This is a genomic window from Streptomyces sp. NPDC030245 (genome assembly GCF_055572995.1).
The window spans coordinates 224648-315765 of the sequence record NZ_JBVICF010000012.1 but is presented as its reverse complement, the minus strand read 5'-3'; the positions used below and the strand labels follow the sequence as shown (position 1 = coordinate 315765).

96 protein-coding genes (1 of these 96 cut by a window edge) are annotated in these 91118 nt (G+C 70.5%); 19 read left to right on the top strand and 77 right to left on the bottom strand.

Going from position 1 to position 91118, the window contains the following annotated elements:
- Positions 1 to 116: 116 nt before the first annotated feature.
- Entirely contained in the window at positions 117 to 470 is a 354-nt protein-coding gene (locus ACZ4Z4_RS30365) for a hypothetical protein (protein WP_362993363.1), read from the bottom strand.
- A gap of 346 nt (positions 471 to 816) precedes the next feature.
- On the opposite strand from ACZ4Z4_RS30365, the gene ACZ4Z4_RS30360 reads away from it, so the two are divergent.
- Positions 817 to 1866 carry a C40 family peptidase gene (locus ACZ4Z4_RS30360; protein ID WP_468334233.1) on the top strand — a complete coding sequence of 350 codons (1050 nt, stop codon included), beginning with the start codon at positions 817 to 819 and terminating at the stop codon, positions 1864 to 1866.
- A 53-nt stretch (positions 1867 to 1919) separates the two neighbouring features.
- On the opposite strand, the gene ACZ4Z4_RS30355 is transcribed toward ACZ4Z4_RS30360, so the two are convergent.
- Together ACZ4Z4_RS30355 and ACZ4Z4_RS30350 are read right to left on the bottom strand one after the other, a co-directional pair.
- Positions 1920 to 2651: a LuxR C-terminal-related transcriptional regulator gene (locus ACZ4Z4_RS30355; RefSeq protein ID WP_468334230.1), complete on the bottom strand. Its 732-nt coding sequence runs from the start codon at positions 2649 to 2651 to the stop codon at positions 1920 to 1922.
- The gene (locus tag ACZ4Z4_RS30350; protein WP_468334227.1) at positions 2648 to 3937 is read right to left on the bottom strand and encodes a PspC domain-containing protein; all 1290 of its coding nucleotides are present in this window, start codon (positions 3935 to 3937) and stop codon (positions 2648 to 2650) included. Before ACZ4Z4_RS30350 ends, ACZ4Z4_RS30355 begins: the two co-directional genes overlap by 4 nt.
- A gap of 184 nt (positions 3938 to 4121) precedes the next feature.
- Between ACZ4Z4_RS30350 and ACZ4Z4_RS30345 the strand changes: the two genes are divergently transcribed.
- Together ACZ4Z4_RS30345 and ACZ4Z4_RS30340 are read left to right on the top strand one after the other, a co-directional pair.
- On the top strand, positions 4122 to 5489 hold the full coding sequence (locus tag ACZ4Z4_RS30345) for a PspC domain-containing protein (protein WP_468334225.1): 1368 nt from the start codon (positions 4122 to 4124) through the stop codon (positions 5487 to 5489).
- Positions 5476 to 5733 carry a hypothetical protein gene (locus tag ACZ4Z4_RS30340; protein ID WP_468334222.1) on the top strand — a complete coding sequence of 86 codons (258 nt, stop codon included), beginning with the start codon at positions 5476 to 5478 and terminating at the stop codon, positions 5731 to 5733. Before ACZ4Z4_RS30345 ends, ACZ4Z4_RS30340 begins: the two co-directional genes overlap by 14 nt.
- On the opposite strand, the gene ACZ4Z4_RS30335 is transcribed toward ACZ4Z4_RS30340, so the two are convergent.
- The 3 genes from ACZ4Z4_RS30335 to ACZ4Z4_RS30325 all read right to left on the bottom strand — a co-directional run bounded on the left by ACZ4Z4_RS30335 (position 5730) and on the right by ACZ4Z4_RS30325 (position 8644).
- A complete protein-coding gene (locus tag ACZ4Z4_RS30335; RefSeq protein WP_468334220.1) occupies positions 5730 to 6269 on the bottom strand; it encodes a DoxX family protein in 540 nt (179 codons plus the stop codon). The two genes, ACZ4Z4_RS30340 and ACZ4Z4_RS30335, sit on opposite strands and share 4 nt — an antisense overlap.
- 172 nt (positions 6270 to 6441) lie before the next feature.
- Positions 6442 to 7707 carry a hypothetical protein gene (locus ACZ4Z4_RS30330; RefSeq protein ID WP_468334217.1) on the bottom strand — a complete coding sequence of 422 codons (1266 nt, stop codon included), beginning with the start codon at positions 7705 to 7707 and terminating at the stop codon, positions 6442 to 6444.
- 151 nt (positions 7708 to 7858) lie between these two features.
- On the bottom strand, positions 7859 to 8644 hold the full coding sequence (locus tag ACZ4Z4_RS30325; RefSeq protein WP_468334214.1) for a class II aldolase/adducin family protein: 786 nt from the start codon (positions 8642 to 8644) through the stop codon (positions 7859 to 7861).
- 130 nt (positions 8645 to 8774) lie between these two features.
- On the opposite strand from ACZ4Z4_RS30325, the gene ACZ4Z4_RS30320 reads away from it, so the two are divergent.
- Positions 8775 to 9266 carry a pyridoxamine 5'-phosphate oxidase family protein gene (locus ACZ4Z4_RS30320; protein WP_468334211.1) on the top strand — a complete coding sequence of 164 codons (492 nt, stop codon included), beginning with the start codon at positions 8775 to 8777 and terminating at the stop codon, positions 9264 to 9266.
- A gap of 107 nt (positions 9267 to 9373) precedes the next feature.
- Here the strand turns inward: ACZ4Z4_RS30320 and guaA are convergent, their stop codons facing one another.
- Positions 9374 to 10960, bottom strand: coding sequence for a glutamine-hydrolyzing GMP synthase (guaA, locus tag ACZ4Z4_RS30315; protein WP_468334208.1), 1587 nt, complete (start codon positions 10958 to 10960; stop codon positions 9374 to 9376).
- 414 nt (positions 10961 to 11374) lie between these two features.
- Between guaA and ACZ4Z4_RS30310 the strand changes: the two genes are divergently transcribed.
- Complete coding sequence (locus ACZ4Z4_RS30310) at positions 11375 to 11689, top strand: chorismate mutase (protein WP_468334205.1); 315 nt, start codon at positions 11375 to 11377, stop codon at positions 11687 to 11689.
- 699 nt (positions 11690 to 12388) lie between these two features.
- On the opposite strand, the gene ACZ4Z4_RS30305 is transcribed toward ACZ4Z4_RS30310, so the two are convergent.
- The 3 genes from ACZ4Z4_RS30305 to ACZ4Z4_RS30295 form a co-directional block, all read right to left on the bottom strand.
- Entirely contained in the window at positions 12389 to 13099 is a 711-nt protein-coding gene (locus tag ACZ4Z4_RS30305; RefSeq protein ID WP_468334202.1) for a hypothetical protein, read from the bottom strand.
- A 173-nt stretch (positions 13100 to 13272) separates the two neighbouring features.
- The gene (locus ACZ4Z4_RS30300; RefSeq protein ID WP_468334199.1) at positions 13273 to 14103 is read right to left on the bottom strand and encodes a hypothetical protein; all 831 of its coding nucleotides are present in this window, start codon (positions 14101 to 14103) and stop codon (positions 13273 to 13275) included.
- Between the two features lie 87 nt (positions 14104 to 14190).
- On the bottom strand, positions 14191 to 14556 hold the full coding sequence (locus ACZ4Z4_RS30295; protein WP_468334196.1) for a hypothetical protein: 366 nt from the start codon (positions 14554 to 14556) through the stop codon (positions 14191 to 14193).
- 268 nt (positions 14557 to 14824) lie between these two features.
- Between ACZ4Z4_RS30295 and ACZ4Z4_RS30290 the strand changes: the two genes are divergently transcribed.
- Positions 14825 to 15931, top strand: coding sequence for an LPXTG cell wall anchor domain-containing protein (locus ACZ4Z4_RS30290; protein ID WP_468334193.1), 1107 nt, complete (start codon positions 14825 to 14827; stop codon positions 15929 to 15931).
- A 108-nt stretch (positions 15932 to 16039) separates the two neighbouring features.
- Here ACZ4Z4_RS30290 and ACZ4Z4_RS30285 read toward each other — a convergent pair whose 3' ends face one another.
- From ACZ4Z4_RS30285 to ACZ4Z4_RS30250, 8 genes are all read right to left on the bottom strand, one after another.
- Positions 16040 to 17863 (bottom strand): GMC oxidoreductase, encoded by a 1824-nt coding sequence (locus tag ACZ4Z4_RS30285; RefSeq protein ID WP_468334190.1) that lies wholly within the window; start codon positions 17861 to 17863, stop codon positions 16040 to 16042.
- 76 nt (positions 17864 to 17939) lie between these two features.
- A complete protein-coding gene (locus ACZ4Z4_RS30280; RefSeq protein ID WP_468334187.1) occupies positions 17940 to 19556 on the bottom strand; it encodes a succinic semialdehyde dehydrogenase in 1617 nt (538 codons plus the stop codon).
- Positions 19557 to 19725: 169 nt separating this feature from the next.
- On the bottom strand, positions 19726 to 21444 hold the full coding sequence (locus tag ACZ4Z4_RS30275; RefSeq protein ID WP_468334183.1) for a serine/threonine-protein kinase: 1719 nt from the start codon (positions 21442 to 21444) through the stop codon (positions 19726 to 19728).
- Positions 21445 to 21565: 121 nt separating this feature from the next.
- Positions 21566 to 23380, bottom strand: coding sequence for a protein kinase domain-containing protein (locus ACZ4Z4_RS30270; protein WP_468334180.1), 1815 nt, complete (start codon positions 23378 to 23380; stop codon positions 21566 to 21568).
- A 112-nt stretch (positions 23381 to 23492) separates the two neighbouring features.
- The gene (locus ACZ4Z4_RS30265; protein ID WP_468334253.1) at positions 23493 to 25058 is read right to left on the bottom strand and encodes a serine/threonine-protein kinase; all 1566 of its coding nucleotides are present in this window, start codon (positions 25056 to 25058) and stop codon (positions 23493 to 23495) included.
- Positions 25059 to 25210: 152 nt separating this feature from the next.
- A complete protein-coding gene (locus ACZ4Z4_RS30260; protein ID WP_468334177.1) occupies positions 25211 to 27532 on the bottom strand; it encodes a protein kinase in 2322 nt (773 codons plus the stop codon).
- Between the two features lie 128 nt (positions 27533 to 27660).
- The gene (locus ACZ4Z4_RS30255; RefSeq protein ID WP_468334174.1) at positions 27661 to 29745 is read right to left on the bottom strand and encodes a serine/threonine-protein kinase; all 2085 of its coding nucleotides are present in this window, start codon (positions 29743 to 29745) and stop codon (positions 27661 to 27663) included.
- Between the two features lie 328 nt (positions 29746 to 30073).
- Positions 30074 to 31783, bottom strand: a complete 1710-nt coding sequence (locus ACZ4Z4_RS30250; protein ID WP_468334171.1) for a glycerol-3-phosphate dehydrogenase/oxidase — start codon at positions 31781 to 31783, stop codon at positions 30074 to 30076.
- 227 nt (positions 31784 to 32010) lie between these two features.
- Here ACZ4Z4_RS30250 and ACZ4Z4_RS30245 point away from each other — a divergent pair, with 227 nt between their 5' ends.
- Complete coding sequence (locus ACZ4Z4_RS30245; protein ID WP_468334168.1) at positions 32011 to 33264, top strand: nucleotide sugar dehydrogenase; 1254 nt, start codon at positions 32011 to 32013, stop codon at positions 33262 to 33264.
- A gap of 65 nt (positions 33265 to 33329) precedes the next feature.
- Here the strand turns inward: ACZ4Z4_RS30245 and ACZ4Z4_RS30240 are convergent, their stop codons facing one another.
- From ACZ4Z4_RS30240 to ACZ4Z4_RS30225, 4 genes are all read right to left on the bottom strand, one after another.
- The gene (locus tag ACZ4Z4_RS30240) at positions 33330 to 34454 is read right to left on the bottom strand and encodes a GuaB3 family IMP dehydrogenase-related protein (protein WP_468334165.1); all 1125 of its coding nucleotides are present in this window, start codon (positions 34452 to 34454) and stop codon (positions 33330 to 33332) included.
- 113 nt (positions 34455 to 34567) lie between these two features.
- Positions 34568 to 36085, bottom strand: a complete 1518-nt coding sequence (gene guaB, locus ACZ4Z4_RS30235; protein WP_468334162.1) for an IMP dehydrogenase — start codon at positions 36083 to 36085, stop codon at positions 34568 to 34570.
- A gap of 115 nt (positions 36086 to 36200) precedes the next feature.
- Complete coding sequence (locus ACZ4Z4_RS30230) at positions 36201 to 36776, bottom strand: sigma-70 family RNA polymerase sigma factor (RefSeq protein ID WP_055563244.1); 576 nt, start codon at positions 36774 to 36776, stop codon at positions 36201 to 36203.
- Between the two features lie 245 nt (positions 36777 to 37021).
- Complete coding sequence (locus ACZ4Z4_RS30225; RefSeq protein WP_003948568.1) at positions 37022 to 37633, bottom strand: response regulator transcription factor; 612 nt, start codon at positions 37631 to 37633, stop codon at positions 37022 to 37024.
- Between the two features lie 389 nt (positions 37634 to 38022).
- Here ACZ4Z4_RS30225 and ACZ4Z4_RS30220 point away from each other — a divergent pair, with 389 nt between their 5' ends.
- Positions 38023 to 38352 (top strand): WhiB family transcriptional regulator, encoded by a 330-nt coding sequence (locus ACZ4Z4_RS30220; RefSeq protein WP_468334157.1) that lies wholly within the window; start codon positions 38023 to 38025, stop codon positions 38350 to 38352.
- A gap of 61 nt (positions 38353 to 38413) precedes the next feature.
- Here the strand turns inward: ACZ4Z4_RS30220 and ACZ4Z4_RS30215 are convergent, their stop codons facing one another.
- Positions 38414 to 39310, bottom strand: a complete 897-nt coding sequence (locus ACZ4Z4_RS30215) for a LysR family transcriptional regulator (protein WP_468334154.1) — start codon at positions 39308 to 39310, stop codon at positions 38414 to 38416.
- Between the two features lie 81 nt (positions 39311 to 39391).
- Here ACZ4Z4_RS30215 and ACZ4Z4_RS30210 point away from each other — a divergent pair, with 81 nt between their 5' ends.
- Positions 39392 to 40072: an MOSC domain-containing protein gene (locus ACZ4Z4_RS30210; protein ID WP_468334151.1), complete on the top strand. Its 681-nt coding sequence runs from the start codon at positions 39392 to 39394 to the stop codon at positions 40070 to 40072.
- Between the two features lie 67 nt (positions 40073 to 40139).
- A complete protein-coding gene (locus ACZ4Z4_RS30205; protein ID WP_468334148.1) occupies positions 40140 to 40913 on the top strand; it encodes an SDR family NAD(P)-dependent oxidoreductase in 774 nt (257 codons plus the stop codon).
- Here ACZ4Z4_RS30205 and ACZ4Z4_RS30200 read toward each other — a convergent pair.
- The 4 genes from ACZ4Z4_RS30200 to ACZ4Z4_RS30185 form a co-directional block, all read right to left on the bottom strand.
- Positions 40876 to 44235, bottom strand: a complete 3360-nt coding sequence (locus ACZ4Z4_RS30200; protein WP_468334145.1) for a hypothetical protein — start codon at positions 44233 to 44235, stop codon at positions 40876 to 40878. The genes ACZ4Z4_RS30205 and ACZ4Z4_RS30200 overlap by 38 nt on opposite strands.
- A 138-nt stretch (positions 44236 to 44373) precedes the next feature.
- Complete coding sequence (gene groL / locus ACZ4Z4_RS30195; protein ID WP_468334142.1) at positions 44374 to 46002, bottom strand: chaperonin GroEL; 1629 nt, start codon at positions 46000 to 46002, stop codon at positions 44374 to 44376.
- Positions 46003 to 46115: 113 nt separating this feature from the next.
- Entirely contained in the window at positions 46116 to 46424 is a 309-nt protein-coding gene (groES, locus tag ACZ4Z4_RS30190) for a co-chaperone GroES (RefSeq protein ID WP_006347174.1), read from the bottom strand.
- 522 nt (positions 46425 to 46946) lie between these two features.
- A complete protein-coding gene (locus tag ACZ4Z4_RS30185; RefSeq protein ID WP_468334139.1) occupies positions 46947 to 47873 on the bottom strand; it encodes a polysaccharide deacetylase family protein in 927 nt (308 codons plus the stop codon).
- 82 nt (positions 47874 to 47955) lie between these two features.
- Here ACZ4Z4_RS30185 and ACZ4Z4_RS30180 point away from each other — a divergent pair, with 82 nt between their 5' ends.
- Positions 47956 to 49200: a class I SAM-dependent methyltransferase gene (locus ACZ4Z4_RS30180; RefSeq protein WP_468334250.1), complete on the top strand. Its 1245-nt coding sequence runs from the start codon at positions 47956 to 47958 to the stop codon at positions 49198 to 49200.
- A 10-nt stretch (positions 49201 to 49210) separates the two neighbouring features.
- On the opposite strand, the gene ACZ4Z4_RS30175 is transcribed toward ACZ4Z4_RS30180, so the two are convergent.
- Both ACZ4Z4_RS30175 and ACZ4Z4_RS30170 read right to left on the bottom strand, forming a co-directional pair.
- On the bottom strand, positions 49211 to 50482 hold the full coding sequence (locus ACZ4Z4_RS30175) for an RNA polymerase sigma factor (protein WP_468334136.1): 1272 nt from the start codon (positions 50480 to 50482) through the stop codon (positions 49211 to 49213).
- An 81-nt stretch (positions 50483 to 50563) separates the two neighbouring features.
- The gene (locus tag ACZ4Z4_RS30170) at positions 50564 to 50917 is read right to left on the bottom strand and encodes a YciI family protein (protein WP_401993098.1); all 354 of its coding nucleotides are present in this window, start codon (positions 50915 to 50917) and stop codon (positions 50564 to 50566) included.
- Positions 50918 to 51084: 167 nt separating this feature from the next.
- Here ACZ4Z4_RS30170 and ACZ4Z4_RS30165 point away from each other — a divergent pair, with 167 nt between their 5' ends.
- Positions 51085 to 51699 (top strand): class I SAM-dependent methyltransferase, encoded by a 615-nt coding sequence (locus ACZ4Z4_RS30165; protein WP_468334132.1) that lies wholly within the window; start codon positions 51085 to 51087, stop codon positions 51697 to 51699.
- A gap of 28 nt (positions 51700 to 51727) precedes the next feature.
- On the opposite strand, the gene ACZ4Z4_RS30160 is transcribed toward ACZ4Z4_RS30165, so the two are convergent.
- The 4 genes from ACZ4Z4_RS30160 to tsaB are packed head-to-tail and all read right to left on the bottom strand — an operon-like array spanning position 51728 to position 54267.
- Positions 51728 to 51991, bottom strand: a complete 264-nt coding sequence (locus ACZ4Z4_RS30160; protein WP_468334129.1) for a hypothetical protein — start codon at positions 51989 to 51991, stop codon at positions 51728 to 51730.
- Positions 51988 to 53094, bottom strand: a complete 1107-nt coding sequence (gene tsaD / locus ACZ4Z4_RS30155; protein ID WP_468334126.1) for a tRNA (adenosine(37)-N6)-threonylcarbamoyltransferase complex transferase subunit TsaD — start codon at positions 53092 to 53094, stop codon at positions 51988 to 51990. Before tsaD ends, ACZ4Z4_RS30160 begins: the two co-directional genes overlap by 4 nt.
- Positions 53087 to 53569, bottom strand: a complete 483-nt coding sequence (gene rimI / locus ACZ4Z4_RS30150) for a ribosomal protein S18-alanine N-acetyltransferase (protein ID WP_468334247.1) — start codon at positions 53567 to 53569, stop codon at positions 53087 to 53089. Before rimI ends, tsaD begins: the two co-directional genes overlap by 8 nt.
- Positions 53570 to 53610: 41 nt before the next feature.
- Positions 53611 to 54267 (bottom strand): tRNA (adenosine(37)-N6)-threonylcarbamoyltransferase complex dimerization subunit type 1 TsaB, encoded by a 657-nt coding sequence (gene tsaB, locus ACZ4Z4_RS30145; protein ID WP_468334123.1) that lies wholly within the window; start codon positions 54265 to 54267, stop codon positions 53611 to 53613.
- A 136-nt stretch (positions 54268 to 54403) separates the two neighbouring features.
- On the opposite strand from tsaB, the gene ACZ4Z4_RS30140 reads away from it, so the two are divergent.
- Together ACZ4Z4_RS30140 and ACZ4Z4_RS30135 are read left to right on the top strand one after the other, a co-directional pair.
- Entirely contained in the window at positions 54404 to 54928 is a 525-nt protein-coding gene (locus tag ACZ4Z4_RS30140) for a hypothetical protein (RefSeq protein ID WP_468334120.1), read from the top strand.
- A 64-nt stretch (positions 54929 to 54992) separates the two neighbouring features.
- Entirely contained in the window at positions 54993 to 55163 is a 171-nt protein-coding gene (locus ACZ4Z4_RS30135; RefSeq protein WP_468334117.1) for a hypothetical protein, read from the top strand.
- A 210-nt stretch (positions 55164 to 55373) separates the two neighbouring features.
- On the opposite strand, the gene tsaE is transcribed toward ACZ4Z4_RS30135, so the two are convergent.
- The 5 genes from tsaE to ACZ4Z4_RS30110 form a co-directional block, all read right to left on the bottom strand.
- Positions 55374 to 55886: a tRNA (adenosine(37)-N6)-threonylcarbamoyltransferase complex ATPase subunit type 1 TsaE gene (gene tsaE, locus ACZ4Z4_RS30130; protein ID WP_468334114.1), complete on the bottom strand. Its 513-nt coding sequence runs from the start codon at positions 55884 to 55886 to the stop codon at positions 55374 to 55376.
- A gap of 299 nt (positions 55887 to 56185) precedes the next feature.
- Positions 56186 to 57394, bottom strand: a complete 1209-nt coding sequence (locus tag ACZ4Z4_RS30125) for an alpha/beta fold hydrolase (protein WP_468334111.1) — start codon at positions 57392 to 57394, stop codon at positions 56186 to 56188.
- Between the two features lie 13 nt (positions 57395 to 57407).
- The gene (gene alr / locus ACZ4Z4_RS30120) at positions 57408 to 58568 is read right to left on the bottom strand and encodes an alanine racemase (protein ID WP_468334108.1); all 1161 of its coding nucleotides are present in this window, start codon (positions 58566 to 58568) and stop codon (positions 57408 to 57410) included.
- Between the two features lie 96 nt (positions 58569 to 58664).
- Positions 58665 to 60098, bottom strand: a complete 1434-nt coding sequence (locus ACZ4Z4_RS30115) for an NAD(P)H-hydrate dehydratase (protein ID WP_468334105.1) — start codon at positions 60096 to 60098, stop codon at positions 58665 to 58667.
- A 28-nt stretch (positions 60099 to 60126) separates the two neighbouring features.
- Positions 60127 to 60495 carry a holo-ACP synthase gene (locus tag ACZ4Z4_RS30110; protein WP_468334102.1) on the bottom strand — a complete coding sequence of 123 codons (369 nt, stop codon included), beginning with the start codon at positions 60493 to 60495 and terminating at the stop codon, positions 60127 to 60129.
- A 117-nt stretch (positions 60496 to 60612) separates the two neighbouring features.
- On the opposite strand from ACZ4Z4_RS30110, the gene coaA reads away from it, so the two are divergent.
- Positions 60613 to 61593 (top strand): type I pantothenate kinase, encoded by a 981-nt coding sequence (gene coaA, locus ACZ4Z4_RS30105; RefSeq protein WP_468334099.1) that lies wholly within the window; start codon positions 60613 to 60615, stop codon positions 61591 to 61593.
- A gap of 43 nt (positions 61594 to 61636) precedes the next feature.
- A complete protein-coding gene (locus tag ACZ4Z4_RS30100) occupies positions 61637 to 62602 on the top strand; it encodes a DUF389 domain-containing protein (RefSeq protein ID WP_468334096.1) in 966 nt (321 codons plus the stop codon).
- On the opposite strand, the gene glmM is transcribed toward ACZ4Z4_RS30100, so the two are convergent.
- The 4 genes from glmM to ACZ4Z4_RS30080 form a co-directional block, all read right to left on the bottom strand.
- Positions 62599 to 63966, bottom strand: a complete 1368-nt coding sequence (glmM, locus tag ACZ4Z4_RS30095) for a phosphoglucosamine mutase (RefSeq protein ID WP_468334093.1) — start codon at positions 63964 to 63966, stop codon at positions 62599 to 62601. The two genes, ACZ4Z4_RS30100 and glmM, sit on opposite strands and share 4 nt — an antisense overlap.
- A gap of 138 nt (positions 63967 to 64104) precedes the next feature.
- Positions 64105 to 64626, bottom strand: a complete 522-nt coding sequence (gene rpsI, locus ACZ4Z4_RS30090) for a 30S ribosomal protein S9 (protein ID WP_150185750.1) — start codon at positions 64624 to 64626, stop codon at positions 64105 to 64107.
- 42 nt (positions 64627 to 64668) lie between these two features.
- Complete coding sequence (gene rplM, locus ACZ4Z4_RS30085; RefSeq protein WP_363247980.1) at positions 64669 to 65112, bottom strand: 50S ribosomal protein L13; 444 nt, start codon at positions 65110 to 65112, stop codon at positions 64669 to 64671.
- A gap of 210 nt (positions 65113 to 65322) precedes the next feature.
- Positions 65323 to 66519: a glycosyltransferase family 87 protein gene (locus tag ACZ4Z4_RS30080; protein WP_468334089.1), complete on the bottom strand. Its 1197-nt coding sequence runs from the start codon at positions 66517 to 66519 to the stop codon at positions 65323 to 65325.
- A 74-nt stretch (positions 66520 to 66593) separates the two neighbouring features.
- Between ACZ4Z4_RS30080 and ACZ4Z4_RS30075 the strand changes: the two genes are divergently transcribed.
- Positions 66594 to 67460 carry a hypothetical protein gene (locus ACZ4Z4_RS30075; protein ID WP_468334086.1) on the top strand — a complete coding sequence of 289 codons (867 nt, stop codon included), beginning with the start codon at positions 66594 to 66596 and terminating at the stop codon, positions 67458 to 67460.
- A 15-nt stretch (positions 67461 to 67475) separates the two neighbouring features.
- Here the strand turns inward: ACZ4Z4_RS30075 and truA are convergent, their stop codons facing one another.
- From truA to rpsL, 35 genes are all read right to left on the bottom strand, one after another.
- Positions 67476 to 68330 (bottom strand): tRNA pseudouridine(38-40) synthase TruA, encoded by an 855-nt coding sequence (gene truA, locus ACZ4Z4_RS30070; RefSeq protein WP_468334083.1) that lies wholly within the window; start codon positions 68328 to 68330, stop codon positions 67476 to 67478.
- 144 nt (positions 68331 to 68474) lie between these two features.
- Positions 68475 to 68975: a 50S ribosomal protein L17 gene (gene rplQ, locus ACZ4Z4_RS30065; RefSeq protein WP_468334080.1), complete on the bottom strand. Its 501-nt coding sequence runs from the start codon at positions 68973 to 68975 to the stop codon at positions 68475 to 68477.
- Positions 68976 to 69112: 137 nt separating this feature from the next.
- Complete coding sequence (locus tag ACZ4Z4_RS30060; RefSeq protein ID WP_016645160.1) at positions 69113 to 70135, bottom strand: DNA-directed RNA polymerase subunit alpha; 1023 nt, start codon at positions 70133 to 70135, stop codon at positions 69113 to 69115.
- A 120-nt stretch (positions 70136 to 70255) separates the two neighbouring features.
- The gene (gene rpsK / locus ACZ4Z4_RS30055) at positions 70256 to 70660 is read right to left on the bottom strand and encodes a 30S ribosomal protein S11 (protein WP_003948617.1); all 405 of its coding nucleotides are present in this window, start codon (positions 70658 to 70660) and stop codon (positions 70256 to 70258) included.
- 65 nt (positions 70661 to 70725) lie between these two features.
- Positions 70726 to 71106: a 30S ribosomal protein S13 gene (gene rpsM / locus ACZ4Z4_RS30050; RefSeq protein ID WP_030782528.1), complete on the bottom strand. Its 381-nt coding sequence runs from the start codon at positions 71104 to 71106 to the stop codon at positions 70726 to 70728.
- A gap of 190 nt (positions 71107 to 71296) precedes the next feature.
- Complete coding sequence (gene rpmJ / locus ACZ4Z4_RS30045) at positions 71297 to 71410, bottom strand: 50S ribosomal protein L36 (protein ID WP_003948619.1); 114 nt, start codon at positions 71408 to 71410, stop codon at positions 71297 to 71299.
- Between the two features lie 58 nt (positions 71411 to 71468).
- Positions 71469 to 71690, bottom strand: coding sequence for a translation initiation factor IF-1 (infA, locus tag ACZ4Z4_RS30040; RefSeq protein WP_003948620.1), 222 nt, complete (start codon positions 71688 to 71690; stop codon positions 71469 to 71471).
- Positions 71691 to 71859: 169 nt separating this feature from the next.
- The gene (gene map / locus ACZ4Z4_RS30035) at positions 71860 to 72696 is read right to left on the bottom strand and encodes a type I methionyl aminopeptidase (protein ID WP_468334077.1); all 837 of its coding nucleotides are present in this window, start codon (positions 72694 to 72696) and stop codon (positions 71860 to 71862) included.
- A gap of 132 nt (positions 72697 to 72828) precedes the next feature.
- On the bottom strand, positions 72829 to 73482 hold the full coding sequence (locus ACZ4Z4_RS30030; RefSeq protein WP_468334074.1) for an adenylate kinase: 654 nt from the start codon (positions 73480 to 73482) through the stop codon (positions 72829 to 72831).
- The gene (gene secY, locus ACZ4Z4_RS30025) at positions 73482 to 74795 is read right to left on the bottom strand and encodes a preprotein translocase subunit SecY (protein WP_468334071.1); all 1314 of its coding nucleotides are present in this window, start codon (positions 74793 to 74795) and stop codon (positions 73482 to 73484) included. Before secY ends, ACZ4Z4_RS30030 begins: the two co-directional genes overlap by 1 nt.
- Positions 74796 to 75019: 224 nt before the next feature.
- Entirely contained in the window at positions 75020 to 75475 is a 456-nt protein-coding gene (gene rplO, locus ACZ4Z4_RS30020) for a 50S ribosomal protein L15 (protein ID WP_062775150.1), read from the bottom strand.
- A gap of 1 nt (position 75476) precedes the next feature.
- On the bottom strand, positions 75477 to 75659 hold the full coding sequence (gene rpmD, locus ACZ4Z4_RS30015) for a 50S ribosomal protein L30 (protein ID WP_468334069.1): 183 nt from the start codon (positions 75657 to 75659) through the stop codon (positions 75477 to 75479).
- Positions 75659 to 76264, bottom strand: coding sequence for a 30S ribosomal protein S5 (gene rpsE, locus ACZ4Z4_RS30010; protein ID WP_055564834.1), 606 nt, complete (start codon positions 76262 to 76264; stop codon positions 75659 to 75661). The genes rpmD and rpsE overlap by 1 nt, the downstream gene beginning before the upstream one ends.
- A gap of 43 nt (positions 76265 to 76307) precedes the next feature.
- Positions 76308 to 76691 (bottom strand): 50S ribosomal protein L18, encoded by a 384-nt coding sequence (gene rplR / locus ACZ4Z4_RS30005; protein ID WP_030782545.1) that lies wholly within the window; start codon positions 76689 to 76691, stop codon positions 76308 to 76310.
- A gap of 3 nt (positions 76692 to 76694) precedes the next feature.
- Complete coding sequence (gene rplF, locus ACZ4Z4_RS30000) at positions 76695 to 77234, bottom strand: 50S ribosomal protein L6 (protein ID WP_055527119.1); 540 nt, start codon at positions 77232 to 77234, stop codon at positions 76695 to 76697.
- Positions 77235 to 77255: 21 nt separating this feature from the next.
- Positions 77256 to 77654 (bottom strand): 30S ribosomal protein S8, encoded by a 399-nt coding sequence (gene rpsH, locus ACZ4Z4_RS29995; protein ID WP_018528360.1) that lies wholly within the window; start codon positions 77652 to 77654, stop codon positions 77256 to 77258.
- 221 nt (positions 77655 to 77875) lie between these two features.
- Entirely contained in the window at positions 77876 to 78061 is a 186-nt protein-coding gene (locus ACZ4Z4_RS29990) for a type Z 30S ribosomal protein S14 (RefSeq protein WP_003956452.1), read from the bottom strand.
- Positions 78062 to 78066: 5 nt separating this feature from the next.
- Positions 78067 to 78624 (bottom strand): 50S ribosomal protein L5, encoded by a 558-nt coding sequence (gene rplE, locus ACZ4Z4_RS29985; RefSeq protein ID WP_362994433.1) that lies wholly within the window; start codon positions 78622 to 78624, stop codon positions 78067 to 78069.
- A complete protein-coding gene (gene rplX, locus ACZ4Z4_RS29980) occupies positions 78624 to 78947 on the bottom strand; it encodes a 50S ribosomal protein L24 (protein WP_016645174.1) in 324 nt (107 codons plus the stop codon). Before rplX ends, rplE begins: the two co-directional genes overlap by 1 nt.
- Before the next feature lie 2 nt (positions 78948 to 78949).
- Positions 78950 to 79318 (bottom strand): 50S ribosomal protein L14, encoded by a 369-nt coding sequence (gene rplN / locus ACZ4Z4_RS29975; protein WP_003974257.1) that lies wholly within the window; start codon positions 79316 to 79318, stop codon positions 78950 to 78952.
- Between the two features lie 99 nt (positions 79319 to 79417).
- Positions 79418 to 79705, bottom strand: a complete 288-nt coding sequence (gene rpsQ / locus ACZ4Z4_RS29970; protein ID WP_164321735.1) for a 30S ribosomal protein S17 — start codon at positions 79703 to 79705, stop codon at positions 79418 to 79420.
- The gene (rpmC, locus tag ACZ4Z4_RS29965) at positions 79705 to 79929 is read right to left on the bottom strand and encodes a 50S ribosomal protein L29 (protein WP_006347226.1); all 225 of its coding nucleotides are present in this window, start codon (positions 79927 to 79929) and stop codon (positions 79705 to 79707) included. The genes rpsQ and rpmC overlap by 1 nt, the downstream gene beginning before the upstream one ends.
- Entirely contained in the window at positions 79929 to 80348 is a 420-nt protein-coding gene (rplP, locus tag ACZ4Z4_RS29960; RefSeq protein ID WP_055698227.1) for a 50S ribosomal protein L16, read from the bottom strand. Before rplP ends, rpmC begins: the two co-directional genes overlap by 1 nt.
- 5 nt (positions 80349 to 80353) lie before the next feature.
- Positions 80354 to 81187, bottom strand: coding sequence for a 30S ribosomal protein S3 (rpsC, locus tag ACZ4Z4_RS29955; protein ID WP_055564829.1), 834 nt, complete (start codon positions 81185 to 81187; stop codon positions 80354 to 80356).
- Positions 81187 to 81534: a 50S ribosomal protein L22 gene (rplV, locus tag ACZ4Z4_RS29950; RefSeq protein ID WP_004571827.1), complete on the bottom strand. Its 348-nt coding sequence runs from the start codon at positions 81532 to 81534 to the stop codon at positions 81187 to 81189. The genes rpsC and rplV overlap by 1 nt, the downstream gene beginning before the upstream one ends.
- 41 nt (positions 81535 to 81575) lie before the next feature.
- Positions 81576 to 81857, bottom strand: a complete 282-nt coding sequence (gene rpsS / locus ACZ4Z4_RS29945) for a 30S ribosomal protein S19 (RefSeq protein WP_030782571.1) — start codon at positions 81855 to 81857, stop codon at positions 81576 to 81578.
- A 12-nt stretch (positions 81858 to 81869) separates the two neighbouring features.
- On the bottom strand, positions 81870 to 82706 hold the full coding sequence (gene rplB, locus ACZ4Z4_RS29940) for a 50S ribosomal protein L2 (RefSeq protein ID WP_268772968.1): 837 nt from the start codon (positions 82704 to 82706) through the stop codon (positions 81870 to 81872).
- A 39-nt stretch (positions 82707 to 82745) separates the two neighbouring features.
- A complete protein-coding gene (gene rplW / locus ACZ4Z4_RS29935; RefSeq protein ID WP_055564827.1) occupies positions 82746 to 83165 on the bottom strand; it encodes a 50S ribosomal protein L23 in 420 nt (139 codons plus the stop codon).
- Entirely contained in the window at positions 83165 to 83818 is a 654-nt protein-coding gene (rplD, locus tag ACZ4Z4_RS29930; protein ID WP_468334064.1) for a 50S ribosomal protein L4, read from the bottom strand. The genes rplW and rplD overlap by 1 nt, the downstream gene beginning before the upstream one ends.
- An 8-nt stretch (positions 83819 to 83826) precedes the next feature.
- On the bottom strand, positions 83827 to 84471 hold the full coding sequence (gene rplC, locus ACZ4Z4_RS29925) for a 50S ribosomal protein L3 (RefSeq protein WP_030782583.1): 645 nt from the start codon (positions 84469 to 84471) through the stop codon (positions 83827 to 83829).
- A gap of 14 nt (positions 84472 to 84485) precedes the next feature.
- Entirely contained in the window at positions 84486 to 84794 is a 309-nt protein-coding gene (gene rpsJ, locus ACZ4Z4_RS29920; protein ID WP_003948644.1) for a 30S ribosomal protein S10, read from the bottom strand.
- A gap of 565 nt (positions 84795 to 85359) precedes the next feature.
- Positions 85360 to 86553: an elongation factor Tu gene (gene tuf / locus ACZ4Z4_RS29915; RefSeq protein WP_150171078.1), complete on the bottom strand. Its 1194-nt coding sequence runs from the start codon at positions 86551 to 86553 to the stop codon at positions 85360 to 85362.
- Between the two features lie 143 nt (positions 86554 to 86696).
- Positions 86697 to 88823, bottom strand: a complete 2127-nt coding sequence (fusA, locus tag ACZ4Z4_RS29910) for an elongation factor G (protein WP_468334061.1) — start codon at positions 88821 to 88823, stop codon at positions 86697 to 86699.
- 39 nt (positions 88824 to 88862) lie between these two features.
- The gene (gene rpsG, locus ACZ4Z4_RS29905) at positions 88863 to 89333 is read right to left on the bottom strand and encodes a 30S ribosomal protein S7 (protein ID WP_003974303.1); all 471 of its coding nucleotides are present in this window, start codon (positions 89331 to 89333) and stop codon (positions 88863 to 88865) included.
- Positions 89334 to 89335: 2 nt separating this feature from the next.
- A complete protein-coding gene (rpsL, locus tag ACZ4Z4_RS29900; protein ID WP_003948652.1) occupies positions 89336 to 89707 on the bottom strand; it encodes a 30S ribosomal protein S12 in 372 nt (123 codons plus the stop codon).
- Positions 89708 to 90095: 388 nt separating this feature from the next.
- On the opposite strand from rpsL, the gene ACZ4Z4_RS29895 reads away from it, so the two are divergent.
- Both ACZ4Z4_RS29895 and ACZ4Z4_RS29890 read left to right on the top strand, forming a co-directional pair.
- A complete protein-coding gene (locus tag ACZ4Z4_RS29895) occupies positions 90096 to 90815 on the top strand; it encodes a Crp/Fnr family transcriptional regulator (protein WP_468334058.1) in 720 nt (239 codons plus the stop codon).
- A gap of 133 nt (positions 90816 to 90948) precedes the next feature.
- Positions 90949 to 91118, top strand: the 5' end (the start) of a protein-coding gene (locus tag ACZ4Z4_RS29890; RefSeq protein ID WP_468334055.1) for a hypothetical protein. The gene runs 637 nt beyond the window's last position; 170 of the gene's 807 nt are visible here — the first part of the coding sequence; the start codon lies at positions 90949 to 90951; the stop codon falls past the right edge of the window.

Genomic DNA, 91118 nt, shown 5'->3' with positions numbered 1-91118 from the left:
CCCCCCCCCCCCCCCCCCCCCCCCCCCCCCCCCCCCCCCCCCCCCCCCCCCCCCCCCCCCCCCCCCCCCCCCCCCCCCCCCCCCCCCCCCCCCCCGCGCGCGTAGAGGTGCGGAACTCAGGTCCACAGCACCGCGATGAAGATGTTCGCCGTGGTCAGCAGGCCGACCGCACCGAACATGCCCTTGTCGACCTTCTCCTCGTCCCGCTTCACGTAGACCAGTGCGAGGATCACGATCAGCAAGGCCAGCTTGATGCCGATCTTGACGTTGTTGACCGTGTTGTCGTCCGCCTGGTTGAGGCCCACCAGGACCACACCGGTGACGAGCATGATCAACGCGCCGTGCAGCATTCCGGGGCTGAAGCGCGCGGTGCCCTGGCCCATCTGCTTCATCTGGGTCAGGAAGCCGCCCAGGAGCGAGGCGATGCCGATGATGTGCAGGCCGACGAAGAGATGGATGAGTAGGTCCATGAGGCCGGAGCCTAGCCGGGCCTCGGGCCGGGCATGGCAGGCGCCCCCATATCACCTCGCTCCGGCCGGGCAAGCCGCAAACGAGCCATCGGTCACGGCCGCGCACCAAGCGGCCGTCGTCCGGCGAACGGCACGGTCGTTGTCGGTCACTGTCCGCCCACTTCCGCCAGATGCGCACAATCCCTCACCAACCCGTGACAGCCAGGTTTAGCGTCCTCCACCAGGTGACCGGCTCCCCAACCGCCGTCCGAACCTGGACGGCTGTCGGTCGCCACCGCCGAGAAAGCCGGCGGCGGCCCGTTCCCCCTGTGCGGGCCGCCGCCGGACACGTGAGGAGCCCCACTTCGTGGCAGCGCACCGCAAGCCCAGACAGCGCTCACTCAGCGGCAGCACCGCCCGCACCGCCGCGACCCTCGCCCTCGCCGGAGCCGCGTCGGCCACCGCCTTGGACGGCACGGGACACGCGGACCCCCGGCTCAGCCCCGCCGAGGTGAAGTCCAAGGTCGACTCGCTCTACCGCGAGGCGGAGACAGCCACCGAGAAGTACAACGGCGCGATGGAGAAGGCCGAGAAGGCCGAGAAATCACTCCGCGAGCTGCGCGACACGGCGGCCCGCAAGACGGAGAAGCTCAACACCGCCCGCAACAGCCTCGGTTCGTACGCCGCCGCCCAGTACCGCACAGGCGGCATCGACCCTTCCGTACAGCTCGCGCTCTCCTCCGACCCGGCACAGTTCCTGGACCGCGCGGCACGCGCCGACCGGGCCGGCAGCCGCCAGGCCCTCGCCGTCCACGATGTGCGGAAGCAGCTCCGGGAGATGGACCGGCTGCGCGGCGCGGCCGACGACCGACTGACCGCGCTCCGCGCACGCCAGGCGGAGCTGAACAAGCACAAGAAGACGATCACCAGGAAGCTCGCCGAGGCGAAGCGGCTCTTGTCCCGGCTCACCGCCGAGCAGCGCGCGGAACTCACCGGCCGGGAAGCAGACGACCGCGCCTCCCGCTCAACCACCCGGAACGCCCCCCTGGGCACCGCCAAGGCCCCCAACGCCCGCGCCGCGTCCGCCATCTCCTACGCGTACAAGGCCATCGGCAGCCCCTACGTCTGGGGCGCCACCGGCCCCGACGCGTTCGACTGCTCAGGGCTCACCCAGGCCGCCTACCGCTCGGCGGGCGTCGCACTCCCCCGCACCACCTACGCCCAGATCGCCTCGGGCGAGCGCGTCTCCCGCTCCGAACTGCGCCCCGGGGACCTGGTGTTCTTCTACTCGGGCATCAGTCACGTCGGCCTCTACGTCGGCAACGGCCAGATGATCCACGCCCCGAACCCGAGCGCCCCCGTGCGGCTCGCACCCATCGACCAGATGCCGTTCGCGGGGGCCACACGCGTGGCGTGAGCCGCACGCGTTGCCTGAGCCCCGAGCACCGCCGATCGCCGTCCGCCGTCCGGTCAGACCAGCCGCCGCGCCGTCGCCCACCGCGTCAGCTCATGCCGATTGGACAGCTGCAACTTCCGCAGCACCGCCGAGACGTGCGACTCGACCGTCTTCACGGAGATGTAGAGCTGCTTGGCGATCTCCTTGTACGCGTAACCACGCGCGATGAGGCGCAGGACCTCCCGCTCGCGCTGCGTGAGGCGGTCCAGGTCCTCGTCGATCGGGGGCGCGTCCGTCGAGGCGAAGGCGTCCAGGACGAATCCGGCGAGGCGCGGCGAGAACACCGCGTCCCCGTCCTGCACACGGAAGATGGAGTCCACCAGGTCGGTGCCGGTGATGGTCTTGGTGACATAGCCGCGGGCGCCGCCCCGGATGACGCCGATGACGTCCTCGGCGGCGTCGGAGACCGACAGCGCGAGGAAGCGCACCGGGCTCTCCGCGTCGGCCATCAACGGCGCACAGCGACGCAGGACTTCCACCCCACCGCCGCCCGGCAGGTGCACGTCCAGGAGGACGACCTCCGGCCGGGTGGCCGTGATGACCGTGACCGCCTGGTCGACGTCGGCGGCCTCGCCGACGACCTCGACGCCGGTGACGTCGGTCCGGCCGATCTCCGCCTGCACTCCGGTACGGAACATCCGGTGGTCGTCGACCAGGACGACCCGCACGCGACGCCCGCCCGCACCGCCGTCCTCGTCCGTCCCGGTCGGCTCCGTGGGCTCGCTCGCCCCGGTCGCGTCGCTCATGTCGTCGCCGTCCTCTCCATCTCCAGCTCGACTTCCGTGCCGCCGCCGGGCACCGCGCGCAGCCGCGCCGTGCCGCCGTTGCGCTGCATGCGGCCGATGATCGATTCTCGTACGCCCATGCGGTCGTCCGGCACGGAATCCAGATCGAAGCCGGGACCGCGGTCCCGCACGGACACGAACACCATGTCCTCCTCGACCTCGGCGAAGACCTGCACCGCGCCGCCCTCGCCACCGTACTTGGCGGCGTTGACCATCGCTTCTCTCGCGGCCTGCATCTGTGCGGTCAGCGGCTCGTCGAGCGGGCAGTCGCCGACCACGACGACCTCGATGGGGACGCCGTGCTTGTCCTCGACCTCGGCGGCGCTGCGGCGGACCGCCTCGGCGAGGGTGTCGGGCTCCTCGTCCTCGTCCTTGCCGCTGCCCTCGGGGTTGTAGAGCCAGGCCCGCAGCTCCCGCTCCTGGGCGCGGGCGAGGCGGCGCACTTCGCCGGCGCTCTCCGCGTTGCGCTGGATCAGGGTGAGGGTGTGCAGCACGGAGTCGTGGACATGGGCGGCGACCTCGGCTCGCTCCTGGGCGCGGATGCGCATCAGCCGCTCCTCGGACAGGTCCTGCATCATGCGGACGAGATAGGGGCCGGCGAGCAGCGCGATGCCGACGAGCACGGCGAGCGAGGCCTGCAGCACGGCGCCGAGGTGCGCGGCGGAGCCCTGCAACACGAAGATGCCGGAGACGCCGGCGCCGACCAGGAGCACACCGGCCGCCGACCGGGCGATGGTGAGGGTGCGCCTGCGACGGCCGACCGCCATCCAGCGCGCCCGGCGGGCGTTGTCCGCCTGCCGCCAGACGAGGGCGACACCCGCGGCGACGAGCAGGGTCGGGACGACATAGGCCTTGGTCGAGCCGTCCAGGTCCACATTGCCGACGAAGACCATGGCGACGACGACCATCGCGAGGAGCGCGACGAGCTGCCCCTTGTCGGGCTTGCGGGCCACGAGTCTTCGGCGGCCGTCCGGCGTGGTCTCGGCGGTGACGGCCGCGGGCGGCCGCTCGGAGTCGACGCCGCCGATCCCGAGCGGGACGAAGAACCAGAACGCCGCATAGAGCAGCGCGCCGAGGCCGTCTGCGGTGAACAGCCCGACGAAGATCAGCCGGACCCAGATCACGGGCAGCCCGAGGTGTCCGGCGAGGCCGCGCGCGACGCCGCCGAGCCAACGGCCGTCGCCGCTGCGATAGAGCTTGCGCAGCGGTCGGACGTCCTCGATGGGCGGGGCAGCGGCTTCCGGCATGTCATCGATCCTCACACGCGGGCCCGGGCACGAGCATCAGGGTCGACCCCCGAGACTTCCCTGATCTCGGCCCCTGCCCCGGCCCTGTCAGGGGTGCGCCCCGGGCCGTCTCAGGGGCGATATCAGGGTTCGGCCAGGGTCGTCCCGACTGCCGCGGCGGGCCTGCGGCAGTCACCATGGACGCATGAGAGATCAGCAGCCCGCCGAGACGGAGACCGAGGCCGCCATCCGCGATGCCCTGCGCACCGCGCACGGCGAGCCGGCCGGTCCCGCGGGCGGTCACGCGCCGGCCCTGCCCGCGGAGGAGCGGAAGTTCCGCCGCGACCGCAGGCAGAAGAAGCTCGGCGGCGTGTGCGCCGGGCTCGGCCGGCACTGCGACATGGATCCGGTGGTCTTCCGCATCGGCCTCGCCGTCCTCGCCATAACGAGCGGCCTCGGCCTGGTCTTCTACGGCTTCGCCTGGCTCTTCGTGCCGTACGAGGACGAGGAGGAGAACGAGGCGCGCAGGCTCCTCTCCGGCCGGGTCGACGGCCAGGCGCTGACCGCGGTGCTCTTCGCCCTGGTCGGCTGCGGCGTCTTCCTCACCTTGTTGAACAACGGCGGGGCGCTCACCTTCGCCGCCGTCCTGACCCTGCTCCTCGCGGGCGCGGGGTACTGGTCGCAGCAGCGTGACACCCTCGACACCGATCAGGCGACGGCGCAGGCCGCGGCGGACGCCCCGCCCGAGGCCAAGGCGCCACCCGTCGCCGGAGGGCCTTCATGGTGGCGCGACCCGATAGTCAAGGACGGTACGCACGACGGGATCTCGGGCTACTTCTGGGGCCCCGAAGGCCTCGACATCGGCTATCAGCCGGCGAGCCACCACCGCGGTATGCCCCGCAGGGAGACGGCGGCGGCCGACCCGGCGCCGCAGCCCAGCGGGCCGCGCTGGATCGGTGGCTGGGTGTTCCTGTTCGCTCTCCTCGCGGGTGGCCTCGGCACCAGCCTGACCTGGGAGGAGCACCCGCTCGGCACGACGCTTCAGGCCGGTCTCGCATGCGCGCTGGCGGTGTTCGGCCTAGGTATCGCGGTCAGCGCCTTCCTCGGGCGCACCGGCGCGGGGTCGATCGTGCTGGCGGTGCTCACCGCCGGTCTCCTCGCCGCCTCGGCGGCCCTGCCGAAGAACATCACGACGCACTACGCCCGCGCGGACTGGATACCCACGGCCGTGGCGGACGTCCGGCCGCAGTACGAGGTGGGGCTCGGCAGGGGCACGCTCGATCTGAGCAAGGTCGAGATCGGTAAGGGAAAGACGCTCGAGACCGGCGCCGAGGTCGGCGCGGGCGACCTCCGGGTGATCGTGCCGAAGGACGCCACCGTGCGGCTCGACGCGGAGGTGGGCGTCGGCGACATCGTGTTGCCGGACGACAAGAACAAGGACCTGGACATCGCTCCGGGCCGGGAGAAGAAGGTGACGCTGCGGCCGCCCGCGGGCAGCAAGGACGGCGGCACGATCGATCTGCGCCTCGAAGTCGGCGTCGGACAAGCGAAGGTGACCCGTGCTACGTCATGAATTCCACCCCGGAAAGCTGGTGGCAGGCCTCTTCCTGCTGTTGGTCGCCGTCGTGTACGCGGGCGACGCGGGCGGAGCCTGGGACGCGCCCTGGTTCGTCGCGCTGCCGCTCCTCATGGCCGGTCTGTTCCTCGCGGGCGTGACGGCGGCGATCACCGGGATACGTCGGAACGGGATACGTCGGAGGGGCGCCGCCCACCCGGCCGGCCGCTCCTGCGGCGCCAAGGACCAGCGGCAGGACTAGGACACGCCCTCGCCCGGTCCCGGTCCGTTCCCATCGCGGCGGGCGGCGCGCAGGGCGTCGACGGAGAAGACAGCGGCTCCGGCGAGCACCAGTGGCAGCCACGCCATCAGGTACGCCAGGTCGTTGCCGTAGTAGTAAGGCGTCTCCTGCCAGCTGACGGTGAGCCAGAGGCTCAGCGAGATGAGCGCGCCGCCGAGCGCCGCGACCCTGGCGAACAGGCCGATGAGTGTGCCGATGCCGACGGCCAGCTCGCCCAGGGCGATGGCGTAGCCGAAGCCGACGGGGCTCTTGAGGGACATGTCGACGAGAGGGGGGATCGCGGAGATGTCCCGGACGCCCTCCATCTGGGCGCCGATCGAGCCTGCGCCGCTCGCCTGCATGAAGGTGCTGTCGGTGAGCTTGTCCAGGCCGGCGTAGATGAAGGTGACGCCCAGGAAGATCCGTAGGGGGAGCAGGGCGTAGCGGGTGGCGGAGTCCCGCCAGTCGGCACGCCTGACGTGGTGGGTGGGGCTGTCCGTACGTATGCCGTGCGCCATGGCACTCCGCCGCCTCTCGCATGGTCCCGTCTTCCGACGATACGTACGAAGGGGCGCTGCTGCTCACCCATGTGCAGCGGATTTCACTACACGGGACACAGGCCACAGAACAGCAGGGGCACGGGTCACGGTCACGGGCCGGGATGCGGACAAAGAGGGGGAGACAGATGGTTCAGTCTGTGACATCGATCGTGACGCGGTTCGTCTCGACGCCCGCGGCCGTGACGACCTGGACATCGACGCGGCCGGGCTCGACGTCGACGGGGACGGGCACGGTCAGCGTGGCGTCGGTCGGGTTGGCGAAGCCGCCCGGCACGGGCACGAGCGGCACGTGGACGTGCACGGTGCCGATGCGGACGACCGTGCGGGCGAGCCGGTCCGCGTCCCCGGCTCCGGGCGGGACGAAGCCCGCGCCGCGGATCTCGATGTCGTCGCCGGTGCGGATGGGTGCGTCGAGGTCACCGGCCTCGCGGGCGCGGACGACGGAGAGGATCACGGGACGGCCGCCTTCGGAGTACTTCCCCGCCAGATATGTCGCGGCGGACACCAGCACGAGCAGGGCGAGACCCCACGGCAGGTCGGGCAGCTGCTCGGGCCGCCGCGCGAGGCGTACGGCGGTGAAGATCACGGCGACGGCGTTGACCAGGACGTACTGCGCGTCGCTGAAGCTGCCGCGCCCCTCGTCGTCCGTGAGTGGGTCGGCGGCCCGCGGCCGGTCCGCGCGCACCTTCTGCAGGCGCTGGCCGAGCACGCGCAGGCCGACGACTCTGCGTACCAGGACGGCGACCGCGCACACCACGGCGAGGACGGTCACCGTTCCGGCGGCGCGGGCCAGGTCGAGGCCGGCGATCAGTTCGTCGCGCTGCCGGTGGTCCGAGGCGGCGGCCAGTTCGCCCGCGAGGACGAGCACCGCGAAGACGACGAGGAGCACCCAGGCGGCGGCCACGGCGCGCGATGTGGAGAGCCGGTTGTCCTCGCCGATCACCGGCGCGAGGACTCCGCCGCGCGCACGGTGGGTGTATGCCGCGCCGGTCAGCAGCCCGCCCACGACGAGGGCCGCGAGGAGCCCGGCCGCCCGCGCGTCCGACCAGCCGGCGCCGATCGCGGTGAGCGCCTGGACGAGGAGCAGCACGCCGAAGGAGATCCAGACGACGCAGAGTGTGCGCGTCCAGAGCCGTCGCATCCAGGCCTCGCCCTCGGCCCTGCCGCGCTCGGCGACGGTGTGCGCGGACTGCGTCAGCTCGTCCGACACCCACTGCCGTGAGGCGCCCGCCGAGTGGGCGACGGCCGCCGGGAGCCCCTGCCCGGAGGCGAGTTCGTCCCGCTTGGCGAGGAACGCGGCCACGGCTCTCCGGTGCCCCTCGCGCGCCCCGTGCGGGCAGCCGCCGCATGTGCAGCCACCCCCGTGCACGCCCTGCCCCGCCTCCTGCACTGCCACCGCGTACGCCGCCTCTCCCACCCTCGAAGCCCCTGGGGGCCCATGCGAACTTCCTTGCAGAGAGAGCGAATTGTGCCGCACTGAAGGGCGAACGAACTGCCGGGGTCAGGTCAGTGGGGGTGAATGGCCCGGCCCGGCGTTGACGGCCGGGTCAGGTCAGCAGGTCCGGTTCGCTGCGGCTGATGTCCTGCCACAGGGACTGGTAGTTGATCCACGCGACCAGATCGCTGCCGAGCTGCTCGCGGGTCTGCACCGCCTGCTTGTGGCCGATCAGCACGGGCCGGCCGGCGGCCCGCGCGCTCAGCTGGACTTGGCAGGAGCGTTCCATGGAGATGAACCACCAGGCGGCGGCGTCGACGGAGTCCCCGACGGTGAGCAGGCCGTGGTTGCGCAGGATGACCGCCTTGTGGTCGCCCAGTGCGGCCGCGATCCTGCGGCCCTCCTCGGCGTCGACGACGACCCCGGTGTAGCCGTCGTACAGCGCGTGGTTCTCGTAGAAGGCGCAGGCCTCCTGGGTGATCGGGTCCAGGAGTTCGCCGAGTGTGGAGAGCGCGCGGCCGTGCAGCGAGTGGCAGTGGGCGACGGCGACCACGTCGGGCCGCGCCAGGTGGGCCTGGGCGTGGACGGTGAACGCGGCCTGGTTGACGTGATGGCGCCCCTCGACGACCTGCCCCGCGGCGTTGACGAGGACGAGGTCGCCGACGGTGACGTGCTTGAAGGGCATGCCGAAGGGGTTCACCCAGAAGCAGTCGGTGTGTTCCGGGTCGCGCGCGGTGATGTGGCCGGAGACCCCGTCCTCGTACCCGAAGCGGCCGAAGATCCGCAGCGCGCCGGCGAGCCTCTCCTTGCGGTGGCGGCGTTCGTCCGTCACGGACTCGTGGACGGGCGGCATCGCGAACTGCAACCGTTCGACGGGTATCGGTGTGGGCGCCTGCATGTGTCCTCCATCCCTGGCTGTACGGGGCGGAAGTTACCGGTGGGGAGCCAAGGAGGACAGAGGCGCGGCGCGATCAACGGTTCGCTAAAAGGCGACAGAAGGTGTCCGGTATCGGCGGAAGACTGGACACATGCCATTCAACGAGGAAGTCAACTGGGAAGCCTTCGCCGCAGCGGAGCCGGAGCTGGCCGCGACCGTCGAGGAGCGCTTCGGCGCGTTCACCCACCACATCCTCGCGACGCTCCGCAAGGACGGGTCGCCGCGCACCACCGGGCTGGAAGTCCGTTTCCTGCACGGGGAGTTGTGGCTCGGCATGATGCCGGGCTCGGTCAAGGCGCTCGACCTGCGCCGGGACCCGCGCTTCGCGTTGCAGGCCAACCCCGGCCCGGGCACGGGGATGGCGGGCGGCGACGTGCGCGTGGCGGGGCGGGCGGTGGAGGTGCGCGACCCCGAGGCCGTGGCGCGGTACACGGAATCGGTGAATCCGCCGGACCCGGACGCCTTCCACCTCTTCCGCACCGAGCTGACGGAGGTGGTCCGCACGTACATCGAGGACGAGAAGTACCTGGCGGTGCAGTTGTGGAAGCCGGGCGCCCCGGTCCGCACGACCCGGCGGACGTGAGAGCGCCGGTGCCGCCACTCCGTTCGGAAATGGCGGCACCGGCGCTCAGCAGGAAGCGTACGGAAAACCCTTCAGGCCCGAGGCCCCGGGACCTCAGCCCCTCGGGGTCACTCCCACTCGATGGTCCCCGGCGGCTTCGACGTCACGTCGAGGACGACGCGGTTCACGTCGGCGACCTCGTTCGTGATGCGTGTCGAGATCTTCGCGAGGACGTCGTACGGCATGCGGGTCCAGTCGGCCGTCATGGCGTCCTCGGACGAGACGGGGCGCAGGACGATCGGGTGGCCGTAGGTGCGGCCGTCGCCCTGGACGCCGACGCTGCGGACGTCCGCGAGCAGCACGACGGGGCACTGCCAGATCTCCCGGTCGAGACCGGCCGCCGTCAGCTCCTCGCGGGCGATGGCGTCGGCCTCGCGCAGCAGGTCGAGGCGGTCCTTGGTGACTTCGCCGACGATGCGGATGCCCAGGCCGGGGCCGGGGAAGGGCTGGCGCTGGACGATCTCGTCCGGCAGGCCGAGCTCGGCGCCGACCATCCGGACCTCGTCCTTGAACAGCTTGCGCAGCGGCTCGATGAGCTGGAACTCGAGGTCCTCGGGGAGCCCGCCCACGTTGTGGTGGGACTTGATGTTCGCGGTGCCGGTGCCGCCGCCGGACTCGACCACGTCGGGGTAGAGGGTGCCCTGGACCAGGAACTCGACCGGCTGGTCGCCGGGGGCCTCGGCGACGATCTCCGCCTGGGCCTGCTCGAAGACACGGATGAACTCGCGCCCGATGATCTTCCGCTTCTCCTCGGGGTCGCTGACCCCGGCGAGGGCGTTCAGGAACCGCTCCTGGGCGTCGACGACCTTCAGCTTGACGCCGGTCGCGGCGACGAAGTCCTTCTCGACCTGCTCGGTCTCGCCCTTGCGCATCAGGCCGTGGTCGACGTAGACGCAGGTGAGCTGCGAGCCGATGGCCTTCTGCACGAGCGCAGCGGCGACCGCGGAGTCCACGCCGCCGGAGAGGCCGCAGATCGCGCGCTTGTTGCCGACCTGCTCGCGGATTGCGGCGACCTGCTCGTCGATGACGTTGCCGGTCGTCCAGTTCGGCTTGAGGCCGGCGCCGCGGTAGAGGAAGTGCTCCAGGACCTGCTGGCCGTGCGTGGAGTGCATCACCTCGGGGTGGTACTGCACGCCGTACAGCTTCTTCTCGTCGTCCTCGAAGGCGGCGACCGGCACGACGTCCGTGGACGCGGTGACCGTGAAGCCCTCGGGTGCGGCGCTGCACGCGTCGCCGTGCGACATCCACACGGACTGCTCGGTGGGGGTGCCCTCGAAGAGAGTGGAGCCGGCCTTGGAGACGGCCAGCGGGGTGCGGCCGTACTCACGGGCGCCCGTGTTGTCGACCGTGCCGCCGAGGGTGGTGGCCATCAGCTGGAAGCCGTAGCACATGCCGAAGACGGGGACGCCGGCCTCGAAGAGCTGCCGGTCGACGGCCGGCGCGTTCTCCGCGTACACCGAGGAAGGGCCGCCGGACAGGATTATGGCGGCGGGCTTCTTGGCGAGCATCTCGGAGACGGGCATCGTGCTCGGCACGATCTCGCTGTAGACGCGGGCCTCACGGACGCGACGGGCGATGAGCTGGGCGTACTGCGCTCCGAAGTCGACGACCAGAACGGTGTCGGGAGCGGCGGCAGCGGGGGGCGCTGATGGCACGGCGGCGGCCTTCCGGCGTTGAGCTTGAGCGGTGCGTGAGCAGAGGCTCGTGCGTGAGCAGGGGGTCTGTGTTTGTCAATTCTAACGGTCTCGGCGCGACGCCTTCGTCGTATCCGACGGCGCCCCCGCGGATCGGGAGCCGTCTCAGGGGAGGATCAGAAGCCGTCTCAGTATCCGAGCCGTACGGAGTCCGGATTGACCCGGCACGCGCGCGTGGGGGCATACTGATCCCGTGACCAAGCACCTCAGCTTCCTCTTTACCTATGGCAACCGGCCTGCCGGCTGCCATGGTCGAGCTGCTTGATCCCACCGACAAGCGACTTACCGGGCGCCCCGGGCCGACAAGGCCCGGGGCGCTCTGTCGTACGCGGGTCCTGCCGCTCCGGGGCACCTCTTCCGACAAGGAGACCCCACATGACGACCACGACCGCCGCCATGACGACCACGACCGCCGCCGCGGACAAGACCGGCGCCCGGACCCCCGAGGCCGCCGACGTGATCGAGAACGCCCGGGAGCGGATCGACGCGCTCGACGACCGGATCATCGGCCTCGTACAGGAACGCATGGCCGTGTCGGCCGTCATCCAGGAAGCACGTATGACCTCCGGCGGCCGCCGCGTGAACCTCTCCCGCGAGATGGAGATCCTCGGCCACTACAGGGACGCGCTCGGCAAGCCCGGCACGACGCTCGCGATGACGCTCCTCGAACTGTGCCGGGGCCGCGTCTGACCCGCGCGGTCCGGCCCCGCGCACGAGTTCGGGTCGGTTCTCACCCGTACGGCGCGTGACCGGTTCCGGGCGGGCCTCGTTGGTCCCGGTGTCCGTGTCAGCCAGGTGCGGGCCCGTAAGAACCACGCGTGGCTCCGCTGGAGGGATGAGGCGTGAGGATTGCGTCCTCGCGCCGTGGGACCTCACTCCAGTGATGTGACCGGACGGCAGGGGACAGCAGCCCGGTCACCCAAGAGAACGGTCGGTTCCGGGGACGCCCGGAGCCGGCCGGCCTCCGTCCCCGACGCCGTCCCGAACCCCGTCCCTGGCGCGAGCAGGATCCCCGGCCCTTCCCCTGCGGAAGTGGGTCGAAACAGAAGTGGGTCGAAACGGTTGCGCAGCCAACAGCACTTCCAGCACGATGCGTAGAAGGGCGGACCGCACGTCCTCCGTCCACAGCTTCATTGCCATTGGTCGATACCACGCGAGCGCCCCCTGTGCGCCGGGTCGGCCACCGGCACCTCGACCAAGCGGCGTACTCCCCCCCGGCGCCGCTCCGAGGCCCCGACGCAGCCCTGACGTCGGTGCCGACCGCCAAGGGCCCCGCGGATCCGTCCCGCGGGGCCCTTCGCTCCACCCCCACCCGAGCCGCCGGCCCCACCTGGGCCGCCGGCCCCACCTGACCCGCAGGCCCCACCTGACCCGCAGGCCCGGCCTCGGCTACTTGCTCGTCTTCTCCAACTTGTTCACCTGCGCCTCGACGATCTCCGTCGGCACGCCGAACTTCTTCGGCTTGAGCAGGTTGATCGAGTAGAAGGCCGCGACCGTCGACCCGCTGCGCACGACGGTGAAGCTCATCGGCGTCTTCTGGCCCTCGATGTCGCCCACGAGCTTGTACGAGACGGCCTCGTCGCCCGCCTTCGGGGCGCTCAGGGCGGTGACGGCGCGGTACTCGGAGTCCGCGTGCTCGTACGAGGTGCACTTCTTCGTGGCCGTCCGCAGGCCGTCCATGACCTTCTCCGCGCCGGCCTGCTCATGGGCGAGCAGCGCGAACGAGATGACGGTGGCGTCCATCTCGTCGGTGCTGGTCACGGTCCGGCCGACGCGGGCTTCCGCCGCCGGCCGGCCGGCGAACATGAACATGTCGGCGAGCGGCTGGCAAGCGGCCGGGTCCGCGGGCACGGTCTGCGCGGGCATGTCCGCCGCGGACATCTTCTCGACCTTGTAGCCCTTCAGGTCGCCCTTGACGAGCGCCGCCTTCTCCAGGTCGGCGGTGGTCAGCACGGCCGGCTTCTTCGCGGCCGGCTTCCCCGCGGCGGGCTTCTCCGACGCCTTCTTGCCGCTGTCGCCGCCGTTGCCGCTGTCGCTGCCACAGGCTGCGGTCAGGCCCAGCGCGACCGTGACGGACGCGGCCATGATGGCCCGAGACACAGATGACTTCACGTTGTTCGTTTCCTGCCTTCAGTTTCACGCCGCGGGCGACGGCCCGCGCCGAGGCGACATGAAAGCGGCAAACGCACGCCTGCCACCAGCGTTTTCCGTAACGATCGGAAACCGCTGGAAAGGTTGTACGCGGCGCGTGTGAGTTCGGTCAGACCTCTCGGTCAGACCTTGCCGAGCTGCGCGTCGACGATCTCGGCGGGCACCTTCGGGTCCTCGTCCGCCGTGGGCGTCTCGAAATCCTCCATGCCGCCCATGCCGTCCTTCGCGTCCTCCTTGTCGCGCTGCACGCCCTCCGGGTCGTACAGGTTCGACGCGTCGAAGACCGCGAGCGTCGAGCCGCTGCGCACGACCGTGACGCTGTCCCGCAGCGTGAACTGACCCGTGCGATGGACGATTTTGTACGAAACGGCCTCGTCGCCACCGCCCTCCGGGGCCGGCAGCGACTTCACGCCGAGGTAGCGCTGCTCGCCGACGCGGAAGGCGGAGCACTTCTTGGACGTCGACGCCGTGCGCAGGGCCTCCATCGCTCGCTCGGCATCGGCCTCGGTGAAGGAGGCCAGTTCGACGCCCGTCGTCGTGGAGCGCGCGCCGTCGGTCGGCGTCAGGACGCGGACGACGTGCGCCTTCGCCTTCACCGAGCCACCAAAACCGGAACCGGAACCAGAACCAGAACCAGAACCGGAACCCAATGCGGAACCAGAACCGGAACCGGAGCCGAGCATCGCGGCGAGCGGGGCGCACTCCGTGGGCGACGACTTCCCGGCAGGGACGGCCCCCTTCGCCCGCGCGCTCTTCTTGGGCGTCTCGACCTTGTAGCCCTTGACATCCCCCGCGGCGAGAGCCGCCTTCTCCAGCGCGGCGGAGGCCGCGCCGGCACGCGGCTTCGCCGGCTTCTCGGCGTCATCGTCACCGCTGCCGCTGCACGCGGCGCTCGCTCCGAGAGCCGCCACGACCGAGACGGCCACCACGACACGCGACACAGCTGACTTCACGTTCTGTTTCCCCCGAAGGCTTCCCTGCTTGTCACCGCTTGCACTTCTACGACGGGGGAAGATCCATTCTGGTTCCGCGCGCCGCCCTCACCAGCCCCAGAGCCAGAAGCGGAATGGACTGAGCAGTACGATCGCGAGGGCCATGCCGCCGATGACGATCACCACGCTCCACACCCTGCGGCTGCGCTCGGACCGCCCGCTGCGCCGCGGACCCGTCGGCGCCGCCCGCCAGTCGTCCGGCCGCCACCGCTCGCTCGCGGCCTCCCGCTTCGCGCGCCTGCGGCGGAACCGCCCCGCCTCCTCGATCCGTCGGCGCGCGGCCTCCTCGTCGAGGCGCCGCAGCCTCTCGGCCACCATGCGCGCCCGCGCGGACGGCTCCTTCGGCGCGGACGAGCGGATCGCCCGCTCGCTGTCGTTCTCGAATCTCTCCCACACCTCGTCGGGTATGGCCACGCTGTCCCCTCCCCTTGCATCCGTCGCTGTCGTAGCTGTCGTAGCTGTCGTAGCTTCCGTAGCTCCCTGGCTTCCTACGGCACCCGTTCACGACAGCACAAGCGCTGTGATCCACCCCACATAAGAATTCCGTGAGGTCGAGGACAACCATTCGCGGGGATCGCAGGTCATGCATGCGTAACAACGGCCACAACCGCGTCCCCACCTCGGACGCCTCCACCTCCGTGTTGCCCCGACGGGCAGCGCGCCCGGACTTCCTGAGGTCTTCATGAAGCTTCGTCGTGCCATGGCTGCCGCGGCCGCTACGGCTGCCCTGGCTCCGCTCGCGCTGCTCTCGGCCCCGGCCTCCTTCGCGACCGAAGAGGCCGGCTCCGCCACGTCGGCCACGACGCCCTCCGGGACGCCCACGCCGACCGGGACGCCCACGGGCACGGCCACCTCCACTCCGCCCGCGACCGACACGGACAAGGACAAGGAAACGGGCGAGCCGGGGGGCAAGCCGACGTCCACGCCGCCCTCGAAGCCCGGGAAGACCGCGCAGCCCGCGAAGCCCCCGAAGCCCGCGAAGGACGACGACGTCCTCGACGACATCAAGGACGAGGACCTCGACGACGAGGAGCTGGAGGACGGGGAGGCGGAGGAGCCGGTCGACTGCCCGGTCGACGACGACGGCGTGGACACCGAGTCCGAGCTGGAGGTCGACCTGGTCGGCCTGCCCAAGAAGATCGTCAAGGGCAGCGGCTGGCACCGGTTCGAGCTGTCCCTCACCAACTCCAGCGACGAGGAGCTCGGCGAGGTCAAGTGGATCGCGGCCGTCAACGACTTCTCGTACGGCAAGGACGACGAGGACCGGCTCGGCAGCCACGCCGACCTCCAGTACTACGACGCCAAGACCGGTGCCTGGAAGACGATCGACGGCGATGTGAACGGCGGCCTCGCCTTCGACGTCACCGACCTCGGCCCCGACGAGCAGGTCGACGTGAAGCTGCGGGTCGACATCGACTCCAAGGCCCCGACCGGCAAGGGCTACGCGGTCGGCCTCGGCGGATACCTCAACGCCGAGGAGAACTGCACCCACAACTCGGACGACTACCAGCCGATCCACATCGTCAAGTCGGGCGACACCGACGAGACCCCCGGCACGGCCACCCGCACCCCGGCGAAGCCGTCGCCGACGCCGACCGCCGAGAAGTCCCCGCAGGGCGGCGCCAGCGCGTCCCCGGCCGCCGGTACCACCGGTGACACGGGCAGCCTCGCCGAGACCGGCTCCAGCTCGGTGCTGCCGACCGTCGCCCTCGTGGGCGGCATCGCCGTCGTCGCGGGGGCGGGCGCGATGTTCGCCGTACGCCGCCGCAAGGCCGACACCGCCGCGTAACGCGGCACTTGATCACGCGGAAGGACCTGCGCTCGGAGGGGGGCGCAGGTCCTTACGTGTGTCCGGGGACTTACGTGTGTCCGGGCACACCCGGACGCACGCGGGCCGTTACTCCGCGGGCCTCGGCGGCACCGCCGGCATCCCGAGGAACGGCAGCCGCAGCGCGCCGAACGCGTCCGCGGGGACCGCCGGGGTCTTCGGTTCGACGGCCGCGAGCCGCACGTACCGCTCGCCCTGCGCCGGACGCGGGTCCTCGCCGCCCTTGTTGGGCCAGAACGACATCGCGCGCTCGGCCTGCGCGGTGATCGTCAGGGACGGGTTCACGCCCAGGTTCGCGGAGACCGCGGCGCCGTCGACGACCGAGATGCCGGGATGCCCGTAGAGCCGGTGGTAGGGGTCGATGACGCCCGTCTCCGGCGAGTCGCCGATCGGGCAGCCGCCGAGGAAGTGCGCGGTCAGCGGGGTGCCCATGAGCTCGCCGATGTTGGAGCCCGCGAAGCCGTTGATCTCCTTGGCGAGGATCGTCGCCGCCCGGGTGGCCTCGGGGATCTGGTCGGGGTTGGGCGCGCCGTGGCCCTGACGGGCGGTGAGCAGCCCCTTCCCGATGCCCTTCTCCTTGCGGTACGTCGTCAGGGAGTTGTCGAGCGTCTGCATCACCAGGCCGATGATGGTCCGCTCCGACCAGCGGCGGTTGGAGAGGGAGCGGAGCAGGAGCGAGGGGTGGCGGGTGACGTTGCCGAGCCATCCCGCGACGCGCGCCTTGCCGCCCTTGACGCTGTACGGGACCTGGAGCACGGTCAGGCTGCCCATGGCGTTGGACTTCTTGCCGTAGCGGACGGGCTCGATGTGGGTGGTGGCGTTCGGGTGGATCGACGAGGTGATCGCGACGCCCTTGGTGAAGTCGACCTTCTCGACGCCGTGGCGCTTGCGGTAGCGGCGGTCGGTGGTCTGGGCGCCGACCAGCGCTTCGGAGTTGGTGCGGGTGAGCGTGCCGAGCCGCTTCGACAGGTGCGGCAGCAGGCCGGTGTCCTTCATGCGGTGCAGGAGCGTCTGCGTCCCGTACGTACCGGCGGCGACGACCACCTTGCGGGCGCGGAACGTCCGGCCCCGGCCCTTGCGCCTGTCATCCGTGGGCAGGGTGGAGACGGCGAAACCGCCCTGCGAGTCCTCGGTGACGGCGACGACCGACGTCATCGGGTGGACGACCGCGCCCGCCTTCTCCGCCAGGTAGAGGTAGTTCTCGTTGAGGGTGTTCTTCGCGCCGCGCCGGCAGCCCGTCATGCACTCGCCGCATTCGGTGCAGGCCGTGCGGGAGGGCCCCGCACCACCGAAGTAGGGGTCGGGAACTTCCGTGCCGGGGCGGGTCGTTGAACGGCCGTCCGCGTCGTCCTTGTCACCGAAGAAGACACCGACGGGCGCCATGTGGAAGCTGTCGCCGACCCCCATCTCCTGGGCGGCGGCCTTCAGATGGACGTCCGACGGCGTCGTCGTCGGGTTGAGCCGCACCCCGAGCATGCGCTTGGCCTGCTCGTAGTAGGGGTGCAGTTCGGCCTGCCAGTCCGTGATGTCCTTCCACTGCGGGTCCTTGAAGAACGGCTCGGGTGGTACGTAGAGGGTGTTGGCGTAGTTCAGCGAGCCGCCGCCGACCCCGGCGCCCGCGAGCACCATCACGTTGCCGAGCAGGTGGATGCGCTGGATGCCGAAGAGGCCGAGCGCGGGGGCCCACAGGTAGTTCTTCAGGTCCCAGGAGTTCTTGGGCAGCGTCGCGCGCGTGAAGCGGCGGCCCGCTTCGAGCACGCCGACGCGGTAGCCCTTCTCCGTCAGCCGCAGCGCGGATACGGCGCCGCCGAACCCTGAACCTACGACGATGACGTCGTAGTCGTACGAAGCGTCGTCGCCCACCCGGTTCTGGGCAGAGCTCTCCTGTGACATCGACTCTCCTCGTCAAATTGCCCGCGGGCCGTCTGTGGTTGCTCGCGCAGTTCCCCGCGCCCCTGGCGGGGTGCTGCTAACGCAGTCGGAGCGCCTTCATGACCTTGAGGCTCGTGGTCATGAACGCCGCGTACTTCTCGTCGTCCAGGCCGAAGGACGGGGCGAGCGGCATGATGCGCTGGGTGGCGACGGTCTGTGCCTCGGTGTACTTGAGGATGCCCTCGGAGCCGTGCCGGCGGCCGAGGCCGGACTCCTTCATGCCGCCCATAGGGGACTGCACGCTGCCGTAGGCGGGTGCGTAGCCCTCGTTGACGTTGACCGTGCCGGTGCGCAGGCGGGCGGCGAGCTTGCGGCCGCGGCTGCCGTCCTTCGTCCAGACCGAGGAGTTCAGGCCGTACGGTGTGGCGTTGGCGAGCTCGACCGCCTCGTTCTCGTCCGTGAAGCGGTAGATGGAGACGACCGGGCCGAAGGTCTCCTCGGTGCAGACGGCCATCGGGGCCTCGACGCCGTCCAGGATCGTCGGCTCGAAGAAGTAGGGGCCGATGTCCGGGCGCGCGACGCCGCCCGCGACGAGCGTGGCGCCCTTGGCGACGGCCTCCTCGACGTGCCGGGTCACCGTCTCCAGCTGCCGTTCGCCGACGAGGGAGCCCATGTCGGCGCCGTACGCGAGGGACTTGCCGAGCCGCATCGCCTTCGTGCGCTCGGCGAAGCGCGCCACGAACTCGTCCGCGATCGACTCGTGGACGTACAACCGCTCGATGGATATGCACAGCTGGCCGGCGGAGGAGAAGCAGGCGCGCACCGCGCCCGACGCGGCCTTGTCGATGTCGGCGTCGTGCAGCACCAGCATGGCGTTCTTGCCGCCGAGTTCGAGCGAGACGCCGACCAGGCGCGCGGCGGCGCCCTGCGCGACCTCGCGTCCCGTGCGGGTGGAGCCGGTGAAGGAGACGTAGTCGGCGTGCTTGACGACCTCGGGGCCGACGACGGGGCCCTCGCCGAGGACGACCTGGAAGACCTCCGACGGCAGGCCCGCCTCGATGATGAGGTCGCGGGCCCACAGGGCGGTCAGGCAGGTCTCCGTGTCGGGCTTCATCACGAGGGCGTTGCCCGCGACGAGGGCGGGCAGCGCGTCGCCGATGGAGAGCTCGAACGGGTAGTTCCAGGGGGCGATCTGGCCGACGACGCCGCGCGGCTGGCGGTTCTCGGTGACCTTGGTGAGGGTCGGGACGACGCCGGTGTGCCGCTTCGGGCTCAGATAGGCGGGGGCCTTGCGGCCGTAGTGCCGGGCGGCGACCGCGACGGCCTGGATCTCCTCGTGCGCGTGCAGCCGGGACTTGCCGGTCTCCAGCTGTATCAGGTCGAGGACCTCGGCCTGGCGCTGGAGCACCAGGTCGTGGAAGCGGAGCAGGACGGCGGCGCGCTGCTTCACGGGGGTCCTGGCCCAGGCGATCTGGGCGGTGCGGGCCCGCTGGAAGGCGGTGGCCACGTCCTCGGGGGTGGACTCGGGCAGGTCGGCCAGCTTCTCGCCGGTGAGCGGCGTGTGGTTGGCCGTCCGCCCCGACCCGATGACGTCACGGGTGAGCTGGGCGATCAGCTCGGGCGTGACCACGTCGGCGGCGGTGCGCGCGCCTTCGGGGGCAGGGGCGGTCGGGTTCGTGCCGAGGGGCGCTGCGATGGCCTGCGAGTCCGTCATGCTCGTGAGAGTAGGCCCACGTCAGGCTTTTGGGTACCCATCGGTAATGGGCTTCACCGGTCACTCCCACCACGCCAGTGATTGCTGGCGACAAAGCCGCTGATCAGGGCGTTGTCACCAGCGGGACGGGCTTCTGAGCAGTTTTCAGAGCTTGTCGAGTGCCAGGTGTTCAGAGCTTGTCGAGCTCCAGGTCCGCGATGGCGGTCGCGGCGACCTCGCGGCCGCGGGCGGTGAAGTCGCCCTTGCCGGGATAGTCGATCCACAGCCGGTACATGTCACCGGACTTGGTCCGGTAGTAGAGGATCTTGGCCTCGTGCGGCAGCTCGGTCTGCGAGTCGGTGTACGTGACCGTGTTCTCTGCGGCGCTCCGGTCCTGGTACTTCGTCTCCTTCGTCTTGACGACGGGAGCGGGTTCGCCGGCCATGTGACTGAACGACGTCTCGCCGCTCTCCTCGAACCTCTCCGCGTCGGCGTACGCCTGGGCCGCCGCCGTCCCCGCGACCTCCAGCGAGGTGTTCCCCTTCTCCGCGAGGTCGAGTGTGATGAAGACGGCGCCGCTGGGATCGGTGTACCTGACCCAGGACTTGTCCGTGTCGGGGTCCTCCGGCTTGCTCTCCACATACCCCTCGGGGGCGGCGACCGTGGCGGCGACCACCTTCGCCTCGTGCTTCTTCCAGCCCCCGGCGTCCGAGCCGCCGAAGGGGTCCACCGCCACCAGGACCCCGGCGGCCACGGCCGCGACGACCACACCCGCGACGACCGCCAGGGCCTTGCGGCTCAGGAAGACACCCTTGCCCCGCTGCCCCGCGCCACCGCCGTCGCCCGCGACCGTGACGACCTGTGTCGGTGCCGGCTGCGGAGGCCTGGACGCCTCCTCCAGGAGGGTGCGGACCTGCGCGGCGTTCGGGCGGTGGGCCGGGTCCTTGGCCAGCAGTCGGTTGATCGCCTCGGCGAGCGGACCGGAGGCGGACGCGGGCGCGGCGGGGGTCGCGTTCAGGACGGACTGGAGCGTCGCGGGGGTGTTGTTGCGGCGGAAGGGCGAGACGCCCTCGGTCGCGGCGTACAGGACGACGCCCAGCGACCAGAGGTCGGACGCCGGTCCGGGCCGCTGGCCCAACACCCGCTCCGGCGCGATAAATTCGGGGGAGCCGACGAAGCCACCGGTGTCCGTCAGATTGGTCTCGCCCTCGATCTGGGCGATGCCGAAGTCGGTGAGGACGACGCGGTCGTGGCGGCCGAGCATGACGTTGTCCGGCTTCACGTCGCGGTGCAAGATGCCCGCCTGGTGCGCGGCGTCCAGCGCGTTCAGCACCTCCAGGCCGACGCGCGCGGCGTCGCGGGCGCCGAGCGTGCCCTCCTGGAGCGCGGCGCCCAGGGAACGGCCCTGCACGAGCTCCATCACGATCCACGGCTGGCCGTCCTCGACCGCCACGTCGTGGACGTTGACCACGGCCGGATGGTCGAGGCGGGCCGCGGCGCGCGCCTCGCGGCGCATCCGCTCGAAGGCGTTGGCGCGCTCGCGCTCCGGCAGGTGGTCGGGGAGGCGCGGCTCCTTCACGGCGACCTCACGGTCCACCGTCTCGTCCTTGGCGCGCCACACCGTGCCCATGCCGCCGTGGCCGAGCTTGGCGAGCAGCCGGTAGCGGTTCGCGATCAGCCGGCCCGCGCCCGGCTCGGACCCGGCCGGCTGGTGGGGCACGGCCTGGGCGGGCATGGCTTGGGGGGCGGGCTGGGCGTACGGATTGCCGGGGTGCGGGTTGCCGGGATGAGGGCCGCCCTGTTGGCCGGATTGTTCCGGTATTCCCGGTGCTCCCGGTCGTTGTGGTGGCTGAAGGCCGAAGCTGGTGGGTTCGTACGGCCCGTAGGAGGCTCCCCCGTCGTTACTCATGCACACATCAGTACCGTGCCGGGCCCCCACGTTTCCAGCCAGGCCCCCCATTGTGACCGGGGTGATGCACGCCGGGGATGTCGGACGCACGCCCAGGGATGTCAGGCGCACACCGAGGGCGTCATCGGCGTACGAACGTGTCCACCGCCGCGTCGAAGTACCGTCGCGCCTGCCCCGCCTCCGCGGCCGGCGCCGACACCCACACGTCGAACCTCCGGCGGCCCTCCTCCCAGCACAGGTCGAGCGTGCGCCGGCCGCCCTTCTCCTGGCTGTAGCCGTCCCAGGTGAACTCCCACAGGGCGGCGGGCCTGCCGTTGCGCGTGGTCTCCGTGATCCTGCTGTCGCGGTAACCGGGGTTGGTGCGCGGCCCTTCGGCGTCGGCGCGGCGCTGTGCGGCGAGCGGGCCGCCGGGCTCGGAGGGCGCCTCTTTGATGCCGATGCGGTAGGTGCCGTCGGGCGACACGTAGAAGACGCGGGGGCCGTCCTCCTGGCGACGGAAGCGCTCGGGCACGGCGAGCGCGAAACCCCTCGGGTCCTTCGCGATGCGGTAGCCCTGGGGCGCCTCGGGCGACGACGGCCTCGGCGTACGCGTCGTCACGGTGACCGTGGGCGTCGGCGAGGCCGGCGTCGCGGAGGACGTCGCGGAGGACGACGGGGTGGCCGGTGTGTCACTGCCGTCACCGCCCCTGCCCAGCAGCAGAGCGGCCGAGACCCCCGCCCCCGTGAGGGCGGCCACCAGCGCGGCGGCGACCATGAACGCCCTGCCGTGCTTCTCCGGCTTCACGAGCCCCGCGGCGGCCTGGCTCGCGAGGAGTTCCCGCTCGGCCGGTGTCTGGACGCCGCGTCCCGACCTCCCCGGCCTCCCGGACCTCCCCGGCCGCCCCACGCGTCCCGGCTGCCCCGGTCGTCGCGGAAACCCCGGCAGGCCCGACCGCCCCGGCCGCTCCGACAAGCCCGCCCGCCCCACCCGCGCCGCCCGCCCCGGCAGTACCGTCAGCCCTGAGCCGGGTCTCTCCCGCACCACGGCCGGCATCCGCCCCGTCTCGACGTACGCCTTCAGCAGCCCCTCCACCTCCGCCGCGTCGAGCCGCCGGTCCGGATCGCGGTCGAGGAGGCCGAGCACCACGGGCAGCAGCGGCGCGACGGCCACGGGCGGACGGAAGTCGTCGTAGACGACGGCGTGCAGCACCCCGCCGATGGAGTCGCGGCGGAACGGCGACTCGCCGGTCAGCGCGGTGACCAGCAGCGCGCCCAGCGACCACAGGTCGGACTCGGGCCCCGTCCGCTCGCCCGCCATCCGCTCCGGCGCGGTGTACTCGGGCGATCCGACGAACGACCCGACCTCCGTGAGCGTCGTCGCCCCGGTCAGCTGCGCGATCCCGAAGTCGGTGAGCACGACGCGGCCGGTCGCCCGCTCCATGAGTACGTTGGCGGGCTTGAGGTCGCGGTGCAGGATGCCCGCCTCGTGGGCGGTGCGCAGCGCGCCGACCAGGTCGATGCCCATGCGGGCGACGGCGTCCGCGTCGAGCGGCCCGCCCCGCGCGATCCGCCCGGCCAGCGAACCGCCCTCGATCAACTCCATCACGATGTACGGCTGTTCGTCCTGCACGACGACGTCATGGACGACGATGACGTGCGGGTGCCGCAGCTGCGCCACCGCCCGCGCCTCGCGCAGGGTGCGCTCGCGCTGCTGCTCCGCCTCGGCGTCGGAGAGCGTCTCGTCGCGCGTCAGTTCCTTGACGGCGACCTGGCGCCCCAGGAGCAGATCGGTGGCACGCCACACGACCCCCATGCCGCCCCGGCCGAGCCGCGCCTCGAGGCGGTAACGGCCCGCGATCACACGGGCGTTGCCCTCACCGGCACCGCCGCCTCCGACGCCGTCGACGCCGCCCCCACCGGCACCTGCACCACCGGCGTGGTCTCCCAGGCTCCCCATGCGGCCATCATGCCCCACACGTGTGCGAACGGAATGGGGTGAAGCGCGCGCGGGGCCGGTTCCGGCCGTCGGTACGGGCCGCCACAGCGTCATCAGAGGTGAGCGCGGGCGCTCAGCGCTCCCGCCACCCCCGGAGCATCGCGTCGAACTGCTCCCGTGTGGTGTCCCAGCCCGCTGCCGGGGCGGACATGTACAGCACGTACTCGACACCGTCACGGCTGAGATACGTCTGCGAGATGGCCCGGCGCGGCCCCTTGGTCGTGTCGTTCGCACCCGCCGTCCAGCTGAACTCCCAGAGCGAGCCCGACTGATCCCGAAACGTGTTCGAGTTCAGTTCCAGCCGCCGGTACTGGGGAAGTTTCACCCGGAGGTTCTTCTCCAGGGACACCTGATGCGCGTAGGAGCTCTCGTACTGCGGGTTCTTCTCGACGGCGATGCGCAGGAACCGGCGGCCGCCGTCGGGCGTGTAGTCGACCTGGTTGCCGTTGACCTCGCGCTTCCACTCCTTGGGCAGCATGAGGCTGAAGCCCTCGGGGTCCCTCACCCGCCGCCAGTCGCCGGGGATGCCGCCCACCGCCGTGCCCCGCTCACCGATCGACTGCTCCTGCGTACCGCCGGCGAAGTTCACGTACGCCAGCACGCCGCCGCCGCCGAGCAGCGCGGCCGCCACGACGAGGGCGACGATCCCGGGCCAGCGACGGCGCTCGCGCGTGGGCCGCCCCTGCCCGCCGACGACGGTGAGGCCGTCGGGGCCGGTGGGGACAGGGGTGGAGGTGGGTGTGAGGGTGGTCGTGGGTGTGGTTGTGCGGGTGCCGGGGGCCGGGTGCGTCTGTGTCGGCACGTACGCCTGCGCGTGCTGCGGACGCCGTCCCTCCGCGGCCTCCGCCAGCATCTGCTCGGCCTCCTCGGCGGAGGGCCGGGTCTCCGGGTCCTTGCGCAGCAGCGCGCTGATGACGGGTGCGAGGACTCCCGCGTGCCGGGGCGGCGAGGGCTCCTCCGTGACCACGGCCTGCATGGTGCCGAGCGGTGACGTGCGCCGGAAGGGCGAGAAGCCCTCGACGGCCGTGTACAGCGTGGCGCCGAGCGCCCACAGGTCGGAGGCGGGGCCGGGGTTGCCGCCGCTGACCCGCTCGGGCGCCAAGTAGTCCACCGAGCCGACGACTTCCCCGGTCCGCGTGATGGTGGAGTCGCCCTCGATCGCGGCGATCCCGAAGTCGGTGAGCAGGATGCGCCGGTCGTCGGCGAGGAGGACGTTGCCGGGTTTGACGTCGCGGTGCAGGACCCCGGCGGCGTGTGCGGCACGCAGGGCCTTCAGGGTCCACAGGCCGATGCGGGCCGCCTCGACGGGCTCGACGCGCTCCTCGTCCTTGACGGCGTCCGCCAGCGAACGCCCCTCGACCAGCTCCATCACGATCCAGGGCCGGTCGTCGTACTGAAGGACGTCGTGCACGGTGACCACCGCGGGGTGGTTGATGCGGGCGGCGGCCCGCGCCTCCGTCTGCGTACGCGCGAAGAGGACGGCGCGGTCGGCCTCCTGCACGAACTGCGCGGCCGTCAGCTCCTTCACGGCGACGGCACGGTGCAGCACCTCGTCCTGCGCGCGCCACACCCGTCCCATGCCACCGCGGCCGATGGTCTCAGTGAGTCGGTAGCGGCCCGCGAGGAGCAGGCCCTGCATCTGGTTCACGTTCCCCCGCAATGGTCTTGTCAGGGCCAGGTTAAGGAGCGGGAAGCGGACAGGGAACCACAGGGGGCCTCAGGAGACCGCACTGTGACGCATGCGGTGCATGTCCGGAGTGCCGGAATCGGTTCAGCCGTGCCGGAATCGGCTCAGCCGGTGACCCGGTACGTGGCCGAGGCCTGCTCGTACAGCCGCGTCACCTCGTCCCGCTCGGCCTCGGGCCCGCGCACCTGCACCACGTGGTACTTCCCGCCGACGATCATCGCGAGATTGCGTACGAAGACCTCGCGGCCCGCGGCGTCCTGCCAGGTGAACTGCCCCTCCGCCATGGCCCGTCCGCCGACGTCGATGCGGCGCATGCCGCTGGAGGTGGCCCAGGAGGAGTCACGGAACGGCTGCAACTCGCGCTCGTCCTCACGCTGGTACTTCATGGGGTCGCTGCCGTAGCCGTCGGTGGTGTCGCGGCCGGGCACGATCAGCAGCTCGAAACCGGCGTGCGTGTAACGCACCTGGCCCCGGCCGTTCTTCGGCTGCCGGTCCCAGCCGCCGGCGACGGCGACGTGGAAGCCCTCGGGGTCCTTGCGCAGGGTGAAGCCCTGCGGCAAGTCGGGGGTGGTGGTCTGCGGCTCCTGCGAGCCGGGATTCTTTCCTTCGCCTTCTTCTTTGTCCTTCTCTTCTCCCTTCCCTTCTTCCTTCTCCCCGTCCTTGCCGTCGGCCGGTCCGCCCGTCGCCTCCGGGGCCGAGCTGACCTCGCCCGCCGTCCCCGCGCGGTCGCCCGACGCACCGTCATCGGCCTTGGGCAGGAACACCATGGCGTACACGACGGCCGCGGCGAGTCCGACCAGGATGGCGATCAGCAGCAGCCGCCCCAGCGAACGGGGCTTGGCCGGCCCCCTGCCGCGCTTGTGCCGCCCGTGACCGTGTCCGTTCCCCGCGTCGGCGGCGGCCGCCGCGACGCCGCGCCGCTTGCGCACGACCTCGCCGCGGCGGCGTACGACAGGCAGCCGGCCCGCGTCGTACGGCGGCACCGGCACGACGTGCGCCCCGGCCTCCGGCTCGGGCGCGGACCGCACCAGTGAGCGCAGCCAGCCGCTCAGCTCCTCGAAGTCGAGCCGCTCGGTGGGGTCCTGACGCAGCAGCGACTCGACCACGGGCCGCAGCGGGCCGCACTCCTCGGCGAAGGCGGGCGGCTCGGCGCAGACGAGCTGGACGAGTTCGGCCGGGCTGTCCTCCGGGTACGGCGCGTGCCCCTGCACGGCGCGGAAGAGCAGCGCTCCCAGGGCCCACAGGTCGGTGGAGGGGCCTATGGGCGCGGCGAGCCGCCAGTTCTCGTGCACGGGCCCGGCCTGTTCGGGCGCCCACCGCTCGGTGACGGCCCCGACCACCACCATGCGCGCGTGCCGGGCGCGCTCGGCGGCCAGAGCGGTGGAAGGGCCGCGCGAGGCGGCTCCGTCGGCGCCGCCGTCGTCCCATCCCCCGCGTCCGCTCTCGTCCGCCGAGGCCCGTGCCGCCGGAATGCCGTTCCGCGGCACGGCGCCGTGCCAGGGCTGTTGCCTGTCCGCCACGCCGTAGGGGTCCGGTATCTGCCCGGCCGGGCCGGGCACCCGGCCCTCGGTGTCCTCCTCGGCCGTCCGGCCCGCGGCCCTCGCTCCCGCGCGGTACGCCGCGGCCGCGCCCGGGCGCCCGGCCCGCGCACCGCTCGCGGCGGACTCCGGGGCGGGGGCGAGCTCCCTGTCCCCCATGCCCCGTGTGTCGTACGCCCCCTCAGCGGGCGCGTCCGCGTGCCCGGCCACATTGCCGACCGACCCCGCCGAGCCGGCCGCCTCCCCCGCCTCCACAGGCCGGGGGTCGTACCCGCAGAGCGCCTCCTCGGCCGCCCCGGCCGCCAGGCCCGTCAGCATCACGCGGCCGTCGTCGCAGATCAGCACGGTCCGCGCGGTGATGTTCCGGTGCACCCAGCCGTGCCCATGCAGGACGCGGAGCGCCGCGAGGACGTCCGCCGCGACCTCGGCGGCCCGGTACGGACTCAGGGGCTGCTCCGCGAGGAGCGCGGCCAGCGGCCTCGCCGCCACCAACTCGCTGACGATCCACAGCGAGCCGCCCTCCGCGAACACGTCGAAGACCTGGTCGAGCCGTGGGTGGTCGGGTATCTGCGCGGCGGTCTGCGCCGCCTCGATGGCGCGCCGCACCGCCGGCTCCGCGGGCCTGCGCGTCGTCCGTGCCCCGGCCCGCCGCACACCGGCCCCGCCCGCCGCGCCGCCCCGGTCCCGGGGCGCGAAGCCGTCGGGCAGGCCGTGCTCCTCGTCGAGCATCTCCGCGTCGACGATCTCGGGCAGCGGCACCTGCCTGACGAGCACTTCCTGCCCGCTGTACGTGTCGAAGGCGCGCGACTCGGCGAGTTCGTACTCGTCGGAAGGCGGTAGCGGCAGGCGGTAGCGGTCGGCGAGCACCCGACCCGCGTAGTCGTCCACGATGCCTTCCCCGTCCGCCCGGTGGTCAAATCCGTTCGTCTTACGGCCCGTTGCGGCTGTGTACGGTCCGCAAGCACTCACGATACGTGCCGTGGGCGGACCGCAATGAGGGGATACGAGATCTCAGCTCAGGACTTCGGCTCGAACGTCCTTGTGAACGTCCGCCACGCGGTCCGCCGCTCCTCGCCGCCCCATTCGTCGGCCTTGGCGGTGTACATGATCCCGTAGCCCAGTCCGCTGTTGACGACGAAGCCGCGGTCGATGGACCGGTACTTGGTGCCGCCGTCCACGTAGGTGAACTCCCAGTCGGCCGTGTTCCAGCCGCGGAAGCCGACCTTCTCTATCCGGATCCGGTCGTACTGCGGCCGGACCATGTAGTTCTCCTGGTTCTTCCAGTCACTGACCGGGTTGTCCTTGGGCGTGGTGGTCCAGCCGACCAGCAGCTTCTGCCCGTTGGGCCCGCCGAACCGGGCGCCCGCCCGGCCCGTGGACTGGTACTTCCACCCCTTCGGCAGCCCGATCTCGAAGCCCTGGGAGTGCTTGTACGTCGAGGCGGCGCCGTCCTGCGGCTTCTTGCCCTCGTCGCCCTTGCTCGGGTCGCTGCCCTTGCCCTCGTCCGGCTCGGGGCTCTCCTCCTTGCCCTGGCCGTCACCGGCCCCCGAACCCTTGTCCGTCTCCTTGCCGGTGTCCTTGCCCGCGTCCTTGTCGGCGTCGCCCTGGCCACCGCCACCGGCGGTCGCCCCACTGGACGCGGCCTTGTCGCCGCCCTTGCTGTCCTTGCCGGAGTCGCCGTCGCCCCCGCCGGACAGCGCGAAGGCGAGCACCGTACCGAGCACGGCGAGCAGGGCCACCACGGACACGATCACCAGCGTCCGGCGCGGCACCACATCGGTGAGCGACGCCTTGGGCGGCACCCGCGGCGGCACGCTCCGGCCGTCGGCAGGCGAACCGGTGGACGTGGACGTCGAGCGGGTGGTGGCCGTCCCCGGGCCGCGCTCGGCGGCGGCCGGAGCGGTCGCGGCCGACTTCCGCACCGACTGAAGGGCGCCCTTCAGCCGGTCGGCGACCTCCTCGGCCTTGCGCGCGGCAGTCCCGGCGGAACCACCGGCTCCGGTGGTTCCCGAGGTCCCGGCCGGGGCCGACGGATCGGCGGCGTTCCCGGAGACGCCGGCCGCGCCGGCCGCACCCGCACCGGCGCCCGCGGCACCGGCGGCGGCTGCGGAACCCTTCGTGCTCCTCACCGACTTGGTGAGCCGCGTGGACCTGGGCGTCTTCGGTGCCTTCGGCGGCTGGTTCGGCGGCACGGGCGGCAGCGGCACCACCTTGGTCGCCTCCACCGGCTCCGGCACCGCCTTGGCCTCCGGCGCGTGGATGACGTCCATGAGGAGCGCCCGCGCTCCCGCGTCGTCGAGCCGCTGCTCCGGGTCCTTGGCGAGCAGGCCGTAGATGACCTTCTCCAACGGGCCCGCGTTCACCGGCTGTTCGACGTCCTCCGTCATCACGGCGGTGAGGGTCGCGATGGCCGACCCCTTGTCGTACGGGGGGACGCCCTCCACGGCCGCGTACAGCAGGCCGCCGAGCGACCACAGGTCGGCCGCGGGGCCCGGCTTGTGCCCGCGGGCGCGCTCCGGGGAGATGTAGGACGGAGCGCCGACGAGCATGCCGGTGGAGGTGATCGACGGGTCGCCCTCGACCTGCGCGATGCCGAAGTCCGTCAGCACGACGCGGCCGTCCTCGGCGATGAGCACGTTCGACGGCTTCACGTCGCGGTGCAGGATGCCCTCGCGGTGCGCCGACCGCAGCACGTCGAGGATGGCGAGGCCGACCTCGGCCGCCCGCCGCGGCGTGAGCGTGCCGTCCTCGCGGATCGCCTCCGCGAGCGACTTGCCCTCGACCAGCTCCATCACGATCCACGGGCGGTCGTCCTCGTCGACCACGTCGTAGACGGTCACGGCGCTGGTGTTGCGGATCCGCGCGATCGCCTTCGCCTCACGCAGCGTGCGCGTGATGAGCCGCCGCTTCTCCTCCTCGTCGATGCTGGAGGGGAAACGCAGCTCCTTCACCGCGACCGTACGCCCAAGGGTCTCGTCCTTGGCGCGCCAGACCGTGCCCATGCCGCCGCGGCCGAGCACCTCTCCCAGCCGGTACCGGCCGGCGAGGAGACGTTGGCTCTTGTCCCGACGGGCGTCACCCGTCTGCTCCGCGTCCGACATGCGTCCCCTCTGCTGCTACCGCTGCTACCCGAGCAACCCGCCCTGACAGAGCCTTCATTGTCCCTTACTCGGGGACCGGCCGACGCCCAGGGTCCACCGACCCCTGTCCCGCCCTTCATCCCGTCTCTCATGAAGGACAGCGCATGACGAGGTACCGGCATGCCAACACAGCGTTGAATACCGGCCATACTCTTCCCCCGCCGGCCATCCGAGGCAAGCCCCGGCCGTCGCGCTCGCCCCGGGCGCACGCACCTTACGCCACCGGGCACCCGGGCGTTCACCACGCGGTCCCCCCTCAACTCGCCATGAACCAGCCGGAAATACCCGCCTAGGAGAGCGGCACGATGTCCGGCGCGCCGAGCCGCGCCGCGTCCGCCGTCAGGTCGTCCGGCTGGAGCTGCGACTCCCGCTCGGCCTCCACACGCTTCTCGTAGTGCTGCACCTCCCGCTCGATCTGGTCCTTGTCCCAGCCGAGGACGGGTGCCATCAGCTCGGCGCACTCCCTGGCGCTGCGCGTGCCGCGGTCGAACGTCTCGATCGAGATACGGGTCCGCCGCGTCAGGACGTCGTCGAGGTGGCGGGCGCCTTCGTGGGAGGCCGCGTAGACCACCTCGGCGCGGAGGTAGTCGTCGGCGCCCGGCAGCGGCTCGCCGAGCTTCGGGTCCGCGGTGATGAGTTCGAGCACTTCCTCGGCCATCGAGCCGTACCGGTTCAACAGGTGCTCCACGCGCACCACATGAAGACCCGTCCGCGCGGCGATCCTCGCGCGGGCGTTCCACAGCGCTTTGTACCCCTCTGCGCCGACGAGGGGGATGTCCTCCGTGACGCAGTCGGCGACCCGCTGGTCGAGGCCGTGCACCGCCTCGTCGACGGCGTCCTTGGCCATGACTCGGTACGTCGTGTACTTGCCGCCCGCGACGACCACCAGGCCCGGCGCCGGATGCGCGACCGTGTGCTCGCGGGACAGCTTGCTCGTGGCGTCCGACTCGCCGGCGAGCAGCGGGCGGAGCCCGGCGTACACCCCCTGGACGTCGTCCCGGGAGAGGGGCACGGCGAGCACCGAGTTCACATGCTCCAGGAGATAGTCGATGTCGGCGCTGGAGGCGGCCGGGTGTGCCTTGTCCAGGTCCCAGTCCGTGTCGGTCGTCCCGATGATCCAGTGCCGCCCCCACGGGATGACGAAGAGGACGCTCTTCTCGGTGCGCAGGATCAGCCCGGTCGTCGCGTTGATCCGGTCCTTCGGCACGACCAGGTGGATACCCTTGGACGCCCTGACGTGGAACTGGCCGCGCTCGCCCACCATGGCCTGGGTGTCGTCCGTCCACACCCCGGTCGCGTTGACGATCTGCTTGGCGTGGATCTCGTACTCCCCGCCGCCCTCCACGTCCTGGACGCGGGCGCCGACGACACGCTCGCCCTCGCGCAGGAAGCCGGTGACCTTCGCGCGGTTGGCGACCTTCGCGCCGTACGCCGAGGCGGTGCGGACCAGGGTGGCCACGTAACGCGCGTCGTCCATCTGGGCGTCGTAGTACTGCATGGCGCCGACGAGGGCGTCCTTCTTCAGGCAGGGGGCCACGCGCAGGGCGTGGCGGCGCGTCAGGTGGCGGTGCATGGGCAGGCCCCGGCCGTGTCCGCGGGACATCGACATGGCGTCGTAGAGCGCGACGCCCGATCCGGCGTACAGCCTCTCCCAGCCCTTGTGCTGCAAGGGGTAGAGGAACGGCACGGGCTTCACGAGGTGCGGGGCGAGGCGCTCCAGGAGCAGGCCGCGCTCCTTCAGGGCCTCGCGCACGAGTGCGAAGTCGAGCATCTCCAGATAGCGGAGCCCGCCGTGGATCAGCTTGCTCGACCGGCTCGACGTGCCCGATGCCCAGTCCCGCGCCTCGACGAGGCCGGTGGACAGGCCGCGGGTCACCGCGTCGAGCGCCGTCCCCGCGCCGACCACGCCCGCGCCCACGACCAGGATGTCCAGCTCCCGCTCGGCCATTCCCGCCAGTGACTCGGCGCGCTCCGCCGGCCCCAGTGTCGCTGTCCTCACCGCTGCCTCCCGCTGTGATCGGGTGTGGTCGGACTCACATCATGCCCAGATTTCGCCGTCGCCCGCTGAACACGACCCCAGCCTGTGGACAACACTCCGGAGCTCCACGCGGTGCAATACCGCAAATCGGTCATATTTACTCCTAGTCTGACATTGCGCTGCTCCGCCTTGTCCACAGGGCTTGCGCACTCGTCCCGGTCCGGCTATTGGGAGGACGGCCCACCGCCATGCCCGCAGATCTCGCTGTCATCGGCCTCGGCCACCTCGGCCTGCCCCTCGCCCAGGCCGCCGTCTCCGGCGGCATCGCCACCATCGGCTACGACCCCGTCCGCGCCGCCGACCTGGCCGGCGGCCGGCTGCCCTGCGACGGCGCCGAAGGCACCCTCACCGCCGCCGACGTCCGCCGGATGCTCTCGGGGGGCTTCCGGCCGACCGTCAACCCGGCCGAGCTCGGCCGGGTCCGCACCGCCGTCATCTGCGCCCCCACCCCACCGGCCGCGGACCGCTCGCTCGACCTCGGCCAGGTGGCCGAGGCGGCCAGGGCGCTCGCCGCGCGCCTGCGGCCGCACACCACCGTGATCCTCGAATCCCCCGCCTACCCGGGCACCACCGAGGAATTCCTCCGCCCGATCCTCGAATCGGGTTCGGGCCTGCGGGCGGGCCGCGACTTCCACCTCGCGTACTCCCCCGGCCGCCTCGACCCCGGCAACCGCACCCACGGCTACGCGGGCACCCCCAAGGTCATCGGCGGCCTCACCCCGGCCTGCACCGAGTCGGCCGCCACCTTCTACGGCCGGCTCACCGACAAGGTCGTACGCGCCCGCGGCCCCCGCGAGGCCGAGACCGTCCACCTCCTGGAGACCAACTACCGGCACGTGAACATGGCCCTGGTCAACGAGATGGCGGTCCTCTGCCATGACCTCGGCATCGACCTGTGGGACGTCATCCGCTGCGCCGAGACCAAGCCCTTCGGCTTCCAGGCCTTCCGCCCCGGGCCCGGAGTCGGCGGCCACGGCGTCCCGCTGGACATCCCGAACCCCTCACGCGGCGTCCGCCCCCTGCGCATGGTCGAACTGGCCCAGCAGGTCAACGACCGCATGCCGCAGTACGTCATCCAGCGCGCGGCGACCCTGCTCAACGAACACGGCAAGTCCGCCCGCGGCGCCCGCGTCCTGCTCCTCGGCGTCACCTACAAGCCCGACCTCGCCGACCAGCAGGGCGCGCCCGCGCAGGAGGTCGCGACCCGCCTGATGGAGCTCGGCGCGGCGGTCAGCTACCACGACCCCTACGTGCCCAGCTGGAGCGTCCTCGGCCGCCCCGTCCCGCGCGCGGACTCCCTCTACGAGGCGGCGGCCGACGCCGACCTCACGATCCTGCTCCAGCACCACCGCACGTACGACCTGCAAGGTCTCGCGGTGAAGGCCCAGCTGCTCCTGGACACCAGGGGCGCCACTCCGGCAGGCGCCGCCCACCGGCTGTGACGACGGAAGGGCCCCGGTACCAAGTACCGGGGCCCTTCTTGTACGTCAGTTTGGAAACCGGACCGTCAGCGCTTGTGCTGCGAGTCCGCGACCGTCACCTCGACGCGCTGGAACTCCTTGAGCTCGCTGTAGCCCGTGGTCGCCATGGCGCGGCGCAGCGCTCCGAAGAAGTTCATCGAGCCGTCCGGGATGTGCGACGGACCGGTGAGGATCTCCTCGGTGGTGCCGACCGTGCCGAGGTCGACCTTCTTGCCGCGCGGCACGTCCTCGTGGACGGCCTCCATGCCCCAGTGGTGGCCCTTGCCGGGCGCGTCCGTGGCGCGGGCCAGCGGGGAGCCCATCATCACCGAGTCGGCGCCGCAGGCGATGGCCTTGGGCAGGTCGCCGGACCAGCCCACGCCGCCGTCGGCGATGACGTGGACGTACCGGCCGCCGGACTCGTCCATGTAGTCACGGCGGGCGGCCGCGACGTCGGCGACGGCGGTGGCCATCGGGACCTGGATGCCCAGGACGTTGCGCGTGGTGTGCGCGGCGCCGCCGCCGAAGCCGACCAGGACGCCCGCGGCGCCGGTGCGCATCAGGTGCAGGGCCGCGGTGTACGTGGCGCAGCCGCCGACGATGACCGGGACGTCCAGCTCGTAGATGAACTGCTTCAGGTTGAGCGGCTCGGCGGCGCCGGAGACGTGCTCGGCGGATACGGTGGTGCCGCGGATCACGAAGATGTCGACGCCGGCGTCGACGACGGCCTTGGAGAACTCGGCGGTGCGCTGCGGCGAGAGCGCGGCGGCGGTGACCACACCGGCGTCGCGCACCTCCTTGATGCGCTGACCGATCAGGTCGGCCTTGATCGGGGCCGCGTAGATCTCCTGGAGGCGCCGGGTCGCGGTCTCCGAGTCCAGCTCGGCGATCTCGTCGAGCAGTGGCTGCGGGTCCTCGTACCGCGTCCAGAGGCCCTCGAGGTTCAGGACGCCGAGGCCGCCCAGCTCACCGATGCGGATGGCCGTCTGCGGCGAGACCACGGAGTCCATCGGGGCGGCCAGGAAGGGCAGCTCGAAGCGGTAGGCGTCGATCTGCCACGCGATCGAGACCTCCTTCGGGTCGCGGGTGCGCCGGCTCGGTACGACGGCGATGTCGTCGAAGGCGTACGCGCGGCGGCCGCGCTTGCCGCGCCCGATCTCGATCTCAGTCACGTTGTGGGGCCTTTCCCTCTTGGTCTGCCTGTCCAGTATCCCCGACGCACACGGAAGGGGCGGCCCCGGTTGAACCGGGACCGCCCCTCCACGCGCGCGTGGAGCGCGGCAGACTACTTCGTACGGCTGTAGTTCGGCGCCTCGACCGTCATCTGGATGTCGTGCGGGTGACTCTCCTTGAGCCCCGCGGACGTGATGCGGACGAAGCGGCCGTTGGCCTGGAGCTCGGGGACGGTGCGTCCGCCCACGTAGAACATCGACTGGCGCAGGCCGCCCACCAGCTGGTGGACGACCGCCGAGAGCGGGCCGCGGTAGGGCACCTGGCCCTCGATGCCCTCGGGCACCAGCTTCTCGTCGGAGGCGACGCCCTCCTGGAAGTAGCGGTCCTTGGAGAAGGACTTGCGCTCGCCGCGGGTCTGCATCGCGCCCAGCGAGCCCATGCCGCGGTACGACTTGAACTGCTTGCCGTTGATGAACATCAGCTCGCCCGGCGACTCCTCGCAGCCGGCGAGCAGCGAGCCCAGCATGACCGTGTCCGCGCCGGCGACGAGCGCCTTGGCGATGTCTCCGGAGTACTGGAGGCCGCCGTCGCCGATGACCGGGACACCGGCCTCCTTGGCGGCGAGCGACGCCTCGTAGATGGCCGTGACCTGCGGTACGCCGATACCGGCGACGACGCGCGTGGTGCAGATGGAGCCCGGTCCGACACCGACCTTGATGCCGTCGACACCGGCGTCGATGAGCGCCTGGGCGCCCTCGCGGGTGGCGATGTTGCCGCCGATGACGTCCACGCGCGGGGCGTCCGACTTGATCTTGGCGACCATGTCGCCGACCAGGCGGGAGTGGCCGTGCGCGGTGTCGACGACGATGAAGTCGACACCGGCGGCGACCAGGGCCTGGGCGCGCTCGAAGGCGTCGCCTGCGACACCCACGGCGGCACCGACGAGGAGGCGGCCCTCGCCGTCCTTCGCGGCGTTCGGGTACTTCTCGGCCTTCACGAAGTCCTTGACCGTGATGAGGCCCTTGAGGATGCCCGCGTCGTCGACCAGCGGCAGCTTCTCGATCTTGTGGCGGCGCAGCAGCTCCATGGCGTCCACGCCGGAGATGCCGACCTTGCCCGTGACCAGCGGCATCGGCGTCATGACCTCGCGCACCTGGCGCGAGCGGTCCGACTCGAAGGCCATGTCACGGTTGGTGACGATGCCGAGCAGCTTGCCCGCGGCGTCGGTCACCGGCACACCGCTGATGCGGAACTTCGCGCAGATCGCGTCGGCCTCGGCGAGCGTCGCGTCCGGGTGCACCGTGATCGGGTCGGTGACCATGCCGGACTCGGAGCGCTTCACCAGGTCGACCTGGTTGGCCTGGTCGGCGATGGAGAGGTTGCGGTGCAGGACACCGACACCGCCCTGGCGCGCCATGGCGATCGCCATGCGGGACTCGGTGACCTTGTCCATCGCCGCGGAGAGCAGCGGGACGTTCACCCGGACGTTCTTGGAGACGAGCGAGGAAGTGTCGATCTGGTCGGGCGCCATGTCCGACGCGCCCGGCAGCAGCAGCACGTCGTCGTAGGTCAGCCCGAGTGTCGCGAATTTTTCGGGCACCTCAGTCGAAGAACCGCTGTTTGCAGACATGACACCTTCCCCAAATGGCCTTGATCGGTGCGGATGTCCATGCTAACGGGCTTCGGGGGTGTCTCATTCCACGATCAAGATCATCGGAGCTCTTTGTACGTTCGTACGTGAGGGCTCACTGCTCGGCGAGCGCCCGCAGGCGGCTCAGTGCCCGGTGCTGCGCGACCCGCACCGCCCCGGGGGACATGCCCAGCATCTGTCCGGTCTCCTCGGCCGTGAGGCCGACGGCGATCCGCAGGAGCAGCAGCTCGCGCTGGTTGTCCGGGAGGTTGGCGAGGAGCTTCTTGGCCCACTCCGCGTCGCTGCTGAGCAGCGCGCGCTCCTCCGGGCCGAGCGAGTCGTCGGGCCGCTCGGGCATCTCGTCGGAGGGCACGGCGGTGGATCCGGGATGCCGCATCGCCGCGCGCTGGAGGTCGGCCACCTTGTGCGCCGCGATCGCGAAGACGAAGGCTTCGAAGGGGCGTCCCGTGTCCTTGTACCGCGGCAGGGCGAGGAGGACGGCGACGCAGACTTCCTGCGCCAGGTCCTCCACGAAGTGCCGTGCGTCACCCGGCAGTCGGGACAGGCGGGTGCGGCAGTAGCGCAGCGCGAGGGGGTGGACGTGGGCCAGCAGGTCGTGCGTGGCCTGCTCGTCGCCCTCCACAGCGCGAAGAACGAGGGCACCAATAACCGTCGTCTTGTCATCGCGCATCGGTCCATGGTGCCTTGACGGCGACTGATCCGCGGCACCGCGTCCGTAGTTGTGCACTGAAGCGTTATGAGCAGGTGCGCCGGAACTCATCTCCTGCGCCCTCCCCTCCCGCTCGATCGACTCGTCCCCGAGGAACTCCACACCTCAAGGATGCGGCATCGGCGGCGAAACAAGCAGCCACGGGCGTCGGTCGCCCCGCCCACCGGGTGGCGGACGGGGATCGCCGTGTCCCCGCGGCGGTGCACTCAGCGGACCAGACCCCAGCGGAATCCGAGCGCCACGGCGTGTGCCCGGTCCGAGGCGCCGAGCTTCTTGAACAGGCGCCTGGCGTGCGTCTTCACCGTGTCCTCGGAGAGGAAGAGCTCACGGCCGATCTCCGCGTTCGAGCGGCCGTGGCTCATGCCTTCGAGGACCTGGATCTCGCGCGCGGTGAGGGTGGGCGCGGCGCCCATCTCGGCCGAGCGCAGTCTGCGCGGCGCGAGCCGCCACGTCGGGTCGGCGAGCGCCTGGGTGACGGTCGCCCGCAGCTCGGCGCGCGAGGCGTCCTTGTGCAGATAGCCGCGGGCGCCGGCCGCGACCGCGAGTGCGACCCCGTCCAGGTCCTCGGCGACGGTGAGCATGATGATGCGCGCACCCGGGTCGGCGGAGAGCAGCCGCCGGACGGTCTCCACACCCCCGAGTCCGGGCATGCGTACGTCCATCAGAATCAGGTCCGAGCGGTCGGCGCCCCAGCGGCGGAGGACTTCCTCGCCGTTGGCCGCAGTCGTCACACGCTCTACGCCGGGCACGGTCGCGACCGCGCGGCGGAGCGCCTCTCGGGCAAGCGGGGAGTCGTCGCAGACGAGGACCGATGTCATGACTGTCCTCCGCGGCTCTCACAGCTGCTGCGCGTCACCTTGAGCCTCCAGGCTGGTACTTATTCGTCACCTGTGCGGTCGACGCTCTCGGACGCCTGCCCGAGCGCTTGTTTCTTCAACCGCCTCCGCACTCTCAACGACGGTCACCCGAAAGAGTTACGGGGCGGTCAGCCACCTTCGGCACTCTACGTGAGGGGGCGGACACAGCGGAGAGCGCGCGGAAGACCCTCAACCTTTCATCACAACCTATGCCCCATTTAGCGCCTTTTCTTCCCTTTTCCTGGTGTCTATGGCTAGATTCGCAATGAGTCATATTTTCATCTCCTTAGACAGTAGATGTACGGTCATCCGCACCGTATCCGCGTAGAACGGCACCAAGGGGACCAGCAATGGCAGATTTCTCCCGCCTTCCCGGACCGAACGCAGATCTGTGGGACTGGCAGCTCCTCGCGGCCTGCCGCGGGGTCGACAGCTCGCTCTTCTTCCACCCGGAGGGCGAGCGGGGGGCGGCGCGCAGCGCACGCGAGAACTCGGCCAAGGAGGTCTGCATGCGGTGCCCGGTGCGGGCGGAGTGCGCCGCGCACGCGCTGGCGGTGCGCGAGCCCTACGGCGTATGGGGCGGGCTGACCGAGGACGAGCGCGAAGAGCTCATGGGGCGGGCCCGCAACAGACTCGTCACGGCGTCCACCTCGCCGGGCGGCACCGCGTCACACGGCTGAAGCGCCGTGCCACACGACTGAAGGAACGTTTCTTCACAGGGCGCCCCCGCAGGGGTGCCGATCAGCGTGCCGCGGCCCGCGCGAGGTGGTCCAGCGTGGCGGCGACGGCCGGCACCTGCGCCAGATCCGGCAGGGTGAGCGCGACGATCTCCCGCTGCACGGCAGGCTCCACCGTCACGGTGCGTGCACCCTTCGGACGTACCGACTCGATAGCGAGCTCGGGCAGCACCGCCACTCCCAGGCCGGCCCCGACGAGGCCGATCACCGCCGGATAGTCGTCGGTCGCGAAGTCGATCCGGGGCACGAAGCCCGCGCTCTCGCAGACCTCCACCAGTTGCCTGCGGCAGCGGGGGCAGCCCGCGATCCACGACTCGTCCGCGAACTCACCGATGGTGACGGACTCCGCGCCGGCGAGCCGGTGCCCCTCCGGCACGAGGCCGACGAGCCGGTCCGCGAGCAGCGGACGCACGACGAGGTCGCTCCACTCCTCCGCCGCCGTCGCCCCTTCGTACCGAAAGGCCAGCGCGACGTCGCAGTCGCCCTCGCGCAGCATCTCCACGGAGCGCGGCGGCTCGGCCTCCACGAGCGAGACGCGTGTGCCCGGGTGCGCGGCGCGCAGTGCGGCGAGGGCGCAGGGGACGAGCGTGGAGCTGCCGCTGGGGAACGAGACGAGCCGGACCCGGCCCGCGCGCAGGCCCGCGATCGCGGCGACCTCCTCCTCCGCGGCGGTGAGCCCGGCGAGGATGCCCGCGGCGTGCCGGACGAGGGCCTCGCCCGCCTGCGTCAGGCGCATCTCGCGGCCCGTGCGGATCAGCAGCGGCGTGCCGGCGGAGGATTCGAGCGCCTTCATCTGCTGGCTGACGGCGGGCTGGGTGCAGCCGAGCTCGCGGGCCGCGGCCGAGAAGGAGCCGGTGGCGGCCACGGCGCGCAGCACACGGAGATGACGGGCCTCGATCATGATTCGATCATAAGCGATGCTTGGACATGTCGCGAAAAATTACGTCGCGTGTTTTAGGGTGGCTCGCTTAGCCTGCCTGCCATGGAGCTTCTTTCTGTAAATGTGGGCCGCCGCAAGGCGTCCGAGCACACCGGCGCGCCCTCCGGTCACACCGCCATCGACAAGCGTCCGGTCCTGGGCCCCGTGCTGGTGGCCGCGCCCGGCGCGAAGGGGGTCGGCGGGAGCGGGCTCGACGGTGACGAGATCGGTGACCTGCGGCACCACGGGGGCAACGACCAGGCGGTGTACGCCTACGCACGCGAGGACCTGGACGCCTGGGAGCGCACGCTCGGGCGGTCCCTGCCCGACGGCTCCTTCGGCGAGAACCTCACGACGTCCGGCGTCGACGTGAACGGCGCGAGGATCGGCGAGCGCTGGCGGGTAGGCGCGGATCTGGTGCTCGAAGTGACGAGCGGCCGCATTCCCTGCCGTACGTTCCAGGGCCACCTCGGCGAGAAGGGGTGGGTCAAGCGGTTCACCGAAGGGGGCGCCCCCGGCGCGTATCTGCGGGTGATCGAACCGGGTGAGATCCGGGCCGGCGACCGCATCGAGATCCTGCACCGGCCGGCGCACGAGGTCACGGTCGGCCTTCAGTACCGGGCCGTCACGACGGAGAAGGCGCTGCTGCCGCAGTTGCTCGCGGCGGGCGACGCGCTGCATCCGGAGACGGCCGAGCGGGCGCGCAAGTACCTGGCGCGGCAGGCCTCGCCGGCCACGGCCTGAGCTCCGCGATCCGAGGGGCGGGCCGCCGCGCGACACGGCGGTCCCGCGATCTCACTAGCCTTGGCCCATGACTACGGCTCTGATTACGGGATCCACCGCCGGCATCGGCGCCGCCTTCGCGCGGCGTCTGGCGGGTGACGGGCACAACCTCGTGCTGGTGGCTCGCGACACCAAGCGGCTGCGCGAACAGGCGACCGAGCTGCACGACCGGCACGGCATCGAGGCGGAGGTGCTCACCGCGGACCTCTCGACGGACGCGGGCATCGAGGCGGTCGAGCAGCGGCTGTCGAACCGGAGGGATCCGGTCGACCTGCTGATCAACAACGCGGGGTTCGGCAACAAGGGCCGCTACCTGGAGGTCTCGCTCCAGGACGAGCTGACGATGCTCAAGGTGCACTGCGAGGCGGTGCTGCGGCTGACGTCGGCGGCGACGGCGTCGATGCGGGACCGCGGCCGCGGCGGGGTCGTGAACGTCGCGTCGGTGGCGGCGTTCGTGCCGCGCGGGACGTACGGCGCGTCGAAGGCGTGGGTCGTGCAGTTCACGCAGGGCGCGGCGAAGGACCTGGCCGGGTCCGGGGTGCGGCTGATGGCGCTCTGCCCCGGCTTCGTACGCACGGAGTTCCACCAGCGCGCCGGGATGGGCACGTCCAACATCCCCAACTGGATGTGGCTCGACGCGGACAAGCTGGTCGCGGCGGCGTTGGCCGACCTCGCCCGCGGCAAGACGCTGTCCGTCCCGGACCCGCGGTACAAGGCGCTGATGGGGGTGGTGAAGGTGACGCCGCGTAATCTGCTGGGCGGGCTCACGTCGCGGACGGGCCGCAAGTACGGCCCGCAGTAGTCCCCGACGCCGGGTCCCGCACGGCCGCGAGGACGTACTGGAGAGCGCGGGGTTCCAGAGGTAGGACGAAGGTCAGCACGTCCGTCCACGGGTCCGTGCGCAGAGCCGTGGCCGCGATTGCGCGTAGCCACGGCGGCCGCATGTGCGGCGCGAGTGCCTCGGCGCCGGACCAGAGGGTCTCGGTCAGGCCCGCCACCAGTCGGGCCGCCCTCTCGTGCTCCCCCACGTCGACCAGCGCCTCGGCGACAGCGTCGAGGACGGCCTCGCGGATGTCCCACGCGGCGCAACCCTCGGCCAGCTCCAGCGCCCGCTCGTGCTGTCCGGCCCTCACCAGCGCCTGTGCCACCAGCGGAACGGTGTTCTCCTCGCCGCCTCGGGCCCGGTGCGTGGCCGGGTCGGTCCAGGCGCCGAGGGCATCCTCCGCGCGGGCGGTGTCGTCCAGGACGGTCCAGGCCTCGAACAGCGTCGTCCGCAGGCATACTTCGTCGTCCGGGAAAAGGTCGCCCGCGGACTCCTCCACCCAGGAGGCGGTCACGAGGAGGTCCCGCGCCTCGCCCGTCCTTCCCCCCTCCGCCCATACGCGGGCGATCCGTGCCCTGGTCAGGGCCCGGCGGCGCGGATCGCGGACGGCGTCGAGGCAGCCGACCGCGGCCCCCGCCTGTCCGGCGGCCGCCAGGGCGGGAGCGACCGACTCCCACAACCGGTCGGCGTAGGGCTGCTGCCGAGCCACGACGACCCCCACCGCCCGGTCGTACTCCCCCCGCTCGATCAGCCCCAGAGCGAGGGCCCGCCAGGCCCGAGTGTGGTCGGCGGATTCGGGGCAGTCCCGCATGACCGCCTCCGCGCGCCCGAACTCCCCGACGCCCGCCAACGCCTCCGCCGCCGAGACTCGTCGCATCCTGTACGCGTACTGCTCCAGTGCGGAGGTCTCCCCCGAGGGCTCCGGCGGCAGCAGGTTCTCGAACCCGTCGAGAAGTTCACGCGCGGCGGCCTGCCGCCCGGTCGCCACGAGAGCCCTGGCCACCACCGCGATGTCACCCGCCTTCTCCAGGTCCCGCAACCGACGGCACGCGGCCACTTCGGTGGCAGCCAGGAAGTCCCGGGCCTCGGCCATCCGCCGGGCCCGGCCCCAGGATGCCGCGCCTAGCGCCAACGCCCGGACCGCCGCGAAGACGTCGAGGCGCTCCGCCAGGAGCGTGGCCTCGCTCAGTCGGCCGGTGGCCGCGGCCGTCTCGACCGTTTGCTCCAGCGTGCGTTCGCGCAGACCCGCCTCGGCGATGCAGCAGGCCAGTTCGACGGCCCGGTCGAGGTCACCCGCCGCGGCCAACGCCCGCACCACGGACTCCAGCGCCTCATCCCGCTGCTCGTCGTTCTCGACGCGGAGCAGGCGTACGAGGGCGTAGTCGAGCGCCCCCGCCGTGATCAGCAGCTCGATTTCCAGCACGCGCCAGGGAAAGCCGGGAAAGTGGCGCACTGCCTGGCAGCCGAGCTCCGCGGCCCGCCCGGTCTCCCCCGCCGCCAGGAGCGCTCTGGTCAGCGCCCACGCGTCAGCCTCGTCGACGAGGAGTGCGGTGGCTCGGTCCAGTAATGCGTCGGCGGCGGTACGGCGGCCCTGACTGGCCAGCGCTGCGCCCACGCCGACCAGGGCGACCGGCGGAACGTGCGGACGGTCGCGTACGAGCGCCTCGACCCGCCCGTACTCACCCACCACGGCCCAGGAGCGCGCGAAGCGGGGCAGTAACTCCGCCCCGTCGAGGCCGTCGAGAAGGATGTCCTCCAACGCCTCGGCGCGGGCGTGGAGCCCTTGGTCCGTGAACACCTCGTGCAGCAGCGGAGCCGCGTCGACCACCTGCCCGCCGTTCCGGCATCGGCGGATCGCGGCCTCGGCCTCGTCCGCCAGACCGAGCGCCCGATCCGTGTGGCCTTGGCGGTAGAACTCCCGCACCAGCAGCGCGGGGCCGAGAACGTCGTGGGAGTACAGGCCGCGGCGCGCGCGCAACAGCGCCTCGGCCCGCGCGGTCTCCCCGAGCACCGCCCAGGCCCAGGGCACCTCCTCGGTGAGGGCCGCCGTGCGCTCGCATATCGCGTCACGCCGCATCGCCACGCGCAGCAGGGTCAGCAGGTCCGGGTCGTCCGCGTCGGCGACGGCCTGTTCCACCACGCGGATCTCCTCCAGGGCCGTCCCGTCGGTACCGGTCTCCCGCCGAATCCGGTCCTGCCGCGCGGGGTCGAGCACGCAGTCGGTCATGCGGTCCAGATCGCCCTGGGAGCGCAGCATCGGAAAGTATTCCCGCAGCAGATAGCTGGGCGTACTGGCCGGCCAGCCGTGCTCCCGCCACCACCGCGCCCATACGTGCAACCTCTGACGGTGCTCGGCGAGCACCCTCGGCCCCAGCATCTCCACGGCCTGGGCCCGCAGTTCCTCGTGTGCGAGCAAATACGCCTCCCCGCGTAGGGCGAACGTGCGCCCCGCGCGCGTGCGCAGCACGTCCCGCACCTCGTACGGCACCGCTGCCGTCAGCTCCACCAGATCGCCGTCCGTCAGGCCGCCGCCCGCGGCGGTGATCAGGCCGAGCAGCGCGCGCTCCAGGTCGCCCGCCTCCCGCAGCCGTTTCAGTTCGCGTTCGGCCTCGACGCGGATGACCTCGGCGTACGGAGAGGGGGCCAGCGTCCGTACGACCGACGGGTCGCGCAGCGGGTGGCCGGTCGGGACGTCCCGCGGCAGGGGCGGGTGGAGGCGGCCCGACACCAGGACACGGAGGGCCGGCATGTCTCGGGGCAACAGGCCGGCGACACTGTGCGCGCCCGAACCCGTCGTCACTCCCTGGTCCTCGTCCAGGCCGTCCAGAAGCAGGATCAAGCGCTCGCCGCGCTCGGCGCAGACCTGGGCGGCCGTTCCGTACAGGCGCAGCAGGTGGGCTTCGCGGGTGGATTCGGTCAGCCGGCCCGGCAGGCCTTCGCCCGCGATCTCCGCCAGCTGTTCGAGTATGACGTCGGCGTACGCCACCACGTCGTTCTGCGCGCCGAGGCGGGCCGTTACGAAGAACGGCACGATCCGTACCCCGGGCGGCGGGTGCAGAGCGAACCAGGCCATGAGCGCGGACTTGCCCGCCCAGGCGTCCGCCCGCCACCAGGCGTACGCGGGACCGGAGTCGGCGCGGCAGAAGGCGGCCAGCTCGGCGAGTTCCCGGTCGCGGTCGACGAGTTCGGGTGGGGCGATGCGGCGCACCTGCTCCCAGTAGGCGGAGCGCACCGGCGGCGACAGGACGACGTGGTTGTGGTCGCCCGTGACGGCCACGCCGATGTCCCGGCCTGCCGACACCGAACGACTGCCCGGTTCAGGATGGCTCATCGGGTCCGGACGGCTTCCCCACGCTCTCATCCGCCCATCCTGCCAACGGCCGAGGCCCGGCACCCCCGTATCGGGGGCACCGGGCCTCGGCGTGCGCTGTGCCTGGGATCAGTGGGAGTGACCGTGACCGTGGCTGTGACCCGCCTCGGCCTCCTCCTCCGCCGGCTTCTCGACGACCAGGGTCTCGGTCGTCAGGAGCAGGGAGGCGATGGACGCGGCGTTCTCCAGGGCGGAGCGGGTGACCTTGACCGGGTCGATGACGCCGGCCTTGACCAGGTCGCCGTACTCGCCGGTCGCGGCGTTGAAGCCGAAGCCCTTCTCCAGCTCGGCGACCTTGGAGGTGATGACGTAACCCTCCAGGCCGGCGTTCTCGGCGATCCAGCGCAGCGGCTCGACGGCGGCGCGGCGGACGACGGCGACACCGGTGGCCTCGTCGCCCTCCTTGCCGAGGGAGTCGCCGAGCACCTTGGCGGCGTGCACCAGGGCGGAGCCACCACCGGAGACGATGCCCTCCTCGACCGCGGCGCGGGTCGCGGAGATGGCGTCCTCCAGACGGTGCTTCTTCTCCTTCAGCTCCACCTCGGTGGCGGCGCCGACCTTGATGACGCACACGCCGCCGGCCAGCTTCGCGAGGCGCTCCTGGAGCTTCTCGCGGTCCCAGTCGGAGTCCGTGGCCTCGATCTCGGCCTTGATCTGGGAGACGCGGCCCTCGACGTCGGCCTTGTTGCCGCCGCCGTCGACGATCGTGGTGTCGTCCTTGGTGATGGTGACGCGGCGGGCGGTGCCCAGCACGTCGAGGCCGACCTGGTCGAGCTTGAGGCCGACCTCCTCGGCGATGACGGTGGCACCGGTGAGGGTGGCCATGTCGCCGAGCATCGCCTTGCGGCGGTCGCCGAAGCCGGGGGCCTTCACCGCGACGGCGTTGAAGGTGCCGCGGATCTTGTTCACGACCAGGGTCGACAGGGCCTCGCCCTCGACGTCCTCGGCGATGATCAGGAGCGGCTTCGAGGAGTTGGCCTGGATGACCTTCTCCAGGAGCGGCAGGAGGTCCTGGATCGAGGAGATCTTGCCCTGGTGGATCAGGATGTACGGGTCGTCGAGGACGGCCTCCATACGCTCCTGGTCGGAGACCATGTACGGCGACAGGTAGCCCTTGTCGAAGGCCATGCCCTCGGTGAAGTCGAGCTCCAGGCCGAAGGTGTTGGACTCCTCGACGGTGATGACACCGTCCTTGCCGACCTTGTCCATCGCCTCGGCGATGAGCTCGCCGACCTGCGGGTCCTGGGCCGACAGACCGGCGACGGCCGCGATGTCGGCCTTGTCGTCGATCGGACGGGCGGTGGCGAGGAGCTCCTCGGAGACGGCCGCGACGGCGGCGTCGATGCCCTTCTTCAGGGCGGCCGGGGAGGCGCCGGCGGCGACGTTGCGCAGGCCTTCCTTGACGAGGGCCTGGGCGAGCACGGTGGCGGTGGTGGTGCCGTCACCCGCGATGTCGTTGGTCTTGGTCGCCACCTCCTTCACCAGCTGGGCGCCGAGGTTCTCGTACGGGTCGTCGACCTCCACCTCGCGGGCGATGGTGACGCCGTCGTTGGTGATGGTCGGGGCGCCGAACTTCTTGTCGATGACGACGTTGCGGCCGCGGGGGCCGATCGTCACCTTGACGGTGTCGGCAAGCTTGTTGACGCCGCGCTCAAGGGCGCGACGGGCGTCCTCGTCGAACTTCAGGATCTTCGCCATGGGAGCGATTCAGCCCTCTCGAAAACTCGGTTGTCACGAACTGCGCCCCTCGCCGCCCGGCAATCAGCGGGGTGACCAGGGGCGCAGCTCGGAAAGTAAATCTGCTGGGTGAATTACTTCTCGACGATCGCGAGCACGTCGCGGGCCGAGAGGACGAGGTACTCGTCGCCGTTGTACTTCACCTCGGTGCCGCCGTACTTGCTGTACAGCACGACATCGCCGACCTTCACGTCGAGCGGCAGGCGCTCGCCGTTCTCGAAGCGGCCCGGGCCCACGGCGAGGACAGCACCCTCCTGGGGCTTCTCCTTCGCGGTGTCCGGAATGACCAGGCCGGAGGCCGTGGTCTGCTCGGCGTCGAGCGGCTGGACCACAATGCGGTCCTCAAGCGGCTTGATGGCAACCTTGGAGCTGGCGGTCGTCACGATCCGGTCTCCCCCTTCGGAGATCTCACGGGGTTAAGAGTCTGAGGTGTGGCGACCAGGTGGATCCGTCGTCGCGGGTGCCGGACCTGCCCGTCGCGTGTTGGCACTCTCCAGTGGGGAGTGCCAGAAGCGAGACTAGGACGCGGGTTAGCACTCGGTCAAGCGGAGTGCCAATCGGCTGCGCCGGGCTTCAGCGGATCGGGGTGGGAGGCACCCCTTCGGGGCAACGGGTTGCGGTCGTCCGGGGTTCCCCCTCGGCGATAGGAGGGTGCCTCGTTTCCTCTGGTCCGGCACCGGGGGCTGTGCCCACCCGTTCCGCCCAGCGGAACGCCTGCCCACAGCGGGGCGGTGCATCCGGAGCGTCCGTGGCTCCGGGCCTGGACGGGAGTTTCTGCGCTGCCTTTCTGCCCAGTCTTTCGATCGGGTCCACCGATTCCGCGCAGCCCGTGAGCAGTGCGGGCGCGAGTGCTCCGCACAGGAGGGCCCCGGCGAGGAGGCGGCGGTGTGCTCGCGCCCGCGGGGTCACAGGTAGTCCTCCAGTCTGGCCACCGCGTACCCCTTGTCGGTGACCGTCTTCATGACCCGGCGGACCATGTCGGGCATGGTGCCCTGCCAGTCGTCGCGCCCCCGGAAGTGCGTGAGGATGATGTCGCCGGGGTGCAGGTCCTTGTCCCACTCGCGCCACTCCATGCGGTCGGCGAAGGCCTCCGCCGCCCACAGGGGCACCGCTTTGATCCCGCAGGCCTTGGCGGCGCGCAAGGTGTCCTCGTTGTAGTTGCCGTACGGCGGCCGGAAGAGCTCGGGGCGTTTGCCGTAGCGCTTCTTGATGGTCTTCTGCATGCCGCAGATCTCGCGGCGCTGTGCCGCGTAGGAGAGTCCGGGCATGTAGCGGTGGTTCAGGGTGTGGTTGTTCAGGACGACGCCGCGGGACTGCATCTTCTTGAAGTAGGCGTAGTCCTCCTTGACGAGGTAGTCGCTGAGGAACGCGGTGTACGGGATCCGCAGGTCGCTCATCATCCTCAGCAGCGCCGGGTCCTTCTCGGCGCCGTCGTCGATGGTCAGGAAGACGACCTTCTTCTTGGTGGGGATGGTCGTGAAGACCGGTGGCAGGTTCTCGTGCCCCTCGACCTCGAAGCCCTTGCGGGTGGTGATGCGCGGCTTGGTCCTGGGCGGCGCGGGTGCCGGCAGCGGGGTCTTGGCGAGGCCCCAGCGCTTGGCCGCCGCGGCCCGTGCCATCTGGACCGCTGCGAGTCTCCTGGCGTAGGAGTCGAGGGCGCGGGCGGGCGGGGCGTCGAGCCGCTGCCGGCCGTGGGCGCCTGTCACGCCGTCGGAGCCGTCTCCGGAGACGCAGCCCGAGGCGACCGCCGAGACGGAGAGGACGGCCACCAGGACACGGACTTGATTCTTCCGTCTTCTGGTGGATTCTTCTTTTTGTCTTACTAGTTGCATGGCGCCGGATCCTCCCAGGCCATGGCCCGTGCGAGGGCCCGACACCGCCACCGGCCGCGCACCATCCACCGACTGGCCCACAATGGGGCAGGTGAACGACCCGAACACGCCGAGCGGCCACGGGGCCGACCTCGGCGACCCTCTCGCCGCCTTCGCCGCCCTGCGCACCGACGAGGGCCTGGCCCTGCTCGACGAGGTGCGGGACGTCGAGCCCGCGCAGGAGCTCGCCGCCGCCACCCGGCTGCGCCGCACGCACCCGGCCCTCCTGGTCTCCGCCGCCATCGCGCAGGCCCGGCTGCGCCGCCGGGCCGCGGCGAAGTTCGGCGCCGAGGACGCGGCCCGAATGTTCTTCACGCCGAACGGCGTCGAGCAGTCCACGCGCGCCTCCGTCGCCGCCCACCGCGCCACGAGTTTCCGGGCCCTCGGCGTGCGTTCGCTCGCCGATCTCTGCTGCGGCATCGGCGGCGACGCCATCGCCCTCGCGCGGGCCGGCATCTCCGTGCTCGCCGTCGACCGCGACCCCCTCACCTGCGCGGTCGCCCGCGCCAACGCCGAGGCCCTGGACCTCGCCGGCCTCATCGAGGTCCGGGAGACCGACGTCACCGAGGTGGACACCTCCGCGTACGACGCCGTCTTCGTCGACCCGGCGCGGCGGGGCGGACGCGGCCGGATCTTCGACCCCGAGGCCTACTCCCCGCCCCTCTCCTGGGCGATCGGCGCCGCGCTCAAGGCCCCGCTCGCCGCGCTGAAGATCGCGCCCGGCATCCCGCACGAGGCGGTCCCCGCCGAGGCCGGCGCCGAGTGGATCTCGGACGGCGGCGACGTGAAGGAGGCCGTGCTCTGGTTCGGCACGGACACCCCCGCCTCGCACCGCGCGACGCTCCTGCCCGGCGGCGCCTCCCTGTGGACCCCACTCGCCGCGATGCTGCCGGACCCCGAGGTGCGTCCCGTCGGGCGCTACCTGTACGAGCCGGACGGCGCCGTCATCCGCGCCCACCTGGTCGCCGAGGTCGCCGCGCGGGTCGAGGGCGGGCTCATCGACGAGACCATCGCGTACGTCACCTCCGACGCCCGGCACGACACCCCGTACGCCACCGCGTACGAGATCACCGACCAGCTGCCCTTCAACGTGAAGAAGCTGAAGGCGCTGCTGCGGGAGCGCGGCGTCGGCATCCTCACCGTGAAGAAACGCGGCTCCGCCGTGGAGCCGGAGGAGCTGCGGCGCAAGGTGAAGCCGCAGGGGAAGAACGCGGCGACCGTCTTCCTGACCCGCGTCGCGGGCGCCCCGACCATGCTGATCGGCCACCCGGTCACCACCAGCGCATAGACCTGGCGCCCTAGCAGCCCGCCGCCCGCTCAAGGAGCAGCTCGCGTTCCCGCATGTTCCGTGCCAGCGACGCCGCCCGCTCGAACTCCGCGCGCGCCTCCGCCCGGCGGCCGAGCCGGGCCAGGAGGTCGCCGCGCACGCTGGGCAGCAGGTGGTAGTCGCGCAGCGCGGACTCGGCGGCGAGCGCGTCGACCAGGATCAGACCGGCCTCCGTGCCCTGGGCCATCGCGACCGCGACCGCCCTGTTCAGCTCGACCACCGGGGACGGGGCGCGGGCGGCGAGCAGGCCGTAGAGGACGGCGATCTGCTGCCAGTCGGTGTCCTCGTACGTGTGTGCGTGTGCGTGGCAGGCGGCGATCGCGGCCTGGAGGGCGTACGGGCCGAGGCCCCCGGCGGGCGAGGCCGCCATGCTCTGCGCCCGCGCGAGCGCGGCGAAACCGCGCCGGATCAGCAGCTGGTTCCAGCGGGTGCGGTTCTGGTCCTTGAGGAGCACGGGTTCGCCCGCCGGTCCCGTGCGCGCCGCCGTGCGCGAGGCCTGGAGCTCCAACAGGGCGGCCAGGCCGTGGACTTCGGACTCCTCGGGCATCAGGGCGGTGAGCACCCGGGCGAGGCGCAGCGCGTCCTCGCAGAGGGCGGGGCGCAGCAGGTCGTCCCCGGCCGTGGCGGCGTACCCCTCGTTGAAGATGAGGTAGATGACTTCGAGGACCGAGCCGAGGCGGGCCTCGCGGTCGGGGCCGTAGGGCACCTCGAAGTCGATGCCGCCGGCGGCGAGGGCACGCTTGGCGCGCACGATCCGCTGCGCCACGGTCGACTCGGAGGCGAGGACCGCGCGGGCGATCTCCCCGGTGGTCAGGCCGCCGAGGAGGCGCAGCGTGAGCGCCACGCGGGACTCGGCGGAGAGCACCGGGTGGCACGTGGTGAAGACGAGGCGCAGCAGGTCGTCGTCGATGGCGTCGGGGTCGGGCGGCTCGTCGACGTGGGGCGGCGCGGACTCCAGGTCGCGGCCGACCTCCGCCAGCTTGCGGGCGTACCGCTCGCGGCGGCGCACCAGGTCGACGGCGCGGTGTCTGGCGGTGGCCATGAGCCAGGCGCCCGGGTTGTCGGGGACGCCCTGCTCCGGCCACTGTTCCAACGCCGCCACCAGGGCGTCCTGCGCCAGCTCCTCGGCGATGCCGACGTCCCGTACGATCCGCGCGACGCCGGCGATGACGCGCGGCGACTCCATGCGGAAGACGGTCTCGATGACCTGGCGGGGGTGCTCCGGCGGATGGCTCACGGCCATCCATCAGAGCATCCCCGCACGAGACCCGCAAAGGCGCGCGCCGGTCGCGGCCGACGGCTCACGGCCGTCGGCCCGCGGTTCTCAGCCCTCGATCTCCCGGACCTCCGCGGTGATCGTCCAGTAGTCCTCGTGGGTCTTGAGGAACCGCTTGGTCCACTCGACGGCCTCCGCCATGTCCTTGGCCTGGCAGATCGAGTAGCCGCCGATGACCTCCTTGGTCTCGGTGAAGGGGCCGTCGGTCGTGGACAGTTCGCCCTTGTCCCACGTGACGCGGGTGCCTTCCGAGGTCGGCCGCAGGCCCGCGGTGTCGAGCATGACGCCCGCCTTGGTGATCTCTTCGAGCAGCGCGCCCATCCGCTCCTGCAACTCGGGGCTCGGGCCGCCCTCGGGCGCGTTGTTCTCGTCGATGCGGATCATCGTCAGATAGCGCGGCATGGTGGTCTCCCATCGGCTGGCGGCGGGGCTTCTCCCCGCCGCTCACCCATGCGTCGAACGAGAGGGGCCCGTTTCGACATCGTCGCCGGAATTCTTCGAAGTTTCTTCCTGTGCGCCTGTGCGCCTGTGCGCCTGTGCGCCTGTGCGCCTGTGCGAGGCTCCCGGGCATGCCCTTCGACCACAACGACCACTACCACCGGCTGCTGCTGCGGAAGCTGCCGCCGCACGGCCGCACCGCCCTCGACATCGGCTGCGGAACCGGCCGCTTCGCGCGGCTCCTCGCGGCGCGCGGCTACGAGGTCGATGCGCTCGACCCCTCGGCGGAGATGATCGCCGAGGCGGAGAAGGCCGGCGAGGCGGAGAAGGCCGGCGGCGGCCCCCGTTTCCGCCGGGCCGACGTGACGGAGGAAGACCTTCCCGACGGCCACTACGACGCCATCACCTGCCTGGCGAGCCTGCACCACATGCCGTTCGCCACGGTGACGCGCCTGCGCGACGCGCTCGCCCCGGGCGGCACCCTGCTCGTGCTCGGCTGCTACGCCGGGGTGACCTGGATGGACCTCGTGGCGTCCCCCGCCAACGCGGTGGCGCGGGTGACGGTGTACGCGGCGGAGCGGCTGCGCGGCGCGTACGAGCCGCCCCTCAAGGCCCCCGTACGGCAGCCGGACATGCGACTGCCCGCGATCCGCGCCGAGGCGGCCCGCCTCCTGCCCGGCAGCAGCGTGCGCCAACTGCTCTTCTGGCGCTACCTGCTGACGTACCGGAAGCCCGCCGGGAACTGACGCGGCCCTCCACGGGCGACGAGGAGCCCTAGGCCTCCTCGGCCGCGACCGACTCGAAGCGCCACCGGTGCACCGCCCGTGTCACCAGGCCTTCGTCGGGCTCCGGCAGTTCGGGCAGTGCGGTGTCGAGCGTGGCGTCCCACCAGGTGATGACGAGCACCCGGTCCTGCGGCGCGCGGAAGGTCTCGCGGCGGAGCGGGGCGCCGTCGAGCTCCTGTGCCCGCGCCCACGCGAGCAGCTCCACTCCCCGCCCCTCGGCGGCCCGCGCCTCCCACATCAGGGCGACGGTCACGAGTACAGGTTCTCCTTGCTGACCTCGTGCACGTGGTCGTGCGTATGCGTGTGCCCCGGCACGTGCGGCTCGGTCACCGGGAGCGACGAGTCCGCCGAGAGGTCCCAGGCCGAGGCCGCCCGGTTGCGGGCCACCATCTCGGCGCCGAGGGCCGCGACCATCGCGCCGTTGTCCGTGCACAGCTTCGGGCGCGGCACGCGCAGCCGGATCCCGGCCTTCTCGCACCGCTCCTGCGCCAGCGCCCGCAGCCGCGAGTTGGCGGCCACGCCACCGCCGATCATGAGGTGGTCGACGCCCTCGTCCTTGCAGGCGCTTACGGCCTTGCGGGTGAGCACGTCGACGACGGCCTCCTGGAAGGACGCCGACACGTCCCGCACCGGCACCTCCTCGCCCGCGGCCCGCTTCGCCTCGATCCAGCGGGCGACGGACGTCTTCAGGCCGGAGAAGGAGAAGTCGTAGGCCGGGTCGCGCGGGCCGGTCAGACCGCGCGGGAAGGCGATCGCCTCCGGGTCGCCCTCGCGCGCGTAGCGGTCGATGACGGGGCCGCCGGGGAAGCCGAGGTTCAGCACCCGCGCGATCTTGTCGAAGGCCTCGCCCGCCGCGTCGTCGATGGTCGACCCGAGGGGCCGCACGTCCGAGGTGATGTCGGCGGAGAGCAGCAGCGAGGAGTGGCCGCCGGAGACCAGGAGCGCCATGGTGGGCTCGGGCAGCGGTCCGTGCTCCAGCTGGTCCACACAGATGTGCGAGGCGAGGTGGTTGACGCCGTAGAGCGGCTTGCCGAGCGCGTACGCGTACGCCTTGGCGGCGGAGACGCCGACGAGCAGCGCGCCTGCGAGGCCGGGGCCCGCGGTGACGGCGATGCCGTCGAGGTCCTTCGCGCTGACGCCCGCTTCCTTCAGGGCGCGGTCGATGGTGGGCACCATCGCTTCGAGGTGGGCGCGGGAGGCCACCTCGGGCACGACGCCGCCGAAGCGCGCGTGCTCGTCGACGCTGGAGGCGACGGCGTCCGCGAGCAGCGTGGTGCCGCGGACGATGCCGACGCCGGTCTCGTCGCAGGAGGTCTCGATGCCGAGGACGAGGGGTTCGTCGCGCGAGTCAGCCATGAATCTCGGTTCCTTGTACGCCTGATACGGGGGTGGAGGGATCGGTGCGGCGCATGACCAGGGCGTCCACGTTGCCGGGCTGGTAGTAGCCGCGCCGGAAGCCGATGGGCTCGAAGCCGAAGCGCTCGTACAGCTTCTGCGCCCGGGTGTTGTCGACCCGCACTTCCAGCATCACTTCGGAGCACTCGAAGGCGGTCGCGGCCTGAAGCAGGTCGGTGAGGAGCCGGGCGCCGAGCCCGGTGCCCCAGTGGTCGCGGGCGACGGCGATGGTCTGGACGTCCGCGAGGTCACCCGAGGCGGCGAGGCCCGCGTACCCGACGAGGCGGTCGCCGTCCACGGCCACCACGTAGCGGCGGGTGGCCAGCGGCCCGCGCGCGTGAGCGAGTTCGGACCAGAACATGCCGCGCGACCAGGCGTCGTCGGGGAAGAGTTCCTTCTCCAGGGTGAACACCGCGTCGATGTCCCACCAGCGCATCTCGCGCAGCACGGCGGACTCGGTCACCTGCGTCGCCCGGGTCACTTGGGGGTGACCACCTTGTAGTTCTTGGGCACCTGCGCGTCGGGCCTGCGCAGGTACAGCGGCCGTGGCTCCAGGAGTTCCTCGCCCGCCGCCAGCCGCTCGGCGGCCAGCGACGCGAGGGCGCCCGCCGACACGTGCTCGGGGGCGCGGGCGTCGGGGAACGTGTCGGGGTAGAGCAGGGCGCCGGCGCCGACGGCGGGCATCCCCTCGACCTCGGCGGCGATGTCGGCGGGCCGGTCGACGGCGGCGTCACTCGCACGAGTGCGCACGTCGTCGTAGCGGGCCCAGTAGACCTCCTTGCGCCGGGCGTCGGTGGCCACCACGAAGGGGCCGCTTTCGATCCCGGAGGCGTACGCGAGGCCGTCCAGCGTGCACACCCCGTGCACGGGGACGCCGAGCGCGAGGCCGAAGGTGTCGGCGGTCATCAGGCCGACGCGGAGGCCGGTGTAGGGGCCGGGGCCCACGCCGACGACGATGCCGGTGACGGCGTCGAGCCCGAGGCCAGCGTCGGCGAGCACGCGGTCGACGGCCGGAAGGAGCAGTTCTCCATGGCGCCGGGCGTCGACCTGGCTCGACTCCGCGATGACGGAGGAGCCGTCGTGGAGGGCGACGGTGACAGCGGGCGTTGCGGTATCCAGAGCGAGCAAGAGCACGCGAACAGCCTACGGCTCCGGCGCCCGTCGCACGGCCGACCCGGGATGCGGGGTGCCTGCTGCTACCGTCACTCCGTAGCCGTACGCAGTACGAAGAGGTGGGTGGCGCAAGGTGTCAAGGAGCAGCTCGGGATTCGTGGCCGGGCTGACCGCCGCTGCGCTCGCGGCGGTCGCCTTCCTCGCCTATCAGGCCTCGGCCAGCGCCCCGGACAGCCTGGGCAAGCCCGACGCGTCCCCCTCCGCCTCGGCCTCGCAGTCCCCCAAGGACAAGAAGGACCCCGCGGTGCTGCCCGCCCGGTCGGGCACCGGCGAGCGGGTCGTCTACTCCCTGGGGGACGACCGGGTCTGGCTCGTCGAGGCGTCCGGCAAGGTGAGGCTCACCTTCGGGGTGACCCCGGGCACGGTCGACCCGGCCCCGGGGACGTACGCCGTCACCTCGCGCACGGGCCGTGTCACCGGTACGGACGGCGTGCCGATCGAGCACGTCGTGATCTTCACGAGCAGTCAGGGCGTCGCGGTCGGCTTCAGCGCGGCCGTCGACGGCTCGACGCCGAAGCCGGACCCGGCGAAGAAGACGGGCGGCATCCGCGCGTCGCGTGCGCACGGCAACGCGATGTGGGAGTTCGCGCTGCGCGACAAGAAGGTCGTCGTCGTTCCCTGATCAGCGGGCCGGACGGCGTCGCTCGGCGGGCGTACCCCCTGCGGGGGCCGGGTCGCGCGGCGGCGTGGAGACGGCGCTCGCGGCGGCGCACGACGCGAGCAGGTCGCTCATCGAGAAGTTCGAGACATTCGAGACATTCGAGACTGTCGAGGCGTTCGAGACGGTCGAGACATCGGAGGCGGTCGACGGGTGCACCGCGGCCGAGGGTCCCGGCAGCCTCTTCCCGCGCGGCTGAGCGTGTGCGTCATGTTCTGAAGCCGACATGGATGCCTCCTGGGGGCTCCGGGGGCAGACGAAGTTAGGTAGACCTAACCAGCACCGGTATCCATGTGACCACGCCCGGCGCACGCAGCGCAACATTTTGCCGACGTCTTGTCGGAACGTTCGGTCGAACGTACGAGAAAGCCCCGGGCGAGCGGCCCGGGGCTGAGGGTTCCGGAGAGGGTCAGGCGCCCAGGGACGCCAGGTCCGCGTCCGCCCACCGCGCGCCGAGTCCGGTGAACGTCACCTCGCGCACCTCGTCCGTCGTGTCGCCCACCGCGCGGTCGATCACGACGTGCAGCCGGTCGTCCGACAGCTCCTCGACCTTGCCGTCGCCCCACTCCACGACGATCACCGATTCGGGCAGGGAGACGTCGAGGTCCAGGTCCTCCATCTCGTCGAGCCCGCCGCCCAGGCGGTACGCGTCGACGTGCACCAGCGCGGGGCCGTCGCCGAGCGGGGGGTGCACGCGGGCGATGACGAAGGTCGGGGAGGTGACGGCGCCGCGCACGCCGAGGCCCTCACCGAGGCCGCGGGTCAGCGTGGTCTTGCCGGCGCCGAGCTCGCCGGTGAGCATGACGAGGTCGCCGGGGCGCAGGAGTTTGGCCAGCCGGCGGCCCAACTCGCCCATCTGTTCGGGAGAGTTGACGGTGATGTTGAGGGTGGCGGCGGGGGCCTGGTGGTGCGGTGCTTCCATACCGCCCACGGTAGCGGCTGCGACCCGCCACGCTCAGCCGCCTTTTGGCCGGGCCGGGCCGGGCCGGGCCGAGCCGAGTCGGGCCGAGCCGAGCCGGGCGGGCCGAGCCGGGCCGAGCCGGGCGGGCCGAGCCGGGCCGAGCCGGGGTGGGCCCAGCCGGGGTGGGCTGGGCCGAGTCGGGCCCCGCGGCCGCTCCCGCACTCAGCCGCAGTCGGCCGAGCCTGGCTCCGCGACCGCGACCGCAACCACGCCCTGGCCCTGGCCCTGGCCCTGACCCTCGCCCTCGCCCTCGCTTGCGCTCATCCGCCGTCCGCGAGGCCCGCCTCCGGCACCGCCCCCGCCCGCACCAGCAGATCCGCGAGACGGTCCATGACCACCTCCGGGTGCTCCAGCATGACCAGGTGCCCGGCGTCCGGGACGAGGACCAGCTCGGCGTCCGGCAGCCGCTGCGCGATCGCCTCGCTGTGCTCGCTCGGCGTGACCAGGTCCTTGTCCCCGGCCAGCACGAGCACCGGCAGCTCGGCGAAGTGCTTGAGCGCCTCCGCCTTGTCGTGCTCGGCGAACGCCGGATAGAACTCCGCGACCACGTCGATCGGCGTCGACTCGATCATCCGCTCGGCGAACCGCGCGATGGCCGGGTCCACGTCCCTGCGGGAGAACGAATAGCGCTTGATGACGCCCGCGAACAGGTCCGCGGTGGCCCGCCGCCCCCGCTCCACCAGCTCGGCCTGCGACCCCATCGCCCGCAGCAGCCCGGGCAGCACCCGCCGCACCGCGTTCATCCCGGCCACCGGAAGGCCGAAGTTCACCTGACCGAGCTGCCCCGACGACGTGCCGACCAGGGCGACGCCCACCACGCGCTCGCGGATCAGCTCCGGGAACTGGTCGGCGAGCGCCATGGTCGTCATGCCGCCCATGGAGTGTCCGACGAGGACGAGCGGCCCCTCGGGCGCGGCGGCGTCGATGACGGCCTTCAGGTCGCGCCCGAGCTGGTCGATGGAGACCGGCACGCCGCGCTCCAGCTGGTCGGCGCCGCGCCCCGACCTGGCGTGGCTGCGCTGGTCCCAGTAGACGGCGCGGACGACGCCGCGCAGGGCGGCCCGCTGGAAGTGCCAGGAGTCCTGGTTCAGGCAGTAGCCGTGGCTGAAGACGACGGTGACGGGCGCGGGAGCCCGGCGGCCGAAGAGCCTGCGCCGCCGCGGACCCTCGCCGCCGTCGTCCTCGACCTCCTCGACCTCGTAGGCGAGCTCCGTGCCGTCGTCCGCGTACGCCGTGCCGGGCATGCCGCGCAGCGAGCCGTACGGCCCCGCCGCATCCAGCGCGAGCCGCGCCTTCTTGCGCATGCCGCGGCCGACGGTCAGCCGCTCTATGGCGACACCGGCGGCCGCGCCCGCGGCGATCACACCTATCGCGGCGCCCGCCACCCCGGCCCTGCGCCAGTTCCCGGCCGCGGCGGCGACCTCCGTCACCGCTTCCGCAGCGGCCGCCCCCGTGCTGCTCTCGCTCACGTGCCGCTCCTCGTCAGTTCCCGGTGTCGTCAGGCCGCTCGTTCACGTGGACGCGCGGGACGCGCGATCCGATGCGGGTGACGATCTCGTACGCGATGGTGCCCGCGGCCTGCGCCCAGTCCTCGGCGGTCGGCTCGCCGCGGTCGCCGGGGCCGAACAGCACCGCCTCCGCGCCCACTTCGGGCTCGTCCCCGCCGAGGTCCACCACGAACTGGTCCATCGCGACCCGGCCCGCGACCCTCCGCAGCTTGCCGTCGACGAGCACCGGGCCCGTGCCGGAGGCGTGCCGCGGGATGCCGTCGCCGTACCCCGCGGGGACGAGGCCGAGGGTCGTCTCGCCGGGGGTGACGTAGTGATGGCCGTAGCTCACGCCGTGGCCGGCCGGGGCGTGCTTCACATGGGCGAGCGAGGCGGTGAGCGTCATGACGGGCCGCAGCCCGAAGTCCTCGGGGGTGCCGACCTCGGGGCTCGGCGAGACGCCGTACATCGCGATGCCGGGCCGCACGAGGTCGAAGTGCGTCTCCGGGAGCGTCAGGGTCCCCGGCGAGTTGGCGATGTGCCGCACCTCGGGCCGTACGCCCATCTCCTCGGCCTGCGCCACCATGTCGCGGAAGACCGTGAGCTGACCGGCGATCGAGGGGTGCCCCGGCTCGTCGGCGCACGCGAAGTGCGACCAGAGGCCGGTGACGCGGACCAGCCCCTCGGCCTCGGCGCGCAGGGCCCGCTCGACGAGCTCGGGCCAGTCGGCCGGCATGCAGCCGTTCCGCCCGAGGCCGGTGTCGGCCTTCAGCTGGATACGGGCGGTCCGCCCCGCCGCACGCGCGGCGGCCGTCACCTCGTCCAGCGCCCACAGGGCGCTCACCGACATGTCCAGATCGGCCTCGACGCCCTCGCGCCAAGGCCCGCCCGGCGTCCACAGCCAGCACATGATCCGCCCCGGCAGACCCGCGGCACGCAGCGCGAGGGCCTCCTCGGGGGTCGCGGTGCCTGTCCAAGTGGCGCCGGCCTGGCGGGCGGCCTTGGCACAGGGCACCATTCCGTGGCCGTACGCGTCGGCCTTCACCACGGCCATGAACGCGGCGCCCGGCGCGTGGGCGCGCAGCGCGCGCACGTTGGCGCGGAGGGCGGCGAGGTCGATCTCGGCGCGGACACGGAAAGGTGCTGTCTCGTTCATCGCGGACAAGTGTCTCAGAGCCCGCCGACAGCCCCCGCTCGCGCGGGCCCTGAACGCCCCGCGAGCAGCGCCCCGCCACCCCGGACCCGCCCCTGCCTACGCCCCCCTGACCTCCCGCCACACGGCAGGGATCGCCTCGGCCACGTCCTGTGCCGCCGCGGGAGCGCCGTCCGCCGCGTGGCGGCCGGCGAGGCCGTGCAGATACGCGCCGACGGACCCCGCGTCCCGCGCGTCGAGGCCGGCCGCCAGCAGGGAGCCGGCGAGCCCGGACAGCACGTCGCCGCTGCCCGCGGTGGCGAGCCAGGCTGTCCCGGTCGGGTTGACGCGCACGGCCCCCGCCTCCGAGGCGACCAGGGTCGTGGACCCCTTCAGCAGCGCTGTCGCCCCGTACCGCCGCGCCAGCTCCCGTACGGCGGAGAGGCGCCCCGCCTCGACCTCCTCGCGGGCGACGCCGAGCAGGGCGGCGGCCTCCCCCGCGTGCGGGGTGAGCAGCGTCGGAGCACCGCGCTCCCGCACCGCGCGCTCCCCGGCGAGCCGCAGCCCGTCGGCGTCGATCAGCACCGGCACATCGGCGGCCAGGACCTCGTCCAGCCGCTCCCCGTCGTCCCCGAGCCCCGGCCCCACGACCCACGCCTGCACGCGCCCGGCCTTCGACGGCGGCCCCGCGGACACCAGGGTCTCGGGGAAGCGTGCGAGGACGGCGTCCGCGGCGGGCCCCACGTACCGCACGGCACCCGCGCCGCCGCGCAGGGCCCCCGCCACGGCGAGGACCGCGGCGCCCGGATACCGGGCGGACCCGGCGACGACCCCCACCACCCCCCGCCGGTACTTGTCGCTCTCCCCACCGGGCACGGGCAGCAGCCGGGAGACGTCCGCGAATTGCAGGGCCTCCAACTCCGCCTCTTCGGCGGGCAGTCCGAGCCCGATGTCCACGAGCCGCACGGCACCGGCGTGCTCCCGCCCGGGATCGACCAGCAGCCCCGGCTTGTACGCCCCGAAGGTCACCGTCACATCGGCCCGCACCGCGTCCCCGCGCACCTCACCGGTGTCGGCGTCCACCCCGCTGGGCAGATCGACGGCGACGACCAGCGCGTCCCGGGCAGCCGCGACGAGCGCCGCGGCGCGCTCCCGCAGCCCGCCCCACCCGCCGATCCCCACGATCCCGTCGACCACGAGATGCGCCCCGCGAACCAGCCCCTCGGCCCGCGGGTCCGCGGCCTCCACCACCGAGCCGCCGGCCCTCCGCAGCGCGGCGAGCCCACCGGCATGCGCCCGTCCCGGGTCGAGCAGCACGGCGCCGACCCCGGCCCCCCTCCGCGCCAGCCGGGCCCCGGCGTACAGGGCGTCGCCTCCGTTGTCCCCGCTGCCCACCTGCAGCGTGACTCTCGATCCGTACACCTTGCCGAGCAGCTGCGCGCACTCGGCGGCGAGCCCCGCCGCCGCGCGCTGCATCAGCACACCTTCGGGCCCCCGCGCCATGGCGGCGCGCTCACCCGCCCGGACCCTCTCCACGCCATACGCAGTACGCATCCCCCCAGTCTCCCCCGCCGGGCGCCCCCTACCCCTCCGCCACCACCACCGCGGAGGCAACCCCCGCGTCATGGCTCAGCGACACGTGCCAGGCCCGGACCCCCAGCGCGGAGGCCCGCTCGGCGACGGTCCCCCGCACCCGCACCCGCGGCTGCCCGCTCTCCTCCACGTACACCTCGGCGTCCGTCCACCGAAGCCCCGCGGGCGCCCCCAGCGCCTTCGCCAGCGCCTCCTTCGCCGCGAACCGCGCCGCCAGCGACGCGATCCCCCGCCGCTCACCACCCGGCAGCAGCAACTCACTCGCCACGAACAGCCGGTCGGCCATCCCGGGCGTCCGCTCCAGCGCCGCCCCGAACCGCTCGATCTCCGCCACGTCGATGCCAACCCCGATAATCACCGGCTCAGCCTGACACAACCCCCCGGCCCGAGCGGCGGGTGACGTACCCCACCCTCCACCCACCACCCCATCCCGTTCAACCAGCCGTAACAATGGAACGTGATCTCTTCGGTCTCTGTGCCTTCGACGGCACCGCGGAGCGCCCACCGGCCCAAGCCGGAGGCGACTCCCTACGTCGACCTCACTCGCGCCGAGTGGAGCGCGCTTCGCGAGAAGACGCCTCTGCCCCTGACAGCGGAGGAGGTGGAGCGGCTCCGCGGCCTCGGCGACGTCATCGACCTGGACGAGGTCCGCGACATCTACCTCCCGCTCTCCCGCCTCCTGAACCTCTACGTGGGCGCGACGGACGGCCTGCGCGGCGCCCTCAACACGTTCCTGGGCGAGAAGGGGTCCCAGTCCGGCACCCCCTTCGTCATAGGAGTCGCCGGTTCCGTGGCGGTCGGCAAGTCCACCGTCGCCCGCCTCCTCCAGGCGCTGCTCTCCCGCTGGCCGGAGCACCCGCGCGTGGAGCGGGTCACGACGGACGGCTTCCTGCTGCCCACCAAGGAGCTGGAGGCCCGCGGCCTGATGTCCCGCAAGGGCTTCCCCGAGTCGTACGACCGCCGCGCCCTCACCCGTTTCGTCGCGGACATCAAGGCCGGCAAGGACGAGGTCACCGCCCCCGTCTACTCGCACCTGATCTACGACATCGTCCCCGACCGCCGCCTCACGGTCCGCCGCCCGGACATCCTCATCGTCGAGGGCCTGAACGTCCTGCAACCCGCCCTCCCCGGCAAGGACGGCCGCACCCGCGTGGGCCTCGCGGACTACTTCGACTTCAGCGTGTACGTCGACGCCCGCGCCGACGACATCGAGCGCTGGTACCTGAACCGCTTCAAGAAGCTGCGCCAGACGGCGTTCCAGGACCCGTCCTCGTACTTCCGCAAGTACACCCAGGTGTCGGAGGAGGAGGCCCTCGACTACGCCCGCACGACCTGGCGCACGATCAACAAGCTCAACCTCGTCGAGAACGTGGCCCCGACCCGCAGCCGCGCCACGCTCGTCGTCCGCAAGGGCCCCGACCACAAGGTCCAGCGCCTGAGCCTGCGCAAGCTCTGAACGGCCCGCTCCCCGACAGCTCTCCCCCGGCTAACCTGCGCACATGCTGCACCTGCGCCTGATCACCCCGCCCGACAGAACCGACGCCGTGGTCCACCTGATCGAGCGGACGGTCGGCACCACCCACCTCGCGGTGCTCGCGGGCGCCGCCCGCAATCCCGCGGGCGACGTCGTCATGTGCGACGTGGCCCGGGAGGCGGGCGACGAGCTGATCGGCGGTCTGCGCGCGCTCGGCATCGACGAGTCGGGGTCGATCGCCGTCGAGAACATCGACCTGTCGCTCTCCCACCACGCGGACCGGGCGGAGGACGACGCGCCGGGCGAGGGGGCCGACGCGGTCCTCTGGGAGCAGCTGGCCGACGCGACGCACGAGGAGTCGACGCTCTCGGCCACGTACGTCACGTTCATCACGCTCGCCACGATGATCGCGGCCTGCGGCGTGGTCCTCGACAACGCGATCCTGATCGTGGGCGCGATGGCGGTGGGCCCGGAGTTCGGCCCGCTGGCCGGTGTCTGCACGGCCGTGGCCCAGCGCACGCCCCGCCTCGCCCTGCGCTCGCTGGCCGCCCTGCTCGTGGGCTTCGCGGCGGCGATGGTGGTGACGGTGGGGTTCAGCTACTTCATGGACGCGATGGACCTGTTCACGCGCGACGCACTGGAGTCGGAGCGCCCGAACACGAACTTCATCTACCGGCCCGACTGGTTCTCGTTCGTCGTGGCGGTCCTCGCGGGCTCGGCGGGCATGCTCTCGCTCACCTCGGCGAAGTCGGGCGCCCTGGTCGGTGTGGCGATCTCCGTCACGACGGTCCCCGCGGCGGCGAACGCGGCGGTCGCCTTCAGCTACTCCGAGTACAAGCAGGCCTGGGGCTCCACCGAGCAGCTGCTCCTCAATCTGCTCGGCATCGTCCTCGCCGGCACGCTCACGCTGCTGATCCAGAAACTCCTCTGGTCCACACAGCGCGAGCGCACCGCACGGCGCGAGCGCACCGCGAAATCACCGCGCGTCTAGCCGAGCGCCGACTTCACCACATCGGCGAGCCGGCCGGCGACGGACCGGGCCTGCTCGATGTCGGCGGCCTCGACCATGACCCGCACCAGCGGCTCGGTCCCGGAGGGGCGCAGCAGCACGCGTCCCGTGGAGCCCAGCTCACGCTCGGCCTCGGTGACGGCGGCGGAGAGCTCCGCGGAGGTCTTCACGCGCGACTTGTCGACGTCGGGCACGTTGATCAGGACCTGCGGGAGCCGCTCCATGACGCTCGCGAGCTCCGCGAGGGACCGCCCCGTCTCGGCGACCCGGGCCGCGAGCAGCAGTCCGGTCAGCGTGCCGTCACCGGTCGTGGCGTGGTCCAGGACGATGACGTGCCCGGACTGCTCGCCGCCGAGGGCGAAGCCGTGCTCCTTCATCGCCTCAAGCACGTACCGGTCGCCGACGGCGGTCTGCACCAGGGAGAGCCCCTGGCCCTCCATGGCGAGCTTGAAGCCGAGGTTGGACATGACCGTGGCGACAACGGTGTCGTGGCGCAGCGTGCCGTGCTCGCGCATGGCGAGGGCGAGCACGGCGAGGATCTGGTCGCCGTCGACCTCGGCGCCCGTGTGGTCCACGGCGAGGCACCGGTCGGCGTCCCCGTCGTGCGCGACGCCGAAGTCGGCCTTGTGCTCGACGACGGCGGCCTTGAGCAGGTCGAGGTGGGTGGACCCGCACCCGTCGTTGATGTTCAGGCCGTCGGGCTGGGCGCCGATCGTGATGACCTCGGCGCCGGCGCGGGCGAAGGCCTCGGGCGAGACGCGGGACGCGGCGCCGTGCGCCTCGTCGAGGACGATCTTCAGTCCGTCGAGGCGGTTGGGGAGGACGCCGATGAGGTGGGCGACGTACTGGTCGAGGCCCTGGTCGTACGCCTTCACGCGGCCGACGGCCGCGCCGGTGGGCCGCTGCCGGGGGGTGCCGGTGCGGCTCACGAACTGCTGGTCGTACTCGGCCTCGATGCGGTCCTCCAGCTCGTCGGCGAGCTTGTGGCCGCCGCGGGCGAAGAACTTGATGCCGTTGTCGGGCATGGCGTTGTGGCTGGCGGAGAGCATCACGCCGAGGTCGGCGCCCAGCGCCCCGGTGAGATGCGCCACCGCGGGGGTGGGCAGCACACCGACGCGCAGGACGTCCACACCCGCGCTGGCGAGACCCGCGACCACCGCTGCCTCCAGGAACTCCCCGGACGCGCGCGGGTCACGCCCGACCACCGCCACCGGGCGATGGCCTTCAAAGGTGCCCGCCTCGGCCAGTACGTGCGCCGCCGCCACGGAGAGTCCGAGCGCGAGCTCGGCCGTCAGATCCGCGTTGGCGACACCGCGCACGCCGTCCGTGCCGAAGAGTCGTCCCACTGCTGTCCTCCGAACGTTCCAGAAAAACGAATTGCCTCAGGGGTTCCTGCATGGTTCCTGCATGGTCCTGAATAGACGAACGCCCCGGCAGCACGGTGAGTGCCGCCGGGGCGAACGAAGAGTACGAGCAGGCAGCGATTAGCGCTTGCTGTACTGCGGAGCCTTGCGGGCCTTCTTGAGACCGGCCTTCTTGCGCTCGACCGCACGGTCGTCACGCTTCAGGTAACCGGCCTTCTTGAGGGCGCCGCGGTTGTTCTCGACGTCGGCCTCGTTCAGCGCGCGGGCGACACCGAGACGGAGCGCACCGGCCTGACCGGAGACGCCGCCACCCGAGATGCGGGCGATGACGTCGTAGCGGCCGTCGAGCTCGAGCACCTTGAAGGGCTCGTTGACTTCCTGCTGGTGGACCTTGTTCGGGAAGTAGTCCTCGAGCGTGCGCCCGTTGACCTTCCACTTGCCGGTGCCCGGGACGATCCGGACACGGGCGATCGCGTTCTTGCGACGGCCCAGGCCGGCGGCCGGCTGCGGGTCGCCGAAGCGCGCGGCGTTCGACTCCGAGGTGTACTCGCCCTCGACGGGCGCCTCGGACTCGGTGGTGTACTGCTCTACGTCGACACCCTCGGTCTCTTCGACCGGCTGCTCAACGGTGGTCTCGGCCACGATTCTCCTCAGATTTCTTTACGTCTTAGGGGGTGGCCGGAACTACTGCGCGACCTGGGTGATCTCGAACGGGACCGGCTGCTGAGCGCCGTGCGGGTGCTGGTCGCCCGCGTAGACCTTCAGCTTCGAGAGCATCTGACGGCCCAGGGTGTTCTTGGGGAGCATGCCCTTGACGGCCTTCTCGACAGCCTTCTCGGGGCTCTTCTCGAGGAGCTCGTCGTAACGGACGGAACGCAGACCACCCGGGTAGCCGGAGTGGCGGTACGCCATCTTCTGGGTCTTCTTGTTGCCCGACAGGTGAACCTTGTCGGCGTTGATGATGATGACGAAGTCACCGGTGTCAACGTGGGGGGCGTAGATCGGCTTGTGCTTGCCGCGCAGGAGGGTGGCAGCGGTGGTCGCCAGACGGCCCAGGACGATGTCCCGGGCGTCGATGACGTGCCACTGGCGGGTCACATCGCCGGGCTTGGGGCTGTACGTACGCACTTAGTAGCCTTCGCTTCTTCAGTGGATGGGGTCCAGACACACGGCACCCAGGAAGCGATCATGCAGCTGGGGCTCACAATGCCGGGGACGCTGCCCGTATGCGAGCCACTGGTAACTGCTCCAGGGAACCTACGTAAGGGCCCTTTCGCGTGAGATCGAGGACACCAATACGTATCAATCGTCGAGAGTACCCGTGCCGCCCCGTACGGGTCAAAACGCGGCCCTGGAGGCCGGCAGCGCGGGCTCCCTGCGCTCCCCCGGCACACCGGCGCGCGCCCCCCGCACACACGCCCACCCGGTCGCCCCCGCGAGCAGGCACAACGTCACCGCGTCCTTGAAGGCCCGCCGCGTCCCCGGCTCCAGCCACGGCCACGCGAACCCCGGCACCTGCGGCACCAGCGCCACCCAGAACCACGGGCTCCGCGCCGCCGCCCCCGCCGTCAGCGCCCCCGCGAGCAGCAGCGGAAGCACGACGAGCAGATAGTGGTCGTACGACGGACGGGAGACGAGGAAGGCGGAGAGCATCAGCATCACGGCACACTCCACCGTCCTCCCGGGCCCCTCGTCCCCCCGCCGCCACCGCCGCCGGGCGCACCACACCCCGGCCGCCGCCGCACACACGGCGACCAGCGTGGCGCCCGTCTGCGGCGCCCCGACCCGCGCGAGCACCGCGGACGGCGACGCCTCATAGAGACGTACGAACGAGTCCTCCCCGCGCAGCAGGAAGGGCAGCGTCCGCGTGAAGAACCCGGCGGGGTCCGGCATGACCAGCGCCGCGGCCGCCGAGACCAGGGCGGGCACCCCCACCGCGACCCCCAGCGCCCGCCACCTGCGCGCCAGGACGAAGAGCAGCACGACGGGCGCGAGCAGCGGCTTCACGGCGACGGCGGCGCCGACGACGAGCCCGGCCGCGACCCACCGGCCGCGGCACACGAGCAGCAGGGCGAGCGGCAGCGCGGCGGCGGAGCCGGCCGTCCAGTTGCCGAGCTGGACGAGGTGCCCGAAGGGCGCGAAGCCGAGCGCGAGCCCGAGCAGGCCGTACACCGCGAAGCGGCTGCGCCACGGCACCCCGTGGATCCGCAGGGCGCACGCCCACCCGGTGACGAGCCCGGCGGTCACGCCCGCGGGCACGAGGAACCGCACGACGTCCACGGGCAGCAGGGCCTGCGGCACCGCCGCGAGCACGGCGCCGGGGAGATAGAGGAAGTGCCGGTCGGCGTAGGGCGAGTGGCCGTCCAGCCACGCCTCGGCGGCCCGCACCACGATGTCGTTGTCCATGCCGCCGTCCGGCACGCGCAGCCCCACCCGGACCACCCCGGCGGCGAGCACCATCCCGAGCACCCACCGGACGTGCCACCCGGCCGGCTGCGACAACCATCCGCTAACCGCCGTTTTGCCCGTATTCATAGGGCTCAGGCTAGGCCGCGGAGCCCGCGCAACCCCCGCTCAACATCCCCGACAGCACGTCTAAGATGCGCCCCATGAGCTTTGGGCAAGGGGGACCTCAGTGGGGTCCGGGGGGAACGGGCGGACCCGGTGGCGGACCCGCGCCCGACTGGGCGGCGCTCGCCGAGGCCGCCGAGGCGCGCACCCGCCGCCGGAAGTGGCTGATGATCGGCGGCGGCGCGCTCGCCACCGTCGGCATCGCGGCCGCCGTGGCCATCACGGTCGTCTCCGCGAACAGCGACGACACCACCGCGTCGAACAAACCCGCGAGCGAACTGCCGACGGCCGCTGACATCCCCGGCGCGAGCAAGGACGCCGAACCTTCGTTCGAGGCCACCACGCCGCCGCCCCCGCCCAACCCCAAGGACTTCATCTCCAGCGCCAAGAAGGACAAGGCGCCGCTCACCCCCGAGGGCCTCTTCCCCGGCAAGTCCCTGCGCGCCGGCGAGCGCGTCTACAAGAAGGGCCCGACCGCGAGCACCAACCAGTGCGCGTCCGTCACCCAGCCCGCCCTCGGCTCCCTCCTCACCCAGCACGACTGCACCCGCCTGATCCGCGCCAGCTACATCAGGAACGGCATCGCCGTCACGGTCGGCGTCGCCGTCTTCGACACCGCGTCCGACGCCAAGAAGGTCAAGGACCAGGTGAAGAGGGGCCTCGTCGACTCCCTGTCCGGCAAGGGCGTGCCCGCCTTCTGCCGCACGGGCGTGTGCCGCGGCACCTACAACGCCTACGGCCGCTACGCCTACTTCACCACCACCGGCTACACCAGCGGCAAGAACGTGACGACGTCGGACCGCAAGGCCTACGGCGTCGGCGACGACCTGGCCCGCTTCGCCTTCCACCGCATCAACCAACGGGGCGAGGCCCAGGCGTCGGCCGCCGCCAACGCCCCGCAGTAGCGCCCCGGCCGGAGCTCAGCAGCACCCGGCCCCGGGCAGCGTCCGCTTGTTGCGCGCCTCCTTGCTGCGCGCGGCGAGCAGGTCGTCGGCGGGGTAGCCGACCTCTTCGAGCGTGAGGCCGTGCGGCCGTACGACGTGCACGGCGGAGTCCCGCACGCCCGCCGCGAGCACCTTCCCCGGCCACTCCACGGGCCGGTGCCCGTCCCCCACGAACAGCATGGCGCCGACCAGGGACCGCACCATGTTGTGGCAGAACGCGTCGGCCCGCACGGTCGCTTCGAGGATCCCGTCGGCCCGCCGCTCCCACCGCAGCTCCTGGAGCGTACGAATGGTCGTGGCGCCCTCACGCCGCTTGCAGTAGGCGGCGAAGTCGTGCTCGCCGATCAACCGCTCGGCGGCGGCGTTCATGGCGTCGAGGTCCAGCTCCCAGTCGTGCCACAGCACGTGCCCGCGCAGCAGCGGGTCGACGCCGCCGGGGTGGTCCGTCACGCGATAGGCGTACCGCCGCCACACCGCGGAGAACCGCGCGTTGAACCCGGCGGGCGCCTCGGCGACCTTCCACACCCGAACGTCGTGCGGCAGCCGCCCGGCGAGCCGGCGCAGCAGCTTGTCGCTGTGCTCGGCCCACACGTCCTCCGGCAGATCGACGTGGGCGACCTGCCCCCGTGCATGCACCCCACTGTCGGTGCGCCCCGCCACGGTCAGCTCGTACGTCTCCTGCGACCGCGTCACGGTCCGCAGCGCGGCCTCGATCTCTCCCTGGACGGTCCGCTGCCCCTGCCGCTGCTTGGCCCAGCCGGAGAAGTCCCTGCCGTCGTACGAAAGATCCAACCGCACCCGCACGAACCCGGGCTCTACTTCATCGCTCACACGTGGATCCTCTCAGGCAACGAAAAAAGCGGGCCTACCCCGGCAAGGGGGCGGGCCCGCGGCGCGCCCTGAAGGGGCGCGGGGAACTGCGCGACAAGCCACGGCGAGGCCGCAGCCGGCGCCGCGCAGTCCCCGGCAGAACGCTTACGCGTCCTTCGACTCCTCGGCCGGAGCCTCGGCTGCCTCGTCGGACTTGGCCTCGACGGCGTCGTCCTTCTTGAGGGCGTCTTCCTTGACGGCACGCTTCGTCGCCGCCTCGGCCTCACCGGTGGCCTCCTGGGCCACGGTCAGGGCCTCCACCAGCTCGATGATCGCCATGGGCGCGTTGTCGCCACGACGGTTACCGATCTTGGTGATACGGGTGTAGCCACCCGGGCGGTTCTCGTAGCGCGGGCCGATCTCCGTGAAGAGCGTGTGCACGATGCTCTTGTCGGTGATGACGGACAGCACCTGGCGGCGGTTGTGAAGGTCGCCCTTCTTCGCCTTGGTGACCAGACGCTCCGCGTACGGACGCAGACGGCGGGCCTTGGCCTCGGTCGTCGTGATCCGGCCGTGCTCGAAGAGCTGCTTGGCGAGGTTCGCCAGCAGAAGCTTCTCGTGCGCGGCGCTGCCGCCCAGACGGGCACCCTTGGTGGGCTTCGGCATGGTGTTTCTCCTAGTGATCTGCCCCGGCCGTATCAGGTACCGGGGTCAGTGGACCCGAGCCCCGTCAGGGGCGCGGGGAACTGCGCGAGCAACGACAACGCACGCGCAGCCAAAATCAAACCGTCAGTCCCGAGCTCTTAGTACTGCTCGGTCTCGACGAACCCGGCGTCGGCATCGTCATCCGCGCCGAAGGCGTCAGCGGCGGCGGTCGGGTCGAACCCGGGAGGCGAGTCCTTCAGCGCGAGGCCCATGCCATTGAGCTTCATCTTGACCTCGTCGATCGACTTCGCACCGAAGTTGCGGATGTCGAGCAGGTCCGCCTCGGAGCGCGCCACGAGCTCACCCACGGAGTGGATGCCCTCGCGCTTGAGGCAGTTGTACGACCGAACGGTGAGCTCCAGCTCCTCGATCGGCAGCGCCAGGTCGGCGGCGAGGGCGGCGTCCGTCGGGGACGGGCCCATGTCGATGCCCTCGGCGTCGATGTTGAGCTCACGGGCGAGACCGAAGAGCTCGACCAGCGTCTTGCCGGCGGAGGCCATGGCGTCACGCGGACGCATCGCCTGCTTGGTCTCGACGTCGACGATCAGCTTGTCGAAGTCGGTGCGCTGCTCGACACGGGTCGCCTCGACCTTGTACGTGACCTTGAGCACCGGCGAGTAGATGGAGTCGACCGGGATGCGGCCGATCTCCTGGCCGACCTGCTTGTTCTGCACGGCGGAGACGTAGCCGCGGCCGCGCTCGACGGTCAGCTCCATCTCCAGCTTGCCCTTGCCGTTGAGCGTGGCGAGGACGAGGTCGGGGTTGTGCACCTCGACACCGGCCGGGGGCGCGATGTCGGCGGCGGTGACCAGACCCGGACCCTGCTTGCGCAGGTACATCACGACGGGCTCGTCGTGCTCGCTGGAGACCACCAGCTGCTTGATGTTGAGGATGAGGTCGGTGACGTCTTCCTTGACACCCGGCACGGTGGTGAACTCGTGCAGGACACCGTCGATACGGATCGACGTGACCGCCGCACCCGGGATCGAGGAGAGAAGCGTCCGGCGGAGGGAGTTGCCGAGGGTGTAGCCGAAGCCCGGCTCCAGCGGCTCGATGACGAACCGCGAGCGGAACTCGTCGACGACCTCTTCGGTCAGCGACGGGCGCTGTGCAATAAGCATGAAGGAATCCTTCAGTCAGGGGCACCCACTATTTGATGCCCTGATTCGTTACAAGGGTACGGGCGATACGGCTCCGGAGAGCCGTACCGCCCGAATCCTCAGATCAAGCAGCAGCCGACGTCAGACGCGGCGGCGCTTGGGCGGACGGCAGCCGTTGTGCGGCGTGGGCGTCACGTCCTGGATCGAGCCGACCTCGAGGCCGGTCGCCTGGAGCGAACGGATGGCGGTCTCACGACCGGAACCCGGGCCCTTGACGAAGACGTCGACCTTGCGCATGCCGTGCTCCTGCGCGCGACGGGCAGCCGACTCGGCGGCCATCTGCGCGGCGAACGGCGTGGACTTGCGCGAGCCCTTGAAGCCGACGTGGCCGGCGGAGGCCCACGAGATCACGTTGCCGGTCGGGTCCGTGATGGACACGATCGTGTTGTTGAACGTGCTCTTGATGTGAGCGTGCCCGTGGGCGACGTTCTTCTTTTCCTTGCGGCGCACCTTCTTGGCAGCGCCCTGACGACCCTTGGGGGGCATCTATAACTCCTACGGGAGGTGGTCGGTCCTGCAGCGTCAGCTGTCGATAGACCGCTGAGCGAGGACTACTTCTTGCCCGGCTTCTTCTTACCGGCGATGGCGCGACGCGGGCCCTTGCGGGTGCGGGCGTTCGTGCTGGTGCGCTGACCACGGACGGGCAGGCCACGGCGGTGGCGCAGACCCTGGTAGCAGCCGATCTCGACCTTGCGACGGATGTCGGCCTGGATCTCGCGACGCAGGTCACCCTCGGTCTTGATGTTGGCGTCCACGTACTCGCGGATCTTGACGAGGTCTTCCTCGGTCAGGTCGCGGACGCGGGTGTTGCGGTCCACCTCGGTGGCGTCCAGCGTCTGCTGGGCCAGCGTGCGGCCGATGCCGAACACGTAGGTGAGGGCGACCTCGATGCGCTTTTCGCGCGGGAGGTCAACGCCTTCAACGCGTGCCATTCATGGCTCCTGTTGATTCTTCGGAGGTCTTCAGCAGAACCACTCCCAGCGGCCGTATGAGGTACCTACTGGGTCCCCGGCCTCCGACCGGGGGTGTCGCCCTCCATTACCTGAATGGAACTGAAGAGGGACGGGTCCTGCGTATCTACTTACTTGCGTCGCGCGAAAATCTGCGAACTGCAGTCGTGCGTCAGCCCTGGCGCTGCTTGTGGCGCGGGTTGTCGCAGATGATCATGACCCGGCCGTGACGGCGGATCACCCTGCACTTGTCGCAGATCTTCTTGACGCTCGGCTTGACCTTCATTGGGTGAGGTTCTCCGGGTCAGTGCCAGTACCCCGCGCGAGCGGGATGCGGGCAAGATCTACTTGTACCGGTAGACGATCCGGCCACGCGTCAGGTCGTACGGAGACAGCTCCACCACGACCCGGTCGTCAGGGAGGATGCGGATGTAGTGCATGCGCATCTTGCCGCTGATGTGTGCCAGGACCTGGTGGCCGTTCTGGAGCTCCACCTTGAACATGGCGTTCGGAAGAGACTCGACGACAGTGCCTTCGATCTCGATGGCACCTTGCTTCTTGGCCACGCTTCGCCCTTCGAATCGACTACCTTGATCGGCCGCGTACTTCCATGTCTCCGTACGGAGACACACGGATGCACGAGAGCCGACGCGTCAGTCTACGTCAGTGCACTCGGAAAGACGAATCGAGAAAGTCTGCCCCATGCCGTAGATCCTTAAGCAACGAGGGCACCCCTCAGCCCAGCGGGTCCGGCGCCGCCGTGACGCCGTACTCCGCCAGCTTCGCCTTGCCGCAGTCCGGGGCCGTCAGGACCAGCGGCCCCGCCTCCGTGAGGGCGACCGAGTGTTCCCAGTGCGAGGACCAGGTGCCGTCCGTGGTGATGACGGTCCAGTCGTCCTCCAGGACCTCCGTGCGGGGCGTGCCGAGGGAGACCATGGGCTCGATGGCCAGGCAGAAGCCGGGGACCAGCTTGGGGCCCTTGCCGCGCCGGCGCTCGACGTAGTTCAGGAGGTGGGGGTCCATGTGCATCTCGGTGCCGATGCCGTGGCCGCCGTAGTCCTCGACGATCCCGTACTTCCCGCCGCCCGGCTTCGGCTGGCGGCGGATGTACGTCTCGATGGCCCGGGAGATGTCCACCAGCCGGTTGCCCTGCTTCATGGCCGCGATACCGGCCCACATCGACTCCTCGGTCACCCGGGAGAGCTCGACCAGCTCCGGAGCGTGACCGGTACCCACGAACGCGGTGTAGGCCGCGTCACCGTGCCAGCCGTCGATGATCGCGCCGGCGTCGATGGAGATGATGTCGCCGTCCTTCAGGACGGTCTTGTCGTCCGGGATGCCGTGCACGACGACCTCGTTGACCGAGGTGCAGATCGTGGCGGGGAACCCGCCGTACCCCAGGAAGTTCGACTTCGCGCCGTGCTCGGCGATCACCTTGCGGGCGACGTCGTCGAGATCCTTCGTGGTGGCGCCGGGCACCGCGGCCTCCCGGGTCGCGGCGTGAATGGCGGCGACGACAAGGCCCGCCTCACGCATCTTCGCGATCTGCTCGGGGGTCTTGATCTGCACCATGGGGCTTCCGCTCTCCGTCATCCGTCCAACAACCGGCTACGTACGAACCGACTACGTACACAACAGTACGGCCGCGGTCCCCCGAGGGGCACCGCGGCCGAAACAGCGTACTGGTTACTACCGGCTCACTGGCTACTTGTCGCCCTTGAGCGCGTCCATCGCCCGCTCGGTGACCTCGTCCACCTTGCCGAGCGCCGAGATCGTCACTACCAGACCCTGGGTCCGGTAGTAGTCGATGATCGGCTCGGTCTGCGTGTGGTACACCTCGAGGCGCTTGCGGACGGTGTCCTCGCTGTCGTCCTCGCGCTGGTAGAGCTCGCCGCCGCAGACGTCGCAGACGCCCTCCTGCTTCGGCTTGCTGTACGTCACGTGGAAGACGTGGCTGGAGTCCTTGCGGCAGATCCGCCGGCCCGCGATCCGCTTGACGACCTCGTCCTCCGGGACCTCCAGGTCCAGGACGGCGTCGAGCTTCACGTCATCGGCCTTCAGCGCCACGTCCAGCGCCTCCGCCTGCGACACGTTGCGCGGGAACCCGTCGAGCAGGAAGCCGTTCTCGGCGTCCGGCTGCGCCATCCGGTCCTTCGCCATGCCGATGGTCACCTCGTCGGGGACCAGGTTCCCGGCGTCCATGTACGCCTTCGCCTGCTTGCCCAGCTCCGTGCCCTGGCTGATGTTGGCGCGGAAGAGGTCGCCCGTGGAGATGTGCGGGATCGACAGGTTCTTGGCGAGGAACGCGGCCTGCGTTCCCTTGCCCGCACCGGGCGGCCCGACGAGGACGATACGCATCAGCGGAGGAACCCTTCGTAATTGCGCTGCTGGAGCTGGCTCTCGATCTGCTTCACGGTTTCCAGACCCACACCCACGATGATGAGGATGCTCGTCCCGCCGAACGGGAAGTTCTGGTTAGCCCCGAAGCCCACCAACGCCATCGTCGGCACAAGAGCGATCAGACCCAGATACAGCGAACCCGGCCAGGTGATCCGGTTGAGTACGTAGCTCAGATACTCAGCGGTCGGACGGCCAGCCCGGATGCCCGGGATGAAGCCACCATACTTCTTCATGTTGTCCGCGACTTCCTCGGGGTTGAAGGAGATCGCGACGTAGAAGAAGGCGAAGAAGACGATCAGGATGAAGTACGTGGCGATGTAAATCGGGTGGTCACCCTTGGTCAGGTTCGCCTCGATCCACGTCTTCCATCCCGAAGTGCCGCCCGCGAACTGGGCGACGAGCGCCGGAATGTAGAGCAGCGACGAGGCGAAGATCACAGGGATGATGCCCGCCTGGTTGACCTTCAGCGGGATGTACGTCGACGTCCCCCCGTAGGACCGGCGGCCGATCATGCGCTTCGCGTACTGGACCGGAATGCGCCGCTGGGCCTGCTCGACGAAGACCACGAGGCCGACCATGACGAGACCGACCGCGATGACGGTGCCGAACTCGATCCAGCCGTTCGCCAGGTCACCCTGCTGCTTGATCGCCCACAGGGCGCTCGGGAAGGTGGCGGCGATGGAGATGAACATCAGGATGGACATGCCGTTGCCGATGCCGCGGTCGGTGATGAGCTCACCGAGCCACATCACACAGGCCGTACCGGCGGTCATCGTGATGACCATCGTGATGGTGACGAAGATGGACTGGTCGGGAACGATCTCGCTGGCGACGGGGCAGCCCTGGAAGAGGGTGCCGGTGCGGGCGGTGGCCACCAGGCCGGTGCCCTGAAGAATCGCGAGCGCGATGGTCAGATAGCGCGTGTACTGCGTGATCTTCGCTGTGCCGGCCTGGCCCTCCTTCTTGAGGGCCTCGAGTCGCGGGATCACCACGGTCAACAGCTGCAGAATGATGCTCGCCGTGATGTACGGCATGATGCCGAGCGCGAAAATCGTGATCTGCAGCAGCGCGCCACCGCTGAACATGTTGACGAGACCGAACAGGCCCTGGTTCGCATTGGCGTTGTCGATGCAGGCCTGGACGTTCTTGTAGTCGACACCGGGGATCGGTACATGCGTACCCACCCGGTAGATCACGATGATGCCGAGCGTGAAGAGCAGCTTCTTGCGCAGGTCGGGCGTCTTGAACGCCCGGGCGAACGCGGTGAGCACGGTGCCTCCTGCGACCCCCGCGCGCGTGCGCCAGAGGTGGTGGTCTGAGGATCGACGAATACATATCAGTCAAGAAAACCGTGCGGGCAGACCGCACGGAGCTTAGACAGTGCACGCCACCTTACCGGCGACCGTGCCCCCCTTGGAACGACCAACCGGGGATGCCCCTTTTGTGGGGCATCCCCGGCTGGGAATCGCTCATGTCAACGACACGTCCGAATGAATCAGACGAGCTCGGTGACGGTACCGCCCGCGGCGGTGATCTTCTCCTTGGCGGAGCCGGAGACGGCGTCGACCGTCACCTGCAGCGCCACGGTGAGCTCACCCTGGCCGAGCACCTTGACGAGGCTGTTCTTGCGAACGGCACCCTTGGCGACGAGACCCTCGACGGTGACCTCGCCACCCTCCGGGTACAGCGCGCTCAGCTTGTCGAGGTTCACGACCTGGAACTCGGTCTTGAACGGGTTCTTGAAGCCCTTGAGCTTCGGGAGACGCATGTGGAGGGGCATCTGGCCACCCTCGAAGCGCTCCGGAACCTGGTAACGGGCCTTGGTGCCCTTGGTACCACGACCAGCGGTCTTACCCTTGGACGCCTCACCACGACCCACACGGGTCTTGGCGGTCTTGGCGCCCGGGGCGGGCCGGAGGTTGTGGACCTTCAGCGGGTTCTGCTCCGCCATGTCAGTCGACCTCCTCAACCGTCACGAGGTGGCGGACGGTGTGCACCATTCCGCGGAACTCGGGGCGGTCCTCCTTGACGACCTGCGTGTTGATGCCCTTGAGACCAAGGGTGCGCAGGGTGTCGCGGTGGTTCTGCTTGCTGCCGATGTACGACTTCGTCTGCGTGATCTTGAGCTGCGCCATTACGCACCAGCCCCGGCACGCGCACGAAGCAGAGCCGCGGGGGCGACGTCCTCGAGGGGCAGACCACGGCGAGCCGCGATCTCCTCGGGACGCTGCAGGCCCTTGAGGGCCGCCACGGTCGCGTGCACGATGTTGATCGCGTTGTCGGAGCCCAGGGACTTCGACAGGATGTCGTGAACGCCCGCGCACTCGAGCACGGCACGCACCGGGCCACCGGCGATAACACCGGTACCGGGGGAAGCAGGCTTGAGCAGGACGACGCCCGCGGCCTTCTCACCCTGGATGGGGTGCGGGATGGTGCCCTGGATACGGGGGACCTTGAAGAAGTGCTTCTTGGCCTCCTCAACACCCTTGGCGATGGCGGCCGGCACCTCCTTGGCCTTGCCGTAACCGACACCCACGGTGCCGTCACCGTCGCCCACCACGACCAGCGCGGTGAAGCTGAAGCGACGACCACCCTTCACAACCTTGGCGACGCGGTTGATCGCGACGACGCGCTCAACGTACGCGGTCTTCTCGGCGGCGGCGTTGCCACCGTCGCGACCCTTCCGGTCCCGCCGCTCGCCGCCACCGGCACCGCCACCGCGGCGCTGGGGTCCAGCCATTGGAATTACCTCTCTCTGTTTCCGCTAGCTACGGAACCAAGACTCAGAACTTGAGTCCGGCTTCGCGGGCGGCGTCCGCCAGGGCGGCGATGCGCCCGGCGTACTGGTTACCACCACGGTCGAACACGACGGTCTCGACACCGGCGGCCTTGGCGCGCTCGGCGACCAGGGCGCCGACCGACTTGGCCTGCGCGGACTTGTCGCCCTCGCCACCGCGGATCGTGGTGTCCAGGGTCGAGGCCGACGCCAGGGTGTGACCCTTGATGTCGTCGATGACCTGGGCCACGATGTGGCGGTTGGAGCGCGTCACGACCAGGCGCGGACGCTCAGCCGTACCCGAGATGTGCTTACGGATGCGGATGTGACGACGCTTGATGGCAGCACGCTTGTAAGCGTCGCCCTTAGCAATCTTGACACCGTATGCCATGGCTTACTTACCCGCCTTTCCGACCTTGCGGCGGATGACTTCGCCTTCGTACTTGACGCCCTTGGCCTTGTACGGGTCGGGCTTGCGCAGCTTGCGGATGTTGGCCGCAACCTCGCCGACCTTCTGCTTGTCGATGCCCTCGACCGAGAACTTGGTCGCCGATTCGACCTTGAAGGAGATGCCCTCGGGCGCCTCGATCAGGATCGGGTGGCTGTAGCCGAGCGAGAACTCCAGGTTGGAGCCCTTCGCCAGGACGCGGTAACCGACACCGCTGATTTCGAGCTTCTTCACGTAACCCTGGGTCACGCCGGTGATCATGTTCGCCACCAGCGTGCGGGACAGGCCGTGGAGGGCCTTGTTCTGACGCTCGTCGTTCGGGCGGGTGACGTTCAGAACGCCGTCCTCACCCTTAGCGATCTCGATCGGCGCGACGATGGTGTGGCTCAGGGTGCCCTTGGGTCCCTTGACCGCGACCGTCTGGCCGTCGATGGTGACGTCCACGCCGGCGGGAACCGTGATGGGGAGCTTGCCAATACGCGACATTAGCTATTCCTCCGTTCCCGACTACCAGACGTAGGCGAGGACTTCCCCACCTACGCCCTTCTTGCCTGCCTGCTGGCCGGTCAGGAGACCGTGCGACGTGGAGATGATCGCCACGCCGAGGCCGCCGAGGACCTTCGGCAGGTTGGTGGACTTCGCGTAAACCCGGAGACCGGGCTTGGAGATCCGCTTGATGCCCGCGATGGAGCGCTCACGGTTCGGGCCGAACTTCAGCTCGAGAACGAGGTTCTTGCCGACCTCGGCGTCCTCGACCTTCCAGCCCGTGATGAAGCCCTCCTGCTGGAGGATCTCCGCGATGTGAGACTTGATCTTGCTGTGCGGCATCGCCACGGTGTCGTGGTACGCCGAGTTCGCGTTACGCAGACGAGTCAGCATGTCCGCGATCGGATCAGTCATGGTCATGAATTGGCCTTCGGCCTCTCTCGCCGGGGTTTCCTATCTGCGCCATCCCTCTCCCCACTCAGAGGCGGGACGGGTGCGGCGCGGGGACCTACGGCGTAGTAAGTCGGTCAGGGCGGCAGACGCCCAACCCTCCTAGCCTAAGCCATGGAGAGACGGGCCTCTGCCGACCCTTTACTTACCGAGAGATCCAGGAGTCCTTTTAAACCCTTGAAAAGGGAGGACTACCAGGAGCTCTTGGTCACGCCCGGGAGCTCGCCACGGTGAGCCATCTCACGAAGGCACACGCGGCAGAGGCCGAACTTGCGGTAGACGGAGTGCGGACGGCCGCAGCGCTGGCAGCGGGTGTACGCACGCACACCGAACTTGGGCTTACGAGCAGCCTTGGCAATCAGAGCCTTCTTCGCCATCTCGCTTACGCCTCCTTGAACGGGAAGCCGAGGTGACGAAGGAGCGCACGGCCCTCAGCGTCGTTGGTCGCCGTGGTCACCACGGTGATGTCCATACCCCGGACGCGGTCGATCTTGTCCTGGTCGATCTCGTGGAACATGACCTGCTCCGTGAGACCGAAGGTGTAGTTGCCACGGCCGTCGAACTGCTTGGGGGACAGACCGCGGAAGTCGCGGATGCGCGGCAGCGCGAGCGACAGGGTGCGGTCCAGGAACTCCCACATGCGGTCGCCACGGAGCGTGACGTGGCAGCCGATCGGCTGGCCCTCGCGCAGCTTGAACTGCGCGATGGACTTCCGGGCCTTCGTCACGGCCGGCTTCTGGCCGGTGATCGTGGTGAGGTCGCGGATGGCGCCGTCGATCAGCTTCGAGTCACGGGCGGCGTCGCCGACACCCATGTTGACCACGATCTTGACCAGGCCGGGGATCTGCATGACGTTCTCGTACGAGAACTCCTCACGCAGCTTGTCCTTGATCTCGTCGCGGTACTTCGTCTTGAGACGCGGAGTGGTGGTGGTCGTCATCAGATGTCCTCACCCGTCCGCTTGGCAACGCGGATCTTGTTGCCCTCGTCGTCGAAGCGGTAACCGACGCGCGTGACGACCTTGTTGCCGTCCTTCTCCACGACCAGCTGGACGTTGGAGACGTGGACGGGGGCCTCGGTGGTCACGATGCCGCCGGCCTGCGAGCCGCTGGCGGTCGGGCCGGCCTTCGTGTGCTTCTTGACCCGGTTGACACCCTCGACCAGGACGCGCTCGTCGCGCGGGTAAGCGGCAATGACCTTGCCCTGCTTGCCCTTGTCCTTACCGGTGATGACCTGGACCAGGTCGCCCTTCTTGATCTTCATGCTTACAGCACCTCCGGCGCGAGCGAGATGATCTTCATGAACTTCTTCTCGCGCAGCTCACGGCCGACAGGGCCGAAGATACGGGTGCCGCGAGGGTCGCCGTCGTTCTTCAGAATGACGGCGGCGTTCTCGTCGAAGCGGATGTACGAGCCGTCCGGACGGCGGCGCTCCTTGACGGTGCGAACGATGACCGCCTTGACGACGTCACCCTTCTTCACGTTGCCACCGGGGATCGCGTCCTTGACGGTGGCGACGATGACGTCACCGATGCCCGCGTAGCGGCGACCCGAGCCACCGAGAACACGGATGGTGAGAATTTCCTTCGCACCCGTGTTGTCGGCGACGCGCAGTCGCGACTCCTGCTGGATCACGTCTATCTCCTGATTGTCTGCCGGTTCCCCCGGGGCAGTTCAGCGAACTGCCCCGGGAGCCTGGCGGAACGAACTCCGAGGGGGGTGCCCCTCGGAGAATTACTTGGCCTTCTCGAGGATCTCGACGATGCGCCAGCGCTTGGTGGCGGACAGCGGACGCGTCTCCATCAGGAGGACGCGGTCGCCGACGCCGGCAGCGTTCTGCTCGTCGTGCGCCTTGAGCTTGTTGGTACGGCGGATGACCTTGCCGTACAGCGCGTGCTTGACGCGGTCCTCGACAGCGACGACGACGGTCTTGTCCATCTTGTCGCTGACGACCAGACCCTCACGGGTCTTGCGGAAGCCGCGGGCGGCCTTCGTCTCTTCAGTCACGTTGCTCTCGCTCATCAGGCGCTCTCCACCGTCTCGATGCCCAGCTCGCGCTCACGCATCAGGGTGTAGATCCGCGCGATGTCCTTACGGACGGCCTTGAGCCGGCCGTGGTTCTCGAGCTGGCCCGTCGCCGCCTGGAAGCGGAGGTTGAACAGCTCTTCCTTGGCCTCGCGAAGCTTGTTGACAAGCTCCTCGTTGCCCAGCTCGCGCAGCTCGGACGCCTTGGTACCGGCCGACATCACGACTCACCTGCCTCGCGCCGGACGATGCGGCACTTCATCGGAAGCTTGTGAGCAGCGCGGGTAAGCGCCTCACGAGCAATCTTCTCGTTCGGGTACGACAGCTCGAACATGACGCGTCCGGGCTTGACGTTGGCGACCCACCACTCCGGCGAACCCTTACCGGAACCCATGCGGGTCTCGGCAGGCTTCTTGGTGAGGGGGCGGTCCGGGTAGATGTTGATCCAGACCTTGCCGCCACGCTTGATGTGACGCGTCATCGCGATACGAGCTGCCTCGATCTGACGGTTCGTCACGTACGCCGGGGTCAGCGCCTGGATGCCGTACTCGCCGAACGCAACCTGCGTGCCACCCTTGGACATACCGCTGCGCTTCGGGTGGTGCTGCTTGCGGTGCTTGACCCTACGGGGGATCAGCATTTCGGTCAGGCCTCCGTTCCGGTGCTCTCGGCAGCCGGAGCAGCGGCGGGCGCCTCGGCCTTGGGGGCCTCGGCGGCCGGAGCCGACTGCTGCGGCTTGCGACCGCGACCGCCACGCTCGCCACCGCGGCCACCACGGGCCGGGCGGTCGTTGCCACCACGGGCCGGGCGGTTGCCGGCGCGGGCAGCGGCGTTCTCGGCGCGGACCTCGGCGATGTTCTTGACGTCGCCCTTGTAGATCCAGACCTTCACGCCGATGCGGCCGAAGGTCGTCTTGGCCTCGAAGAAGCCGTAGTCGACGTTGGCGCGGAGCGTGTGCAGGGGCACGCGGCCCTCGCGGTAGAACTCCGAGCGCGACATCTCGGCGCCGCCGAGACGGCCACCACACTGGATCTTGATGCCCTTGGCGCCCGCCTTCATCGCCGACTGCATGCTCTTGCGCATGGCACGACGGAAGGAGACGCGGGAGGACAGCTGCTCCGCCACGGCCTGGGCCACGAGCTGAGCGTCGACCTCGGGGTTCTTGACCTCGAGGATGTTCAGCTGGACCTGCTTGCCCGTGAGCTTCTCGAGGTCACCGCGGATGCGGTCGGCCTCGGCGCCACGGCGGCCGATGACGATGCCGGGACGAGCGGTGTGGATGTCCACACGCACGCGGTCACGGGTGCGCTCGATCTCCACCTTCGAGATGCCGGCGCGCTCCATGCCGGACGTCATCATCCGACGGATGGCGACGTCTTCCTTGACGTAGTCCTTGTACAGCTTGTCGGCGTACCAACGCGACTTGAAGTCGGTCGTGACACCGAGCCGGAACCCGTGCGGGTTTACCTTCTGGCCCATTACCGGGTTCCTTCCTTGCTGCTGACGACCACGGTGATGTGGCTGGTCCGCTTACGGATCCGGTAGGCACGGCCCTGAGCACGCGGACGGAACCGCTTCAGGGTCGGGCCCTCATCCACGTACGCCTCGCTGATGACCAGCGAAGAGGCGTCGGTGTGGTCGTAGTTGTGCGCGGCGTTGGCAATGGCGCTGTCCAGCACCTTGCCGACCGGCACGCTCGCGGCCTGCGGGGCGAAACGCAGGACCGCCTGAGCCTCCGTGGCATCCATGCCACGGATGAGGTCCACCACGCGGCGGGCCTTCATGGGCGTGACGCGGATGTACCGCGCCTGGGCCCTGGCTTCCATGGTTGTCCCTTCGGTGTTAGTCATAGTCGTTCCACCCCGCGTTAGCGGCGCTTCGACTTCCGGTCGTCCTTGACGTGGCCGCGGAAGGTGCGAGTCGGCGAGAACTCGCCGAGCTTGTGGCCGACCATCGACTCGGTGACGAACACCGGGATGTGGGTCTTGCCGTTGTGCACCGCGATCGTGTGACCCAGCATGCTGGGAATGATCATCGAGCGACGGGACCAGGTCTTGATGACGTTCTTGGTGCCGGCTTCGTTCTGGGCGTCCACCTTCTTTACGAGGTGGTCGTCGACGAAGGGCCCCTTCTTGAGACTGCGCGGCATCTAAACCCGCTCCTAGCGCTTCTTGTTCGACTTGCGGCGGCGGACGATGTACTTGTTGCTCGCCTTGTTGCGATCACGAGTACGACCCTCCTTCTTGCCCCACGGCGAGACCGGGTGACGACCACCGGAGGTCTTGCCTTCACCACCACCGTGCGGGTGGTCGACCGGGTTCATCACGACACCACGCACGGTCGGGCGGACGCCCTTCCAGCGCATACGGCCGGCCTTGCCCCAGTTGATGTTCGACTGCTCGGCGTTGCCGACCTCGCCGATGGTGGCGCGGCAGCGGACGTCGACCAGGCGGATCTCACCGGACGGCATGCGAAGGTGCGCCATGGCGCCTTCCTTCGCGAGCAGCTGCACGGAGGCACCCGCGGAGCGGGCGAACTTCGCGCCGCCGCCGGGCCGCAGCTCGATGGCGTGGATCGTCGTACCGACCGGGATGTTGCGCAGCGCCATGTTGTTGCCGGGCTTGATGTCGGCGCCGGCGCCGCTCTCGATCCGGTCACCCTGCTGCGTGCCGCGCGGGGCGAGGATGTAGCGCTTCTCGCCGTCCGCGTAGTGCAGCAGCGCGATGCGCGCGGTGCGGTTGGGGTCGTACTCGATGTGCGCGACCTTGGCCGGCACGCCGTCCTTGTCGTGGCGACGGAAGTCGATCACGCGGTAGGCGCGCTTGTGGCCACCACCCTGGTGGCGAACGGTCACACGACCGGAATTGTTACGGCCACCCTTGCTGTGCAGCGGGCGAACCAGCGACTTCTCCGGCGTGGACCGCGTTACCTCGACGAAGTCGGCTACGGAGGAGCCACGGCGGCCCGGCGTAGTCGGCTTGTACTTGCGGATTCCCATTTCTCAGTCCTCGTCCGATATTCGGACCAGGGCGCTCCGTTAGGAGGCCTGGCCGAAGATGTCGATACGGTCGCCCTCAGCAAGGGTCACGATGGCGCGCTTGGTGTCGGCACGCTTGCCGAACCCGGTGCGCGTACGCTTCCGCTTGCCCTGACGGTTGATCGTGTTGACGCCGGTGACCTTGACCGAGAAGACCGCCTCGACGGCCTGCTTGATCTGGGTCTTGTTGGCGCCCGGGGCCACGATGAACGTGTACTTGCCCTCGTCGAGCAGCGCGTACGACTTCTCGGAGACGACCGGCTTGACGAGGACGTCGCGCGGGTCCGAGAAGGACTTGCTCAGCGGGGTGGGCTCAACGGCGATCTTGCCCTCGGTCGCGATGCGCTTCGCCTTGGCGACGCGCGCGGCCTTGGCGGCCTTCGCAGCCTTGGACGCGATGCTCTGGTGACGGATAGCCATCAGGCTTCGCTCCCTTCGGTCTCATCGGCCTTGGGGCCAGACACGAAGGACTCGAACGCGGCCTTGGTGAAGACCACGTCGTCCGAGACGAGCACGTCGTACGTGTTCAGCTGGCCCGGCTCCAGGATGTGCACCTGGGGCAGGTTGCGGGCGGAGAGCAGCGACAGCTCGTCCGAGCGCTCGATGACCAGGAGCACGTTCTTGCGCTCGCTGACCTTGCCGAGCAGGCTCTTCGCGGCCTTCGTCGAGATCTCGCCCTCGACCACGCCGGAGACGACGTGGATGCGGGAGTTGCGCGCCCGGTCGGTGAGGGCGTGACGCAGGGCGGCAGCCTTCATCTTCTTGGGGGTGCGCTGGGAGTAGTCACGCGGCACGGGGCCGTGGACGACGCCACCGCCGGCGAACTGCGGCGCACGGGTCGAACCCTGGCGCGCGCGGCCGGTGCCCTTCTGGCGGTAAGGCTTCTTGCCACCACCACGGACTTCGCCGCGGGTCTTGGTCTTGTGCGTGCCCTGACGGGCCGCGGCCAGCTGCGCGACGACGACCTGGTGGATCAGCGGGATGCTGACCTTCTCGACGTCGAAGATCTCCGCGGGGAGCTCGACCGTCCCGGTCTTGTCGCCTGCCGGCGAAAGGATGTCAATGGTGCTCATGGGTTACCTCAGGCCCCCTTGGCCGCGGTACGGACCAGGACGAGGCCGCCGTTCGGACCGGGGACCGCGCCCTTGATGAGCAGCAGACCCTTCTCCGCGTCAACGGCGTGGACGGTCAGGTTCTGGGTGGTGACCCGCTCGTTGCCCATGCGACCCGCCATGCGCATGCCCTTGAAGACACGGCCGGGGGTGGCACAGCCACCGATGGAACCGGGCTTGCGGTGCACGCGGTGGGCACCGTGGGAGGCCTTGCCGCCGTGGAAGTTGTGACGCTTCATCACACCGGCGAAGCCCTTGCCCTTGCTCTTGCCGGTGACGTCGACCTTGATACCGGCCTCGAACGTCTCGGCAGTCAGCTCCTGGCCGAGGGTGTACTCGCTGGCACCAGCGGTACGGATCTCGACGAGGTGGCGACGGGGGGTCACGTCGGCCTTGGCGAAGTGGCCCTTGAGGGGCTTGTTCACCTTGCGCGGGTCGATCTCGCCGAAGGCGATCTGGACCGACTCGTAGCCGTCGCTGTCATTCGTACGGACCTGGGTAACGACGCAGGGCCCGGCCTTGACCACGGTCACCGGGACGACACGGTTGTTCTCGTCCCAGACCTGGGTCATGCCGAGCTTCTCGCCCAGGATGCCCTTGATCTGCTTGGTCATCTTCTTCGCGCCCTTCAGAGCTTGATCTCGATGTCAACGCCGGCCGGAAGGTCCAGGCGCATCAGCGAGTCAACGGTCTTGGGGGTGGGGTCGAGGATGTCGATCAGGCGCTTGTGCGTGCGCATCTCGAAGTGCTCGCGCGAGTCCTTGTACTTGTGCGGCGACTTGATGACGCAGTACACGTTCTTCTCAGTGGGCAGCGGCACCGGGCCCGCGACCGACGCACCAGTGCGAGTCACCGTCTCGACGATCTTCTTCGCCGAGGAGTCGATGACCTCGTGGTCGTAGGCCTTGAGCCGGATGCGGATCTTCTGTCCCGCCATGGCTACTTAGTAGTCCTTTGTCTCGAACGCTCTGGCTCCCGCTAGGCCCTTTTTTCTACTTCCTCCGACCCACGCGGTCGGGCGTGTCGCAGTCCCACTCACACAGTTCTCCCGAAGGAGAATCCCTGCCAGGGGCTGCGGCCCTGATGACCGCGGGTCCGGGGGAAGAAACCCACCGGGCGCCTGGCTGAACCACCGCGCTGCACTTCCCGAAAGATTCCCGTACGTCCGCCTCAGCGCTGCCTACGGGCCTTTACGGGCCCTGCGACAGATGAGGCGACGAGTACTGTGGGACTCGCTTCCGGTCCTCCCGGCGGGAGGCGCGCAGCATCGGCACTCAGCCGAGCAACTAGGACAGTCTGCCATACGGGGCATGCCCGGTGCCAATCGAGCCGAAGAGCGTACCCCGTGTGTGACGGAGGTCAAACCCGGGGTGGGGTCGGACCACGGCACCGTACGCACGCGAAAGGGCCCGTACGACCGAAGTCGTACGGGCCCTCCCGTTACTGCGAAGCGCTCAGTTCAGAGCGACCGGGTCTCCCCGATCAACGCGCAAGCGGAAAGCTTACTTGTTGATCTTGGTGACCTGGCCGGCGCCGACGGTCCGGCCACCCTCACGGATGGCGAACTTCAGGCCCTCTTCCATGGCGACGGGCTGGATGAGCTCGACGCTCATCTCGGTGTTGTCGCCCGGCATGACCATCTCGGTGCCCTCGGGGAGGGTCACGACGCCGGTCACGTCCGTGGTGCGGAAGTAGAACTGCGGGCGGTAGTTGTTGAAGAACGGGGTGTGACGGCCACCCTCGTCCTTCGACAGGATGTAGGCCTGGGCCTCGAACTCGGTGTGCGGCGTGACCGAACCGGGCTTGATGATGACCTGGCCGCGCTCGACGTCCTCGCGCTTGATGCCACGGAGGAGCAGACCGACGTTCTCACCGGCCTGGCCCTCGTCGAGCAGCTTGCGGAACATCTCGATGCCGGTGACCGTGGTGGTGGTCTTCTCGGTCTTGATGCCGATGATGTCGACGGTCTCGTTGACCTTGAGGACACCACGCTCGATGCGGCCGGTGACGACGGTGCCACGACCGGTGATCGTGAAGACGTCCTCGATCGGCATCAGGAACGGCTTGTCGACGTCGCGCTCGGGCTCCGGGATGGACTCGTCCACGGCCTTCATGAGCTCGAGGACGGTGTTGCCCCACTCCTTGTCGCCCTCGAGGGCCTTCAGAGCGGAGACCTTGACGACCGGCAGGTCGTCGCCCGGGAACTCGTACTCGGAGAGGAGCTCACGGACCTCGAGCTCGACGAGCTCCAGGATCTCCTCGTCGTCCACCATGTCGGCCTTGTTCAGGGCGACGACGATGTACGGAACGCCGACCTGGCGGGCCAGGAGCACGTGCTCCTTGGTCTGCGGCATCGGGCCGTCGGTGGCGGCGACCACGAGGATGGCGCCGTCCATCTGCGCGGCACCCGTGATCATGTTCTTGATGTAGTCCGCGTGACCGGGGCAGTCGACGTGGGCGTAGTGACGCGCCTCGGTCTGGTACTCGACGTGCGCGATGGAGATCGTGATACCGCGCTGGCGCTCCTCGGGAGCCTTGTCGATCTGGTCGAAGGCCGAGGCCTCGTTCAGGTCGGGGTACGCGTCGTGCAGCACCTTGGTAATGGCGGCCGTGAGGGTCGTCTTACCGTGGTCAATGTGACCGATGGTGCCGATGTTGACGTGCGGCTTAGTCCGCTCGAACTTCGCCTTCGCCACTGGGTCCTCCTGGGAGTGGTTCTGTACGCCTTGCTTCATCGGCGCCAGGTGATCTTTGCTGGGAAGCCAGCCGCCGGGGTTCTCGCCCTGCGGGGTCGAACCCCGGCGGATGGTGTCAAGCCTAAAGCGTTAACTCGGGTGAGTTACTCGCCCTTGGCCTTCGCGATGATCTCCTCGGCGACGTTCCGCGGAACCTCGGCGTAGGAGTCGAACTGCATTGAGTAGCTTGCGCGACCCGACGTCTTGCTGCGGAGGTCTCCGACGTAGCCGAACATCTCCGAGAGGGGCACGAGGCCCTTCACGACGCGAGCGCCGCTGCGCTCCTCCATGGCCTGGATCTGGCCACGGCGGGAGTTGATGTCACCGATGACATCGCCCATGTAGTCCTCGGGCGTGGTGACCTCGACGGCCATCATCGGCTCGAGCAGCACGGGGCTGGCCTTGCGCGCGGCCTCCTTGAAGGCCTGCGAACCGGCGATCTTGAAGGCGAGCTCGGAGGAGTCGACCTCGTGGTAGGCGCCGTCGATGAGCGTGACGCGGACGCCCGTCATCTCGTAGCCCGCCAGGATGCCGAACTGCATGGCCTCCTGAGCACCCGCGTCCACCGAGGGGATGTACTCCTTGGGGATGCGGCCACCCGTGACCTTGTTCACGAACTCGTACGACGCGTCGCCGCCCTCGATGGGCTCGATCGCGATCTGCACCTTCGCGAACTGACCGGTACCACCGGTCTGCTTCTTGTGGGTGAAGTCGACGCGCTCGACGGCCTTGCGGATCGTCTCGCGGTACGCCACCTGCGGCTTGCCGACGTTCGCCTCGACGCGGAATTCGCGCTTCATGCGGTCGACGAGCACCTCGAGGTGAAGCTCGCCCATACCACCGATGATGGTCTGGCCGGTCTCCTCGTCCGAGTGAACGCGGAAGGAGGGGTCCTCCTCCGAGAGACGCTGGATGGCGACACCCAGCTTCTCCTGGTCACCCTTGGACTTCGGCTCGATGGCGACCTCGATGACCGGCGCCGGGAAGTCCATGGACTCCAGGATCACCGGCTGCTTGTCGTCGGAGAGCGTCTCACCCGTGGTGGTCTGCTTCAGGCCCATGACGGCGACGATGTCGCCGGCGCCCACCGACTCGATCTCCTCACGCTTGTTCGCGTGCATGCGGTAGATCTTGCCGATGCGCTCCTTCTTGCCCTTGACGGAGTTCAGCACCGCGGTGCCGGAGTCCAGGCGACCGGAGTAGATCCGGACGAAGGTGAGCTTGCCGAGGTGCGGGTCGCTCGCGATCTTGAACGCGAGGGCCGACAGCGGCTCGTCGTCGGACGGCTTGCGCTTGACGACCTGCTCCGGGTCCTTGACGTCGTGGCCCTCGATGGCCTCGACGTCCAGGGGGGACGGCAGGTAGCGCACGACCGCGTCGAGCAGGGGCTGGACGCCCTTGTTCTTGAACGCGGTACCGCAGAAGACGGGGGTGACGGTGGTGTCGCCGCCCTTGCCGGAGGCGATGGTGATGCGACGGATCGCCGCGTACAGCTGGTCCACCGAGGGCTCCTGGCCCTCGAGGTACAGCTCCATCATCTCTTCGTCGTTCTCCGCGACGGCCTCGAGCAGCTTGCCGCGGTACTCCTCGGCAGCCTCGGTGTGCGTGTCGGGGATGTCGACGATGTCGTAGGCCTCGCCCATCTTGGTCTCGGCGGACCAGACGAAGGCCTTCATGGTGACGAGGTCGACGACGCCCTTGAAGTCAGCCTCTGCGCCGATGGGCAGCTGCATGACCAGCGGGGTCGCACCGAGGCGGTCGACGATCATGTCGACGCAGCGGTGGAACTCGGCACCCGTGCGGTCGAGCTTGTTGACGAAGCAGATGCGCGGGACGCCGTAGCGGTCCGCCTGACGCCACACGGTCTCGGACTGGGGCTCGACGCCGGCGACGCCGTCGAACACCGTCACGGCACCGTCGAGCACGCGGAGCGAACGCTCCACCTCGACGGTGAAGTCGACGTGGCCCGGGGTGTCGATGATGTTGATCGTGTGATCGACGTCGTTCAGCGGCCAGTGACAGGTGGTGGCAGCAGAGGTGATCGTGATGCCACGCTCCTGCTCCTGCTCCATCCAGTCCATCGTCGCGGCGCCGTCGTGGACCTCACCGATCTTGTACGACACACCGGTGTAGAACAGGATCCGCTCGGTGGTCGTCGTCTTGCCCGCGTCGATGTGGGCCATGATGCCGATGTTGCGCACCTTGGCCAGGTCAAGTGAAGTGGTAGCCATGTCGGCTCAGTCTTCTCTCGGTCTCGATGTGGGTAGCGACTACCAGCGGTAGTGCGCGAAGGCCTTGTTGGACTCGGCCATCTTGTGGGTGTCCTCGCGCTTCTTCACAGCGGCACCGAGGCCGTTGGAGGCGTCGAGGAGCTCGTTGAGCAGACGCTCGGTCATGGTCTTCTCGCGACGGGCGCGGGAGTAACCGACGAGCCAGCGCAGGGCGAGCGTGTTCGCACGGCCCGGCTTGACCTCGATCGGGACCTGGTAGGTCGCGCCACCGACACGGCGGGACTTGACCTCGAGGGTCGGCTTGATGTTCTCGAGCGCGCGCTTCAGCGTGATGACCGGGTCGTTGCCGGTCTTCTCGCGCAGGCCCTCCATGGCGCCGTACACGATGCGCTCGGCGGTGGAGCGCTTGCCGTTCAGCAGCACCTTGTTGATGAGGGAGGTCACCAGAGGAGAACCGTAGACCGGGTCGATGATGACCGGGCGCTTCGGGGCGGGGCCCTTACGAGGCATTCTTACTTCTCCTTCTTGGCGCCGTAGCGGCTGCGGGCCTGCTTGCGGTTCTTGACACCCTGGGTGTCGAGGGAACCGCGGATGATCTTGTAGCGAACACCAGGCAGGTCCTTCACACGGCCACCACGCACGAGCACGATGGAGTGCTCCTGCAGGTTGTGTCCCTCACCCGGAATGTAGGCCGTGACCTCGATCCCGGAGGTCAGACGCACACGCGCGACCTTACGGAGGGCCGAGTTCGGCTTCTTCGGGGTGGTCGTGAACACACGCGTGCAGACGCCACGGCGCTGGGGCGAACCCTCGAGTGCGGGCGTCTTGTTCTTCTCGACCTTGTCCTGCCGGCCCTTACGGACCAGCTGCTGGATCGTAGGCACTACTTCTCCGGTTTCTGTGTGCCGAATAGTAAAGCTAACCCGGAACGTCGCCGACCCACGCGGTCGGGTGTGTCGAATCCTGCAGACTCCCGCCGCAAGGCGGAAAGGGGCGCAGATCACGGTGGCCTTGTTGACGGACTCGCGATGCGGTTGAAGACACGCGCACGAGCCCAGGCACACCCCAGGCACAAGGTCTGAGCGTACCTACCTCATCGAGTCTGGTCAAAACAAATGCGATGGGGAGCGACACGCCGGGCTTTTCGATTCCTGCGCGACTGCTCCCGGCCAGTGCGGCCGGTTGTCGCCGGTTCCCCTATCGGTCACCTCAAGTACGTTGACTGGTTGCGAGATCAGAGGCATCGGCGCAGGTGGACACGGGGGAAGCGGGATGACCGGGGGGCAATCGCACACGTGGGACGACGGTCTGGACGACCGGGTGCCCTTCCTCGCGCGGCTGGAGAGGGAGGACCGCACGTCCCTGCTCGCCATCGGCCGCCCCCTGCACTATCCCGCACGCGGCGTCCTCATGCGCCAGGACGAGCCGTCCGCCCACGTCCTGCTGCTCCTCCAGGGCTGGACCAAGGTCACCGCGACAGCGGCCAACGGCTACGAAGCGCTGCTCGCCCTGCGGGGACCCGGCGACATCATCGGCGAAGGCGCGGCCCTGAGCGGCCGCGGCCGCTCCGCCACCGTGACCGCCCTCGAACAGGTCGAGGCGGTCGCCATCGAGCAGAGCCGCTTCACCGGCTTCCTCGCGGGAAGCCCCGAGGTCGCCCTCAAACTCCTGGGCCTCGCCACCGACCGCCAGCGCTCGACCGACCGCCGGCGACTGGAGTGGGCGGCCCTGGCCGTGCGCGAGCGGCTGGCCGTCCTGCTCCTCGATCTCATCCGCACGCACGGCACGCGGACCGACGAGGGCATCACCCTGGCCATCCCCCTCAGCCAGCAGGAGTTCGCGGGCTCGGTCGGCGCCTCCCGCGAAGCGGTCGCCCGGCTCCTGAAGGAGCTCCGCAACCGGCGGATCGTCACGACGGGCCGCCGCCGCATCGTCGTCGTCCGGCCGGACGTGCTGCGCCGCATCGCACGCTCCGAACAACCCGACCTCTGACGCTTCACGGAGGCCGCCCGCGGTCCCCTTCTGTGCACACGGTCACAGTTCGAGTGCGTCGTCCGCCCTCACAGCCACCGGCCCGTCCTGGCCAAGCTGCTGCCTGGCACGACTCCCCACTTGAGAGGTGGCCATGACCGACCCCGTGAGCCGGACGATCCTTCTCCTCGACATCGAGAAGTACAGCGATCGAGACAACGTCGAACAGGCGTACTTGCGGCGCATGCTCTACACCGTCACCGACCGTGTCCTGGACAGCTGCGGAATCGACGAGACCCTCCGGCTGCGTGCCGACCGCGGCGA

Coding starts and splice junctions, on each gene's coding strand:
- ACZ4Z4_RS30365 (WP_362993363.1), bottom strand. CDS start 470: ATGGACCTACTCATCCATCTCTTCGTCGGCCTGCACATCATCGGCATC.
- ACZ4Z4_RS30355 (WP_468334230.1), bottom strand. CDS start 2,651: ATGAGCGACGCGACCGGGGCGAGCGAGCCCACGGAGCCGACCGGGACG.
- ACZ4Z4_RS30350 (WP_468334227.1), bottom strand. CDS start 3,937: ATGCCGGAAGCCGCTGCCCCGCCCATCGAGGACGTCCGACCGCTGCGC.
- ACZ4Z4_RS30345 (WP_468334225.1), top strand. CDS start 4,122: ATGAGAGATCAGCAGCCCGCCGAGACGGAGACCGAGGCCGCCATCCGC.
- ACZ4Z4_RS30335 (WP_468334220.1), bottom strand. CDS start 6,269: ATGGCGCACGGCATACGTACGGACAGCCCCACCCACCACGTCAGGCGT.
- ACZ4Z4_RS30325 (WP_468334214.1), bottom strand. CDS start 8,644: ATGCAGGCGCCCACACCGATACCCGTCGAACGGTTGCAGTTCGCGATG.
- ACZ4Z4_RS30320 (WP_468334211.1), top strand. CDS start 8,775: ATGCCATTCAACGAGGAAGTCAACTGGGAAGCCTTCGCCGCAGCGGAG.
- ACZ4Z4_RS30310 (WP_468334205.1), top strand. CDS start 11,375: ATGACGACCACGACCGCCGCCATGACGACCACGACCGCCGCCGCGGAC.
- ACZ4Z4_RS30290 (WP_468334193.1), top strand. CDS start 14,825: ATGAAGCTTCGTCGTGCCATGGCTGCCGCGGCCGCTACGGCTGCCCTG.
- ACZ4Z4_RS30285 (WP_468334190.1), bottom strand. CDS start 17,863: ATGTCACAGGAGAGCTCTGCCCAGAACCGGGTGGGCGACGACGCTTCG.
- ACZ4Z4_RS30280 (WP_468334187.1), bottom strand. CDS start 19,556: ATGACGGACTCGCAGGCCATCGCAGCGCCCCTCGGCACGAACCCGACC.
- ACZ4Z4_RS30275 (WP_468334183.1), bottom strand. CDS start 21,444: ATGAGTAACGACGGGGGAGCCTCCTACGGGCCGTACGAACCCACCAGC.
- ACZ4Z4_RS30270 (WP_468334180.1), bottom strand. CDS start 23,380: ATGGGGAGCCTGGGAGACCACGCCGGTGGTGCAGGTGCCGGTGGGGGC.
- ACZ4Z4_RS30265 (WP_468334253.1), bottom strand. CDS start 25,058: ATGCAGGGCCTGCTCCTCGCGGGCCGCTACCGACTCACTGAGACCATC.
- ACZ4Z4_RS30255 (WP_468334174.1), bottom strand. CDS start 29,745: ATGTCGGACGCGGAGCAGACGGGTGACGCCCGTCGGGACAAGAGCCAA.
- ACZ4Z4_RS30245 (WP_468334168.1), top strand. CDS start 32,011: ATGCCCGCAGATCTCGCTGTCATCGGCCTCGGCCACCTCGGCCTGCCC.
- guaB (WP_468334162.1), bottom strand. CDS start 36,085: ATGTCTGCAAACAGCGGTTCTTCGACTGAGGTGCCCGAAAAATTCGCG.
- ACZ4Z4_RS30230 (WP_055563244.1), bottom strand. CDS start 36,776: ATGCGCGATGACAAGACGACGGTTATTGGTGCCCTCGTTCTTCGCGCT.
- ACZ4Z4_RS30225 (WP_003948568.1), bottom strand. CDS start 37,633: ATGACATCGGTCCTCGTCTGCGACGACTCCCCGCTTGCCCGAGAGGCG.
- ACZ4Z4_RS30220 (WP_468334157.1), top strand. CDS start 38,023: ATGGCAGATTTCTCCCGCCTTCCCGGACCGAACGCAGATCTGTGGGAC.
- ACZ4Z4_RS30215 (WP_468334154.1), bottom strand. CDS start 39,310: ATGATCGAGGCCCGTCATCTCCGTGTGCTGCGCGCCGTGGCCGCCACC.
- ACZ4Z4_RS30210 (WP_468334151.1), top strand. CDS start 39,392: ATGGAGCTTCTTTCTGTAAATGTGGGCCGCCGCAAGGCGTCCGAGCAC.
- ACZ4Z4_RS30205 (WP_468334148.1), top strand. CDS start 40,140: ATGACTACGGCTCTGATTACGGGATCCACCGCCGGCATCGGCGCCGCC.
- groL (WP_468334142.1), bottom strand. CDS start 46,002: ATGGCGAAGATCCTGAAGTTCGACGAGGACGCCCGTCGCGCCCTTGAG.
- ACZ4Z4_RS30185 (WP_468334139.1), bottom strand. CDS start 47,873: ATGCAACTAGTAAGACAAAAAGAAGAATCCACCAGAAGACGGAAGAAT.
- ACZ4Z4_RS30180 (WP_468334250.1), top strand. CDS start 47,956: ATGGGGCAGGTGAACGACCCGAACACGCCGAGCGGCCACGGGGCCGAC.
- ACZ4Z4_RS30175 (WP_468334136.1), bottom strand. CDS start 50,482: ATGGCCGTGAGCCATCCGCCGGAGCACCCCCGCCAGGTCATCGAGACC.
- ACZ4Z4_RS30170 (WP_401993098.1), bottom strand. CDS start 50,917: ATGCCGCGCTATCTGACGATGATCCGCATCGACGAGAACAACGCGCCC.
- ACZ4Z4_RS30165 (WP_468334132.1), top strand. CDS start 51,085: ATGCCCTTCGACCACAACGACCACTACCACCGGCTGCTGCTGCGGAAG.
- tsaD (WP_468334126.1), bottom strand. CDS start 53,094: ATGGCTGACTCGCGCGACGAACCCCTCGTCCTCGGCATCGAGACCTCC.
- rimI (WP_468334247.1), bottom strand. CDS start 53,569: ATGCGCTGGTGGGACATCGACGCGGTGTTCACCCTGGAGAAGGAACTC.
- tsaE (WP_468334114.1), bottom strand. CDS start 55,886: ATGGAAGCACCGCACCACCAGGCCCCCGCCGCCACCCTCAACATCACC.
- alr (WP_468334108.1), bottom strand. CDS start 58,568: ATGAACGAGACAGCACCTTTCCGTGTCCGCGCCGAGATCGACCTCGCC.
- ACZ4Z4_RS30115 (WP_468334105.1), bottom strand. CDS start 60,098: ATGCGTACTGCGTATGGCGTGGAGAGGGTCCGGGCGGGTGAGCGCGCC.
- ACZ4Z4_RS30100 (WP_468334096.1), top strand. CDS start 61,637: ATGCTGCACCTGCGCCTGATCACCCCGCCCGACAGAACCGACGCCGTG.
- ACZ4Z4_RS30080 (WP_468334089.1), bottom strand. CDS start 66,519: ATGAATACGGGCAAAACGGCGGTTAGCGGATGGTTGTCGCAGCCGGCC.
- ACZ4Z4_RS30075 (WP_468334086.1), top strand. CDS start 66,594: ATGAGCTTTGGGCAAGGGGGACCTCAGTGGGGTCCGGGGGGAACGGGC.
- rplQ (WP_468334080.1), bottom strand. CDS start 68,975: ATGCCGAAGCCCACCAAGGGTGCCCGTCTGGGCGGCAGCGCCGCGCAC.
- ACZ4Z4_RS30060 (WP_016645160.1), bottom strand. CDS start 70,135: ATGCTTATTGCACAGCGCCCGTCGCTGACCGAAGAGGTCGTCGACGAG.
- rpsK (WP_003948617.1), bottom strand. CDS start 70,660: ATGCCCCCCAAGGGTCGTCAGGGCGCTGCCAAGAAGGTGCGCCGCAAG.
- rpsM (WP_030782528.1), bottom strand. CDS start 71,106: ATGGCACGCGTTGAAGGCGTTGACCTCCCGCGCGAAAAGCGCATCGAG.
- rpmJ (WP_003948619.1), bottom strand. CDS start 71,410: ATGAAGGTCAAGCCGAGCGTCAAGAAGATCTGCGACAAGTGCAGGGTG.
- map (WP_468334077.1), bottom strand. CDS start 72,696: ATGGTGCAGATCAAGACCCCCGAGCAGATCGCGAAGATGCGTGAGGCG.
- ACZ4Z4_RS30030 (WP_468334074.1), bottom strand. CDS start 73,482: ATGCGTATCGTCCTCGTCGGGCCGCCCGGTGCGGGCAAGGGAACGCAG.
- rplO (WP_062775150.1), bottom strand. CDS start 75,475: ATGGCGGAGCAGAACCCGCTGAAGGTCCACAACCTCCGGCCCGCCCCG.
- rpmD (WP_468334069.1), bottom strand. CDS start 75,659: ATGGCGCAGCTCAAGATCACGCAGACGAAGTCGTACATCGGCAGCAAG.
- rpsE (WP_055564834.1), bottom strand. CDS start 76,264: ATGGCTGGACCCCAGCGCCGCGGTGGCGGTGCCGGTGGCGGCGAGCGG.
- rplR (WP_030782545.1), bottom strand. CDS start 76,691: ATGGCATACGGTGTCAAGATTGCTAAGGGCGACGCTTACAAGCGTGCT.
- rplF (WP_055527119.1), bottom strand. CDS start 77,234: ATGTCGCGTATTGGCAAGCTCCCCATCACGGTTCCCGCCGGCGTGGAC.
- rpsH (WP_018528360.1), bottom strand. CDS start 77,654: ATGACCATGACTGATCCGATCGCGGACATGCTGACTCGTCTGCGTAAC.
- ACZ4Z4_RS29990 (WP_003956452.1), bottom strand. CDS start 78,061: ATGGCGAAGAAGGCTCTGATTGCCAAGGCTGCTCGTAAGCCCAAGTTC.
- rplE (WP_362994433.1), bottom strand. CDS start 78,624: ATGACGACCACCACCACTCCGCGTCTCAAGACGAAGTACCGCGACGAG.
- rplX (WP_016645174.1), bottom strand. CDS start 78,947: ATGAAGATCAAGAAGGGCGACCTGGTCCAGGTCATCACCGGTAAGGAC.
- rpsQ (WP_164321735.1), bottom strand. CDS start 79,705: ATGAGCGAGAGCAACGTGACTGAAGAGACGAAGGCCGCCCGCGGCTTC.
- rpmC (WP_006347226.1), bottom strand. CDS start 79,929: ATGTCGGCCGGTACCAAGGCGTCCGAGCTGCGCGAGCTGGGCAACGAG.
- rplP (WP_055698227.1), bottom strand. CDS start 80,348: ATGCTGATCCCCCGTAGGGTCAAGCACCGCAAGCAGCACCACCCGAAG.
- rpsC (WP_055564829.1), bottom strand. CDS start 81,187: ATGGGCCAGAAGGTAAACCCGCACGGGTTCCGGCTCGGTGTCACGACC.
- rplV (WP_004571827.1), bottom strand. CDS start 81,534: ATGGAAGCCAGGGCCCAGGCGCGGTACATCCGCGTCACGCCCATGAAG.
- rpsS (WP_030782571.1), bottom strand. CDS start 81,857: ATGCCGCGCAGTCTCAAGAAGGGGCCCTTCGTCGACGACCACCTCGTA.
- rplB (WP_268772968.1), bottom strand. CDS start 82,706: ATGGGAATCCGCAAGTACAAGCCGACTACGCCGGGCCGCCGTGGCTCC.
- rplW (WP_055564827.1), bottom strand. CDS start 83,165: ATGGCTATCCGTCACCAGAGCATCGCGTCCAAGGCTGCGAAGGCCGCC.
- rplD (WP_468334064.1), bottom strand. CDS start 83,818: ATGAGCACCATTGACATCCTTTCGCCGGCAGGCGACAAGACCGGGACG.
- rplC (WP_030782583.1), bottom strand. CDS start 84,471: ATGACCAAGCAGATCAAGGGCATCCTGGGCGAGAAGCTCGGCATGACC.
- rpsJ (WP_003948644.1), bottom strand. CDS start 84,794: ATGGCGGGACAGAAGATCCGCATCCGGCTCAAGGCCTACGACCACGAG.
- fusA (WP_468334061.1), bottom strand. CDS start 88,823: ATGGCTACCACTTCACTTGACCTGGCCAAGGTGCGCAACATCGGCATC.
- rpsG (WP_003974303.1), bottom strand. CDS start 89,333: ATGCCTCGTAAGGGCCCCGCCCCGAAGCGCCCGGTCATCATCGACCCG.
- ACZ4Z4_RS29895 (WP_468334058.1), top strand. CDS start 90,096: ATGACCGGGGGGCAATCGCACACGTGGGACGACGGTCTGGACGACCGG.